This window comes from Mesorhizobium sp. KACC 23794, from assembly GCF_052180275.1.
Lineage (GTDB): Bacteria > Pseudomonadota > Alphaproteobacteria > Rhizobiales > Rhizobiaceae > Kumtagia.
In genome coordinates this window covers 280,388-390,415 of sequence record NZ_CP197465.1, presented here as the reverse complement: position 1 = coordinate 390,415, position 110,028 = coordinate 280,388, and the positions used below count along the sequence as shown (strand labels likewise).

122 protein-coding genes (2 of these 122 only partly in view) are annotated in these 110,028 nt (G+C 63.6%); 76 read left to right on the top strand and 46 right to left on the bottom strand.

What is annotated here, in order from left to right; all coding sequences use genetic code 11:
• The 14 genes from ACSBOB_RS02035 to ACSBOB_RS01970 form a co-directional block, all read left to right on the top strand.
• A protein-coding gene (locus tag ACSBOB_RS02035) for a Xaa-Pro aminopeptidase (protein WP_442580805.1) crosses the window boundary here: on the top strand, positions 1-1,078 show its 3' portion. 287 nt of this gene lie to the left of the window's left edge; the window shows 1,078 of its 1,365 coding nt (coding positions 288-1,365); its start codon lies off the left edge, out of view; the stop codon is at positions 1,076-1,078.
• Between the two features lie 326 nt (positions 1,079-1,404).
• Positions 1,405-2,106 carry a response regulator transcription factor gene (locus ACSBOB_RS02030; RefSeq protein WP_396649063.1) on the top strand — a complete coding sequence of 234 codons (702 nt, stop codon included), beginning with the start codon at positions 1,405-1,407 and terminating at the stop codon, positions 2,104-2,106.
• 20 nt (positions 2,107-2,126) lie between these two features.
• Positions 2,127-3,911: a stimulus-sensing domain-containing protein gene (locus tag ACSBOB_RS02025; protein WP_442580804.1), complete on the top strand. Its 1,785-nt coding sequence runs from the start codon at positions 2,127-2,129 to the stop codon at positions 3,909-3,911.
• A 16-nt stretch (positions 3,912-3,927) separates the two neighbouring features.
• Positions 3,928-4,452, top strand: coding sequence for an HPr kinase/phosphorylase (locus ACSBOB_RS02020; protein WP_442580803.1), 525 nt, complete (start codon positions 3,928-3,930; stop codon positions 4,450-4,452).
• A gap of 99 nt (positions 4,453-4,551) precedes the next feature.
• A complete protein-coding gene (locus ACSBOB_RS02015; RefSeq protein WP_442580802.1) occupies positions 4,552-4,953 on the top strand; it encodes a PTS sugar transporter subunit IIA in 402 nt (133 codons plus the stop codon).
• Positions 4,950-5,249 carry an HPr family phosphocarrier protein gene (locus ACSBOB_RS02010; protein WP_442580801.1) on the top strand — a complete coding sequence of 100 codons (300 nt, stop codon included), beginning with the start codon at positions 4,950-4,952 and terminating at the stop codon, positions 5,247-5,249. Before ACSBOB_RS02015 ends, ACSBOB_RS02010 begins: the two co-directional genes overlap by 4 nt.
• A 140-nt stretch (positions 5,250-5,389) precedes the next feature.
• Positions 5,390-6,790 (top strand): adenosylhomocysteinase, encoded by a 1,401-nt coding sequence (ahcY, locus tag ACSBOB_RS02005; RefSeq protein ID WP_442580800.1) that lies wholly within the window; start codon positions 5,390-5,392, stop codon positions 6,788-6,790.
• Between the two features lie 193 nt (positions 6,791-6,983).
• Entirely contained in the window at positions 6,984-9,533 is a 2,550-nt protein-coding gene (locus tag ACSBOB_RS02000; protein ID WP_442580799.1) for an ATP-binding protein, read from the top strand.
• Positions 9,533-11,044: a tRNA (adenosine(37)-N6)-threonylcarbamoyltransferase complex ATPase subunit type 1 TsaE gene (gene tsaE / locus ACSBOB_RS01995; protein WP_442580798.1), complete on the top strand. Its 1,512-nt coding sequence runs from the start codon at positions 9,533-9,535 to the stop codon at positions 11,042-11,044. Before ACSBOB_RS02000 ends, tsaE begins: the two co-directional genes overlap by 1 nt.
• Positions 11,041-11,769 carry a nucleotidyltransferase family protein gene (locus ACSBOB_RS01990; RefSeq protein ID WP_442580797.1) on the top strand — a complete coding sequence of 243 codons (729 nt, stop codon included), beginning with the start codon at positions 11,041-11,043 and terminating at the stop codon, positions 11,767-11,769. Before tsaE ends, ACSBOB_RS01990 begins: the two co-directional genes overlap by 4 nt.
• Positions 11,770-11,994: 225 nt before the next feature.
• Positions 11,995-15,120 carry a double-strand break repair protein AddB gene (gene addB, locus ACSBOB_RS01985; RefSeq protein WP_442580796.1) on the top strand — a complete coding sequence of 1,042 codons (3,126 nt, stop codon included), beginning with the start codon at positions 11,995-11,997 and terminating at the stop codon, positions 15,118-15,120.
• A gap of 177 nt (positions 15,121-15,297) precedes the next feature.
• Positions 15,298-18,813 carry a double-strand break repair helicase AddA gene (addA, locus tag ACSBOB_RS01980; RefSeq protein WP_442580795.1) on the top strand — a complete coding sequence of 1,172 codons (3,516 nt, stop codon included), beginning with the start codon at positions 15,298-15,300 and terminating at the stop codon, positions 18,811-18,813.
• 74 nt (positions 18,814-18,887) lie between these two features.
• Positions 18,888-19,211: a thioredoxin gene (trxA, locus tag ACSBOB_RS01975; RefSeq protein ID WP_349004996.1), complete on the top strand. Its 324-nt coding sequence runs from the start codon at positions 18,888-18,890 to the stop codon at positions 19,209-19,211.
• A 1,091-nt stretch (positions 19,212-20,302) separates the two neighbouring features.
• A complete protein-coding gene (locus tag ACSBOB_RS01970; RefSeq protein ID WP_442580794.1) occupies positions 20,303-23,353 on the top strand; it encodes a beta strand repeat-containing protein in 3,051 nt (1,016 codons plus the stop codon).
• 346 nt (positions 23,354-23,699) lie between these two features.
• On the opposite strand, the gene ACSBOB_RS01965 is transcribed toward ACSBOB_RS01970, so the two are convergent.
• The 7 genes from ACSBOB_RS01965 to ACSBOB_RS01935 form a co-directional block, all read right to left on the bottom strand.
• Positions 23,700-25,043, bottom strand: coding sequence for a bifunctional folylpolyglutamate synthase/dihydrofolate synthase (locus ACSBOB_RS01965; protein ID WP_442580793.1), 1,344 nt, complete (start codon positions 25,041-25,043; stop codon positions 23,700-23,702).
• 90 nt (positions 25,044-25,133) lie between these two features.
• The gene (gene accD, locus ACSBOB_RS01960) at positions 25,134-26,060 is read right to left on the bottom strand and encodes an acetyl-CoA carboxylase, carboxyltransferase subunit beta (protein ID WP_442580792.1); all 927 of its coding nucleotides are present in this window, start codon (positions 26,058-26,060) and stop codon (positions 25,134-25,136) included.
• Positions 26,061-26,094: 34 nt separating this feature from the next.
• Positions 26,095-26,934: a tryptophan synthase subunit alpha gene (trpA, locus tag ACSBOB_RS01955; protein ID WP_442580791.1), complete on the bottom strand. Its 840-nt coding sequence runs from the start codon at positions 26,932-26,934 to the stop codon at positions 26,095-26,097.
• Positions 26,931-27,221: a type II toxin-antitoxin system RelE/ParE family toxin gene (locus ACSBOB_RS01950; protein WP_442580790.1), complete on the bottom strand. Its 291-nt coding sequence runs from the start codon at positions 27,219-27,221 to the stop codon at positions 26,931-26,933. Before ACSBOB_RS01950 ends, trpA begins: the two co-directional genes overlap by 4 nt.
• On the bottom strand, positions 27,218-27,502 hold the full coding sequence (locus ACSBOB_RS01945) for a CopG family ribbon-helix-helix protein (protein WP_442580789.1): 285 nt from the start codon (positions 27,500-27,502) through the stop codon (positions 27,218-27,220). The genes ACSBOB_RS01950 and ACSBOB_RS01945 overlap by 4 nt, the downstream gene beginning before the upstream one ends.
• A gap of 64 nt (positions 27,503-27,566) precedes the next feature.
• Positions 27,567-28,787 (bottom strand): tryptophan synthase subunit beta, encoded by a 1,221-nt coding sequence (trpB, locus tag ACSBOB_RS01940; RefSeq protein WP_442580788.1) that lies wholly within the window; start codon positions 28,785-28,787, stop codon positions 27,567-27,569.
• 156 nt (positions 28,788-28,943) lie between these two features.
• A complete protein-coding gene (locus ACSBOB_RS01935; RefSeq protein ID WP_442580787.1) occupies positions 28,944-29,603 on the bottom strand; it encodes a phosphoribosylanthranilate isomerase in 660 nt (219 codons plus the stop codon).
• A gap of 301 nt (positions 29,604-29,904) precedes the next feature.
• Here ACSBOB_RS01935 and ACSBOB_RS01930 point away from each other — a divergent pair, with 301 nt between their 5' ends.
• On the top strand, positions 29,905-30,831 hold the full coding sequence (locus tag ACSBOB_RS01930; RefSeq protein WP_442580786.1) for a LysR family transcriptional regulator: 927 nt from the start codon (positions 29,905-29,907) through the stop codon (positions 30,829-30,831).
• Between the two features lies 1 nt (position 30,832).
• Here ACSBOB_RS01930 and ACSBOB_RS01925 read toward each other — a convergent pair whose 3' ends face one another.
• The 5 genes from ACSBOB_RS01925 to ACSBOB_RS01905 all read right to left on the bottom strand — a co-directional run bounded on the left by ACSBOB_RS01925 (position 30,833) and on the right by ACSBOB_RS01905 (position 35,135).
• A complete protein-coding gene (locus ACSBOB_RS01925; protein ID WP_442580785.1) occupies positions 30,833-31,597 on the bottom strand; it encodes a M48 family metallopeptidase in 765 nt (254 codons plus the stop codon).
• A 70-nt stretch (positions 31,598-31,667) separates the two neighbouring features.
• Positions 31,668-32,498: an aldo/keto reductase gene (locus ACSBOB_RS01920; RefSeq protein WP_442580784.1), complete on the bottom strand. Its 831-nt coding sequence runs from the start codon at positions 32,496-32,498 to the stop codon at positions 31,668-31,670.
• A gap of 123 nt (positions 32,499-32,621) precedes the next feature.
• Complete coding sequence (locus ACSBOB_RS01915; protein ID WP_442580783.1) at positions 32,622-33,092, bottom strand: DUF2852 domain-containing protein; 471 nt, start codon at positions 33,090-33,092, stop codon at positions 32,622-32,624.
• Between the two features lie 114 nt (positions 33,093-33,206).
• Positions 33,207-34,349 (bottom strand): benzoate/H(+) symporter BenE family transporter, encoded by a 1,143-nt coding sequence (locus ACSBOB_RS01910; RefSeq protein ID WP_442580782.1) that lies wholly within the window; start codon positions 34,347-34,349, stop codon positions 33,207-33,209.
• A gap of 9 nt (positions 34,350-34,358) precedes the next feature.
• Positions 34,359-35,135, bottom strand: coding sequence for an alpha/beta hydrolase (locus ACSBOB_RS01905; RefSeq protein ID WP_442580781.1), 777 nt, complete (start codon positions 35,133-35,135; stop codon positions 34,359-34,361).
• A 193-nt stretch (positions 35,136-35,328) separates the two neighbouring features.
• Between ACSBOB_RS01905 and infC the strand changes: the two genes are divergently transcribed.
• Positions 35,329-35,865: a translation initiation factor IF-3 gene (gene infC / locus ACSBOB_RS01900; protein ID WP_442583940.1), complete on the top strand. Its 537-nt coding sequence runs from the start codon at positions 35,329-35,331 to the stop codon at positions 35,863-35,865.
• Between the two features lie 108 nt (positions 35,866-35,973).
• Positions 35,974-36,588, top strand: coding sequence for a methyltransferase family protein (locus ACSBOB_RS01895; RefSeq protein WP_442580780.1), 615 nt, complete (start codon positions 35,974-35,976; stop codon positions 36,586-36,588).
• A 66-nt stretch (positions 36,589-36,654) separates the two neighbouring features.
• Here the strand turns inward: ACSBOB_RS01895 and ACSBOB_RS01890 are convergent, their stop codons facing one another.
• Both ACSBOB_RS01890 and ACSBOB_RS01885 read right to left on the bottom strand, forming a co-directional pair.
• Positions 36,655-38,160, bottom strand: coding sequence for an ArnT family glycosyltransferase (locus ACSBOB_RS01890; protein WP_442580779.1), 1,506 nt, complete (start codon positions 38,158-38,160; stop codon positions 36,655-36,657).
• A 1-nt stretch (position 38,161) separates the two neighbouring features.
• Positions 38,162-39,163, bottom strand: a complete 1,002-nt coding sequence (locus ACSBOB_RS01885) for a glycosyltransferase family 2 protein (protein WP_442580778.1) — start codon at positions 39,161-39,163, stop codon at positions 38,162-38,164.
• Between the two features lie 65 nt (positions 39,164-39,228).
• Between ACSBOB_RS01885 and ACSBOB_RS01880 the strand changes: the two genes are divergently transcribed.
• The 6 genes from ACSBOB_RS01880 to pheT all read left to right on the top strand — a co-directional run bounded on the left by ACSBOB_RS01880 (position 39,229) and on the right by pheT (position 45,129).
• The gene (locus ACSBOB_RS01880) at positions 39,229-40,218 is read left to right on the top strand and encodes a lysylphosphatidylglycerol synthase domain-containing protein (RefSeq protein WP_442580777.1); all 990 of its coding nucleotides are present in this window, start codon (positions 39,229-39,231) and stop codon (positions 40,216-40,218) included.
• Between the two features lie 175 nt (positions 40,219-40,393).
• Positions 40,394-40,603: a 50S ribosomal protein L35 gene (gene rpmI / locus ACSBOB_RS01875; RefSeq protein WP_349004976.1), complete on the top strand. Its 210-nt coding sequence runs from the start codon at positions 40,394-40,396 to the stop codon at positions 40,601-40,603.
• Positions 40,604-40,631: 28 nt separating this feature from the next.
• Positions 40,632-41,033 carry a 50S ribosomal protein L20 gene (rplT, locus tag ACSBOB_RS01870; protein WP_442580776.1) on the top strand — a complete coding sequence of 134 codons (402 nt, stop codon included), beginning with the start codon at positions 40,632-40,634 and terminating at the stop codon, positions 41,031-41,033.
• Positions 41,034-41,163: 130 nt separating this feature from the next.
• Complete coding sequence (pheS, locus tag ACSBOB_RS01865) at positions 41,164-42,261, top strand: phenylalanine--tRNA ligase subunit alpha (protein ID WP_442580775.1); 1,098 nt, start codon at positions 41,164-41,166, stop codon at positions 42,259-42,261.
• A gap of 22 nt (positions 42,262-42,283) precedes the next feature.
• Positions 42,284-42,724, top strand: coding sequence for a GFA family protein (locus ACSBOB_RS01860; protein WP_442580774.1), 441 nt, complete (start codon positions 42,284-42,286; stop codon positions 42,722-42,724).
• Positions 42,721-45,129 (top strand): phenylalanine--tRNA ligase subunit beta, encoded by a 2,409-nt coding sequence (gene pheT / locus ACSBOB_RS01855; protein WP_442580773.1) that lies wholly within the window; start codon positions 42,721-42,723, stop codon positions 45,127-45,129. Before ACSBOB_RS01860 ends, pheT begins: the two co-directional genes overlap by 4 nt.
• Positions 45,130-45,214: 85 nt before the next feature.
• On the opposite strand, the gene ACSBOB_RS01850 is transcribed toward pheT, so the two are convergent.
• From ACSBOB_RS01850 to ACSBOB_RS01815, 8 genes are all read right to left on the bottom strand, one after another.
• Complete coding sequence (locus ACSBOB_RS01850) at positions 45,215-46,051, bottom strand: FadR/GntR family transcriptional regulator (RefSeq protein ID WP_442580772.1); 837 nt, start codon at positions 46,049-46,051, stop codon at positions 45,215-45,217.
• Positions 46,052-46,132: 81 nt separating this feature from the next.
• Complete coding sequence (locus ACSBOB_RS01845) at positions 46,133-46,879, bottom strand: glucose 1-dehydrogenase (protein ID WP_442580771.1); 747 nt, start codon at positions 46,877-46,879, stop codon at positions 46,133-46,135.
• Between the two features lie 58 nt (positions 46,880-46,937).
• Positions 46,938-48,431 (bottom strand): aldehyde dehydrogenase family protein, encoded by a 1,494-nt coding sequence (locus ACSBOB_RS01840; RefSeq protein WP_442580770.1) that lies wholly within the window; start codon positions 48,429-48,431, stop codon positions 46,938-46,940.
• A gap of 34 nt (positions 48,432-48,465) precedes the next feature.
• Positions 48,466-49,695: a serine hydrolase domain-containing protein gene (locus tag ACSBOB_RS01835; RefSeq protein ID WP_442580769.1), complete on the bottom strand. Its 1,230-nt coding sequence runs from the start codon at positions 49,693-49,695 to the stop codon at positions 48,466-48,468.
• Between the two features lie 7 nt (positions 49,696-49,702).
• Positions 49,703-51,358, bottom strand: coding sequence for a dipeptide ABC transporter ATP-binding protein (locus tag ACSBOB_RS01830; protein WP_442580768.1), 1,656 nt, complete (start codon positions 51,356-51,358; stop codon positions 49,703-49,705).
• The gene (locus ACSBOB_RS01825; protein ID WP_442580767.1) at positions 51,355-52,206 is read right to left on the bottom strand and encodes an ABC transporter permease; all 852 of its coding nucleotides are present in this window, start codon (positions 52,204-52,206) and stop codon (positions 51,355-51,357) included. The genes ACSBOB_RS01830 and ACSBOB_RS01825 overlap by 4 nt, the downstream gene beginning before the upstream one ends.
• On the bottom strand, positions 52,203-53,147 hold the full coding sequence (locus ACSBOB_RS01820; RefSeq protein ID WP_442580766.1) for an ABC transporter permease: 945 nt from the start codon (positions 53,145-53,147) through the stop codon (positions 52,203-52,205). The genes ACSBOB_RS01825 and ACSBOB_RS01820 overlap by 4 nt, the downstream gene beginning before the upstream one ends.
• 96 nt (positions 53,148-53,243) lie before the next feature.
• Positions 53,244-54,737, bottom strand: coding sequence for an ABC transporter substrate-binding protein (locus tag ACSBOB_RS01815; RefSeq protein ID WP_442580765.1), 1,494 nt, complete (start codon positions 54,735-54,737; stop codon positions 53,244-53,246).
• A gap of 266 nt (positions 54,738-55,003) precedes the next feature.
• On the opposite strand from ACSBOB_RS01815, the gene ACSBOB_RS01810 reads away from it, so the two are divergent.
• Both ACSBOB_RS01810 and ACSBOB_RS01805 read left to right on the top strand, forming a co-directional pair.
• Complete coding sequence (locus tag ACSBOB_RS01810) at positions 55,004-56,398, top strand: amidase (protein ID WP_442580764.1); 1,395 nt, start codon at positions 55,004-55,006, stop codon at positions 56,396-56,398.
• A gap of 165 nt (positions 56,399-56,563) precedes the next feature.
• A complete protein-coding gene (locus tag ACSBOB_RS01805; protein WP_442580763.1) occupies positions 56,564-56,767 on the top strand; it encodes a hypothetical protein in 204 nt (67 codons plus the stop codon).
• 60 nt (positions 56,768-56,827) lie between these two features.
• Here the strand turns inward: ACSBOB_RS01805 and ACSBOB_RS01800 are convergent, their stop codons facing one another.
• From ACSBOB_RS01800 to ACSBOB_RS01785, 4 genes are read right to left on the bottom strand one after another with little or no spacing between them, the layout of a single operon-like run.
• Positions 56,828-58,015: a serine hydrolase domain-containing protein gene (locus ACSBOB_RS01800; protein ID WP_442580762.1), complete on the bottom strand. Its 1,188-nt coding sequence runs from the start codon at positions 58,013-58,015 to the stop codon at positions 56,828-56,830.
• Positions 58,016-58,043: 28 nt separating this feature from the next.
• Entirely contained in the window at positions 58,044-59,681 is a 1,638-nt protein-coding gene (locus tag ACSBOB_RS01795) for a GMC family oxidoreductase (RefSeq protein ID WP_442580761.1), read from the bottom strand.
• A 17-nt stretch (positions 59,682-59,698) separates the two neighbouring features.
• The gene (locus tag ACSBOB_RS01790; protein ID WP_442580760.1) at positions 59,699-60,322 is read right to left on the bottom strand and encodes a 4-carboxy-4-hydroxy-2-oxoadipate aldolase/oxaloacetate decarboxylase; all 624 of its coding nucleotides are present in this window, start codon (positions 60,320-60,322) and stop codon (positions 59,699-59,701) included.
• Complete coding sequence (locus tag ACSBOB_RS01785; RefSeq protein WP_442580759.1) at positions 60,315-60,710, bottom strand: hypothetical protein; 396 nt, start codon at positions 60,708-60,710, stop codon at positions 60,315-60,317. The genes ACSBOB_RS01790 and ACSBOB_RS01785 overlap by 8 nt, the downstream gene beginning before the upstream one ends.
• A gap of 218 nt (positions 60,711-60,928) precedes the next feature.
• On the opposite strand from ACSBOB_RS01785, the gene ACSBOB_RS01780 reads away from it, so the two are divergent.
• From ACSBOB_RS01780 to ACSBOB_RS01765, 4 genes are read left to right on the top strand one after another with little or no spacing between them, the layout of a single operon-like run.
• Complete coding sequence (locus ACSBOB_RS01780; RefSeq protein WP_442580758.1) at positions 60,929-61,972, top strand: ABC transporter substrate-binding protein; 1,044 nt, start codon at positions 60,929-60,931, stop codon at positions 61,970-61,972.
• A gap of 13 nt (positions 61,973-61,985) precedes the next feature.
• A complete protein-coding gene (locus ACSBOB_RS01775) occupies positions 61,986-63,065 on the top strand; it encodes an ABC transporter ATP-binding protein (RefSeq protein ID WP_442580757.1) in 1,080 nt (359 codons plus the stop codon).
• Between the two features lie 8 nt (positions 63,066-63,073).
• Positions 63,074-63,985 carry an ABC transporter permease gene (locus tag ACSBOB_RS01770; protein ID WP_442580756.1) on the top strand — a complete coding sequence of 304 codons (912 nt, stop codon included), beginning with the start codon at positions 63,074-63,076 and terminating at the stop codon, positions 63,983-63,985.
• Between the two features lie 2 nt (positions 63,986-63,987).
• Positions 63,988-64,791 carry an ABC transporter permease gene (locus tag ACSBOB_RS01765; protein WP_442580755.1) on the top strand — a complete coding sequence of 268 codons (804 nt, stop codon included), beginning with the start codon at positions 63,988-63,990 and terminating at the stop codon, positions 64,789-64,791.
• 2 nt (positions 64,792-64,793) lie between these two features.
• On the opposite strand, the gene ACSBOB_RS01760 is transcribed toward ACSBOB_RS01765, so the two are convergent.
• Positions 64,794-65,309 carry a RidA family protein gene (locus tag ACSBOB_RS01760; protein WP_442580754.1) on the bottom strand — a complete coding sequence of 172 codons (516 nt, stop codon included), beginning with the start codon at positions 65,307-65,309 and terminating at the stop codon, positions 64,794-64,796.
• Between the two features lie 122 nt (positions 65,310-65,431).
• On the opposite strand from ACSBOB_RS01760, the gene ACSBOB_RS01755 reads away from it, so the two are divergent.
• A complete protein-coding gene (locus tag ACSBOB_RS01755) occupies positions 65,432-66,229 on the top strand; it encodes an IclR family transcriptional regulator (protein WP_442580753.1) in 798 nt (265 codons plus the stop codon).
• Positions 66,230-66,247: 18 nt separating this feature from the next.
• On the opposite strand, the gene ACSBOB_RS01750 is transcribed toward ACSBOB_RS01755, so the two are convergent.
• The gene (locus ACSBOB_RS01750) at positions 66,248-66,748 is read right to left on the bottom strand and encodes a VOC family protein (protein WP_442580752.1); all 501 of its coding nucleotides are present in this window, start codon (positions 66,746-66,748) and stop codon (positions 66,248-66,250) included.
• Positions 66,749-66,935: 187 nt separating this feature from the next.
• On the opposite strand from ACSBOB_RS01750, the gene ACSBOB_RS01745 reads away from it, so the two are divergent.
• A complete protein-coding gene (locus ACSBOB_RS01745) occupies positions 66,936-67,577 on the top strand; it encodes a ThuA domain-containing protein (RefSeq protein WP_442583939.1) in 642 nt (213 codons plus the stop codon).
• 78 nt (positions 67,578-67,655) lie between these two features.
• Here ACSBOB_RS01745 and ACSBOB_RS01740 read toward each other — a convergent pair whose 3' ends face one another.
• Complete coding sequence (locus ACSBOB_RS01740; RefSeq protein ID WP_442580751.1) at positions 67,656-68,921, bottom strand: YifB family Mg chelatase-like AAA ATPase; 1,266 nt, start codon at positions 68,919-68,921, stop codon at positions 67,656-67,658.
• A 219-nt stretch (positions 68,922-69,140) separates the two neighbouring features.
• Here ACSBOB_RS01740 and ACSBOB_RS01735 point away from each other — a divergent pair, with 219 nt between their 5' ends.
• On the top strand, positions 69,141-70,418 hold the full coding sequence (locus ACSBOB_RS01735) for a tyrosine-type recombinase/integrase (RefSeq protein ID WP_442580750.1): 1,278 nt from the start codon (positions 69,141-69,143) through the stop codon (positions 70,416-70,418).
• Here the strand turns inward: ACSBOB_RS01735 and ACSBOB_RS01730 are convergent.
• Positions 70,415-71,089, bottom strand: a complete 675-nt coding sequence (locus ACSBOB_RS01730; protein ID WP_442580749.1) for an Arc family DNA-binding protein — start codon at positions 71,087-71,089, stop codon at positions 70,415-70,417. The two genes, ACSBOB_RS01735 and ACSBOB_RS01730, sit on opposite strands and share 4 nt — an antisense overlap.
• 137 nt (positions 71,090-71,226) lie before the next feature.
• Between ACSBOB_RS01730 and ACSBOB_RS01725 the strand changes: the two genes are divergently transcribed.
• From ACSBOB_RS01725 to ACSBOB_RS01675, 11 genes are all read left to right on the top strand, one after another.
• A complete protein-coding gene (locus tag ACSBOB_RS01725; protein WP_442580748.1) occupies positions 71,227-71,403 on the top strand; it encodes an Arc family DNA-binding protein in 177 nt (58 codons plus the stop codon).
• A gap of 13 nt (positions 71,404-71,416) precedes the next feature.
• Complete coding sequence (locus ACSBOB_RS01720; RefSeq protein WP_442580747.1) at positions 71,417-71,674, top strand: hypothetical protein; 258 nt, start codon at positions 71,417-71,419, stop codon at positions 71,672-71,674.
• A 56-nt stretch (positions 71,675-71,730) separates the two neighbouring features.
• Positions 71,731-71,916, top strand: coding sequence for a hypothetical protein (locus ACSBOB_RS01715; protein WP_442580746.1), 186 nt, complete (start codon positions 71,731-71,733; stop codon positions 71,914-71,916).
• Complete coding sequence (locus ACSBOB_RS01710; RefSeq protein WP_442580745.1) at positions 71,913-72,161, top strand: hypothetical protein; 249 nt, start codon at positions 71,913-71,915, stop codon at positions 72,159-72,161. The genes ACSBOB_RS01715 and ACSBOB_RS01710 overlap by 4 nt, the downstream gene beginning before the upstream one ends.
• Positions 72,162-72,187: 26 nt before the next feature.
• On the top strand, positions 72,188-72,382 hold the full coding sequence (locus ACSBOB_RS01705) for a hypothetical protein (protein ID WP_442580744.1): 195 nt from the start codon (positions 72,188-72,190) through the stop codon (positions 72,380-72,382).
• Positions 72,383-72,602: 220 nt separating this feature from the next.
• Positions 72,603-73,511: a hypothetical protein gene (locus ACSBOB_RS01700; RefSeq protein ID WP_442580743.1), complete on the top strand. Its 909-nt coding sequence runs from the start codon at positions 72,603-72,605 to the stop codon at positions 73,509-73,511.
• Between the two features lie 204 nt (positions 73,512-73,715).
• Positions 73,716-75,173, top strand: a complete 1,458-nt coding sequence (locus tag ACSBOB_RS01695) for a DnaB-like helicase C-terminal domain-containing protein (protein ID WP_442580742.1) — start codon at positions 73,716-73,718, stop codon at positions 75,171-75,173.
• Positions 75,163-75,375: a hypothetical protein gene (locus ACSBOB_RS01690; protein ID WP_442580741.1), complete on the top strand. Its 213-nt coding sequence runs from the start codon at positions 75,163-75,165 to the stop codon at positions 75,373-75,375. Before ACSBOB_RS01695 ends, ACSBOB_RS01690 begins: the two co-directional genes overlap by 11 nt.
• The gene (locus ACSBOB_RS01685) at positions 75,372-75,830 is read left to right on the top strand and encodes a hypothetical protein (protein WP_442580740.1); all 459 of its coding nucleotides are present in this window, start codon (positions 75,372-75,374) and stop codon (positions 75,828-75,830) included. Before ACSBOB_RS01690 ends, ACSBOB_RS01685 begins: the two co-directional genes overlap by 4 nt.
• On the top strand, positions 75,827-76,924 hold the full coding sequence (locus ACSBOB_RS01680) for a hypothetical protein (protein WP_442580739.1): 1,098 nt from the start codon (positions 75,827-75,829) through the stop codon (positions 76,922-76,924). Before ACSBOB_RS01685 ends, ACSBOB_RS01680 begins: the two co-directional genes overlap by 4 nt.
• The gene (locus ACSBOB_RS01675) at positions 76,921-77,343 is read left to right on the top strand and encodes a hypothetical protein (RefSeq protein WP_442580738.1); all 423 of its coding nucleotides are present in this window, start codon (positions 76,921-76,923) and stop codon (positions 77,341-77,343) included. The genes ACSBOB_RS01680 and ACSBOB_RS01675 overlap by 4 nt, the downstream gene beginning before the upstream one ends.
• A 43-nt stretch (positions 77,344-77,386) precedes the next feature.
• Here ACSBOB_RS01675 and ACSBOB_RS01670 read toward each other — a convergent pair whose 3' ends face one another.
• The gene (locus ACSBOB_RS01670) at positions 77,387-77,863 is read right to left on the bottom strand and encodes a YidB family protein (protein WP_442580737.1); all 477 of its coding nucleotides are present in this window, start codon (positions 77,861-77,863) and stop codon (positions 77,387-77,389) included.
• 147 nt (positions 77,864-78,010) lie between these two features.
• On the opposite strand from ACSBOB_RS01670, the gene nusG reads away from it, so the two are divergent.
• The gene (gene nusG / locus ACSBOB_RS01665) at positions 78,011-78,622 is read left to right on the top strand and encodes a transcription termination/antitermination protein NusG (protein ID WP_442580736.1); all 612 of its coding nucleotides are present in this window, start codon (positions 78,011-78,013) and stop codon (positions 78,620-78,622) included.
• Between the two features lie 195 nt (positions 78,623-78,817).
• Here nusG and ACSBOB_RS01660 read toward each other — a convergent pair whose 3' ends face one another.
• Positions 78,818-79,162 (bottom strand): DUF2934 domain-containing protein, encoded by a 345-nt coding sequence (locus ACSBOB_RS01660; protein ID WP_442580735.1) that lies wholly within the window; start codon positions 79,160-79,162, stop codon positions 78,818-78,820.
• A 603-nt stretch (positions 79,163-79,765) separates the two neighbouring features.
• Positions 79,766-80,029 (bottom strand): hypothetical protein, encoded by a 264-nt coding sequence (locus tag ACSBOB_RS01655; protein ID WP_442580734.1) that lies wholly within the window; start codon positions 80,027-80,029, stop codon positions 79,766-79,768.
• A gap of 98 nt (positions 80,030-80,127) precedes the next feature.
• Here ACSBOB_RS01655 and ACSBOB_RS01650 point away from each other — a divergent pair, with 98 nt between their 5' ends.
• The gene (locus tag ACSBOB_RS01650; RefSeq protein ID WP_442580733.1) at positions 80,128-80,337 is read left to right on the top strand and encodes a hypothetical protein; all 210 of its coding nucleotides are present in this window, start codon (positions 80,128-80,130) and stop codon (positions 80,335-80,337) included.
• Complete coding sequence (locus tag ACSBOB_RS01645; RefSeq protein WP_442580732.1) at positions 80,337-80,687, top strand: hypothetical protein; 351 nt, start codon at positions 80,337-80,339, stop codon at positions 80,685-80,687. Before ACSBOB_RS01650 ends, ACSBOB_RS01645 begins: the two co-directional genes overlap by 1 nt.
• Before the next feature lie 3 nt (positions 80,688-80,690).
• On the opposite strand, the gene ACSBOB_RS01640 is transcribed toward ACSBOB_RS01645, so the two are convergent.
• Entirely contained in the window at positions 80,691-81,134 is a 444-nt protein-coding gene (locus tag ACSBOB_RS01640; protein ID WP_442580731.1) for a MucR family transcriptional regulator, read from the bottom strand.
• 247 nt (positions 81,135-81,381) lie between these two features.
• Between ACSBOB_RS01640 and ACSBOB_RS01635 the strand changes: the two genes are divergently transcribed.
• Positions 81,382-81,783: a DUF2513 domain-containing protein gene (locus ACSBOB_RS01635; RefSeq protein WP_442580730.1), complete on the top strand. Its 402-nt coding sequence runs from the start codon at positions 81,382-81,384 to the stop codon at positions 81,781-81,783.
• Here the strand turns inward: ACSBOB_RS01635 and ACSBOB_RS01630 are convergent.
• Positions 81,752-82,045 carry a hypothetical protein gene (locus ACSBOB_RS01630; protein WP_442580729.1) on the bottom strand — a complete coding sequence of 98 codons (294 nt, stop codon included), beginning with the start codon at positions 82,043-82,045 and terminating at the stop codon, positions 81,752-81,754. The two genes, ACSBOB_RS01635 and ACSBOB_RS01630, sit on opposite strands and share 32 nt — an antisense overlap.
• Positions 82,042-82,236, bottom strand: coding sequence for a hypothetical protein (locus tag ACSBOB_RS01625; protein WP_442580728.1), 195 nt, complete (start codon positions 82,234-82,236; stop codon positions 82,042-82,044). The genes ACSBOB_RS01630 and ACSBOB_RS01625 overlap by 4 nt, the downstream gene beginning before the upstream one ends.
• A gap of 243 nt (positions 82,237-82,479) precedes the next feature.
• Between ACSBOB_RS01625 and ACSBOB_RS01620 the strand changes: the two genes are divergently transcribed.
• The 16 genes from ACSBOB_RS01620 to ACSBOB_RS01545 all read left to right on the top strand — a co-directional run bounded on the left by ACSBOB_RS01620 (position 82,480) and on the right by ACSBOB_RS01545 (position 92,052).
• Positions 82,480-82,917 (top strand): P27 family phage terminase small subunit, encoded by a 438-nt coding sequence (locus ACSBOB_RS01620; RefSeq protein ID WP_442580727.1) that lies wholly within the window; start codon positions 82,480-82,482, stop codon positions 82,915-82,917.
• Positions 82,886-84,706, top strand: coding sequence for a terminase large subunit (locus tag ACSBOB_RS01615; RefSeq protein WP_442580726.1), 1,821 nt, complete (start codon positions 82,886-82,888; stop codon positions 84,704-84,706). The genes ACSBOB_RS01620 and ACSBOB_RS01615 overlap by 32 nt, the downstream gene beginning before the upstream one ends.
• 65 nt (positions 84,707-84,771) lie before the next feature.
• Positions 84,772-86,040, top strand: a complete 1,269-nt coding sequence (locus tag ACSBOB_RS01610) for a phage portal protein (protein ID WP_442580725.1) — start codon at positions 84,772-84,774, stop codon at positions 86,038-86,040.
• The gene (locus ACSBOB_RS01605; protein ID WP_442580724.1) at positions 86,030-86,620 is read left to right on the top strand and encodes an HK97 family phage prohead protease; all 591 of its coding nucleotides are present in this window, start codon (positions 86,030-86,032) and stop codon (positions 86,618-86,620) included. The genes ACSBOB_RS01610 and ACSBOB_RS01605 overlap by 11 nt, the downstream gene beginning before the upstream one ends.
• Positions 86,621-86,666: 46 nt before the next feature.
• Positions 86,667-87,941 (top strand): phage major capsid protein, encoded by a 1,275-nt coding sequence (locus tag ACSBOB_RS01600; protein WP_442580723.1) that lies wholly within the window; start codon positions 86,667-86,669, stop codon positions 87,939-87,941.
• Between the two features lie 65 nt (positions 87,942-88,006).
• The gene (locus ACSBOB_RS01595; protein ID WP_442580722.1) at positions 88,007-88,198 is read left to right on the top strand and encodes a DUF7302 family protein; all 192 of its coding nucleotides are present in this window, start codon (positions 88,007-88,009) and stop codon (positions 88,196-88,198) included.
• 3 nt (positions 88,199-88,201) lie between these two features.
• Complete coding sequence (locus ACSBOB_RS01590; RefSeq protein ID WP_442580721.1) at positions 88,202-88,813, top strand: head-tail connector protein; 612 nt, start codon at positions 88,202-88,204, stop codon at positions 88,811-88,813.
• A gap of 22 nt (positions 88,814-88,835) precedes the next feature.
• The gene (locus tag ACSBOB_RS01585) at positions 88,836-89,246 is read left to right on the top strand and encodes a hypothetical protein (RefSeq protein ID WP_442580720.1); all 411 of its coding nucleotides are present in this window, start codon (positions 88,836-88,838) and stop codon (positions 89,244-89,246) included.
• A complete protein-coding gene (locus ACSBOB_RS01580) occupies positions 89,243-89,377 on the top strand; it encodes a hypothetical protein (protein WP_442580719.1) in 135 nt (44 codons plus the stop codon). Before ACSBOB_RS01585 ends, ACSBOB_RS01580 begins: the two co-directional genes overlap by 4 nt.
• Entirely contained in the window at positions 89,377-89,583 is a 207-nt protein-coding gene (locus ACSBOB_RS01575; RefSeq protein ID WP_442580718.1) for a hypothetical protein, read from the top strand. The genes ACSBOB_RS01580 and ACSBOB_RS01575 overlap by 1 nt, the downstream gene beginning before the upstream one ends.
• Positions 89,558-89,899, top strand: coding sequence for a head-tail adaptor protein (locus tag ACSBOB_RS01570; RefSeq protein ID WP_442580717.1), 342 nt, complete (start codon positions 89,558-89,560; stop codon positions 89,897-89,899). Before ACSBOB_RS01575 ends, ACSBOB_RS01570 begins: the two co-directional genes overlap by 26 nt.
• A gap of 79 nt (positions 89,900-89,978) precedes the next feature.
• Entirely contained in the window at positions 89,979-90,470 is a 492-nt protein-coding gene (locus ACSBOB_RS01565) for an HK97-gp10 family putative phage morphogenesis protein (protein WP_442580716.1), read from the top strand.
• The gene (locus ACSBOB_RS01560; RefSeq protein WP_442580715.1) at positions 90,467-90,889 is read left to right on the top strand and encodes a DUF3168 domain-containing protein; all 423 of its coding nucleotides are present in this window, start codon (positions 90,467-90,469) and stop codon (positions 90,887-90,889) included. Before ACSBOB_RS01565 ends, ACSBOB_RS01560 begins: the two co-directional genes overlap by 4 nt.
• A gap of 67 nt (positions 90,890-90,956) precedes the next feature.
• On the top strand, positions 90,957-91,400 hold the full coding sequence (locus tag ACSBOB_RS01555) for a phage tail tube protein (RefSeq protein ID WP_442580714.1): 444 nt from the start codon (positions 90,957-90,959) through the stop codon (positions 91,398-91,400).
• The gene (locus ACSBOB_RS01550) at positions 91,397-91,843 is read left to right on the top strand and encodes a gene transfer agent family protein (RefSeq protein WP_442580713.1); all 447 of its coding nucleotides are present in this window, start codon (positions 91,397-91,399) and stop codon (positions 91,841-91,843) included. Before ACSBOB_RS01555 ends, ACSBOB_RS01550 begins: the two co-directional genes overlap by 4 nt.
• A 32-nt stretch (positions 91,844-91,875) precedes the next feature.
• Positions 91,876-92,052, top strand: a complete 177-nt coding sequence (locus ACSBOB_RS01545) for a hypothetical protein (RefSeq protein ID WP_442580712.1) — start codon at positions 91,876-91,878, stop codon at positions 92,050-92,052.
• 6 nt (positions 92,053-92,058) lie between these two features.
• Here the strand turns inward: ACSBOB_RS01545 and ACSBOB_RS01540 are convergent, their stop codons facing one another.
• Positions 92,059-92,385 carry a hypothetical protein gene (locus ACSBOB_RS01540; RefSeq protein ID WP_442580711.1) on the bottom strand — a complete coding sequence of 109 codons (327 nt, stop codon included), beginning with the start codon at positions 92,383-92,385 and terminating at the stop codon, positions 92,059-92,061.
• Positions 92,386-92,410: 25 nt separating this feature from the next.
• Here ACSBOB_RS01540 and ACSBOB_RS01535 point away from each other — a divergent pair, with 25 nt between their 5' ends.
• The 13 genes from ACSBOB_RS01535 (at position 92,411) to ACSBOB_RS01475 (ending at position 106,527) form a co-directional block, all read left to right on the top strand.
• Positions 92,411-96,046: a tape measure protein gene (locus tag ACSBOB_RS01535; RefSeq protein ID WP_442580710.1), complete on the top strand. Its 3,636-nt coding sequence runs from the start codon at positions 92,411-92,413 to the stop codon at positions 96,044-96,046.
• Positions 96,047-96,055: 9 nt separating this feature from the next.
• Entirely contained in the window at positions 96,056-96,766 is a 711-nt protein-coding gene (locus ACSBOB_RS01530; protein WP_442580709.1) for a hypothetical protein, read from the top strand.
• The gene (locus ACSBOB_RS01525) at positions 96,767-97,336 is read left to right on the top strand and encodes a hypothetical protein (protein WP_442580708.1); all 570 of its coding nucleotides are present in this window, start codon (positions 96,767-96,769) and stop codon (positions 97,334-97,336) included.
• Positions 97,318-97,719 carry a DUF6950 family protein gene (locus ACSBOB_RS01520; RefSeq protein WP_442580707.1) on the top strand — a complete coding sequence of 134 codons (402 nt, stop codon included), beginning with the start codon at positions 97,318-97,320 and terminating at the stop codon, positions 97,717-97,719. The genes ACSBOB_RS01525 and ACSBOB_RS01520 overlap by 19 nt, the downstream gene beginning before the upstream one ends.
• Positions 97,720-100,533: a hypothetical protein gene (locus tag ACSBOB_RS01515; RefSeq protein WP_442580706.1), complete on the top strand. Its 2,814-nt coding sequence runs from the start codon at positions 97,720-97,722 to the stop codon at positions 100,531-100,533.
• Positions 100,534-100,581: 48 nt separating this feature from the next.
• Entirely contained in the window at positions 100,582-103,068 is a 2,487-nt protein-coding gene (locus tag ACSBOB_RS01510) for a hypothetical protein (protein WP_442580705.1), read from the top strand.
• 12 nt (positions 103,069-103,080) lie between these two features.
• Positions 103,081-103,833: a hypothetical protein gene (locus ACSBOB_RS01505; RefSeq protein WP_442580704.1), complete on the top strand. Its 753-nt coding sequence runs from the start codon at positions 103,081-103,083 to the stop codon at positions 103,831-103,833.
• Between the two features lie 27 nt (positions 103,834-103,860).
• Positions 103,861-104,262, top strand: coding sequence for a hypothetical protein (locus tag ACSBOB_RS01500; RefSeq protein WP_442580703.1), 402 nt, complete (start codon positions 103,861-103,863; stop codon positions 104,260-104,262).
• A 33-nt stretch (positions 104,263-104,295) separates the two neighbouring features.
• Positions 104,296-104,724: an antibiotic biosynthesis monooxygenase family protein gene (locus tag ACSBOB_RS01495; protein WP_442580702.1), complete on the top strand. Its 429-nt coding sequence runs from the start codon at positions 104,296-104,298 to the stop codon at positions 104,722-104,724.
• 286 nt (positions 104,725-105,010) lie between these two features.
• Positions 105,011-105,685: a glycoside hydrolase family 108 protein gene (locus ACSBOB_RS01490; protein ID WP_442580701.1), complete on the top strand. Its 675-nt coding sequence runs from the start codon at positions 105,011-105,013 to the stop codon at positions 105,683-105,685.
• A 29-nt stretch (positions 105,686-105,714) separates the two neighbouring features.
• Positions 105,715-105,960 (top strand): hypothetical protein, encoded by a 246-nt coding sequence (locus ACSBOB_RS01485; RefSeq protein ID WP_442580700.1) that lies wholly within the window; start codon positions 105,715-105,717, stop codon positions 105,958-105,960.
• Positions 105,961-105,976: 16 nt separating this feature from the next.
• A complete protein-coding gene (locus ACSBOB_RS01480) occupies positions 105,977-106,303 on the top strand; it encodes a hypothetical protein (RefSeq protein ID WP_442580699.1) in 327 nt (108 codons plus the stop codon).
• Positions 106,273-106,527, top strand: a complete 255-nt coding sequence (locus ACSBOB_RS01475) for a hypothetical protein (protein WP_442583955.1) — start codon at positions 106,273-106,275, stop codon at positions 106,525-106,527. The genes ACSBOB_RS01480 and ACSBOB_RS01475 overlap by 31 nt, the downstream gene beginning before the upstream one ends.
• A 51-nt stretch (positions 106,528-106,578) precedes the next feature.
• On the opposite strand, the gene ACSBOB_RS01470 is transcribed toward ACSBOB_RS01475, so the two are convergent.
• From ACSBOB_RS01470 to ACSBOB_RS01430, 9 genes are all read right to left on the bottom strand, one after another.
• A complete protein-coding gene (locus ACSBOB_RS01470; protein ID WP_442580698.1) occupies positions 106,579-107,403 on the bottom strand; it encodes a hypothetical protein in 825 nt (274 codons plus the stop codon).
• Between the two features lie 176 nt (positions 107,404-107,579).
• Positions 107,580-107,711 carry a hypothetical protein gene (locus ACSBOB_RS01465; protein ID WP_442580697.1) on the bottom strand — a complete coding sequence of 44 codons (132 nt, stop codon included), beginning with the start codon at positions 107,709-107,711 and terminating at the stop codon, positions 107,580-107,582.
• Positions 107,708-107,971: a hypothetical protein gene (locus ACSBOB_RS01460; protein WP_442580696.1), complete on the bottom strand. Its 264-nt coding sequence runs from the start codon at positions 107,969-107,971 to the stop codon at positions 107,708-107,710. Before ACSBOB_RS01460 ends, ACSBOB_RS01465 begins: the two co-directional genes overlap by 4 nt.
• A complete protein-coding gene (locus ACSBOB_RS01455) occupies positions 107,968-108,132 on the bottom strand; it encodes a hypothetical protein (RefSeq protein ID WP_442580695.1) in 165 nt (54 codons plus the stop codon). The genes ACSBOB_RS01460 and ACSBOB_RS01455 overlap by 4 nt, the downstream gene beginning before the upstream one ends.
• A 121-nt stretch (positions 108,133-108,253) precedes the next feature.
• Positions 108,254-108,517, bottom strand: a complete 264-nt coding sequence (locus ACSBOB_RS01450) for a hypothetical protein (protein WP_442580694.1) — start codon at positions 108,515-108,517, stop codon at positions 108,254-108,256.
• 3 nt (positions 108,518-108,520) lie between these two features.
• Complete coding sequence (locus ACSBOB_RS01445) at positions 108,521-108,706, bottom strand: hypothetical protein (protein WP_442580693.1); 186 nt, start codon at positions 108,704-108,706, stop codon at positions 108,521-108,523.
• Positions 108,706-109,479, bottom strand: coding sequence for an SOS response-associated peptidase (locus tag ACSBOB_RS01440; RefSeq protein ID WP_442580692.1), 774 nt, complete (start codon positions 109,477-109,479; stop codon positions 108,706-108,708). Before ACSBOB_RS01440 ends, ACSBOB_RS01445 begins: the two co-directional genes overlap by 1 nt.
• 47 nt (positions 109,480-109,526) lie before the next feature.
• Positions 109,527-109,751 (bottom strand): hypothetical protein, encoded by a 225-nt coding sequence (locus ACSBOB_RS01435; RefSeq protein ID WP_442580691.1) that lies wholly within the window; start codon positions 109,749-109,751, stop codon positions 109,527-109,529.
• Positions 109,752-109,763: 12 nt separating this feature from the next.
• Positions 109,764-110,028, bottom strand: the end of a protein-coding gene (locus ACSBOB_RS01430; RefSeq protein ID WP_442580690.1) for a hypothetical protein. Its footprint extends 335 nt past the window's final position; the window shows 265 of its 600 coding nt (coding positions 336-600); the start codon falls outside the window, past its right edge — the gene reads right to left on this strand; it ends in the stop codon at positions 109,764-109,766.

Genomic DNA, 110,028 nt, shown 5'->3' with positions numbered 1-110,028 from the left:
AGGTCTGACCGTGCTCGTCGCCCAGTCGCTGAGCCTGATGGGACAGGATCGCACCATCCATCCGCGGCTCGCCGACAGGCTGCGCGACGCCGGGATACGAACCGGCGACAGCGTAGGGCTGGTCGGCTGGAAATATCTCGAGCCAGAGGAAGATGACGAGCCGCACGGCGCCTTTTTCGTGCCGGCCGTCCATGTCCGCATGTTCGAACGCCTTGTCGGCTCAGCGGGGGCGGTCCGCGACGTCACGCCGGTTCTGATGCATCCCGAAACGGGCCTGCGCGCCGTCATCGACGCCGACCAGATCGCCGCCTTCGAATGGGCCTCGACCCGCGTCTCGCTGGCGCTCTGGCGCATCGTCTCCGGCGTGCGCGAGGGCGACGACGAATTCACCGCCGCGGCGCGCATGAACTATGCCGGCGATCCGCTCAACGTCCACACCATGCTGTCGTCGGCCGGCCCCGGCGAGACGGTGATCGGCCTGCGCAGCCCGATCGGCCGAAAACTGTCGCGTGGCGACGGCGTCACCACGGCAATCGGCTATTGGGGCGCCTTGTCGTCGCGCGCCGGCCTGTTCGACACCGGCAACGATGCCTTCCTGAAGACCGCCTCCGCCTATTTCGAGGGGCTGCTGGCCTGGTACGAGACCGCCGACATCGGCGTCACCGGTGGTGCGCTGCACGAGGCGGTCGTCGGCAAGTTGTCGGAAGGCGGGCTACGCTCCGCCCTCAATCCGGGCCATCTCACCGGCCACGAGGAATGGATGAACAGCCCGGTGCGGCCGGCTTCTACCGAAAAGCTGGCATCCGGCATGCCGTTCCAGGTCGATGTGATCCCGGTGCCGATGCCCGACGGCTGGACGCTGAACTGCGAGGATCCGGTCACCTTTGCCGATCAGGCATTGCGCGACGAACTGAAATCGCATCATCCGGAGTGTTTTGCCCGCATCGAAAAGCGTCGCGCTTTCATGCGCGACGAACTCGGCGTCGCGGTCAGGGAAAGCATCCTGCCGCTGTCCTCGACGCCGCTCTGCCTGCCGCCATTCTGGTTGAGGGCGGACCATCTTCTCGCGCGCGGTTAGCCGGTCGCACAGAGGTTTTCGAACCGGTTGGGAGCTCGTTACGCCGTTCGCGGGACGCCATCGCGCAAGGGGAGTGCGGAGGTTTGCCCGCGGGCTGCATGATGCGTCCTGCGTGCCATCCGCTAGTATTCGAGGGCCGGATGCAGACCAAACTGTCGGTCGGCCGTCGCGTTGCTGGACGCAGCCTCTATATCTTCCAGGGGTTGTGCCAAGTTGCAACTCGTGACATGGAACAAAAGCCGTGCCACAATTTGTACTCAATTTGTCCGCCAATAGCCTCTTCTTGATGCAGGAAGGGACGCCCGCATATGAGGGAGCCGCTTGAAATGGCAACGATCGCGCTTGTCGACGACGACCGCAACATCCTGACTTCGGTGTCGATCGCACTGGAATCGGAAGGCTATCGCGTCGAGACCTATACGGATGGAGCCTCCGCGCTTGAGGGATTCGCGGCGCGTCCGCCGAACCTCGCCATCCTCGACATCAAGATGCCGCGCATGGACGGCATGGAATTGCTGCGCCGGCTGCGCCAGAAGACCGACCTGCCGGTGATCTTCCTGACCTCCAAGGACGACGAGATCGACGAACTCTTCGGGTTGAAGATGGGCGCCGACGACTTCATCAGGAAGCCGTTCTCGCAGCGGCTCCTGGTCGAGCGCGTGCGCGCCGTCCTGCGCCGCGCCAGCGCCCGCGAAGCCGCTGCCAAGACGCCCAGCCAGCAGGCGAAATCGCTGGAGCGCGGCCAGCTCGTCATGGACCAGGAGCGCCACACCTGCACCTGGAAGGGCGAGCCGGTGACGCTCACCGTCACCGAGTTCCTGATCCTGCATTCGCTCGCCCAGCGGCCGGGTGTCGTCAAGAGTCGTGACGCGCTGATGGATTCGGCCTATGATGAGCAGGTTTATGTCGACGATCGTACCATCGACAGCCACATCAAGCGGCTTCGCAAGAAGTTCAAGGCTGTCGACGACGACTTCGAGATGATCGAGACGCTCTACGGCGTGGGCTACCGCTTCCGCGAGGCCTGAGCCGGCAGGACCGGTACAGGATGGCGATAGACTTGCAGCTTGAGAAGCCGGCGGTCGCTGTAAAGCGGCCGCGCGGTTTTTTGGCGAAGGCGCTCGGTGTGGTGACGGTGCCGATGCGCCGTTTCCTCGGCCATCACATCTTCTCCAGCCTGACGCGCCGCATTCTTTTCCTCAACCTTGCCGGCCTGGCCGTGCTGGTTGCCGGCATCCTCTATCTCAACACGTTCCGCGACGGGCTGATCGACGCCCGCGTCGAAAGCCTGATGACGCAGGGCGAGATCATTGCCGGCGCCGTTTCTTCCTCCGCCACGGTGGAGACCGATTCGATCTCGATAGATCCGGAAAAACTGCTGGAGCTGCAGGCCGGCGAAAGCCTCGGCCCCGGCAGCGACCAGCTCGACAATCTGGATTTCCCGATCAATCCCGAGCGCGTCGCACCGCTGCTCAAGCGGCTGATCTCGCCGACCCGCACCCGCGCCCGCATCTACGACCGCGACGCCAACCTGCTGCTGGATTCGCGCCATCTCTATTCGCGCGGCCAGATCCTGCGTTACGACCTGCCGCCGGTCGACGATGAGGAGCCCGGGATTGCCGACCGCATCGAAAAGTTCATCTTCGACCTTTTTCGCGATTCCGAACTGCCGATCTACCGCGAGCAGCCCGGCGGCAACGGCGCAGCCTATCCTGAGGTCATGAACGCCCTGACCGGCAGCCCGTCGACCGTGGTGCGGGTCAGCGAGAAGGGCGAGGAAATCGTCTCGGTCGCCGTGCCCATCCAGCGTTTTCGCGCCGTGCTGGGCGTGCTGATGCTGTCGACGGAGGGCGGCGACATCGACAAGATCGTCTCGGCCGAGCGCAAGGCCATCCTGCGTGTCTTCGGCGTCGCGGCGCTGGTCATGGCTATACTTTCGATGCTGCTGGCCTCAACCATCGCCAATCCGCTGCGCCGGCTCTCGGCGGCGGCGGTGCGGGTGCGCCGCGGCGTCAAGAGCCGCGAGGAGATCCCGGATTTCTCGGATCGCCAGGACGAGATCGGCAATCTGTCGGTAGCCGTGCGTGGTATGACCAACGCGCTCTATGCGCGCATCGAGGCGATCGAGAGCTTTGCCGCCGACGTGGCGCACGAGTTGAAGAACCCGCTGACCTCGCTGCGAAGTGCCGTGGAAACCTTGCCGATTGCCAAGAACGAAGCCTCGCGCAGCCGGCTGATGGAGATCATCCAGCACGATGTGCGCCGCCTGGATCGCCTCATCACCGACATTTCCGACGCTTCGCGCCTCGACGCCGAACTTGCCCGCGAGGATGCGACGCGGGTGGACCTGAAGAAGCTGGTGTCCGATCTCGTCTCAGTGGCGCAGGAGGCAACGCGGCACAAGCGCAAGGTTGCGATCGAATTCAAGGCGGCCAAGCTGCCGCAGGGCGTGAAGAGCTATCACGTCATGGGCCACGATCTGCGGCTTGGGCAGGTCATCACCAATCTGGTCGAGAACGCCCGCTCGTTCGTGCCGGAGGAGCGGGGCCATATCACGGTCACCCTGTCTCGCGCCGGCAAATTCAACGTCGTCACCGTCGACGACAACGGCCCCGGCATCCGCCCGGACGCCATCGACCGCATCTTCGAGCGGTTCTACACGGACCGCCCCTCCGCCGAGGCTTTCGGCCAGAATTCCGGCCTCGGCCTGTCGATCAGCCGCCAGATCGCCGAGGCGCATGGCGGCCGCCTGACCGCCGAAAACATCCCCGGCACCAAGCCGGGCGACGTCAGGGGTGCGCGGTTCGTCATGACCCTGCCGGCCGAAGGATAGGTCGTTCGCCATATCGATGATCGTGGCGCCCCTCCCAAACCTCCATGCCACCGCAGTGGTTGTCGGTGATCGCGGTATCCTCATCCGCGGCGCATCCGGTTCCGGCAAGACGACGCTGGCGCTGGCGCTGATCGCGGCCGCCCGCACGGCCGGCCGCCACGCCGCCCTGCTGGCCGACGACCAGGTGCTGCTGTCGGCGCGGGAAGGCCGCCTCATTTGCCTAGCGCCACCGTCGATCACCGGTCTTGTCGAGGTGCGGGGGATCACACCGCAGCGCCTCGTCCACGAAGGCTCGGCGGTGATCGACCTCGTGGTCACCCTGGTCGAGGAAAGCGATGCTCCCCGCTATTCGGAACCGGTATGGTGCGAAATGGGTGGTTGCCGGCTGCCGGAACTCGTGCTTGCATCACGTGGTGTCAACAGTACTCTGCCGGCGTTGGCTTCGGTGCTTTTGCTGCCGCCGTTCGACCGAAACCCCGTGAACAAAGCCGCATCTGCGGCAAAATGGCATACCGCACTGCACTTTTGGGCTTGTCAATGACCGTTCGCTGGAGAAGATGTCGCTCCCGCCCGGGTGTAGGCGAGCGGCAGGGATTGTAGACGATATGCGTGAACTGCCGATGACGGGAGTCAAGACGGAATGATCGGACTCGTGCTGGTTACGCACGGTCGGTTGGCGGAAGAATTCCGCAATGCTGTCGAACACGTCGTCGGAGCGCAGCAAAGCTTCGAAACGGTTTCGATCGGCGCCGACGACGACATGGAACAGCGTCGCAAGGATATCGTCGATGCGGTTGCCCGCACCGACACCGGCGCCGGCGTCATCGTCCTGACCGACATGTTCGGCGGAACGCCCTCCAATCTTGCCATCTCGGTCATGGAGCCGGGCCGCATCGAGGTCATCGCCGGCGTCAACCTGCCCATGCTGATAAAGCTCTCCAGTGCGCGCAAGGCCGACGACATGGCCAAGGCGCTGGAGCTGGCGCAGCTTGCCGGCCGCAAATACATCAACGTCGCAAGCCAGATGCTGAGTGGCAAATGAGCATAGGAGCGGTTGTGACCGGAGGGCCGATCAGCCGCGAACTTCTCATCGTCAACCAGCGTGGGCTTCATGCTCGCGCCTCGGCCAAGTTCGTCCAGCTTGCCGCCGGCTTCAACGCCTCCATCGAGGTCGAGAGGGACGGCGTCACGGTCGGCGGAACCTCCATCATGGGCCTGATGATGCTCGCCGCCAGCCCCGGCTGCTGCATCACGGTGACCGCGAGCGGCCCGGAAGCCGCCGAAGCGGTCGACGCGCTCGCCAAGCTCGTTTCCGAAAAATTCGGCGAAGAAGCGTGAGCGCGTTGCGCGTGCAACATATGCACGAATAAAGATTTCTTTATATCCCATTGTCGGCTTACTGGCTTTCTGCTAGTCAGGCGCCCCATCAGGCCCGTTTCGGCACCGTGCCCGGGCCATTTCTGACCGGAGCGCTGACTATGGCGGACAAGAAGGACTACAAGGTCGCCGACCTTGCCCTGGCGGACTGGGGCCGCAAGGAAATCGAGATCGCGGAAACCGAGATGCCGGGCCTGATGGCCTGTCGCGAGGAATTCGGCGACAAGCAGCCGCTCAAGGGCGCGCGCATCACCGGCTCGCTGCACATGACCATCCAGACGGCGGTGCTGATCGAGACGCTGAAGGCGCTCGGCGCCGAGATCCGCTGGGCGTCGTGCAACATCTTCTCGACCCAGGACCATGCCGCCGCCGCGATCGCCGCCTCCGGCGTTCCGGTGTTCGCCGTCAAGGGCGAGACGCTGGAGGACTATTGGGACTACACCGACAAGATTTTCCAGTGGGCCGATGGCGGCCTGACGAACATGATCCTCGACGATGGCGGCGACGCCACCATGTACATCCTGGTCGGCGCGCGCGCCGAGGCGGGCGAGGACGTTCTCTCCAATCCGCAGAGCGAGGAAGAGGAATATTTCGTCGCGCAGATCAAGAAGCGGCTGAAGGCCTCTCCTGGCTTCTTCACCAAGCAGCGCGAGGCGATCCGCGGCGTGACGGAAGAGACGACGACGGGCGTCAACCGTCTCTACCAGTTGCAGAAGAAGGGCCTGTTGCCCTTCCCGGCGATCAACGTCAACGACAGCGTCACCAAGTCGAAATTTGACAACAAGTATGGCTGCAAGGAATCGCTGGTCGACGGCATCCGCCGCGGCACCGACGTGATGATGGCCGGCAAGGTCGCGGTGGTCTGCGGCTACGGCGACGTCGGCAAAGGTTCGGCCGCTTCCCTGAAGGGTGCCGGCGCCCGCGTAAAAGTGACGGAAGTCGACCCGATCTGCGCGCTGCAGGCCGCCATGGACGGTTTTGAGGTGGTCACGCTCGAGGATGCCGCGCCAACCGCCGACATCGTCATCACCACCACGGGCAACAAGGATGTGGTCACGCTCGACCATATGCGCATGCTCAAGGACATGGCGATCGTCGGCAACATCGGCCACTTCGACAATGAGATCCAGGTCGCCGCGTTGCGCAACCTGAAATGGACCAATGTGAAGCCGCAGGTCGACCTCATCTCGTTCCCGAACGGCAAGCGCATGATCCTGCTTTCGGAGGGCCGCCTGCTCAATCTCGGCAACGCCACCGGGCATCCGAGCTTCGTGATGTCGGCGTCCTTCACCAACCAGGTGCTGGCCCAGATGGAGCTGTTCACCAAGCCCGGCCAGTATGAAAACAAGGTCTATGTGCTGCCGAAGCACCTGGACGAAAAGGTCGCCCGGCTTCACCTCGACAAGCTCGGCGCGCGCCTGACCGAGCTCAGCGGCGAGCAGGCCGCCTATATTGGTGTGACGACGCAGGGGCCGTTCAAGCCTGAACACTACAGGTACTGATTTCCGTTAACCAATACACAAGATATTGAGCCGGGCGATTGACTTTTCGCCCGGCTTTGTTTTTGGGCGGAAGCCTTCTTCACGTCGATTCGACGACCCTGTATGTTGATCATGATTCGCGACGCTTACGGTCATTCTGGCCGTCGAACCGAGAGGCGGGTTCGGGGCGACGGGCGGCGGAGAGGAACAGGAAATGCAGGGGGAAAACCCGCGTCTCGCGGGGAGGCCCGGAACGGGCCTGTCGTGCGATTCGGAGACTGACGGCGCACCGCGGCGGCGGGGCCGGTTCCGTCTCGGCCGGGTGCTTCCGACGCTGCTCGGCGCCACCGCGATGTCGGCGGCGCTGCCCCTCGTGCCGGCTCTCGCGCAGTCGCGGGGCATGGCCTTCTCCGTCAACACCGTCGAAGTCATCCAGCTCGCGGTGTTCGCCGGCATCATCGGCGCGGCGCTGATCTCGGCCATCGTGATGATCCGCGAGCGCACCCGTACCGCAGCCGAGAACCTCGAACTGCGCGCCCGCGTTGCCGATCTGAACGCCTCCGTGCAGCGCTCCGACGCCTTGCTCAACCTGCGCGACCAGCGGCTCGTCGTCTGGGCGAGCGACCGCCAGAAGGCCGACCTCGTCGGCGCGCTGCCCACCGATACGGGTGCGCCCGACGACCGCTCCGCTTTCCTCGCCTTCGGGCGCTGGCTGATGCCGCGCTCCGCTGCCGCGCTCGACCATGCGATCGCCGCGTTGCGCGAGAAGGCGGTTCCCTTCGATCTCACCGCCGAGACCAACACCGGTGTGCCGCTCGAAGTGCAGGGGCGCAAGACCGCCTCGCATGTCATCGTCCGCTTCACCAGCCTGTCGGAGAACCTGCGCGTGCAGGCCCGGCTTCGGCTGGAGAACCAGCGCCTCGCCGCCGATTACGACATCATGATCGGTCTGCTTGACGCGCTGAAGATGCCGTTCTGGCTGCGCTCCGCCGATGGCCGGCTGAAATGGGTGAACCGCGCCTATGCGGAGGCGGTCGAGAGCCCGAGCGGCGGCGATGCGGCGCGCGACAACAAGGAGTTCCTCGGCACGATCACCCGCGAATCCATCGCCGCGCATCATCAGAAGGACCGCGTCTTCGACCAGACGGTCTCGACCGTCGTCGCCGGCGACCGCCGCATCTTCGCCGTCACGGACTTCTCCGCCGGGGAAGGTTCGGCCGGCCTTGCGGCCGACATCAGCGCCATGCAGACCGTCCGCGAGGAGTTCGAGCGCATGGCGCGCAGCCATGCCGACACGCTCGACCAGCTAACGACGGCCGTCGCCATTTTCGACACCAAGGAGAAGCTGCGTTTCTTCAACCAGGCGTTCCAGAAGCTCTGGAATCTCGAAACCAACTTCCTCGAAAGCGCGCCGGACAACGCGCTGCTGCTCGACCGGCTGCGCAGCGACGGCAAGATCGCCGAGCAGCCCGAATGGCGGCGCTGGAAGGAGAACCTGCTCGACGCCTACCGCGCCGTCGAATCGCAGGAGCATTGGTGGCACCTTCCCGACGGCCGCACCGTGCGCGTCGTCGCCAATCCGCAGCGCAATGGCGGCGTCACCTGGATATTCGAGAACCTCACCGAGCGCATGAACCTCGAAAGCCGCTACAACACGGCGGTTCGCGTGCAGGGCGAGACGCTCGACAATCTGGCCGAGGGCGTCGCCGTGTTCGGGCCTGACGGCCGCATCCGGCTTGCCAATCCCGCTTTCACCGCGCTGTGGAAGCTGCCGCCCGACATCGTCGCGCAGAAGATGCACATCTCCGCCATCCAGCTCTGGTGCGACGCGCTGGCCGTCGACAGCCCGTGGCGCGACTTCGCCGCCGCCGTCACCGGCTTCGATGACGAGCGCCGCAACCGTCACGGCCAGGCCGAGCTGAAGAGCGGCGTCGTGCTGCGCTATGCCATCATCCACCTGCCCAACGGCCAGGTGATGATGACCTTCGTGGACGTCACCGACAGCGTGAATGTCGAGCGCGCGCTGCTCGACAAGAACGACGCGCTGCAGAGGGCCGACCAGCTCAAGAACGACTTCGTCCAGCACGTCTCCTACGAACTGCGATCGCCGCTCACCAACATCATCGGCTTCACCGAGCTGCTGTCGCTGCCCGCCACCGGGCCGCTGTCGCCGCGCCAGCGCGAATATGTCGGCCACATCGGCTCCTCCTCGGCCGTGTTGCTGACGGTCGTCAACGACATCCTCGACCTCGCCACCGTCGACGCCGGCATCATGGAGCTGGAGATCTCCGAGGTGCGCATCGACCGCACCGTCGCCGCCGCCGCCGACTTCATCGCCGACCGGCTGGAGGAACACTCCATCAAGCTGGAGATCGACACGTCGCGCGCGCCCGCAAGCTTCCACGGCGACGAGACGCGTATCCGCCAGATCCTGTACAATCTGCTCAGCAATGCCGTGAACTACGCACCGGAGGCCAGCACCATCACGCTCGCCTGCCGCCGTCTCGACACCGGAGTCGAGTTTTCCGTGCATGACGACGGCCCCGGCATGGCGCCGGAAATCCTCGACTCGGTGTTCCGCCGCTTCGAGCCGCGCATCAATGGCGGCCGCCGGCGCGGCGCGGGCCTCGGCCTGTCGATCGTCAAGAGTTTCGTCGAGCTGCATGGCGGCAGCGTCCGCATCGACACGGGCGCCGGGACAGGCACCACGGTGGTGTGCCTGTTCCCTTTCGTCCCTTCGGGCGTCCGCGCCGCGGCTGAATAATGGCCGCCGCCATGCTCGAACGGTTCCTGCCGGACGAAGCCGCGACCGCGCGGCTGGGAGAGGATCTGGCGCTCGCCTTGCGCCCCGGCGATGTGCTGGCGCTGTCCGGCGATCTCGGCGCCGGCAAGACCGCGCTTGCCCGCGCGCTGGTCCGCGCCAATGCCGGCGATCCAGGCCTCGAAGTGCCGAGCCCCACTTTCACCCTCGTCCAGTCCTATGACGGCCGCGTATCCATCGCCCATTTCGATCTCTATCGTCTCTCTTCGCCCTCCGAACTCGACGAACTGGGCCTCGACGAGGCTTTGGCCGAGGGCGTGGCTGTCGTGGAATGGCCGGACCGCGCCGGCGAACGCTTGCCGATGACAGCGACATCGGTGGCGCTTTCGCATGAAGGGGACGGCCGCCGGGCCGTGATCTCCGGCGCCGACCGGGCCTTCGGCCGTGTGGCCAGATCGCTGGCGATCCGCGATTTCCTGCAACAGGCCGGCATTGGCGATGCCATGCGCGTTCCTTTCCCCGGCGACGCCTCGGCGCGCGCCTATGAGACGATACACGCCGAAAACCAGCCGCCGCGCGTGCTGATGAATTCGCCGCGCCTCGTCCTCGGCCCGCCGGTGAAGGATGGAAAACCCTACGCCGTCATCGCCCACACCGCGCAGACGGTTGCCGCTTTCGTCGCCATGGCTGGCGCGCTGCGCCGGCGCGGCATCGCGGCGCCCGAGGTTCTGGCAGCCGATCTCGATGCCGGACTGCTGTTGCTCGAACATCTGGGCGACGGTCCTTTTCTCGACCGGGAAGGCCGTCCCCTCCACGAACGGTACGCTGCCGCGGCGGAGCTGCTGGCAGGCCTGCATAGCGAGCCGTTCCCCGAAACACTCGAAGTCGCACCCGGCATCGTCCACGACGTGCCGCCTTTCGACCGTGACGCGCTGATGATCGAGGTCGAGCTGCTGCTCGACTGGTATGTCCCCTGGAAGACGGGCCATCCGGCCGATGCCGGCCTGCGCAACGCCTTCGCCGACGCCTGGAACACGGTTTTCGACCGCCTCGAACGGACCGAGCCCGGCATCGTGCTGCGCGATTTCCATTCGCCCAACATCGTCTGGCGTGCCGGGCGTTCCGGCTCCGACCGGCTGGGCATCCTCGACTTCCAGGACGCCATGACCGGTCCGTCCGCCTATGACGTCGCCTCGCTGGCGATGGACGCCCGCGTCACCGTGCCGGAAGAGATCGAACGCTCGACTGTCGCCGCCTATGTCGCTGCACGTCATGCCGCTGGCGGCGGCTTCGACGAGCGGAAATTCCGCGAGGCCTATGCCATCACCGCGGCGCAGCGGAACACCAAGATCCTCGGCATCTTCGTGCGGCTGGACCGACGCGACGGCAAGCCGGCCTATCTGAAACATCTGCCCCGCATCCGCGCCTATCTGCGCCGCGCGCTGGTCCACCCGGCGCTGGCCCCGGTCGCGGCGCTCTACGAGGCGCATGGCCTGCTCGCGGAGGACGAATGAGCGGATCGCCAAAAACCGCCATGGTGCTCGCCGCCGGGCTCGGCGTGCGCATGCGGCCGATCACCGATACGATCCCGAAACCGCTGGTGAAAGTCGCCGGCAAGTCGCTGCTCGACTGGGGGCTGGACAGCCTGGCCGGCGCCGGAGTCGAGACGGCCGTCGTCAACGTCCACTATTTGCCGGACCAGATCGTCGACCATGTCGCGTCGCGGAAAATGCCCAGGATCATCATCTCCGACGAGCGCGCCGCGCTGCTCGATTCGGCAGGCGGCATCGTCAAGGCGCTGCCCGATCTGGGGGACGACGCCTTTTTCATCCTCAATGCCGACACGTTCTGGATCGACCGCGGAACGCCGAACCTGACGCGCCTGGCCGAAGAATGGGATCCGGCGCGGATGGATATCCTGGTCATGCTGTCCGACCTGGACTCGGCGACCGGCCACAGCGGCGGCGTCGATTTCCTGCGCGACGCCGATGGACGGCTACGCCGCGCCGCTGGGGCAGCTTCCGGTTTCATCTATGCCGGCGCGGCGATCATCCACCCGCGACTCTTTGCCGGCAAACCGGTCGAGAAATCCTCGCTCAACCGCTATTTCGACGAGGCGATTTCAGCCGGCCGATTGTTCGGCTTGCCGTTGGAGGGAAGCTGGATCACCGTCGGTACGCCGGACGCGATTGCGCCTGCGGAAGCGGCGGTGAGGAAGGCGCTTCCGGGTCTTCCATGATATATGGCAGCGATCTGAGATCGTAGCTCGCCGGTTTGACCTGTCCATGCCCTACGTTGCCCCCCTCTGTCCTGCCGGACATCTCCCCCTCAAGGGGGGAGATTGGCCGGCCGCTTTGCCACAGCCAATCTCCCCCCTTGAGGGGGAGATGTCCGGCAGGACAGAGGGGGGCAACGTAGGGCATCAACTGACGCGATTTGCCAGCCTTGCCAAAAGCTGCGCGCCATGACTCTCCGCTCCATCCCCCGCGTCCTCTCCATCCCGCCCGGCGTGCTGTTCCTGCCGGCGCTGGCCGAAGCATTGGTCGAAGGCCGCCTCATCCCCGATTTCCAGCCCGGCGCCGATCCGCTGGCGCTGGCCGACGTCACCATCTATGTGCCGACCCGCCGCGCCGCGCGCGAGCTTCGCACGGTCTTCGTCGATCAGGCCCGTGGCGGCTCGGCGATCCTTCCCACGGTGCGCCCACTCGGCGAGTTCGACGAGGATGGTGCTTCCTTCTTTGCGGACGAGCCCGCCGCGCTCGATCTCGCCCCTCCGATTTCGTCCGTCGACCGCCTGCTGCTGCTCGCGCCGCTGGTGCAGCGGTGGAAGAAGAACCTTCCGGCCCATGTCGCCGCGAAGTTCGAGGAAGAGGTCGTCGTGCCGGCCTCCGCCGCCGACTCGATCTGGCTGGCGCGCGATCTGGCCGCGCTTATCGACGAGGTCGAGACGGAGCACGCCGAGTGGTCGAAGCTTGCCGGGCTGGTCGGGGGCGAACTTGCCGGCTGGTGGCAGGTGACGCTGGAATTCCTCGCCATCGTCACCGCGCACTGGCCGGATATTCTGGCCAGCCGCCAAAACTCCAATCCGGCCGCACATCGCAACGCACTCATTCTCGCCGAGGCGGCACGGCTGAGGACACATCCGCCGGCCGGCCCGGTCATCGCCGCCGGTTCCACGGGCTCCATCCCCGCCACCGCCGAACTGCTTGCCGCCATCGCCCGCCTGCCGCGGGGCGCGGTCGTTCTGCCGGGCCTCGATACGGCGATGGACGATGAATCCTGGGGTGTGCTGGCCGGTCCCGCGCCGGAGCCGGCGGTTCTCGGCCATCCGCAGTTCGGCCTCGCCAAGCTGCTGCGCCGCATCGGAGTCCTGCGCGCCGATGTCGAGGAGATCGCTGTCGCGTCCCCCACTCTCGCATGGCGCGGCAGGGTCGCTGGCGAGGCGTTTCGACCGGCCAGCACAACCGACGCCTGGGCTGAGCGGCGCGCAGGCATCGCCGAGGCCGAGATTGCCGCGGCCTTTTCCGGCGTGACGCTGGTCGAGGCCGCCAACGAACGCGACGAGGCGGTGGCGATCGCCATAGCCTTGCGCCGCGCCGTCGAGGCGCCCGACCGAAGCGCGGCTCTTGTCACCGGCGACCGCGATCTCGCGCGCCGTGTCTCGGCCGAACTGCTGCGGTTCGGCATTCGCGCCGACGATTCCGGCGGCACGCCACTGTCGGGCACGCCGCCCGCCGCTCTGCTGGTGCTGATGCTGCGTGCCGTCTTCCAGCCCGGCGATCCGATTCCTGTTCTGGCGCTGCTGAAGCATCCGTTGCTGTCGCTCGGTCTTGGCCGCCAAAAGGTGCGCCGCGCCGCCGAAATCATCGAGCTCGTCGCCTTGCGCGGCGGTTACGGCCGCCCCGACATTTCCGGGCTCGCCGAACTGTTCGACCTGCGCCTGGCCGAGCTCGCGGGCGACCGGCGCGCGCCGTTCTGGTCCACACGCATCTCGGCCGCCGACATCGAAAGCGGCCGTGCCGTGGCTGCCGCGCTGAAGCTGGCATTGGCGCCGCTCGTTGAAAAGATCGGCGGCGACGAGATCCAGCTTTCCGAGATCGTGCTGGCTTCCGTCACGGCGCTGGAAAACCTCGGGCGCAACGAAGATGGCGGGCTGGACGCGCTTTATGCCGGCGATGCCGGCGAGAAGCTGGCGGAGTTCCTGCGCGGGCTGGTGTCGGCCGACGCCGCCTTCCCGTTCTCGCCGCGCGAGTGGCCGGATGTCTTCGACGCGCTGATCGGCCCGGAAGTGGTCAAGCCGGCTTTGGGTTCGGACAGCCGTGTCTGGATCCTGGGCGCGCTCGAAGCCCGGCTTCTGTCGCCGCATACGCTGGTGGTCGGCGGCCTGAACGAGGGCGTCTGGCCGCGCAAGGCGGTGTCCGACCGGTTCATGTCGCGGGTCATGAAGGCCGGGCTGGATCTCGAGCCGCCGGAGCGCCGCATTGGCCAGTCCGCGCATGATTTCCAGATGGCGCTCGGTGTCGAAAATCTCATACTCACCCGCTCGGCCCGTTCGGGTGCCGCGCCCGCCGTCGCCTCGCGCTGGCTGCAGCGCATCCTCACCTTTGTGGGAACGGACGAAGCGGCGCGGCTCAAGGCACGCGGCGCCGACCTGCTTGCCTGGGCGCGCATGCTGGATGTCCGGCAGGAGGACGAGCTTGCGGCGCGGCCCAATCCGAAGCCGCCGGTCGAGGTCAGGCCGAAGCATTTCTCGGTCACCGAGATCGAGACGCTGCGGCGAGATCCCTATGCGATCTATGCCCGCCGTATTCTCGACCTTTTCGCGATCGATCCGCTGGTACGCGACCCCGGCGCCGCCGAGCGCGGCACGTTGTTCCACGAGATCCTGCATCGCTTTTCCGCGTCCGGCGTCGATCCCACGACGCCACAGGCGTTCAAGACCCTTTTCTCCGCCGGCCAGGAATGTTTTGGCGAATTCGCGCTGCCGGAAGATGTCGCCGCCGTCTGGTGGCCGCGTTTCGAGCGGCTGGCGGTCAACATCATCGAATGGGAGACAAGCCGGGCCGGTTCGGTCGTGTCGCGCCTGCCGGAGGCTCGAGCCGTTCGTACGCCGGTCGGCCGCAGCGGCGTGACGCTGTCCGGCTATGCCGACCGCGTCGATCTGTTGCCGGCAAACATGGTCGACATTCTCGATTACAAGACCGGTTCCTCGCCGTCCAAAATCCAGGCGCATCGGCTGATCGCGCCGCAATTGCCGCTCGAGGCGGCACTGCTCAGGCGCGGCGCCTTTGCCGACATAGGCATGCGCGAGCCGGCCGACCTCGCTTATATCCGGCTGAAGGCCAATGGCGAGGTCGTGCCGGAATCGATCCTGAGCATAAGGGGCAGCGACCGCTCCGCCGCTGATCTCGCCGAGGAATCCTGGGCGCGGCTGGAACGCCTGCTCGACCACTATGCACTGGCCTCGACGGGCTACCGTTCCAGGGCACTGCCGTTCCGCGAGGGCGACACCGACGGCGACTACGATCACCTTGCCAGGGTGCTGGAATGGTCGGCCGGCGGCGAGGATACCGAGGGCGTCGATGGTTGATCGAGGACATCCCCGTTGTCGCTCCTCTCCCCGTCTCTATACGGGGAGAGGATGCCGGCAGGCAGGTGAGGGGCGGGAGCACAGTTGCGCAAGCTGGGCGCCGCCCCTCATCCGACCCTTCGGGTCACCTTCTCCCCGTGTAGAACGGGGAGAAGGGATCGCCGAGGCAGTGCGACCATGAAACGCCGCTACCCCGTTCCCGAAGCGACCCAGCGGCTTCAGTCCGCCGCCTCAGACCCGCGCCATTCCGCCTGGGTGTCGGCCAATGCCGGCTCCGGCAAGACGCATGTGCTGTCGCAGCGTGTCATCCGCCTGCTGCTGGAGGATACCGACCCGTCGCGCATCCTTTGCCTGACCTATACGCGCGCCGCGGCCGCCAACATGTCGAACCGTGTATTCTCGACGCTGTCCGAATGGACGATGCTTTCCGACGAGGCGCTGGCAGAGCGCGTTTCGGCGATGGAGGGTCAAAAGCCCGGCCGTGAAAAGCTCGCGCGTGCCCGCAAACTGTTCGCCCGCGCACTGGAGACGCCGGGCGGCCTGAAGATCCAGACCATCCACGCCTTCTGCGAATCGGTGCTGCACCAGTTCCCGCTGGAAGCCAACATCGCCGCGCATTTCGAGATGCTCGACCCGCTGATGGAGGAGGCGCTGTTCGGCGCGGCCCGCCGCGAGCTGCTGACCGGCGCGATGGGCGCCGACGCGCCGCATCTCAAGGAAGCCTTCGCCTGGGTGCTGGAGCGCGGCGGCGAGGCCGGGCTCGACGCGCTGCTGTCGGAGATCCTGCGCAACCGCGACGGCCTGCGCCGTTTCATCGACGCGGTCGCCGTCGACGATCCGCCCTATGCCGGGCTGTTCGCCGAGTTCGGCTTCGAGCCCGGCGCCACGGCGGCTTCGGTCGCCGAGGCTGCCTGGCCGCTGCCCGGCTTCCCGCCGGCCTATATCGACGCCTTCGCGCAAACCGCGGCAGCGCTGGACGCGCGCCGCGCGCTGGACCGCATCGTGCCCGCCACCCGCTCCGCCATGGCCGAGACCGATCCGGAGCGGCGGCTGTCGATCCTGGCAGAGGGCTTTCTCACCGGCAAGGGCGAGCCCTACGGCCTGACCTGGCTGTTCAGCAAGGCGCTGCTTTCCGGCCTGCCGAAGCTTCCCGACCGCTACCAGGCTGCTTGCGACGCGATCCTGTCCGCCAGCGACCGCCTCGCGCATCTGCGCATGGTGGAAAACACCCGCGCCGCGCTGACCGTCGCCGACTGGCTGATCGCCCGCTACGAGCAGTTGAAGACCGGCCGCGGCTTTCTCGACTTCAACGACCTGATCACCCGCACCGTGCGCCTGCTCGCCCGCCAGGATGCCGGCCCCTGGGTGCTCTACAAGCTCGACAAGGGCATCGACCACATATTGATCGACGAGGCGCAGGACACCAGCCCCGACCAGTGGAGCGTGGTGCGCCGCATCGCCGAGGAATTCTTCGCCGGCGCCGGTGCGCGCGACAAGGTCCGGCGCACGGTGTTCGCCGTCGGCGACGAGAAGCAGTCGATCTATTCCTTCCAGGGCGCCGCGCCCGAAGCCTTCGCCGAAAGCGGTCGCGCCTTCTCCGAGAAGGTGCGCGGCGCTGACGGCAGTTTCGAGCATGTGCGGCTCAACCTCTCCTTCCGCTCCACCGACGACGTGCTCGCCGCCGTCGACCGCGTCTTCGCCGCCGACATCGCGCGGCGCGGCCTCACCTTCGCCGGCGATCCGGTCGAGCACGCCGCCATCCGCGCCGGTGCGCCGGGTTATGTCGAGGTCTGGCCGTCGATCGGCGCCGACACGGTCGAGGAGCCGGACGACTGGAGCGAGGCGATCGACCATGCCACCGCGCCCGCCGTGCGGTTGGCCGAGACGATCGCCAAGACCGTCGGCCACTGGCTGAAGTCTGGCGAAATCATCGAGGGCAGCGGCAAGCGGCTCGGCCCCGGCGACGTGCTCGTGCTGGTGCGCAAGCGCGGCAGTTTCGTCAACGCGCTGGCCAAGAGCCTGAAGGACCGCCACATCCCTGTCGCCGGCGCCGACCGCCTCAGCCTTCCCGCCCACATCGCCGTCCGGGACATGATCGCGCTCGGCCGATTCCTGCTCCAGCCGGAGGACGACCTGTCGCTGGCCGCGGTGCTGAAGAGCCCGGTCTTCGGGCTCTCCGAGGACGCGCTGTTCTCGCTGGCCGCCGGCCGCCCCTCCGGCGTGTCGCTCGCCGAAATTATCGGGAATCGTTCCGCATCCGATTCGATCCTTGCCGGCGTTGCGAAAAGCCTCGACCGCTGGGCGAACGAGGCCGCTTTCCGCCGCCCCTTCGAGTTCTATTCCGGCGTCCTCGGCCGTGACGGCGTTCGCGCAAGGATGATCGCGCGGCTGGGCCAGGAGGCCGGCGACATCCTCGACGAGTTCCTGAATTTTGCGCTGGCGCAGGAGAGGACCGGCCTCCCCGGCCTCGAAACCTTCCTCGCCACGCTCGAATCCGCCGCTCCCGAGATCAAGCGCGAGATGGACCAGACCCGTGACGAGGTCCGCATCATGACGGTCCATGCCGCCAAGGGCCTGGAGGCGCCGGTGGTGTTCCTGGTCGACGGCGGCTCGCAGCCTTTCAGCCCGCAGCATCTGCCGCGGCTCATCCCGTTTGCGCCCAAGGGCGAACTGGCCGGCACGCGCGGCTATCTCTGGCGCGCGCCCGGCGAGACGCCGGCGCGTTTTGCGCGCGGCGTCGAGGCCGACATCGGCACCCGCGCCGACGACGAATACCGTCGCCTGCTCTATGTCGGCATGACGCGCGCCGAGGACCGGCTGATCGTCTGCGGTTTCCATGGCCGCAGGCCGCCGCCGCCCACCACCTGGCATTCGCTGGTCGCCGGCGCACTCGCGGGCGCCCCCGAGGCGGCAGACATCGACCATCCCGTCGCCGGCAAGGTTTTCCGCTTCCGCCTGAACGGCGGCGTCGGTTTTGCGCCGGATCTTTCCGAGGCCGCGGACACGCCGCCGAGTCCGGCCTTCCCCCAAAGCCTGCTTGTGCCCTTGCCGCCGGCAAAGGCCCTGCCGCGCCCGCTGGCGCCGTCCGGCGCAGCCTCGCTGCTGATCGAGGCGGAACCCGCAATCGTCTCCGGCCGCTCGCCGGTGCTGGATGCCGAGGAGGAGCCGGGTTTCGCCGTGGCGCGTGGCGTCGTGCTGCACAGGCTGCTGCAGGTGCTGCCCTCTCTCGCCGCGGACGAGCGCGAGCCGGCCGCCCTCCGCTATCTCGCCCGCGCCGCCGCCGATTGGCCCGGGCACGAACGCGACGGCGCACTGGCCTCGGTCCTGGCCATCCTCGACGCGGACCGCTTCCGGCCGCTGTTTTCGCCCGGTTCGCGGGCGGAGGTCGCGCTGATGGGCCATATCGAGGTGCGGGGAGAAAGGCGCGCCGTCTCCGGCAAGATCGATCGGCTGGCGGTGACCGAAACCGAGGTGCTGATCGTCGATTACAAGACCAACCGGCCGGCCCCGCAGGCGCTGGCCGCCGTGCCCCCGGCCTATGTCGCGCAGCTGGCGCTCTACCGCGCGCTGCTTCAGCCGGTCTATCCGGGCAGGACCGTCTCGGCGGCGCTGCTCTTCACCGAGGCGCCGCGGCTCGTCCCGCTGCCGCCGCAGGCCATGGACGAGGCTCTTGTTCGACTCACCAAGGCGTGAAACAACCGGTGCTTGACTGGCAGCATCCCAGCCACCACATCTAGCGCGACTTCGAACCCGAAAGGATTTTCCGTATGGCCACCGTCAAGGTCGACAAGAACAATTTCAAGGCCGACGTCCTCGACGCCAGCGCGCCCGTCGTCGTCGATTTCTGGGCCGAATGGTGCGGCCCGTGCAAGATGATCGGCCCGTCGCTGGAGGAGATTTCGACCGAGCTCGCCGGCAAGGTGAAGATCGCAAAACTCAACATCGACGAGAATCCGGAGCTTGCCGCCCAGTTCGGCGTGCGCTCCATACCCACGCTGATGATCTTCAAGGGCGGCGAAGTGGCAGACATGAAGGTCGGCGCCCTGCCGAAGACTGCGCTGTCGCATTGGATCAACGGCGCCGTCGCCTGAGCCGAACCCCTTCTCTGCATGTGAATCAGCCCGGCCAAGTGCCGGGCTTTTTTGTGCCTGCCGGCGCGCCGAACCATGGCGCGTAGCGTTCGCGTTTGCCCAATTGACGCCACAATCGGTTCGGCGCAGTAGCGAAATTAGGCTCGTCCGCGGCACGAGAGTCATCCCAGCGGCCGCTGACTCTGACCGTGCGTGTCGCCCCTCATCCGCCTGCCGGCACCTTCTCCCCGTGAAGGACGGGGAGAAGGGACGAACGGCAAGGTGGCTGGCAGGCGGGTGAGGGGCGGCGCCAAAGGTCAATCGGTTGCAGGAGTTTGGGTGCCACAAAAGCGGGCAGGAAACGTCATTTTCGGGCACCTCCGCTGCAACCGCCGAAGCCACGAAAAAAGTGGCTCGGGCAAGCCGTTGGCGGGAAGGATTCGCAAGCGAATATCGTTGGTTAGCATGAAGTCGGTTCGACGCCCGAGAGACGAAGTCCTTGTGCCAGGGCCATGTTCCGAAGTTGATATGGGGGTCAACGAATGCTTATCTGGTCCTAGCCGAAGTTTATTTTTGAACGTTTCCCCAAATTTGGTCTTGCCGAGCGTTGTGGAAATGACGTAACGTAAAAAGAAAAACTCTAGTCATTCTTAAAAGTTATTCACCTCCAGCGCGATCCGGAGATCACTTTGTTGCGTGATCTTCGAACCGATTGGACCGGGGCCATCTGAAACATCCGGGATCTGGATGCGAGCAATCTCGTCCGGGGCTTGGATTTGTAGTCTCGTGACGGTTGCCGTCAGCGCGACGATTGCATGGACCTGTCGATTGGCGCCGCACGATTCATCCTTGCCGCATCTTCCGAAACCGCATGGCGACAAGGCCTGCAGGGAAGGGCTCATCCGCCGTGAGGCCGGACGGAGCGTCTCGGCGAAACCTCAACCTGAAAATCTGTCATCAAACGGGAGTGACATATGACCACGGCACCTATTCCTTGGCGCGCTGATCAGCAGGCCTGAATCTCGGCCAATCCGACCGGCAATTAGCAGAAAACATTGGCGAAAATGAACGGCGCGCATTGACGTGCCACGAACCTCATATCGGAGACCACAATGCCTGATACACCAGTCACCTGGCTCGACGAATTTAACGTCACCGCGACCAGCGGCCCAAACGATCCCGACATCATCCAGCTCGCCAACGGCAACATCCTGGTGTCGTGGACGAGCAGCGATCCAGCACGGCCGAACGCCTCGGGCGGCTCGGACACCATCGGCCAGATCTTCGACCCGATGGGCGTTGCCGTCGGCGGCCCCTTCCGTATAAACCAGGGCTTCTTCGCCGATGACGAAATCGACGCCGATCTTCACGCCGTGCCCGGCAGCGGTGGCGGCTTCGTCGCCGTCTACGAGGACGTCGAGACCGGCGGCACGCCGCTGCGCGTGAACGTGTATGACGCGGCCGGCGCGATCCTTTTCACCAACACGATCGAGAGCGACGGCAACGCCGCCACGCAGCCCAACTTCCGCGATCCGCATGTCGCCATATCGAGCAGCACCTCGGCGCTGGTCGTCTACCAGTTCCAGGATGCCGGCGGCACCCGCATCGCCGGCCGCATCTACGATCCGACCAACAACACGGTCGGTTCGCAGATCAGCCTCATCGGCTTTTCGCTCAACGAGTCCCAGCCCGACGTGGCCGTGTTGAGCAACGGCAACTACGTCATCACCTGCACCGACTTCACCGGCGGCGACAACCGTATCGCTATCCGTATCGTCAATTCGGCCGGCGGCAACGTTCTGGCAGCCTCGTTCATCGCCAGCACCAACGCGGACGGCTTCAGCGACAGCGAGCCCTCGGTCACGGCCCTCACCGGCGGCGGTTTCGTCATTTCCTACACCGACACCGACATCAACGACACCGACGTTTCCTACAGGGTGTTCAACGCGGCAGGCACCGAGATCGGCAGCGGCACGGCCGGCACCAACCCGGGCTCGACCACCAACCTCAACAACGAATCCGTCGTGGCCGGCCTTGCCGACGGCAGCTTCGTCGTCATCGTCGACAATGACGAGGCCGGTTTCGACCGGATGGAAGCGACGCATGTAAGCGCCGCGGGCACCGTGCTCGGCACCTTCGTCTTCTCGGGCGCCGGCACCGACCCGGCGGTGATCGATCTCGGCGACGGCCGCTTCGCCGTCACCTGGCAATCGCTCGATGCCACCGGGGGCGTCCGAATGGAGATTCTCGACACACGCGATTTCGTCAACCCGGAGGCGGTGTACGATCCCGAGCCCAACTGGCAGGTTGGCACCATTTTTGATGACGTGATCGTCACCGACTCCGATTCCGACATCACCCATGGCCATCTCGGCAACGACGACATCACCGATTCGACCAGCAGCGGCGGCAACCAGTATTTCGGCGACCAGGGCAACGACATCCTGCGCGTCGGCAACAGTATCGACAGCGATACCTGGGACGGCGGCGCCGACATCGACACGCTCGACCTCGTCGCCAATACCCAGAACGGCCTGATCATCGATCTCACCGCAGGCACCATCGTGGTGGGTGCGAACTCCGAGGTCGCGATCAACTTCGAGAACGTCAACGGCTCCAACCAGGACGACAGCATCCGCGGCACCAGCGGCGCCAACACGCTCAACGGCAACGACGGAAACGATGTGCTCGACGGCGGGCTGGACGCCGATGTGCTATCGGGCGGCCTGGGATTGGACAGGGCGACCTACGCCAACTCCGCGGCCGGCCTGACCGTCAACCTGTCGGATGCGACTCAGAACACCGGTGAAGCGGCTGGCGACACCTATAATTCGATCGAGAACCTGACGGGCTCGGCCTTCAAGGACAATCTGACCGGCAACAATGGCATCAACAGCATTATCGCTGGGGCTGGCGACGATACGGTGTCCGGTCTCAACGGCGACGACAATCTGTTCGGCCAGGACGGCAATGACATCCTTGAGGGTGGTGTCGGCGCCGACGACCTCTCGGGGGGCGCCGGCAGCGACCGCGCGACCTACGCCAACGCTGCCGCGGGGATCGTTGCAGCACTGCTCAGTGCCGCGCAAAATACCGGTGAGGCGCTTGGCGACACCTTCACGTCGATCGAGAACCTGACCGGCTCGGCCTTCGCCGACACGCTGAAAGGCACCAACAACATCAACAGCCTGATCGGCGGCAACGGCGACGACAACCTGATCGGCTTCGGCGGCGACGACAATCTGTTCGGCCAGGACGGCAACGACGTTCTCAACGGCGGCACTGGGGCAGATGCTCTCTCCGGGGGGCTCGGATCGGACCGTGCGACCTACGAGGATGCCACGGCCGGCGTCACCGCAGCGCTGCTCAGCCCGGCGACCAACACGGGTGACGCCGCCGGCGACACCTTCACTTCGATCGAGAACCTGACCGGTTCGGCTTTCGACGACAAGCTGACGGGCACAAGCGGCATCAACAGCCTGATCGGCGGCAACGGCAAGGACACCCTGATCGGCCTTGGCGGCGACGACAATCTGTTTGGCCAGGACGGCAACGATACGTTCGACGGCGGCGCCGGCGCCGACGATTTCTCGGGCGGTAACGGCACCGACACGGTCACCTACAACAGCGCCGCCGTCGGCGTGGTAGCGAGTCTCGCCGCCCCGGCGACCAACACCAACGACGCCGCCGGCGACACCTACTCGTCGATCGAAAACCTGACCGGCTCGGGCTTCGGCGACACGCTGACCGGCAACAACGTCATCAACGTCATTGTCGGCGGCGCCGGTTCCGATCTCCTCTTCGGCCGGCTGGGCAACGACACGCTGACTGGCAATACCGGCAAGGACCAGTTCGTCTTCGATACGGCGCTGGGCGCGACCAATGTCGACACCATCACCGACTTCGTCTTCACCGACGACACCATTCGTCTCGACGACGCCATCTTTAACGCCATCGTGGGCGGCCCCGGCACACTCAGCGCGGCGCAGTTTACTGCAAACGCCGCAGGCGTGGCGGGAGATGCCGACGACCGCATCATCTATGAGACGGATACCGGCAACATCTTCTACGACACCAACGGCAGCGCCGCCGGCGGGTCGACGCTGTTCGCCATCGTCGGCGCCGGGCTCGGCATCACCAACGCGGACTTCCTCATCATCTGAGGTTTTTCGTCCGGCTTCGGCTGGATCGCAACCGATCGCGCCGGGGACTTTTCGTTCCCGGCGCTTTTTTCCCCGCAGCTTACCGGCGATCGTCAGAGTTGTGGATGGACACGTCTCCGGGATGAAAAATCCATTTACCGCTTCCGCCCGGAAGGCGTCGGGCACGTCTTCGCTGGCGTGAACGTCGGTAGCCTGTTCTTCATCGAAACCGGGCTGGAAAGACAAGTTAAACCGCCAATTTGCGGCCTGTCGTGAAGCCCGAATCGGCAATAAAGCGCTGCCGGCCGAGTAAACTATTGAAAGACAAAGATCTTCCCGACTTCACGCGCTGTGCGCCGAGGTGTTTTCAGGTCGGCGGCGTGCCGTTTTCGGCCAGCACCGCGCCGGCGAGGTAAAGCGATCCGCCGATCAGGATACGCGGCGGCGTTTCACGTGAATCCCACGTATCGCGCAGCAACATCAAGGCGTTAGCCACCGAGTTGACCGGTTCGGCCGACAGTCCGGCCTCGATCGCCCTGGCCGCCAGCTCGCCGTTCGGCACGCCGGCATCGCTCGAACTCACCGGAACCGTGAACACATGCCGGGCTATCCCCTTGAAAGCACGGAAGTATCCGCTCTGGTCCTTGGTGTTGATCATGCCGCAGATCAGGAAAAGCGGCCGCGAAAACCGCTCTTCCTGCTCGGTCAAGGCTTCCGCAACGACCACTCCGGCACCGGGATTGTGGCCGCCGTCCAGCCAGATTTCGGCGCCTTCCGGCGCCAGTTCGACAAGCTGGCCTTGCGCCAGCCTCTGCATGCGCCCCGGCCATGACACTGAAACCATTGCCTTTTCGGCGGCGCGATGGCTGATCTCGAAGCCAGCCGCCTTTACCGCCGCGATCGCCGCCGCGGCATTCGCATATTGATGCCGGCCGGGCAGGCGCGGCGGCGGCAGGTCCATCAGGCCGTCCTCGTCCTGGTAGATCATCCGGCCGTTTTCCTCATAGGCCATGAAATCCTGGCCATAGGCCGTCACCGGACTGTCCAGCCGCTCCGCCGTCTGGACAATGACCTCCAGCGCGGTCTCCGTCTCCTGCGCGCCTACCACCACCGGCCGGTTCGGCTTGATGATGCCGGCCTTCTCCGCCGCGATCAGCTCGACGCGGTCGCCGAGATATGCCTCGTGGTCCAGCGATACCGGCATGATCACGCTAACTGCCGGATTCACAACGACATTCGTCGCATCGAAACGCCCGCCGAGCCCGACCTCGATGATCGCCGCATCGGCCGGATGTTCGGAAAACAGCAGGAACGTCACGGTCGTCAGGATCTCGAAGACCGTGATCTTTTCGCCCCGATTGGCCTCCGCAACCCGCCCCAGCGCATCCGCCAGAACAGCATCGTCAACCAGTTTTCCGCCGCCAGGAGCCGCCAGCCTGAAGCGCTCGTGCCAGTTCACCAGATGCGGCGAGGTGTGTACATGAACCGAAAACCCCTCCGCTTCCAGCAGGGCCCTCGAAAAAGCGGCGGCCGAACCCTTGCCGTTGGTGCCGGCGATATGGATGACCGGTGGCAGTTTCAGGTGCGGATCGCCGAGCCGGCCGAGCAGGCGGGTGATCCGGTCCAGCGAAAGGTCGAAACCCTTCGGATGCAGCGTCATCAGCCGGTCGATTTCGCGCTCGGCGAGGCTGCTTGTGCGGTGTTTGGTCATCGAGACCGATGCTTTCTGGAAAGTGTCCGGGCAGAGCCGATGGTCGGTCGGAAGCTGTCGGCGCGCTAGTCCATCCGCGCCAGCGGCCGTTCAGGCTCCGGCGCGGTTCTCCGGTCCGGCGGATGCCGGCGGATGAAACGCGACATTTGCCGCGCCGTTCGCATCGGCCGGCACTTTCATCCATATTTTCAACAACCTGGCGACCGTCGCCTTCATCTGCAGGCGCGATACCACCATGTCGACCATGCCGTGGTCCATGAGATATTCAGCACGCTGGAACCCTTCCGGGAGCTTTTCGCGGATCGTCTGCTCGATGACGCGCGGGCCGGCGAAGCCGATCAGCGCACCGGGCTCGGCGATATGCACGTCGCCCAGCATGGCATAGGAGGCGGTGACGCCGCCGGTCGTCGGGTTGGTCAACACGACGATGTAGGGCAGGCCGGATTCCTTGAAGCGGTCGACTGCCACCGTCGTGCGCGGCAGCTGCATCAGCGACAGGATGCCTTCCTGCATGCGCGCTCCGCCGGACGCCGCGAACAATACCAGCGGCCGACGCTTGTCGCGCGCCGTGTCGAAAGCCTTGATGATCGCTTCGCCAGCGGCCATGCCAAGGGAGCCGCCCATGAAGGCGAAATCCTGCACCGTCGCCACGATCGGCAGGCCCTCGATGCTGCCCAGCGCGTTCAACACCGCGTCTTCCAGGCTGGTCTTGGCGCGGGCTTCCTTGAGCCGGTCGACATAGCGTTTTTCGTCGCGGAATTTCAGCGGGTCGGCCACGACTTTCGGGTTGTCGAGCAGTTCGAACCTGCCATCGTCGAAGAAGAATTTGAGGCGCTCGCGCGCCGCGATCTTCATGTGGTGGCCGGACGACGGTATGACGAACTGGTTGCCCTCCAGATCCTTGTGAAAGACCATCTCGCCGCTCTCCGGATCCTTGATCCAGAGGTTTTCCGGCATGTCGCGCCGCCCCAGCATGGAGTTGATGCGCGGGCGGACGTAGTTGGTGATCCAGTTCATGGGTCTCGTTCCTTTGAACGTGGAGATGGGTGTCTCAGGCCACGGCCGCAAGCCGCGCGGAGCGCACGCCCTGCGCGAGGCCGCTGACCAGCGTCGCCACTGCATCCGCAGGGTCAGCCGTCTTCTCGCCCTTTGGCCCGAGAACGTTAGCGACGGCGTTGACGATCGCCGTCCCGACGACCACGCCATCGGCCGAAGCGCCGATCACCTTCGCCTGCTCGGCGGTCTTGACGCCGAAACCGACACAGACAGGCAGGTCCGTGTGGCCCTTGATGCGCCTCACCGCCTCGCCGACCTTGGCGGTGTCGGCCAGCGCCGATCCGGTGATGCCCGTCATGGAAACATAATAGACGAATCCGGAGGTATTTTCGAGCACCTTCGGCAGGCGCCTGTCGTCGGTGGTCGGCGTGGCGAGCCGGATGAAGTTGATATCCGCCTTCAGGGCCGGAACGCACAGCTCTGCGTCCATCTCGGGCGGCAGGTCGACCACGATAAGTCCGTCTATGCCGGATCGTTTCGCATCCGAAAGGAATCTTTCGACGCCGTAGATGTAGATGGGATTGTAGTAGCCCATCAGCACGATCGGCGTGTCCTCGTCGCTCGCGCGGAAATCGGCGGCCATCGCCAGCGTCTTGACAAGCGTCTGCCCGCCCTTCAACGCTCGCAGGCCGGCCGCCTGGATCGCCGGCCCGTCGGCCATCGGATCGGAGAACGGCATGCCGAGCTCGATCACATCGGCACCCGCTTTCGGCAGCGCCTTCATGATGCTGAGCGAAGTGTCATAGTCCGGGTCGCCGCCCATGAAATAGGTGACGAGCGCCGGCCTGCCTTCGGCCTTCAGCTTTTCGAAACGGCGATCGATGCGGGTGGTCATTGTTCTGTGCTTTCCAAGGGATTGGCGCGGCCATCTACGACACGCAGAATTTCGATGGTATCCTCAGACAATCGGTATTTGAGCGCAAACGGTGTGTTGAGGATCGTCAGCCTTCGAAAAGCGCTATCATCGATGGGACGTCCGATATGCGGGTTGTCTCGAAGAACGGCAAGAGTCCGCCTCATCTGCAAATTGGCACGGCTTGATCCTTGGGGGAACACATCGCGATAGTACCGCTTAAACCATCTAATGTCAGCGTCGGTGGATGAGAGGAAAACGACCTTCATCGGCGCGACAGAAACACATCCGGCTTTGGCGGAGGGGTGTTTATGTCTTCATCCAACTGATCCATCCAGCGCAACATCGCGTCTTCTGAGACGAATTCGCCCTTGTCGGCCTCCGCGACCCTCTCGCGCATGATTTTCCGTTCGATCTCCTGATCTTCCAGATAGGACTTGATGGCGTGCTGGATGAGTTGCTCCGGCTCAATGCGCTGCAGCCGCGCCTCCTGCTCCAGATCTTCCTTAAGCTGTGCAGGCACATGCAATGACAGCGGCACCTCACCCATCAGTTTTCTCCGACATTCGGCGTCAGCCTATCACGCCGCGAAAGCCGTTCCAAATGCAGCCGGCTCAGATCTCCATGCCCATCATCTTGGCGACCGTATGCACGTCCTTGTCGCCGCGGCCGGAAAGGTTGGCGATGATGATCTGGTCCTTACCCATCGTCGGCGCCACCTTGATGACATGGGCGATGGCATGGGCGGATTCCAGTGCCGGGATGATGCCTTCGACGCGCGTCGTGAGTTGAAAAGCCTCCAGCGCTTCGTCGTCGAGGATCGGCACGTAGTCGACGCGGCCGGAGTCTCGCAGCCAGCTATGTTCCGGGCCGACGCCGGGATAATCGAGCCCGGCAGAGATGGAATGGCCGTCGAGAATCTGCCCGTCTTCGTTCTGCAGCAGATAGGTGCGGTTGCCATGCAGCACGCCCGGCTTGCCGGCGTTCATCGAGGCGCAGTGTTCGACGCCCCGCAACCCCCGACCGCCAGCCTCGATGCCGACGATCTTGACGCCGCGATCGTCGAGGAAGGGGTGGAAAATGCCGATGGCGTTGGAGCCACCGCCGACCGCAGCGACGATCAGGTCGGGCAGCCGGCCTTCCTGCTCAAGAATCTGCTGGCGCGCCTCGATGCCGATCACCGACTGGAAGTCGCGCACCATTTCCGGATAGGGATGCGGGCCGGCGGCCGTGCCGATCATGTAGTAGGTGTCATGGACGTTGGTCACCCAGTCGCGCAGCGCCTCGTTCATGGCGTCCTTCAGCGTGCCGTGGCCGGATTCGACCGGCCTGACCTCGGCGCCGAGCAGTTTCATGCGGAACACGTTGGGGCTCTGCCGGGCGACGTCTGTGGAGCCCATATAGACGATGCAGGGGAGCCCGAAGCGCGCCGAGACGGTTGCCGAGGCGACGCCATGCTGGCCGGCGCCGGTCTCGGCGATGATGCGCGTCTTGCCCATGCGCTTGGCCAAAATGATCTGGCCGAGGCAATTATTGATCTTGTGCGAGCCGGTATGGTTCAGATCCTCGCGCTTGAGGTAAACCTTTGCGCCGCCGAGATGCCTGGTCAGCCCTTCCGCGTAATAGAGCTTTGAGGGCCGCCCCGCATAGAAGGTGGAGAGCGCCGAAAGCTCGGCCTTGAAGGCCGGATCATGCTTGGCCTGGTCCCAGTGCTGCTGCAGGTCGAGGATCAGCGGCATCAGGGTCTCGGCAACGAAACGCCCGCCGAATATGCCGAACATGCCCTGGTCATCAGGCCCGGTTTTGAAGGAGTTCGGTTCGATCGGCTTGTTCATGGCTGGTCCCGAATGTTGGCGCCGGGGGCAGTTTACTATTTTCCGCGGGAAGATCGCAGCGCTTCAAGGTTCGCGCGGGCGGAATGAAAGTAAACTGTCCCCTGCACCTTCGCTTAAGCCTTTCCGCGACGAAAAGTAAACCGCTGCCTGTGACTCTCATGCCGCGCGGCTGGCGCGTGCCTCGCGGATCGCCCGGAAGAAGCCTTCGATAAGGCTGACATCCTTTTGTCCCGGCGCGCTTTCGACACCCGAGGAAATGTCGACGCCGGGCGGGTCAGCGAGCGTCAGCGCCTCACCGATGTTTTGCGCGTTTAGACCGCCGGACAGCAGGTAGTCGAGCGTTGGATCGAGCTGTTGCAGCAGTCGCCAGTCGAAAGAAACGCCGTTGCCGCCGGGAAGTTCGGAACCTTTCGGCGGTTTTGCATCGAACAGGAAGCGGTCGGCGATACCGAGATAGGGTGCGACCTGGCCGAGATCGGCCGCTACGCTCACCGAAAGCGCCTTCATTACCGGCAGGCCATAGCGCACCTTCACTTCGGCCACGCGTTCCGGCGTCTCCTTGCCGTGAAGCTGGAGCATATCCGGCTTCATTTCGGAAGCGATTCGATCAAGAAAAGCATCATCGGCGTCCACCACCACGGCCACGGCCTTCGCCCTGCCGCGCGCTGCCTCGCGCAGGCATCCAGCCAGTTCGGGCGGGACATAACGCGGGCTCTTGGCGAAGAAGATGAAGCCGATGTGGCTCGCCCCGCCGTCAAGTGCGGCGGCGAGCGTCTCCGGCGTCTTCAGGCCACAGATTTTTATGTCGAGCGGCATTGGCGCGCATTCGCATGAATTCTTGGCGGAGTCGAGACAAAGCCGACCAGGCGTGATGGGCTGCGGCCCATACTTGGCCAGGAAACGCGGCTATAGCGGCGCGTCGTTCCATCACCGCTTCACGCCGATAGAAGTCGTAGTCGGTCCCGGTTGGCGGCGCGGTGTCGCCAAAAATCTGCCTGTCGAATTCGTGTCGCTTCATCTCATCCGATCCCGTGGCAAGGGCATTTGCGACCTTATCATTTCCCAAGCGCTGTATAATCGGCTATCCCTGAACCATACTCATGACTGAAGTTCACGAATGTCCACGTCCGATGAAATGTCCGCCTTTGTCCGCGTCGTCGACCTTGGCAGTTTCGCGCGCGCGGCGGAGGATTTGCGGGTCACGCCTTCGGCCCTTTCGAAAATCGTGTCGCGGCTGGAGGACAGGCTTGGTGTCCGCCTGCTGACACGCACGACCCGCAGGCTGGCGCTCACTTCCGAAGGCGCGCTCTACCTCGAACGCGCCCGCGAAGTGCTTGACCTTATCGAACGGGCCGACGCCGATATTTCTTCGTTCCGAGGCAAACCGAAGGGCCTGCTGCGCATCAACTCCAGCACGGGTTTCGCCCGGCAGACCCTTCTGCATGCGATACCGGCCTTCCTTGCGCGGTTTCCGGAGACCGCTGTCGACCTCACATTGACCGACCGGCTCATTGACGCTGTTGCCGAGCAGGCCGACATCGTCATTCGCGGCAGCCCGTCCGCCGGGTCCGACCTTGTCGTGCGAAAACTGGCGGAAGGCCGCCGGCTGGTCTGCGCGGCGCCGTCCTATCTGCAAAGATGCGGCATTCCGCGCTCGGCGTCCGATTTGCAACGGCACAATTGCCTGGCGCTGTCGGGTCAGTCTCCGCCGACGACGTGGCCCCTCGCCAGCGATGACGGCGTCGTCGCGTTTCCGCCGAAGGGCACCTTCGCCTGCGACAATGTCGGCATGCTGTTCGACATGGCGGTGGCCGGCCACGGCATCGTCCGGCTGGCCGATTTTGTCGTCGGCAAGGCGGTGGCCGATGGCCAACTGGTCGAGATTCTCGCCGACATCAATCGTTCGGACTCCATCTCGCTCTGGGCGCTGGTGCCGAAGGGCCGCTTCCGCTCGCAGCGTGTCCAGGTGTTTCTGGATTTTATGGAGGAGTGGCTGAACGGCGGCTCGTCGCGAGACGCAGAACCGGGTGATAGGACTGGATAGGCTATTCGAACCCGATCGCCTGGAGCGCGCCGCCGTTCTTCTTCAGCCAGGCCTTGCAGCGCTCCGTGTCCGGGCAAAGCTCCTCGCACAGCTTCCAGAATTTCGGGCCGTGGTTCATCTCCTTCAAATGCGCCACCTCGTGCGCGACGAGGTAGTTGATCACCGGCCTTGGCGCCATCATGATGCGCCAGGAGAAGGACAGATTGCCGTCGGAGGTGCAGGAACCCCAGCGGCTCGCCGTATCCTTGAAGCGGATCGCTTTCGCCTTGCGGCCGACCGACGCCGTGTGCTTGGCCACCAGTGCCTCGATTTCGGCCCTCGCTTCGCGTTTCAAGAAGTCCGCCACCCGGCGCGGCAGGTGACGGCGGTCGCCGAAGACCACGAGTTCCGGCCCGTCCTCGGTCTGGCGGACTTCGACAGTGCCCCGCGTGGACGGTTCGTGCACGATCAGGTGCGGTACGCCGCGCAGCGGGATCTTGATGCCGGGCCGCACCTGCGGTTTCTCCGGCACTTTTGCCAGCTTCTGCTCCAGCCAGCCCTGGTGTTGGGTCAGGAAGCGTTCGACCTCGCCGCGCGCCAGTCCCGGCGGCACGGTGATGCGCAGGCCCTGTCCGCCGGCGTCGATGCGCAGCGTCAGCCGCCGCGCCCGGTCGTTCTCGACGATGCGGAGCGGCAGGCGCCGCCCAGCCACGTCATGCACGCGCTCCTGGGTGGGCGCGAGAGGGCGGACAGGTTTTGGCTTGGGTTTCAGGAAACCGAAGGGCATCGGCGGACGATACGTGATTCTCTCGGTTTGCGCCTGGAATCGAGGATTGGGATTGGTCCGGAAACGCCGCTCAGAACGTGGCGTTGATCGGGCTCGGCCCGGTCCGGCCGTTCTTGCTGTCGAGCGCTGCGAAAGCGTCCATGTCCTCGGCGTCAAGCTTGAAGTCGAAGACATCGAAATTCTCGACGATGCGCGTGGCTGTCACCGATTTCGGGATGACGATCAGGCCCTGCTGCAGATGCCAGCGGATGATGACCTGCGCCGGCGAGCGGTGATGTTTCGCGGCAATCCGTCCGATGGCCGCATCGCCAAGCAGCCGGCCGCTGCCCAACGGGCTCCAGGATTCCGTGGCGACGCCGAGCTTTTCATGGGCAGCGCGAAGGTCCTTCTGCTGGAAGCGAGGATGCAGCTCGATCTGGTTGAGCGCCGGCGCGACGCCGGTCTCGTCGACGATGCGCTGGAGGTGTTCGGGCTGGAAATTCGACACGCCGATGGAGTGGGCGCGGCCCTCTTCCTTGAGGCGCACAAACGCCTTCCAGCTTTCGGCATAGGCGTTGCGGTGAGGCGACGGCCAGTGGATCAGATAGAGGTCGATGTAGTCGGTGCCGAGTTTCTCCAGGCTCTTGTCGAAGGCACGGAGCGCGCTGTCGAAACCCTGGTCGGCGTTCCAGAGTTTGGTGGTGACGAACACGTCCTCGCGCGCGACGCCCGACTGAGCGATGCCGCGCGCCACGCCGCTCTCGTTGCCGTAGATCGCCGCCGTATCGATGTGCCGGTAACCCGCGCCGAGCGCGGCGGCGACGGCGGAATCGGCAACCTCGTCCGGTGTCTGCCAAACGCCCAGTCCGATCTGCGGGATGCTCTTGCCGTCATTGAAGGTGATTTCGGGAGCATGGGTCATCGGCGTGTCCTCGGGGTATGGAAAAGGAGAAATGAGGCAGGCTTTGTCGCAAGGAAAAACGAAATCGGCGCCGCCGGAGCGGCGCCGATCCGGTAGGATCAGCCGGAGAGGCTGTTCAAACGTTCAGTCGGCGTCGTCGAGCAGGCCCGACGAACCTTTCCTCGGCTTGTCATCGCTGGTCTTCGCCGGGGTGGAGCGGGAGCGGTTCGACATGAAGCGGTCGAATTCGTCCTGATCCTTGGCGCGGCGCAGTTCGCGCATGTAGTCGTCGAACTCGGTCAAGGTTTCGTCGAGCTTGCGGCGTTCCTCGGCGAGGCGCTCGAGTTCCTTCTCGCGCCAGTCGTCGAAGGCGACGTTGCCGGTGCGGCTGGCGCCATGGCCCCAGCGATGCGTCTTGTCGGCGCCGCGGCGGCAGCCGGCGAATATGCCGTCCGTCGCGCGATTGACGTCGCGCTTGAAGCCCTCAAGCCGGTCGCCCCAGATGATGTAGGCGAGCATTGCAAATCCAAGCGGCCAGAACACCATGAAGCCGATGACCATCAGCGCGATGGTCGCGGGCGTCCAGGCCGGACGGATCAAGGCGGTAGCGTTCATCTTCTCCCGTTCCTTCGGTTGGGCAGCCGGGCTGGCTGCTCGGATTCGAAATGGTAAGGGGAGAACCCAGCTTCAAGAGATTGTCCCTCGAAACTGGACAAGAGCCTGAAAAACCTATCGGAATTTTATGCGGTCGAGGAAAAGCACGACCAGTCCGGCGACCAGTCCCCAGAAGGCGGAGCCGACGCCGAACAGCGTCAGCCCCGACGCGGTGACGGCGAAAGTGACGGTCGCGGCGATGCGTTGCTTGTCGTCCTTGAGCGCTATGGCAAGCGCGTTGGCGAGTGCCCCTAGCAGGCCGAGCCCCGCCACCAGCATGATCAGCGAGGGCGGCAGCACCGCGAAAAGCGCCACCAGCGAGGCGCCGAACAGGGCGAAGACGACGTAGGCCAGCGCATAGAACGGCCCCGTCTTCCAGCGCTCGGCCGGATCGGGATGAACGTCAGGACCGGTGCAGATCGCCGCCGAGATGGCCGCCAGATTGCTGGTCAGCGCGTTGAACGGCGCGGTGAGCACGGAAACCAGTCCGGTCACCGCGACCAGCGGACCCGGCTCAGGGTCGTAGCCGGCGGCTTTCAGAACGGCGAGGCCGGATAGATTCTGCGAAGCCATGGTGACGAGGTAGAGCGGCAGCGCCAGGCCGATCACGGAGGTTACCGTGAACTCCGGCATCGTCAGTACCAGCGTCGACATCTCCGGCGCCGGAATCGCGCCGACCCGGCCGAGCGCTACAGCCAGGACGCCGCCGCCGATCAGCACGGCCAGCACCGACAGCGCCGGGTTGAACAGCCGGATGATGAAGAAGGCAGCGATCAGCGGCAGGATGAGCCACGGATCGGTCGGAACGGTCTTTGCGGCGTTCATGACGAAGGTGACGACGATACCGGCCAGCATGCCCGAGGCGACCGAGGCCGGAATTTTGGAAATCAGCCGGGTGAGCGGCCTGAACAGACCGGTGGCGACCAGGAGCACGCCGGCCACAAGGAACGCTCCGACCGCCTCGTTGATGGAAAACCCTGTGCTGGCGCCGATCAGCGCAGCGCCCGGCGTCGACCAGGCGGAAATCACTGGCATCTTCGTGCGCCAGGAAAGCCACAGCGTCTCCACCGCCATGGCGATGCAGAGCGCCGTCACCATGCTGGCGGTCTGTTCGCGCGATGCGCCGACGGCGTCGGCCGCCGCGATGATCAGCGCCAGCGTGCCGCCAAAACCGACGACCGCCGCGACGAAGGCCGAAACCGGGATGGAGAGGCGCATGATGCCAGCCTATTCGCTGATCTGGTGGATCATTGCGTCCACCGCCCCGAGGATCATCTCGATGTCCTGCGGGCGTGACAGCCGATGGTCGCCATCCGGCACCAGCGACAGCGTCACGTCGTCGGCCGGCAGCAGCCCGACCAGCTTCAGGGCGTGCTGGTAGGGTACGTCCGGGTCGCGCATGCCCTGGATGACATGCACCGGGCAGAATGTATCCAGCGACCCGGTCAACACGCGATTGTCGCGTCCGTCCTCGATCAGCGCGCGCGTAAAAATGCTGGGGTCGCCGGAATATTCGGAGGGTGTTTCAAAAAAGCCCTTTGTTTCCAGGTCGCGCTTCTGCGCCTTGGTCAGGTCCGGTTCGACCAGATCGACCGTGAAATCTGGCGCCGGCGCGATCAGCACCATGCCGCCGACGCGCGCGCTTTCACCGGCCTTCGCCAGTTCCTGCACCAGGCGCAGCGCTATCCATGCGCCCATCGACGAGCCGACCAGCACCTGTGGTCCTTCCGTCAGCCGACGAAATACAGCAAGGCTTTGCGCCAGCCATCTGGAGATCGTTCCATCGGCGAAGGCGCCGCCGGACTCGCCGTGACCCGAATAATCGTGCCGGACATAGGCATGGCCGGATCGTTCCGCCCAGCCGTCCAGCGCCTCGGCCTTGGTACCCAGCATGTCGGAGCGGTAGCCGCCGAGCCAGGCGATGCCAGGTTGCCGGCCTTCGCGGCGGCGCCAGGCGATTTGCACGCCGTCGACTTCGAGATGGTTGGGGAGGATATTTGTCATGATGCTCGGCGGAATGAATGGCATCGGCTTTTTGCACAGTCGTCACGGGCACGCAAAGGGCCAGTTTCCGGCGGTTCTCTATTCAGCTGGTGGTGATTTATTTGTTTGCACGTGCTATTGACTCGCGCCCCGGCCCACCGACATAGGGCCGCCGGACAGCAAACAGGTTCAACGGCTCAAGGAGACCACGACCATTCGCAGACCATTCAAGGCAGGCGCGCCCGTCAAGGAAGGGCCCCGCTCCAACAGGGACATCCGCGTTCCGCGGGTCCAACTCATCGACACTGAAGGCAAGAACCACGGCGACGTCTCAATCACTGATGCGCTGCAGATGGCCGAGGAGGCCGGGCTCGATCTCGTCGAGATATCGCCCAATGCCATCCCTCCCGTCGTCAAGATTCTCGATCTCGGCAAGCTGAAATACGCCAACCAGAAGAAGGCCGCCGAGGCGCGCAAGCACCAGAAGGTCATCGAGATCAAGGAGATCAAGATGCGCCCCAACATCGATAGCCATGACTATGAGACCAAGATGAAGGCGGTGAAGCGCTTCTTCGAGGAAGGCGACAAGGTCAAGCTGACACTGCGTTTCCGTGGCCGCGAGATGGCGCATATGGAGCTCGGCATGCAGCTCCTGAACAAGGTCCGCGAGGAAACTGCGACGATCGCCAAGGTCGAGGCCGAGCCGAAGCTTGAAGGCCGGCAGATGATGATGGTGCTGTCGCCGAAATAAGCGACAGCACGCCCAGCTTATCCATAGCGCGCCGAGCCTAGCCATCGCAGGCGCGGTGGAGATATTTGGCGGCGCAACTTCCGGAACAAGAATCCGCAAAGGATCGTCATGGCTGCCACAGCCGATCTCGGCCGTTTTCAGGCGCGCCGCCGCAAGGTGCTTGCCGTCCTCATTGCGGTGATCTTCCTGGTCCTGCTGTTCGTGGCTTCGGCGGGCAGCGACGCCACCCATGAACTGGTCGAGAAGGCCGGCGCGGTGCTGATCCTGATCGCCATACTCGGCCGCACCTGGTGCACGCTCTATATTGGTGGACGCAAGAGCGCGGAAATCGTCACCGGCGGGCCCTATTCAATGACGCGCAACCCGCTCTACGTCTTCTCGGCGATCGGCGCGGCGGGGATAGGCGCGATGACCGGCAGCGTCGTCGTCGCCTCGCTGTTCGCGGTGTTCACCTGGCTGGCGTTCCTGACGGTGATCTTCGTTGAGGAACGGTTTCTCGATCGCAATTTCGGCGAACCGTACCGGGCCTATATGAAGCGGGTGCCGCGCTTCTTCCCGAAGCCGTGGCTGTTCCAGGAAAGCGAGTCGCTGACGATCCGCCCGCAACTGATCTACAGGACGTTCGCCGACGGCCTCGTCTTCATCCTCGCCTATCCGTTTTTCGAGCTGGTCGAGTATTTTCAGGATATCGGCACGCTGCCGGTGGTCTTGCGTCTCTATTGAGAGGCCCTGCCGCCGGGGCCAGCGTGAGTCGTCTGGCCGAACGACTTCGCCGACCTTGCAAAAAACTCATTTGGCGACCGGATAGACCCAGGCATAGCTGAACTGATAGGCGTCGCCATCCCGGCCGTAATAATAGGGCTCCGCGACATAGCGGACTTCCGGCACCGCCCCGGACAGTTCCGGTTTGCGCGCCAGCCATGCCGCCATGTCGGGGCGCATCGCCGGCACTGGCTCGCCCTTGCGGCGCCAGACGAACAGCGCGGGATGCGTGGCATCGAACACGTAGGAATCCTCGAAACCCTCGTAGCCCGGCACCATGACTGGAATGCCGACGGCATACTGGCGCAGATTGCCGGCCATCTGCTGGTCGCTTGCCAGGATCATCGACGGACGGTCCTTGCCGGAGGACAATATGGCCGCGATTGCCGGACCGTAAGGCACGTTCTGCTTGCCGTAGCGGCCCATGGCGCCGACCAGCGGCGTCCGCGCGAACAGCACGAGCGGCACGATCACCATGATGCCAATCACGATGACGCCGAACCGGCGCGCCGCGCCTTCGAATGTTTCGCCGGACGCTTCGATCTTTGCGCAGAGGTAGATCGGCAGCAGGAAGAAGAACGGAACGAGCCACCGGTCCTTGATGTTGCTGGCGCCGCCGACCACCACGAGCAGGACCAGCACGACAACAATGATCAGGAACATCCGGCCGATCAGGCGCGTCCAACGGGTTTCCGCTTTCCACGAGCGTAGCAAGGTCCGGCCGAACGCCAGCGCGAAGAAAAGCAGCGTCGGCAGCACGAAGACGGCAAGAGCCCCGGCCAGCGACAGCATGCCCTCGCCGATCAACGCGATCCGACTGCCATGGGCGTCCTCGGTCAGCTTGCCGATGCTTCCGCTCGTGGCCTTGCCGACATGATCCATGAACCAGATGGCATGCGGCGTGACCAGAACTGCGCTGACGATGATCGTCAGAAGGATGCGCGGGTCGAACAGTCTTGCCCGCAGATCGCGTTCAGGCAGGACAGCGATGATGGCTGCGGCCGGAAGCAGAACGAAATTGTACTTAGACATCACGCCGATCCCGATGGCGATGCCGCACAGCGCGTAGTTCAACGCGCTCGGATGGCGCAACGTCCGGAGGAAGAAATAAACGAAGAGGCACCCAGCGAAAAGCACCGCCACCGTATGCGTCAGGTCGCGTTGCGCCTCGAAGCCGATCTGCGGAATGGTGATCAGGCCAAGCGTTGCGATGACGGCCAGAACCCGATCGCGGATCAGGAGACTGGCCGTCAGCCCGAACAGCAGGTAGCAGCAGAACAGAATCAGGTTCTTGAGAAACGACACCGCCAGCACGGTGCTGCCGAAGATCTGCACCACACCATACTGCAGCCAGTTGTAGAAAGGGGGCTGGGTATCGTAGCCGGTGGCCAGCCACTGCGCGAGGAAGAGCTGCTGGCCTTCGTCGAGTTCCAGCGAGGCCGGCAGGCTGAGGCGGACGAGCAGGTTGACGAGGAAATATGCGGCCAGCAACAGATAGACGGCGCCGCCGTTGCGCGCCAGCCGCTCGATCATGTCAGTTGTCCCGGCTGTAGCTGTTGCGGACGACATAGTTCCGGGCTTCGCCATGGGTCCGGGCCAGCATCTCGGCTAGGATTCCGGTGGTGATCATCTGCACCGCGCCGATGAACAGCATGACGGCGATGGTCAGCATCGGGCGGGTGCCGATATCCTCGCCGAGGAAAAACTTCACGACGAAGAGATAGAGGAAGGCCAGCCCGCTGAGGCCGCCGAAGACAAGTCCGATCGTGCCGAAGAAATGCCCCGGCCGATGCCGGAAACTCATGAAGAACAGGACCGACAGCAGATCGAGCACCACGCGGAAGGTCCGCGAGATTCCATATTTGGACTGGCCAAACTGGCGCGCATGATGGCTGACGACCATCTCGTCGATGCGTGACGTCGGCACGACGCTGCCAATCCAGGCCGGAATGAAGCGGTGCATGCCGCCCATGATCCGCACCTGCTTCAGCACCTTGGTGCGATAGACCTTCAGCCCGCAGCCATAATCGTGGACCTTCACGCCTGTCACCTTGCGGATCAGCCGGTTGGCGGCCCAGGAGGGTATGAGCCGCAGCATCAGCCCGTCCTGCCGGCTCTTGCGCCAGCCGCAGACAAGATCGAGCTTCCGTTCCTCGAGCATGGCGATCATCTTGGGGATGTCGTACGGGTCATTCTGCAGGTCGCCATCGAGTGTGGCGAGCAGGCGGCCGCGAGCCGCGTCTATGCCCGCCTGCAGTCCGGCCGCCTGGCCGAAATTGCGCTGGAATTCGATGATCCTGAGATCGAGCCCCTCGCGGGCGAACTCCTTGCGCGCATTGGCCAGCGTGTCGTCCGTCGAGCCGTCGTCGATGAGGATCAGTTCCCACGGCTTGCCGAAGTCCTTGAGGGCATCGCAAACACGCTCGACCAGCGGCGCGACGCTTTCTTCTTCGTTGCGAAACGGAATAAGAACTGAAAGTTCGACTTCGGCTTCCGCTTCTTTAACGAAAAGCGGCAGAGTTTGGGATTGCGGCACAGGGTCTCCCGGGAAAGTCCGGCTTTGGGCCGCCCTGTTACAGCAGCAGGCGGTTTTAGACAATCATGGGCAATGGCGGCCACGTGGCTGAGAGCGGAACCCGGCGGAATTGGCTGGTGAGGAACAGGCTTGTCCTGCTCGCCACGGTGGCGATTTTTGCCTACGCCGCCTTCGTGCAATGGATCTGGGGATGGCCTTCGATCCTGGCCGCATGGCGGCAGGTCGGGATCGGCACGATCCTGCTCGCCCTTGCTCTATTGGTCTCAACCTATTTCGTCCGCGCCCATCGCATTCACGATTATTTTCCGCGCGAGACGGCCGGCCGCTTCCTCTGGCTGCTGCGGGTGACACAGATCCACAACATCCTCAACATCATGCTGCCATTCCGTGCGGGGGAGACCAGCTTTCCGCTGCTGATGCGCTCCGAATTCGGCGTGCCGCTCGTCCACGGCACGTCGGCGCTCCTGGTCCTCAGGCTGCTCGACCTGCATGCGCTTCTGGCCGCCGCCGGCGCGGGACTGGTTGCCGGAACCGGCTACCGGCTCTGGGCCTGCGGTCTCTGGCTGCTTTTCCTTGTCGCGCCGCTCCTCGTTTTCCCGTTCCGCGCGACGGCGCTTGGCGTCGCCCGTGAAAAACTCCCCGCCAAATTCACGAAACTGGTGGACCAAGTCGACGACGGCATTCCACGCAATCTCGCCGCCTTCATCCGCGCCTGGGCAATCACGGTGCTGAACTGGGGCGTCAAGGTGCTGGTGCTGGCGTGGGTCCTGGCGCTGATGGGCGTCGGCCCGCTTGCCGCCTGTTTCGGCGGCGCGCTGGGCGGCGAACTTTCATCGGTGCTGCCGCTGCATGCGCCGGGAGGGGTCGGCACCTATCCGGCGGGCATCGCCGCCGGCGCGGCAGCGTTCGGCGACGGTGAGGAAGCGGACGCACTCGCCGTGCTCGCAAGGGCGGGCATCAACGCCCATCTGCTTGTAATCGTCTCGGCGCTCGTGGGAACCGGCATTTCCCTGGTTTTGCCCGGTCTGGTGGGCGCCGGGCGTGGCAGAGAATAGCGGAAAAGGATTCTGCTCAGTCCGGTTGCACTTTTGCTGACTCGCCGCTATAAGGCCGCGTTCTGAAAAAACCGCCCGGCAGGGCATGCCGTGGCGGTTTCATTTGCTTTCCGGGCTTTGGTCGGCTCTGGAAACAACAACAGGGGCGCTCGAAGCCCCGCATAGGAGTAGCAAAATGCCCAAGATGAAGACCAAATCGGCCGCCAAGAAGCGGTTCAAGATCACCGGCACCGGCAAGGTGCTGGCCGCAGCCGCCGGCAAGCGGCATGGCATGATCAAGCGTTCCAACAAGTTCATCCGCGACGCGCGCGGCACGATGGTCCTGTTCAAGGCCGACGGCGAGAAGGTCGTGAAGAATTTTCTGCCGAACGGCGGCGGCCTCTGAGCCCGGAACGAATTAAGGAGATCATGACATGGCACGCGTAAAGAGAGGCGTCACCTCCCACGCCAAGCACAAGAAGGTCCTGAAAGCCGCCAAGGGTTTCTACGGCCGCCGCAAGAACACCATTCGCATCGCCAAGCAGGCGGTCGAAAAGTCGATGCAGTACGCCTACCGCGACCGCAAGGTGCGCAAGCGCAACTTCCGCGCTCTGTGGGTGCAGCGCATCAACGCCGGCGTGCGCGAGCACGGCCTGACCTACGCCCGTTTCATCGACGGCCTCAACAAGGCGGGCATCGAGATCGACCGCAAGGTGCTGTCCGACATGGCTATCCACGAGCCTCAGGCTTTCGCCGCACTTGTCGGCAAGGCCAAGGTCGCGCTGGAATATCTCAAGAACACCATGCCGAACGCTTTTGAGAGCGCTGTAGCCTAACCAGCGCCTTCCCAAGCTTTCGAAATTCTGATTTGGGAAACCCGCGCTGGGGAAACTGGCGCGGGTTTCTGTTTTTGCGCTCGATTTCACTTTTTAAAGTGAAATTCGACTTTGAACCGTGAGTTTGACCGTGAACGTCGCAGCTTCGAACATTGAAACGCTGGAAAGCGCCCTGCTGGCCGACATCGCCTCGGCTTCTGACGAACCGGCGATCGAGGCCGTGCGCGTCGCAGCGCTCGGCAAGAAGGGCTCGATCTCCGAGCGCATGAAGACGCTCGGCGCCATGAGCCCGGAGGAGCGCCAGTCGATGGGGCCGGTGCTCAACGGCCTGAAGAACCGCGTGACCGACGCACTCGCCGCCCGCAAGGCGGAACTCCGGGACGTGGCGATCGCCGCCCGGCTCGCTGCCGAAAAGGTCGACGTGACACTGCCCGTGCGCCAGTCGCCGGCCGAGCGCGGCCGCATCCATCCGATCAGCCAGGTCATCGACGAGATCACGGCCATCTTCGCCGACATGGGGTTTTCGGTCGCCGAAGGTCCGGACATTGAGACCGACCACTACAACTTCACGGCGCTCAACTTCCCCGTCGGTCATCCCGCCCGCGAGATGCACGACACGTTTTTCCTGCCCCCAGACGCCAATGGCGAGCGAAAGGTGCTGCGCACCCATACCTCGCCCGTGCAGATCCGAACGATGGAGGCGCAAAAGCCGCCGATCCGCATCGTTATTCCGGGAAAAACCTACCGGCAGGATAGCGACGCCACCCATTCGCCGATGTTCCATCAGGTCGAGGGACTGGTGATCGACAAATCAGCCAATGTCGCCAACATGAAGTGGGTGCTGGAAGAGTTCTGCAAGGCGTTCTTCGAGGTGCCGCAGGTCAAGATGCGCTTCCGCCCGAGCTTCTTCCCCTTCACCGAGCCGTCGCTGGAAGTCGACATCCAGTGCGACCGCTCGCGGCCGGGCGAAGTGCGCTTTGGCGAAGGCAGCGACTGGATGGAAATTCTTGGCTGCGGCATGGTGCATCCCAACGTGCTGCGCCATGGCGGGCTCGACCCCGACGAATACCAGGGTTTTGCCTGGGGCATGGGCATCGACCGCATCGCCATGCTGAAATACGGCATGCCCGACCTGCGCGCCTTCTTCGACGCAGACGTGCGCTGGCTTCAGCATTACGGTTTTCGGCCGCTCGATATGCCGACGCTGTTCGGGGGGCTGAGCAGCTAGGGGCAGGTAACGGGAGCGACGTATGGCTACTGCCGAGCATCAAGAGCCGAACCATACCGGCGGATGCCGCTGCGGTGCGGTGCGGTTCGAGACCAGCGCCGAACCGCATCACGTCAGCTATTGCCATTGCGCCGATTGCCGGCGGGCCACGGATGCCCCGGTCGCGGCCTATGTCGGCTTCATGACCGACGAGGTGGCGCTGGGAGGCAATTCGCTCGCCCGCTTCGAGAATGGGCCGGTGACGCGCAGTTTCTGCGGCGTCTGCGGTTCGCCCATCGCCTACGTGGACGCCCGTATCGGCGACCGCATCTATTTCATGCTTGGCGCGATGGACCAGCCCGCGCTCTATCGCCCGACCCGTCATTCCTACGTGCGCTCGCAACTGCCCTTCGTCCATATGCCGGACAGCCTGCCGCGCCACGACAGGACAAGCGTACCCAGACCCGACGGAACCCTCGAATGAAACTTACCCTCTCTTGGCTCAAGGATCACCTTGAGACCGACGCCCCGCTCGAACAGATCGTCGAGCGGCTGACCTCGATCGGGCTCGAAGTGGAGTCGGTCGACGACAAGGCAGGCCTGAAGCCGTTCGTCATCGCAAAAGTGATCACGGCGGAAAAACACCCCGACGCCGACAAGCTGCGCGTGCTGATGGTCGATACCGGTGACGGCAAGCCGCCTGTCCAGGTCGTCTGCGGCGCGCCGAATGCGCGCGCCGGCCTGGTCGGCGCCTTCGCCGCGCCGGGCGCCTATATTCCCGGCACCGGCATCACGCTTGGCGTCGGCAAGATCCGCGGGGTCGAAAGCCGCGGCATGATGTGCTCCGAGCGCGAGCTGGAGCTTTCCGACGCGCATGACGGCATCATCGAGCTACCTGCCGACGCGCCGGTCGGAGGGCCCTACGCGCATTGGGCGAAGCTCGACGATCCGGTCGTCGAGATCAACCTGACGCCCAACCACCCTGACGCCACCGGGGTGCACGGCATTGCCCGCGACCTCGCAGCCAGCGGCCTAGGGCGGCTGAAGACCGCCCCGGTCGAGCCCGTTGCCGGCGAGGGCGACTGCCCGGTGGGGCTGACCATCGAAGCGCAGGACCTCTGCCCCGGCTTCGCGCTCCGCCTGGTCCGCGGCGTCAAGAACGGCCCGTCGCCGAAATGGCTGCAGCAGCGGCTGCTGGCGATCGGCCTGCGCCCGATCAATGCGCTGGTCGACATCACCAACTATCTGACCTTCGACCGCGGCCGGCCGCTGCATGTGTTCGACGCCAGGAAGGTCGCAGGCAATCTCGTTGTCCGCCGCGCGGCGCAGGATGAGATGGTGCTGGCTCTCGACGGGCGGCCCTACACGCTGACGCCCGAGATGTGCGTCATCGCCGACGACAACGGCGTCGAATCGATCGCCGGCATCATGGGCGGCGAGCATTCCGGCTGCGACGAAGCCACCACCGACGTGCTGATCGAATCGGCACTTTGGGCGCCGCTGAACATCGCCCGCACGGGCCGCACGCTGGGCATCATCACCGACGCCCGCTACCGTTTCGAGCGCGGCGTCGATCCGGAATTCATGGTTCCCGGCCTCGAACTGGCGACGAAAATGGTGCTGGATTTCTGTGGCGGTACGCCGACCCGCACCGAAGTCGTTGGTTATGCCGGCCACACGCCGAAAGTGGTCTCGTTCCCGGTCTCCGAGGTGAAACGCCTGACCGGCCTCGACGTGTCGAAAGCCGAGAGCCTCGACATCCTGACTCGCCTTGGCTTCGCGCCGAAAGGAGACGGCGATGTGGTCGATGTCACCGTCCCGTCCTGGCGGCCGGACGTCGACGGCAAGGCCGATCTGGTCGAGGAGGTCATGCGCATGCATGGCGTCGACGAAATCGCGCCGCAGCCGATGGCGAACCACGAGGCAGTGAATGGAAAAATCCTGACGACGCTGCAGATCCGCAGCCGCGCCGCAAAACGCGCGCTCGCCGTGCGCGGCATGATGGAGGCCATCACCTGGTCGTTCATCCCGCAAAAGCACGCGGAGGCGTTCGGCGGGGGTAAAGCCGGGCTGAAGCTGGTGAACCCGATAGCCGCCGACATGTCGGACATGCGGCCCTCGCTGCTGCCCGGCCTGATCGCCGCCGCCCAGCGCAATGCCGATCGCGGTTTTGGCGACGTTGCTTTGTTCGAAGTGTCAGGCACCTATGAGGGCGACGCGCCGTCGGACCAGCGGCGCGTCGCGGCCGGCGTGCGGCGCGGCACGGCAAAACTCGACGGCGCCGGCCGCAACTGGTCCGGCAATGCGCAGACGGTCGGCGTCTTCGACGCCAAAGCCGACGCCATAGCGGCGCTGGAAGCCTGCGGCGCGCCGGTGGACAAGCTGCAGGTCGAAGCCGGCGGTCCGGCCTGGTATCATCCCGGTCGCTCCGGCACGATCAAGCTCGGACCGAAGACCGTGCTCGGCACGTTCGGCGAGTTCCACCCGAGGACGCTGGAAACGCTGGACGTCTCCGGCCCGCTCTGCGGCTTCGAGGTGTTCGTCGACGCCATCCCCGAGCCGAAGGCCAAGCCCACCCGCACCAAGCCGAAGCTGGAGCTTTCCGCTTTCCAGGTGGTGAAGCGCGACTTCGCCTTCGTCGTCGATCGCGGCGTCGAGGCCGGCACGATCGTCCGCGCGGCGACCGCCGCCGACAAGAAGCTGATCGCCGGCGTCTCGGTCTTCGACATTTTCGAGGGCGCGTCGCTCGGCGAGGGCAAGAAATCCGTCGCGATCGAAGTCGCCATCCAGCCGGCCGAGCGCACGTTGACCGACGAGGATTTCGAGGCGCTGGCTGGGCGTATCGTCGAGAATGTCAGGAAACAGACGGGCGGCGTGCTGCGGGGGTGACCGGCCGCCCTGGCGGGGAGTGAAGCGTTCGGCTTTGGCGCAAACTGGAGGCCAACGGTAGCTGCGGACAGGCGTGGCGCAGCCGTCACATTCCGGATGCCGTTCCGGCCAGCTTCACGTCACCGCTTGTCTGCTCACGTTCAAGGCGTTCCAGATGCTCCGTAAGGCGCAGCCGGCTCGCGCTGATATGGCTCCACATGGCTTTTCTTGCGGCCTCGCCGTCTCGCTGCTGGATCAGGTCCATGACCATCTGATGCTCGCGGATCACCTCCGTGGCGCGTGCGCTCGGCTGGAAGTGGACCAGATGGCGCATCAGCAGCCGTTCACCTTCCTGCGAATATTCCAGCGCGCGGGCGGCATCGATGAAGCGCGAATTGGTGGTGGCGAGCGCGATCGCCTCATGGAACAGATAGTCGAAATGGTGCGTGATCCGGCCGTCCTCGTGGGCCTGCACGAACTGCTCCATCGCGGACTGCATGCGCTTGAGGTCCGAGGTACTGCGCCGCCGCGCGGCGAGGAAAGCCGCCTCCGGCTCCAGGATCAGCCGAAATTCGAGGTCGTCGAGCATCCGCTGGGCGTGGAGCAGGGGCGCCATCGCCGACTGAAGGCGGGACGCCACGAGGTGGTCGAGGCCGGCGACATAGTTGCCCGACCCGCGCAATGATTCGATCAGGCCCTCGCCGCGCAGCTTTTCGAGAGCCTGCCGCACAACGGGGCGCGACACGCCGAAAGTGGCGGCCAGGTCCGGCTCGGAGGGAAGCTTGCTGCCTTTCGCGAACTGACCCGAAACGATCGCGTGGATGAGGCTCCGATAGATCCGCTCGTGCAGGCCGCCGGGCCGGTCCGTGTCGAACAGCCCGCCCGTGCCGGCAGCTTGCGCCGGATTTCGTGGTTCCCTGCCGCGCGTCATGTTGCGTTGCATCCTGCGGTTTTCCAGGCGAGGCAAATCAGGAGAGAGATGCCGCCGTCAAGGCCGGCGGCGGCGCTCTCCGGCTCCGGTCCCTCAGATGCAGCGCCCGCCATCGACGTTGAGCGCCACTCCGGTGATCATGCTCGCTTCGTCCGAACACAGGAAGGCGGCGGCGCTGCCCATGTCTTCAGGCGTCGAGAAGCGCCCGAGCGGGATCGTGGACAGAAACTTCGCGCGGACCTCCGGCGTGTCCTCACCCATGAAGGTCTTCAGCAGCGGCGTCTCGCCGGCCACGGGGTTGATCGCGTTGACGCGGATGCCGAAAGGCGCAAGTTCCACCGCCATGCCCTGCGTCGCCGTGATCGCCCATCCCTTGGATGCATTATACCAGGTCAGGTTGGGCCGCGGACTGACGCCGCCCGTGGATGCGATATTGAGGATCGCGCCGCCCTTCTGCCTCTTGAACAGAGGCACCACCGCTCGCGCGCCGAGATAGATGGAGCGGGTGTTGACCGCCATGACGCGGTCGAAGGTCTCCGCGTCGACGTCCTCGAGCGGTGTCGGCGTATGCCCGACGCCTGCGTTGTTGATCAGGATATGAAGCCCGCCGAACCGCGACAGCGCGAGGTCGACGGCTCCTGCGAAACCGGAAGCCTCGGTGACGTCGGCCTTGATCCAGGCGGCTGAGCCTCCGATGGAAGCCGCGACAGCCTCCGCGCGGCTGCCGTCTCGGTCCATGACGACGACGCTGGCGTCTTCGTCCGCGAATTTGCGCACGATGCCCTCGCCGAAGCCCGAAGCTCCGCCGGTCACGATCGCCGTCCTGCCAGCCAGTCTCATCTGTTTTCTCCTTTTTGGGTCGCTAGCCGGCATTGCCGCTTTCGAAATGCCCGCACGCTCAATCGATGCGGATAAAGACGCCCTTCGTGTTCAGATACTCGTGCAGGTGCTCGGCGCCGCCCTCGCGGCCATAGCCGCTCGCCTTGTAGCCGCCGAAGGGAATGGCCGGGTCGATGGCGTGGTAGGTGTTGACCCAGACCGAGCCGGCATGCAGGCGGTTGGCCAGCCGGTGGGCATTGGACAGGTCGCGGGTGAACACGCCGGCCGCCAGCCCGTATGGCGTGTCGTTGGCGCGGGTCACGGCTTCCTCGATCGTATCGAACGGCATGGCCGATATGACCGGTCCGAAGATCTCCTCGCGGGCGATGGTCATGCCGTCGGTCACGTCGGCAAAGACGGTGGGCGACACGAAATATCCATCGGCGAAGGCCGCCTCTTCCAGCCGGCTGCCGCCCGTGACCAGCCTCGCGCCCTCAGCCGGCGCCACCTCGAGATATCCCGAGACTCGCTCCAACTGGCGGCGGGATATAAGCGGGCCGATCTCCGTCTGCGGATCGATGCCGTTGCCGATTCTCAGGCCGGCGGCGAACCTTCCCAGGCGCTCGACGAACTCGTCATGGATGGCGCGTGCCACGAACAGGCGGGAGCCCGCGATGCAGATCTGCCCGGAATTGGCGAAGACCGCCATCGCGGCGGTCGGCACCGCGCGCTCCAGATCGGCGTCGGCGCAGACGATCACGGGCGACTTGCCGCCAAGCTCCAGCGAGACCCGCTTGAGATTGCCGGCTGAAGCCCGCACGATATTCTGCCCCGTTGCCGTCGAGCCGGTGAAGACGATCTTGTCGACGCCCGGATGCTCGGCAAGCGGAGCCCCGGCCGCCTGTCCGGTTCCCGTGACGACGTTGACCACGCCGTCCGGAACGCCTGCCTCGGCCATCAGCTCGGCGATCAGCAACGGCGTCAGCGGCGCTTCTTCGGAAGGCTTGAGCACGACCGTGCAGCCGGTCGCGAGCGCCGGGCCGATCTTCCAGACCGACGCAGCCGTCGGCGCGTTCCACGGGATGATGGCGCCGACGACGCCGACGGGTTCCTTGCGCGTGAAAGACACGATCTCGCCCGGCAGCGAGTTGTCGATCGTTTCGCCATGCAGGGCCGTTGCCATACCGGCGTAGAAACGCAGCATGCCGATGACGCGATTGCGATTTGCCCGGGTCCGCGTGATCGGCATGCCCATGTCGAGCGTGTCGGACAGGCTGATCTCGTCCCAGTGCGTCTCGAACAGATCGGCGATTTTGAGCAGGAGGACCTGCCGCTCATAAGGCTTGAAGCGGCTCCAGGGCCCTTCAAACGCCGACCGCGCCGCCGATACGGCGCGATCGATGTCCGCCTTGCCGGCGGCCGGCACGGTGGCGAGAAGTGCGCGAGTGGCCGGATTCCGGCTCTCGAGGGTTTCGCCCGACAGTGCGTCGGTCCAGGCGCCGCCGATGAACATCTGGCGCGGCCGGCCGTCGAGTGGCCGGCGCAGGCCGGCGGGCAATGTGTGTGCGGTCATCGGAACATCCAGCCTTGGGGTCGTGAGCGGGCAATCACGCCAGCGCCTGCATCGCGGCCTTGATGAAGTCGAGCCTCATCTCGGAGCCGCAATGCGAGGAGTTGCGGTGAAGCGCGGCTTCCTCGGCGCTCATGTAGATGTGGCGCGGCACGGCGCCCAGGATGACGGCGACCGTGTTGTTGGCCGGGCTGACATAGATCCATTGCCCGTAGCTGCCGAGTGCCTGATAGTCGCCGCCCTCGCGCACCCACCAGAGATAACCGTAGCCCTGGTAGGCCGAGTCGGCGCCTCCGGCGACACCGCGCTCGCCGCCGAAATCGAAGGCGAAATTGGGTGCCGTGGGGCTGGTCGACGCCTTGACCCAGCCTTCCGGCACGACGCGCTTGCCGTCGATCACGCCGTCGGCGAGCATGAACAGGCCCCAGCGCGCATAGTCGCGCAACGAGGCGCCGCAGCAGCTTCCGACCACCTCGTGACCGTCGTCCGAATCGAGGATGAAGAAGCCGTCCTGCTCGAAACCCATCGGTTTCCACAGCTTCTCCGAGCAGTAGTCGGAGACCGTCCTGCCTGTCGCGCGGCTCAGGATGTGGCTGAGCAGAAACGTGTCGCCGGTGTTGTAGTAGAACTGGGTGCCCGCCGGATTGGCGCGGGGCCGCGTCTTGAGGTAGTCGAGAATGTAGTCAGGCCGGCGGGCCGCGATCACCTTGATGTAGTGCTCGGCGACGTCGGTCTTGAGGTCGTCTGTGTTCTCCACCCATTCGACGCCCGAAGCCATGTGCAGGAGGTCGAGGATGGTCACCCCCTCGTAGGACGTGCCCTTGAACTCAGGCAGATAGTCGGTGATCGGCTGGTCGACGCCGCGGATCGCGCCGTCCTGCAACGCCGCGCCGATCAGGATCGCGGCGAGTGACTTGACCATGGACGAGGATTGCCAGCAGCGTTCCGCATCGAGTCCCATCGCATAGCGTTCGAGCTTGATCTCGCCGTCCTTGACGATCAGCAGCCCGCTGACGAACTCCCAGCGCATCAGATCGTCGATCGTCAGCGTCTTGCCGCCGCTGTCGAAGGTGATGTCGAGCGGCTTTGCGGCCTGGGCAAGCGACTTGGGTGTTCCCTTCGCGATGGTGCGCGTTGCCCAGATGCGGTCCCAGTTGAGAAACGCCTCCGCCTGGATATTGGGTGACCACAACAGGAAGTCTCCTGCCATATGGCGCCGGATGAACTGGTCGACGGCTTCTCCGTCCACGGTCGTCTGCAGCGTCATGTCGTCATCATCCTTCGGCGGTTGTCAGATTGGAAGTCGGGCGAGTTACGCCGTAGCGGCGCGGCTGCTCGATGCGGGGCTCGGCCTCGATGAGCCGCTGCGTGTAGACATGCTGTGGATTGCGGAAGATGTCGCGCGCCTTGCCGGTCTCGACGAAATTGCCGCGATGCATCACGCCGACCTCGTCGGCGATCGATTGCACCACGGCGAGACTGTGGCTGATGAACAGGAAGGCGATGCCGTGGCGGTCGCGCAGGTCGCGTATCAGATCGAGCACTTGCGCCTGCACGGAAAGGTCGAGCGCCGAGACAGGCTCGTCCGCCACCACCAGCTTCGGCCGGCAGATCAGCGCGCGGGCAATCGCGATGCGCTGGCGTTGGCCGCCCGAGAACTGGTGCGGATAGCGCTCCGCGTCCTCGGGCAGCAGCCCGACGCTGACCAGCGCCTCGGCAATCAGATCCTTCCGTTCCCGCCCACGCGCCGCCATGGGGTCGAGGTACAGCGGCTCCGCGATAATGCTCGCCACGCTCTGCCGGGGATCGAGCGAGCCCTGCGGATCCTGGAACACCATCTGGAAGCCGCGGCGCAACTGCCGCAACGCGCGCGGCGGCTTGCTGAACAGGTCTTCGCCCTCGAACAGAACCCGCCCCCCGGTCGGCCGGTCGAGGCCCATGACGATGCGCGACAGCGTCGATTTTCCGCACCCGCTTTCGCCGACGATGCCGAAGATGTTGCCGCGCTCGATGGCAAAGCTGACACCGTCGACCGCCTTGGTCAGGACATGGCCGGAGAGCGAGCGATAATCCCGTTCCAGGCTGACCACCTGAAGCACGGGAGGCTCGCCAGCCTGTTTCCCCGAGGGCGCCTGGCGCTCGTCCGTCTCGCTTCGCCGTGGCATCGCGGCGATCAGCCGTTGCGTGTAGGCTTCCTCCGGCTGGTGCAGGACGCGTCCGGTCTCGCCCGCCTCGACGCGACGGCCAGACTTCATGACCATCGTCCGCTCGCAGATGCTGGCAATCACGCCGAGGTCATGGCTGATCATCAGCAGCGACATCTTCAGCTCGCTGATCAACTCCCCGAGCAGCGCAAGCACCTCCGCCTGCACGGTGACGTCGAGCGCCGTGGTCGGTTCGTCGGCGATGAGCAGCGACGGGCCGGGCGCCAGCGCAATGGCGATGCCGACCCGCTGGCGCTGCCCGCCTGAAAGCTCGTGGGGGTAGCTGTCGATGCGTCGCCCCGCGTCGGGCATCCTGACGCGATCGAGCAGGCGCAGCGCCTCCTTGCGGGCTTCGGCGCGGCCGATGGCGCGGTGGGCGAGCAGGCCTTCCGCGATCTGGTCGCCGATCCGCATCGCCGGATTGAGCGCGGTCATCGGCTCCTGGAAGATCATTCCGATCCTGGCGCCCCGGACCTTGCGCATCGCGACCGGTGAAAGGTCGAGAAGGTCCGTCCCGTCGAGCTCGATGCGTCCGCGGGCCTTCATGCCGGCGGGCAGCAGCCCCATGATGGCGAGCGATGTCAGCGACTTGCCGGATCCGGATTCGCCGACGATGCCCATGGTCGTGCCATCGGGAATGGTGAAGGCGATATCCTCTACCAGGACCTTTCTGTCCTTGCCCCAGCGCGAGAGCGTGATGGCGTCGAGCGCGACGGAGAGGCTCATGCGCGGCCTTCCGTGCGTGGGTCGAAGCTGTCGCGCAGCCCGTCGCCAAGGAGGTTGAATCCGAGGACGGCGATCGCCACGGCCAGCCCGGGCGCGATGGCCATCCACGGCGCCTGGCCGAGGTAAGTCTGGGCGTCGCTCAGCATCCGCCCCCAGGACGGGGCGGGCGGCGCAAGGCTCAGTCCGAGAAAGCTCAGTCCTGCCTCGACCAGGATGGCGAGGCCGATCTGGATGGTGGCCTGGATCACGATGCCTCCGGCGATGTTCGGTAGCACGTGGTCCAGTGTGATGCGCGTCACGCCCTTGCCCGCAGCCTGGGCCGCCAGGCAGAAGTCGTTCGCCCACACCCGCTGCGCCAGCCCGCGTGACACGCGGATGAAGACAGGAATGTTGAAGATCCCGATGGCGAGGATCGCGGTCGACCCGCCCGGTCCGATCAGGGCAGCGATCATGATCGCCGAGATAATTGCGGGAAAGGCGAAGACCACGTCGGCGACGCGCATGATCGCCTCCTCGACGAAACCCCGCCTGGCCGCCGCCGCGGTGCCCAGCGCCACGCCGGCGATAAGGCCGAACGCGACCGCGAGGAATGCGATCGACAGCGAATTCCAGGCGCCCGCCATCAGCAGCGAGAAGATGTCGCGGCCGAGCGCATCAGTACCGGCCAGCCCCGCTTCGAGCGGCGGCTTCAGCTTCAGCGCGATGCGCATCCTGGTCGGCGGCTCGGGCGTCCAGAATCGCGACAGGACGGCCAGCCCGACCACCCCGGCGGTGATGGCGATGCCCAGATAGAGCCGCGTGTGCGGCCCGAACGAAAAGCGCGGCGCGTCGTCCGCGGCAAGGCTCATCGGCGAGCCCTCAGGCGCGGATCGAGCCAGAGATAGGACAGGTCGACGAGGAAATTCACCGCAATCACCAGGCCCGCGAAGAACATGGCGACGCTGCGGATAACAACCAGGTCGCGCTGCGCCAGCGCCTGATAGGCGAGGCGGCCGATGCCCGGCAGATTGAAGACGTTCTCGACGAGGACGGCGCCGGCGATGAGGAAGGAGAACTGAAGGCCAATGATGGTCACGATCGGCACCAGCGCGTTGCGCACCGCATGCCGCCACAGGACACGCCGCTCGCTCAGCCCCTTGGCCTGCGCCGTGCGGATGAAGTCCTCGCCGGCGACGTCGAGAACGGCCGATCGCGTGACACGCGTCAGCACCGCCGCCTGCGGCAGCGCCAGCGCCACGGCAGGCAACAGCAGGGACTTGAGCGCGGCGACCGGCTCCTGCCAGCCGGGAAAGCCGCCGGCCGAGAACCATTGCAGCGTGGTCGAGAAGACGAGAATGAGGAGGATGCCGAACCAGAAATCCGGTATCGCGATGCCGACCTGCGCGAAGGCCGAGGCGGCGCGGTCGGGCGCGCCACGCCAGCGGGCCGCCGCGGCGACACCGAGCGGCACGCCGATCGCCACGGCAATCACCAGAGCCATGAGAGCCAGCGGCAGGGTCACGGCCAGCCGCTCGGCGATCAGCCCGCCGACCGAAACGCCGTAGGACGCCGACTGGCCGAGGTCCCCTGTGAAGGCGCCCGCGATCCAGGTGAGGTACCGGATGTAGGCAGGCTGGTCGAGACCGAGCTGCTGCTCCAGTGCCGCGATCGTGTCCGGCCGCGCCGCCGTGCCGAGAAGGATCGCCGCGGCATCGCCCGGCAAGAGGTCCAGGGTCGCGAACACAAGAAGCGAGGCGATCACCAGCGTCAGCGCAAAGGAGCCCAGCCGGCGCAGCAGGATGGCAGGCATGATCAAGGCCTTGCTGACGGGTGCATCGATTTCGGAGCGAGCATCATCGAACGAGGGAAGCCGCGCGCCAGATGCCGCGCGGCTTTCCGGTTCGGATCAATCGGCCCAGTACGCGTCGCGTACATAGACCTGTGAGATCGGCTCGTTCGGCCACAGCCCTTCGAGCTTCGCATCCCAAATGTTCAGGCGGGGAAGATCGAAGAGGTAGAGTGCGGGCACGTCGTTTGCCAGGATCTTCTGCGCCTCGCCGTAGATCGCGCTCCGCTGGTCTTCATCCGCATCGACCGCGGCCTTTGCGATCAGTTCGTTGAAGGTCGGGTTGTTGTAGCGGAAATAGTAGGTCGGACGGGAGTAGATATCGATATCCATCGGCTCCGCGTGATCGATGATCGTCACGTCGTAGTCGTATTTGATGAAGACCTCGTCGATCCACTTGGCCGGGAACTCGTTCGGCTCGATGTTCAGGGTGATGCCGACTTCCGACAGCATGGCCTGCATGATCTCGCAGGCACGCGTCGTGTAGGTCATCTGCGGGCATTTCATGGTGACCGTGAAGCCGTCGGGATAGCCGGCCTCCGCGAGCAGGGTCTTGGCCTTGGCGGGATCGTAGGGCAGCACCCCGGTCAGATCGATATAGCCAGGATCGGTCGGTGCGTAGTGGCTGCCGATCGGCACGCCATAGCCGGAATAGGCGCCGTCGATCACCATCTGGCGATCGATCGCGCTCATCATGGCCTGCCGGACCTTGACGTTGTCGAGCGGCGGCTTGGAATTGTTGAGACCGGCGACGAGCTTGCGCGGCGTGGCGCCGACCACGGTCTTGAAACGCGCGTCCTTTTCGAATTCGCCGAACAGTTCGGGGGCCGTGAAGTTCGGGAAGCCATCGATGTCGCCGGCGCGCAGCGCGGCCGCCTGTGCCTGCGCGTCGCCGATGAAGCGGAAGGTCACCGAGGCGAGTTTCGGCACGCCGGCATCCCAATAGTCGTCGTTGCGGGCGAGCTCGACGCGGTTGCCGCGCTGCCACGACTTGAACTTGAACGGGCCGGTGCCGACGGGCTCGGTCTTGTTGGTCTCGACGGTCTTGGGATCGATCATCACCGCGTCGCCCCAGCCGAGATGATAGACGAACAGGCCGGTGGGCTGCTTCAGCTTGATCACCGCCGTCAGCGGGTCGGGCGTCTCGATGCTGTCGATCGGCTCGAAGAACTGCTTTTGCGCATTGGTGGAATCGGCTGCGCGCGCCCGGTCCAGCGAGAATTTCACGATGGAGGAATCGAAGGCCGTGCCGTTGTGGAACTTGACGTCGGGACGCAGCTTGAACGTATAGGTCAGACCGTCGTCGGAGACCGTCCACTCGGTTGCAAGCAGCGGCTTGATCTTGCCGTCCTTGTCGACCGTGACCAGCCCCTCATAGACGTTGCCCCAGGTCACCTCACGGATGGCGACAGGCGCCGAGATTGTTGGATCCAGGCCGGTCGGCTCGATCGGAAGGCCAAGGGTGAGCGTGTCCTTCGCCGACGCGAGGGAGACGCTGGAGAAGATCGCCAGGGCCGCCAGTGCCGGTCCCCACCCAGTCCGCAGTTTGAGCATTGTTCCAGTCCTCTCTGAAGATTGATGCAGTCCGGAGTGATGCGGAATCTGGTCGCGTATCCGAAAGGCTCACGCACAATCGTCCGTCCGTTCTGGTGCGGACGCTTCCTCCATGCCTGTAGGGGGAGCCTAGGGGCATAGACACAAAGTTGTCAAATTTTTTTATTGCTTTTGGCGTGCAGGTGCAGAAAGCTCCGCTGGTCTCGGATTGCCTGCGCGGGAGCAACGCGCCATCCGGGCGGAACGGGCGCGAGGAGAGGATAGCGATGACGGAGCTGCAGTACTGGTCGATCCAGAAGTTGTCAGAAGAAATTCGTCGTGGGTCGATCTCCCCGGTCGAGGTGGTGCGCACCATGCTGGACCGCATCGAAAGCCTGGACGGCGGGCTGCATTCCTACATTACCGTGATGGCCGAGCAGGCGCTGGCGCGCGCCAGGATCGCGGAGGACGAACTCAGCCGCGGACTGTGGCGTGGTCCCCTCCACGGCGTTCCCCTGGCCGCCAAGGACCTGTTCAACACCAAGGATGCGCCGACCACGGCGGGAATGAGCATTCACCGCGACTATATCCCCGACCATGACGCAACCGTCATCGAAAGACTCTACGCGGCCGGCGCCATCATCCTAGGCAAGCTGACCCTGACCGAAGGCGCCTATACCAACAACCATCCCCTCTACCCCGTGCCCATCAACCCCTGGAACGCCGACTACTGGGCGGGCACGTCCTCCAGCGGGTCCGGCGTCGCGACGGCCGCGGGCCTGACTTTCGGTGCGCTCTCCACCGATACGGGTGGGTCGATCCGCTTCCCTTCGGCCTGCAACAACGTGACCGGCATCAAGCCGACCTGGGGGCGCGTCAGCCGCCATGGCGTCTTCACCCTGTCGCATTCGCTGGACCATGTCGGGCCCTTTGCGCGCAATGCGTTCGACGCCGCGACCATACTCAGGACGATTGCCGGGGCCGACGACAAGGATCCCACCTCCCTGCGAGCGCCGGTGCCGGACTATCTGGAGGCGACGAAGCGCGGCGTCCGCGGCCTGCGCATCGGCTTCGACGAGAGCTTCGTGTCGACCGGGACCCATCCGGAGGTCGTGGCGGCGGTCGAGGCGGCGCGCGGCGTGCTTGCCTCATTGGGCGCGCGTATCCGTCCGGTTTCGTTCCCGTCGCCCTATGAGGCGCTGCGTGGCTGGTTCCATATCTGCGGCGCCGAGACGGCAAAGGTGCATGCCAAGACCTATCCGTCGCGGGCAGCCGACTATCACGCCGGCATGGCTGGCCTGATCGAGCACGGCCGGACGGTGGGCGGAGACGTCGTCGGGAAGGCCTGGGTCGACAGGCTGGAGTTCTCCGGCCGGCTCGCGGCCGCGTTCGAGGACGTCGACCTGATGCTCATACCGACCATGACGACCCCCACGCCCACTCTGCCTGAACTGGAGGCATTCGGCGCGGACGACGACGTCTTGCTGCAGATGATCCGCTACACCGCGCCGTTCGACCTGGCGGGCAATCCCACGATCGTCCTCCCGGCCGGATTCTCCGGCGCGAACGTGCCGATTTCGCTGCAACTGGTCGGAAGGCACCTTGGCGAAGACCTGCTCTGCGCGGCCGGCCATGCGTTCCAGCAGGCAACGGATTGGCATCTGCGCCGGCCGATCGCATGAATTTGGCGTCATAAGATCAGGTTCGATCCGACAGGGACGTGGCTATCGCTGGGCAGACCTGAAGGCTGTGAAACCTGCGAGGTCACCATCACCTACAATGACCACCCGCCCAACGGCGGAAATTCGAAGGTTGGCATCACCCACCGGCGCTTCGAATACGGCCTCGTGCTGGAAGGCGAACTGACCATCGAGATCGACGGCGCGCTGAGCGTGCCGGGCAGGAGCGACCTGGTCAGCCTGAAATCGACGCGCCTGCACAAGATCTGGGACTATGGCCGCAAGCGCGCGACGACGATCTGGATCAACCCGACGATCGAGGATGATCATGAGGAATGGCTTTGGTGCACAGATACCGTTTCGGTGGCATGAGCGCCTGCGCGACAAGCTTGCCGAGCCTTCTTATGCCATCCAAGGGTGCCTGACGAGGAGTCAAGGCAGCGCGAGCGCATGCATCAGCGCTTGGACATCCAGGCGAAGCGCGGGATTCAGTGCCTCCGGCCACGTCGACAGCTTGACGCCGACGAATTGCCGTAGTGGGTCGACATAGATCATCTGACCATAGACGCCCAACGCCATGATGGTGGGTTTCGATGCGTCTTCGACCCAGAACTGGTTCCGATAGGCGTCGCGGCCGCCGCGATAGCGGTCCGGGAAGACGGAGGCGTCGCCGCGTCCGGTCTCGCGCACCCAGGCATCCGGGACGATCTGCCTGCCATTGCAGGATCCGTCCTGCGCGTAGATCAGTCCGAAGCGGGCAAGGTCGCGTAGGCTGGCCGACAATCCGCCGTCGGCGATCGTCGCGCCCTCGGGATCGAGCGCGAAATTCGCGTCGTGTTCGCTGCCCATCGGCCGCCAGATCAGATCGGATACCAGCTGCGACAGGCTCTGTCCTGTCGCAGCCTCGATGCAGAAGCCCAGAACCTCGGTCTCCATCGAACGATATTCGAAGGATCGGCCATGCGGCCGCGCGATGGAGGCCAGGGATCTGATCAGCCCGCGCAGGCTGCGTGGATTTGGATTGTCCGCCGGTACCTGTTTCCAGCCGACGGCAATGTCCATGCGACCGACGCCGGAGACGGGGTCGGCAACGTCCTCGGGGAAATCGACACCGCTGGTCATATCCAGCAGTTGCCGCATGGTCACGTCGCGATAGGCGCATGACGCGAACTCAGGCATGTAGAAAGCGACTGTTCGCTCCAGAGAAAACTCACCGGCGTCAGCCAGGATGCCGGCCACGGCCCCCACTACCGATTTCGAGATCGACTGCGTGAGGTGGAGGCTCTGCGGCCGCATCGTGTTCTCATAGTGCTCGCAGACGATCCGGCCATCGCGGAGGATGAGGAATCCGTCGGTCCAGGAGCGGTCGAGCAGGGAACGCGCGGTCGAACTGTCCCCCAGGCGATCCGTGAATTCGAAGCTGTCGAGATCGACAGCGTCGGCGGCGGGCGGCAGCGGGTCGGCCAGGCTGCCGGCGATCGGCGCCGTTGGCAGGAAGTCCGCCAGATGCTGATAGGCCCAGCGGTTGTGCGGAGCGCGATCCCAGTTCGCCAATGTCATGCCGGCGGGGCACTGCGAAGCGCCTACGCCATCATCCGGTTCGATCGTGTCAGCAGGCATATCGGGTGCAGGCTCTTCACTACCGCTCTCAGCCACGAGCATCCGCCAGGATCATGTCCGACGCCTTCTCGGCGATCATCACGGTCGCGGCGTGGGTGTTGCCACGGATCACGCGCGGCATGATCGAGGCATCGACCACGCGCAGGCCCCGGATGCCGTTGACGCGCAGGCGCGGATCGACCACCGCGGTGGCGTCCGCGCCCATGCGGCAGGTGCCGACCGCATGGATGTCCGAGCCGGCCTTGTCGCGTATGAACTGCAGCATCTCCTCGTCGGATTGCACCGCTTTGCCCGGCTGGATCTCGGAAGCGATATAGGGCTGCATGGAGGGCTGTTCGGTGATGCGGCGAACCAGTCTGATGCCGAAGGTCATGGCGCGGATATCATAGTCCGACTGGAAGAAGTTGAACTGGATCCTGGGCAGCACGCGCGGGTCGGAGGACGTGAGCGTGATCGAGCCGCGCGCATCCGGGTTGACATGCTCGGGGCTGAAGCTGAAGCCGGAGAAAGGATGGGCCTTGGCGCCCTTGGCGGTTCGCTCGCTGGCGCTCCAGGCGGCCATGGCCATCTGGACGTCGGGCCTGTCCTGCGAGGGGTCGCTGCGCGCGAAACCGCCGACATATATGCCGGTCTCGGCCAGATATCCTGTGCGGAACAGGGCGTAACGCAGCCCGGCAGCGGTTTTTCGGATCCAGCTGTTGGCGATGTCGTTGATGGTGATGGCGCGTGTGCAGCGGAACATCAGCTGGATGCAGGTATGGTCCTGCAGGTTCAGGCCCACTTCCGGCAGATCATGCACCGGCGAAATGCCCAGCTCGCCGAGGCTGGCGGCGGGGCCGATACCCGAATGCATCAACAGCTGCGGCGAGGCGATCGTGCCGGCGGAGACGATGACCTCGCGTGCGGACGCGGAGCGCAGCAGGCCGCCGAGCGTGAAGATCACGCCGGTTGCCCGGCCCTGCTCGATGATGATGCGCTGCGCGGTGGCGCCGGTGACGATCCTGAGATTGCGGCGTCTGCGCGCTGCGGAAAGATAGCCGCGGGCCACGCTCCAGCGGCGACCCTTGAACAGGTTCATCTGATAGTAGCCGAAGCCGTCCTGAGCGGCGCCATTGAAATCGCGGTTGGATTGGAGCCCGGCCTCTGCCGCCGCCGCACAGAGCGCATTCGGCAGTTCATGGTCGAAGGACTGGTCGGAAACCTTGAGCGGGCCACCCACGCCATGCCATTGATCGGCGCCCCGGGACTGGTCTTCCGACTTGCGGAAATAGGGAAGCACGTCCGCGTATGACCAGCCGGTGCAGCCGCCATTCGCCCAGTCGTCGAAGTCCCTGGCATTGCCGCGGACATACATCATGCCGTTGATCGAGCTCGAACCGCCGAGCACCTTGCCGCGCGGCTGGTAGAGTACGCGACCGCCCAGCGCGGCCTCGGGCGCGCTGTCGTACATCCAGTTGTAGCGAGGATCGGCGAACAGCCTGGAGTAACCCAGGGGGAAGTGAATCCACGGGCTGTTGTCGCTCGGCCCGGCCTCCAGCAGCAGGACCTTCTTCGTGCCGTCTTCGCTCAATCGGCCCGCAAGCACGCTGCCGGCCGAGCCCGAGCCGACGATAATGAAGTCGTAAGGTCCGCCGTCGAAGGGAGGCGGGGAGGATGACGCGGTCATGAAGCGCTCCTGGCAGATCAGGCGGGTAGGTATTTTCTGAGATCGAGCAGGTCGAGCGTGAGTTCGCCGCGGCGAAGCCGTTCCCGCATCTTCGTCTCCTGCGCAAGGCGCTTTCGCGTGCCTTCCAGCACGGACGCTACGGCGGCGTGGGGAACCGCGCAGACACCGTCGTCGTCGGCGACGATCAGGTCCCCTTGCGCGATTTCGATCCCGCCAAGCTGGACGCGGGTTTGCAGTACGCCCGGCTCGATCTTCGTCGCGCCCCGTATGGCAAGGCCGCGAGCCCAGACGGGGAAGCGCATTTTCCGCAGTTCCGCCACGTCCCGGCAGCACCCGTCGATGACAATTCCCGCAATGCCGCGATTGACCGCAGCCTCGGCGAGGATGTCGCCGAGGTAGCCGAAACTCGCGCCATGGCCGCAGATGACGAGCACGTCGCCCTTGCCGGCCTGCGCGACAGCCCGATGGAGCGCGAGATTGTCGCCGCACTCGCAGACCGCGGTGAAGGCAGTCCCGGCGACCGCCAGTCCCGGCGTCATCGTCCGGATTTCGGGATCGACGTCGCCGTTCCGGCCGTAGGCCTCGTAGACGGTCGCGGTTCCGGCGCTCCGGAAGAAATCCAGCGTTTCGGAATCAGTCATCGAGATCCTCCATCAGTTCGATACGGCATCCGGGAATGGGTTCGAAGAATGCGATACGACGATGACCGAAGCCGCCCTTGATCACCGTCGGTCCCCAGAACAGGTGCTTTTTCCAGTCCTCGCTGGCCAGGACCTCGCCGAGGTCCGGCACCTGGAAGCTGGCATGCAGGAAACCGGAACCGCCGGACTGCTGCTTCTGGTCGTAGAGGGCGTTCTCGAAGAAATTGACGCGGACACCGGCAAAACTCGCCTCTAGGAATGCCTCGCCGTCGACTTCGTGCAGGGCTGTCCTGCGCCAGCCCGAGGTGGTGTCGACGAGCGTCTCGGCTGCTCCCACGCTGGGCACGCGGAAGGCAAGGTTGATCAGTTTCATGTCGCGTGGGTTCATCGCTCCCGCCCGCTGCTATGGATGATCGATCCATAACTGCCTATTCAAAAATCATCAACAAATATTGTTTTATGAGAGACAAAAATCCGAATATCATCGAAAATGCGTGAAAACGCGCTTGACAGGCGGCCGAACGGCTGCATTAACGTAAGTCATGAAACAATGATTGTCTATTAAACAACAAAAGTCTCGAACTCTAGCGAAAAAGGGGAACGAATATGCGTACGGTGATTCTGGCATTGGGCATTGCGGCGGTCACGGGGGCGCCGGCGATGGCGCAGCAGGCAACGCTGACCTTGAATACGCCCGGCGGCGCCGTGCAGGAAGGCGGCGCTGCCGTGCTATGGGGACCGGCGGCCAATGAGCTGGGCTATGAGATCAAGGTTGAGACGTCCGACAATTCGCTGGATGCGTTGCGGCTTGAGGTCGGGGCCAATGCGGTCAATACGGACATCATCATCATGAGCGGCTACCAGGCGGCTATCGCCGGCGCCGAAGGCATGCTCGAACCGCTGGATTATTCGGTCATCAACGCATCGGATTTCCTTCCAGGTACCGCAACGCCTTATTGCATCGGCATCTACGGCTATGCCGCAGTCATGGCGTGGAACACCAAGACCTATGCTGGCGTAACGCCGTCCAACTGGGCGGATTTCTGGAATGTCGAGAAGTTTCCCGGTCGCCGCGCCATGCGCGCCGATGCGGAGGCGCAGATCGAGATGGCGCTGCTCGCCGATGGTGTACCGGCGGCCGATCTCTACAAGGTCCTGTCCGAGGACGGCGGCTTGCAACGTGCGATCGACAAGATCGCGGAGCTTAAGCCGAGCATCACGGTCTGGTGGAATTCGGGCGCCCAGCACGGCCAGTTGATGAGCGATGGCGAGGTCGACATGACGACCGGCTGGAACGGCCGCTTCCAGACGGCGAAGACCAATGGCGGGCCTGTCGATTACACCTACAATCAGGCCCTTCTCGCCTATGACTGCTTTGCCGTGACCAAGGGGTCGAAGCACAAGGCCGAGGCAATGAAGATGATAGACCTGATGTCATCGGCACAGTCGCAGGCGGGGCTGACCAAGTTTGTCAGCTACGGCCCGGTCAACCAGGCGGCTTACAAGACCGGCACGATCAGCGCCGAGACCGAAGCCGTGCTCCCCACCAGCCCGGCAAACGCGAGCTCCATGATCGTGCAGGATATCGACTGGTGGGCGAAGAACAATGACAAGGCCCAGCAACTGTTCGAAGACATGATGACCGAGTAGGCTGAGCCGCATCATGCTCGTACAGGCTTCCACCCAGGATTTATCCCGGCCGGCGCGCCACCGCTCCGCCGCTTCGGTCGAGATCGAGGCCCTCTCGAAGGTCTATGGCGACTTTCGCGCGCTCGACGATGTCAGTCTTGCGGTGGAGCCTGGGGAGTTTGTCGCGATCCTCGGGCCGTCCGGCTCGGGCAAGAGCACGTTGCTTATGGCTGTTGCGGGCTTCATTCGTCCTGATCGCGGGCGCATCCTGTTCGGCGGCGAGGACATCGTGCGGCTGCCCGCCAACAAGCGCGGTTTTGGCGTCGTGTTCCAGAACTACGCCCTCTTCCCGCACATGGATGTCCTGGCAAACGTGTCGTTTCCGCTGCGCGTGCGCGGCGTGGCGCAGGACGAGGCGCAGCGGCGTGCCAATCAGGCGCTGGACGTCGTCAAGCTTGCCGGCTACGGCGCCCGGCAGATCGGCGCGCTGTCCGGCGGCCAGCGCCAGCGCGTGGCGCTGGCGCGCGCGATCGTCTTCGAGCCGAAGGTTCTGCTCATGGACGAGCCGCTTTCGGCTCTGGACAAGACGCTGCGCGAGCAGATGCAGATCGAGATACGGGAACTGCACGACAAGCTGCAGATCACCACGCTCTACGTCACCCACGATCAGCGCGAGGCCCTCACCATCGCGGACCGTATCGCGGTGATGGACAAGGGGCGGGTGGTCCAGCTCGACAGCCCACAGCAGCTCTACCGCCGTCCGCGCACCGAGTTCGTTGCGCGATTCATCGGCGAGGCGGCGATCCTTCCGGTGGCCGAACTGCACCTGGCTGGGACTGTCGCCGATACCGGCGCGAAAGCCACCATGGCTGTGATACGCAGCGAGGATTTCGCGCTGACCAGGAACGGCGGGTCAGGTGACTGGGTCACCATTGGCGGCTCGCTGCGCGGCATTGTCTTCCAGGGCGACAGCTGGCTGTTGCAGGTGGATCTGGCCAGTGGCCAGACGATCGATGTTCGGGCACAGAGGCAGTTCAGCGGCGAGGTTGCCGCTCTGAATGTCGGCCAGAAGATCGATCTGCACGTCCATCGCGACCGCATTCATTTCCTGTAGGTTGGCGCATGGCCGAAATTGCCCAATCCGTTGCCGGATTTTCCCGTCACGCCGATAACCGGCGGACTCTGGCGTGGGACGCGAGGATCGAGCGGCTCGTGTCGTTCGCCTTCACGCTGCCCTGCCTGGGGATCGTAGCCCTGTGCGTGCTGATCCCCTGCGCCTGGCTGTTCTATCTCTCTGCCTTCGGGGCGGATGGCAGTCTCAGCCTGGAGAACTATGAGCGCATCGCGTCGGGTGCCAGCTATCCGCGCATATTCATGACCACCTTCCAGATCAGCCTGGCGACAGTGGTTGCCTGCGTGCTGATCGGCGTGCCCTTCACGACCTTCATCAACGGCCTGCCTCCGAAGATCGCCGTGTTCTTCCTCGCAGCCGTGCTGCTGCCATTCTGGACCTCGCTGCTCGTGCGTGCCTATGCGTGGCTCGTCCTCCTGCAGCGCAACGGACTGATCAACTCGGCGTTGATTGGGCTCGGCATCACCGACGAGCCCTTGAACCTCGCCTTCAACTGGTTTTCGACGGTGCTCGGCATGACCCACATCATGTTGCCGATCTTCATCCTTCCCGTGCTTGGCGCCATGCGCAACATCGATCGAGGGCTGATCCGCGCGGCCGCAAGCATGGGCGCGACGCGCAGCTACACCTATCGCAAGGTGTTCCTGCCGCTCGCGGCTCCCGGCATCGCCGCCGGGGCGATCCTGGTGTTTGTCATGAGCCTGGGCTTCTACGTCACTCCGGCGATTCTTGGCGGCGGCAACGTCCACGTCATCTCCATGCGGATCGCGCGCAGCCTTTCGAACTATTCGAACTGGGGGGCGGCAAGCGCGCTCGGCGTGTTGCTGCTGATCTTCACCGCCGCACTCTTTGCCCTAAGCTTTGTCCTGCAGCGCATGACGCTGTCCCGGCAGAAAGGCTGAACATGCTCGACGGCTTCGAGACGAGCCCGATGGTCGACAGGCTGAAATGGCTGCTCGCCATGTTGCTCGTCATATTCCTCGCGGCGCCCTCTTTCATCGTCATTCCGATGTCGTTTTCGGCCGCCGACGTGCTCAGGTTTCCACGGTCGTCGCTGTCGTTTCGCTGGTACGAATATTTTCTCGATTCCGTGACGTGGACGCAGGCGGCCCGCGCTTCGCTGGTGGCGGGCGTCCTGACAACGGTCATTTCCGTTCCGATCGGCGTGCTGGCGGCCTATGGCACGATGCAACTGGGCGGCAGGCTTCGCCTCGTCGTCGGCGCCGTCATCGTCCTGCCCGCGATCATCCCGGCGATTCTCATCGCCATCGGGCTGTTCTTCGTCCTGGCGCGCTTTGGCCTGGTCGGCACGATGACCGGTCTCGTGCTCGGCCATGTCGCGCTCGCCATTCCCGTCGTCTTCGTGGTGATGAGTGCTGCTTTCGGACAGTTCGATTTCTCGCATGAGCGGGCTGCGCGTAGCCTCGGCGCAACCTGGACGCAGACCTGGTTCAAGGTCGTTCTACCGCAGGTCACCGGTCCCATCGTCGCCTCCAGCCTGCTGGCTTTCGTGACGTCGCTCGATGAAGTGGTTGTGGCGATGTTCGTTTCCGGCGGAAGCAACGCTACCTTGCCCAAGGTCATGTTCACCGCGCTGCGGGACAAGATCGATCCCACCATCGCCGTCGTTTCGACCGTCATGCTTCTGGTCGCCACGGTCGCGGTGCTGGTCGTCCTGCGCAGAGGCAGTGACGCGGCGAAACCATAAGCTCAGCGCCGGAGCCTGAACACCGCTTCCAGTTCTATGGGCGAATTGAAGGGCAGGGCCGGCGCGCCATAGGCCAGTCGGGCATGGGCGCCGATCTCCTCGCCGAAGGCGGCGCAGATGATGTCGGATACGGGATCCAGCACCTCCGGATGGGCATGGAAGTCGTAGGTGCAGGCGACGAAGCAGGTCACGCGTGCGCACCCTTCGATACGGTCTAGGTCGCCGCTGCAGACGTCTCGCAACTGTGCCAGAAGGTTGAAGGTGGCGAGGGCCGCCGCTTCGCGCGCCTGCGCGACCGCGATGTCCCTGCCCAGGATTCCTGGATGGACGATTTGCCCGTCCCGCCAGCTCAGTTGGCCGGAGGTGTACAGCCAGCCGTCGAGGATGCGCGTGGCGCGATAATTCCCGGCGGGTTTCGGCGCCGGTGGAAGGACGATACCGGCGCGCGCGAGACGCCTGTCGATGCGCCCGCCGTCGGGCGTGGGCGAAGCATCGGGCAGATCGTCGGCCATCGGCATATGTGCTTCCTCTGCATCGTCATACGGCGCCGTATTGAAGACTTCCGGATCGGCACCGGGTTTGACAGGGCCATGCCGAGCGCCTATTCCGTTGTTTAATGATCAAACTTTCGGAGAGCATTGTGGACGGTCCGAATACTGCTCGCGAAATCGAAAGCCCGGCGGGCCACATCCAGAGCCTCGAAAAGGGGCTGCGCATCCTCGACGAGTTCATCGAGTCGCCGACGCCGCTCAAGCTGGCGGACATCGTGCGGCGGTTCGACATGGACCGTGCCTCGGCCTTCCGGTTCCTGCAGACGCTGGAACACCGCGGCTTCCTGCGGAAGGACACGACCACCAAGGAATACGATGTCGGCGGCCGCGTCTATTATTGGGCCTCGAGGCTGCGGGAAAAGACGCGGCTGATCGATTCCTTTCACGACCAGTTGCAGCGCCTTGCCAGCATCACGCAGCAGACGACCCATCTCGGTCTCTTCGTCAACGACCGTGTGCTGCTGGCCGACTTCGCCCTGTCGGATTCCATCATCTCGATCCGCCATTGCATCGGCGTGCTCGAACCGCTCTACAGTTCTGCCGTCGGAAAGGCCGTGCTTGCCTTTCTGCCCCAGGAGCGTCGCGAGGCGCTGATCGACGGCCTCGAATTCGTCCGCTTCACCAACAGCACCATCATGAACGCGGACGCGCTGCGCATTGAACTGGCGGTGACGCGCGATCGTGGCTACGCGATCGACGCCAACGAGACCCATGAAGGCTTGACCTGCATCGCTCGCCCCGTCTTCAACAGCGAGAAGATCCCGGTTGCGTCGATAGGCATAACCTGCGTCACCGCATTGGCGAGCGCCGAACCGGGCCGTTTCGAGCATCTGATCCGCTCCATACAGGCCATCGGCAACGAGATCACGGCGCAGAACGTTTTCTAGAAGGCAAAAAATGCGCCGCTAGGCCGCTTTGGAGCGCTGAAGAAACAGCGTCGCCCGGCGATCTTCCGCGGTCTGCGTGACCTCGGCTTCCAGGCGGCGAGGCGGCGTTTCGAAGGCTGACATGTCCAGTTCCGCCATGTTGGGATGATCGATCTCGAAGAGATTGCCAGACGGATCGCGTGCAAACATCTGCAATTCGCCGGACGGCAGGATCCACAGATCCGCATAACGCGTGCCTTCCTCGAACGCGCCGCGGGCATGCAGGACGCGGTAGGCGCTCACGAAGTCCGACACCGAAACCGCGAAATGCTGGTAGGTCAGGACGTCGGCACTGGGGCCGACCTGCTGCAGATGGAGTTGCAGGTCGCCGAGCCGCATCCAGCAGACAGGAAAGCCGAAATTCGGGGCTTGAACGCGCGTGCATCCCAGCACCTCGCGATAGAATGCTTCCGACTCTTCGAGGTCGGTGGCCGGGATGCTGACATGGTTCAGCTTCGCCGTCTGCTTTCGGTCGTTCATCGTTCCTCCCATCTTGTCGGGCTCCGGCATTCACGTCGCCACGGATACGCTACATACTCATCTCACAAGAATCAACAATAATTGTTTTTATGACAACAATAAGGTAAGGGAGGCTGCCATGTCGGGGCGGCTGAGCATGTCGTCCTGTGACCAGTGGCGCCATGAAACCCCATCACGGAGGATTCTCGTGAAGCGTTGTCTCATTATCTCCGGCGGCTATGCGCCTCATCGTTCTTTCGAGGCCGGCGAGCGCCTGCGCGCAATGCTCGAGGAAGACGGCTTTCTGGTCACGCACAGCACGAGCCTCGACGCGTATGACACGGAAGACCTTGGCGGCTACGATCTGATCGTGCCCAACTGGACGGTAGGCCTGATGAGCACCGAAACCTCGAAGCGCCTGTGGGCGGCGATATCGTCCGGCGTCGGGCTCGGTGGTTTCCATGGTGGTATGGCGGACGGCTTTCGCGACAATGATCGCTATCGCTTCATCGTCGGAGGATCATATGTGGCCGAGCCTGGCGGCGTGCGTCGCTACCGCGTCGACATCACGCGCCCGGACGACCCGGTGATGGCCGGGCTCGCGGCGTTCGATTACGAATCCGAGCAGTATTACATGCAGGTCGATCCAGCCAACGAGGTTCTGGCGACGACGACGTTTTCCGGCGAGCCTTATCCCTGGATCGCCGGCGTCGAGATGCCGGTCGTGTGGAAAAAGAAATTCGGCGCCGGCAAGGTGTTCGTTTCTGCGCTCGGTCACGTGCCGGAAGAGTTCGATCATCCGGCAATGCGCACGATCCTGCGTCGTGGCTTGCTCTGGGCGAGCCGATGACAGTGAGAGGCATTCCAGCCGTAAAACGACACGGTTCCCGCACGGAAAATCCATTAAGTCGCAAAGGCCGCTGTAGTGTTAGGCAGCTTGTGCCAGCCTCTCCCCGGAAATTCGATAGGATATCGCCTCGGCGAGATGAATGCGGCGAACGCTTTCGCTTTGATCGAGATCGGCCAGCGTGCGCGCCACCTTCAAGACGCGGTGATAGGCACGGGCCGAAAACCCCAGTTTTTCGCTGGCGTCGCGCAACAGAGATTCGCCGCCTGCATCCGGCCTGGCGATCTCTTCGACCAGGGCCGTCGGGCAGTGGGCATTCGTCATGATCGACGCCCCGATCGCCTCGAAGCGCTGGCGCTGGATGGTTCGCGCAGCGGCGACGCGCCTTGCAACATCGGCGCTCGCCTCGGATTTTGCCGGCCTGATCAGGTCGGCGGCGCTGACAGCCGGCACCTCGATCCTCAGGTCGATACGGTCGAGCAGCGGGCCCGAGATCCGCGCCTGATAGTCGGTCCGGCAGCGGTCGCCCCGCGCACATCGAAAACCCGGCTCGCCGGCCATGCCGCAACGGCACGGGTTCATCGCGGCGATCAGTTGCATCCGGGCCGGATAGGTGACGCGCGTGTTGGCGCGCGCGATCACGCATTCGCCGGCCTCGATCGGCTGCCGCAGCGAATCGAGCACGACCGGCGAGAATTCCGGGAACTCGTCAAGGAAAAGCACGCCATGATGCGCCTGCGATACTTCCCCTGGCCGGACGCGCAGGCCGCCGCCGACCATCGCGGCCATCGAGGCGGAGTGGTGCGGCGCGCGGAACGGCCGGCGGTCGGTCAGCCGCCCGCCAGCAAGCTCGCCGGCGATCGAAGCCACCATGGACACTTCGAGAAGCTCTTTCGGCGAGAGCGGCGGCAGGATCGACGGCAGCCGCTGTGCCAGCATCGATTTTCCCGAGCCGGGCGGGCCGATCATCAGAAGGTTGTGTCCGCCGGCGGCCGCGACTTCCAGCGCCCGCCTTGCTGTCTCCTGGCCCTTGATGTCGGCAAGGTCCGGCAGATTGTCCGCAGGCACATGGACTTTTGCCTCGGGCCGCGCCAGCACCTGCGTCCCGCGAAAATGGTTGGCAATGGCGACAAGGCTGCGCGGCGCGAGAATCTCGATTTCCGCACCCGCCCAAGCAGCTTCGGAACCGCAAGCCGATGGGCAGATCAGGCCCTTGCCATCGGCATTGGCGCCAATCGCCGCCGGCAGCGTGCCGGCGACCGATGCGATGGTTCCGTCGAGCGACAGCTCGCCCAGCACAACGTATCCCGCAAGCGCGTCGCCCGGAACCGCGCCCAGCGCGGCCATCAGGCCGAGCGCGATCGGCAGGTCGTAGTGGCTGCCCTCTTTCGGTAACGACCACCTGTTTTCTGCTACGGGCTAGGTATGGCGCGGGCTTTCCTAACCCAGGTGACGCAAGGCTTTCGCGGCGTTCGGGTGTTTTCCAGTCCACTCGCGATTTCCCCCTTGTTTCCAATCTGACGGTGAGCTTACAGTGAGTGGATCACTTGTGCGAGGCTTCTCCCTATGCCAAAACTCACCAAAGTCGTTGTAGACGGTGCCGACCCGCGCGCCAAGCAGTACACCGTATGGTGTTCGGAACTGAAGGGCTTCGGCGTCTACGTCCAGCCGACCGGGGGCCGGACCTACTTCGTCGACTATCGGACGGGCGACGGCGCGCGGCGTCGGATGACCATCGGTAAGCACGGCGTCATCACCACGGAACAGGCGCGAAAGCTGGCCATCGAGACATTGGGCACAATCGTGCTCCAGAAGGATGACCCGCTGTTGGAACGCAAGACACGGCGCAAGGCGCTGACCGTGGCTGAACTCTGCGACCAATACATGAAGGCGGCAGAGAAAGGCTTGATCCTTGGCCGGCGCCGAAACAAGCCGAAGAAAGCGTCAACCATCGAAATCGACCGGGGCCGGATATCCCGCCACATCAAGCCGCTGCTTGGCTCGAAGCTCGTGATCGACCTCACCCGTGCCGACATCACGAAATTCATCCGCGACGTGTCGGCGGGCAAGACGGCATTCAAGGATCGATCCGGCAAGAACGGGAACCGCGTCCATGTGGCCGGCGGCGTCGGCACGGCAGCGCGCACCGGCGGCCTTCTGGGTGGCATCCTCACCTACGCCGTGGACGAGGGCATCATCACCGACAACCCGGCGCGCGGCGTCAAGCTGCCGGCCGACAACGTCCGCGACCGACGCATGACTGGGGAGGAATACCGGCGGCTCGGCAAGACGCTGGTGAGCGAGGAAAGTCAGTACGAAACCCCGCAGGCGATCACCGGGGCATGGCTGCTCGCTCTGACAGGCTGCCGGCTCGGCGAGATCGAGGCGCTGAAATGGAGCGAGGTGGACGAGGCCGGCGGCTGCTTCCGGCTGGAGGATAGCAAGAGCGGGCCATCGGTTCGGCCTATCGGACGGGCAGCGTTTGAGGCTCTTTCACAGATCCACGTCAAGGGCGCGACCTACGTCCTGCCGGGGCTTCGTGGCGGACAGGGGCCTTATCGCGGCCTCTCCGGTGCTTGGGTCCGGCTGATGAAGCGGGCTGGCATCGAGGGCGTCACGCCGCACACCATGCGGCATTCCTACGCTTCGGTTGCTGGTGACATGGGTTTCGCCGAGAGCACTATCGGCGCGATGCTCGGGCACGCTGGCGGCACCGTTACCAGCAAATATGTTCACCGGCTCGACAGCGTGCTCGTCGCAGCAGCGAACAAGATTGCTGCGGAGGTGGAGAGACAGATGACAGGCAGGACGGCGGACGTGCTGGAGATGCCCAGGCGTGCTTAGGTATTCGGCAGAGGTTTTGGATCGTTGCCCTTCGCCTCGCTTTCATCCGTTACGTGATCTCCTGGCACCTTTTCCGCACTCTGCCCAGAGCGTGAGGCGTAAGGGTAGAACCTTACCTCACCGTCCCAGCCTGCCCGAACGGTCCACGGCTCTTTCGCGTCAGCTAGAGCGTCATTGATGTGATCAAGATACCCCTTGTCGCCATCGGGAGCACTAACGCCGACAAGGCTTCCCAAAAAGGCCGACAGAACGTTAACGTCAATAGACTTTGGCGGGAACGCGAATTCCAAGGCGGCCAGCGCCTCAGCGTCCAATGTTCTATGATTTTGCTCCGCCTCTAGTCGAATGCGGTCAAGCAACGGCTGGGGAACCGTCAAAACCGGCTTCTGACTTCCGTCTTCATCAAAGAAGCGTTTCTGCACTTCCTCCAGTTTATCTAACTTCCATTCAAGTTGCTCTTTCTCGTCCCTTAGCTGTGCATTGTCTCTCATGAAGCCGCCAAGAGTTTTCCTCAGGCTTTCGATCTGAGGGAAGTTCTCTAAGCGTGCTACGATTTCGGCGTTCATTGAGCGGTTGTTGGCCTCCGCTTCGGCTTTTAGACTGTCGCGCATTCCATCTGGCAGACGGACAATCACTTTGTCGAGCGATCGGCTCTCAGAGTCCTGAGCCATTTGAAACTCCCTTTTCCCCGGATATGGCATTAGGCCATAAATCTCCTTGCGGCAATATTGGCCTTATGCCATATTGGCCTTAGGCCATATTCGTTAAGGAGGTGTTGATGGCTCAAACGCGGAGCATGCGGGACGGCGTGAACATCCGCCTGCCTGACGGCATGCGTGAACGCATCCGCCAAAACGCGGCGGAGAACCGGCGATCAATGAATTCCGAGATCGTCCACTACCTGGACTTCGCTCTCGATGCCCAGGACGCAAAAGGCGCGGTCGAGACTGCCATCTCGCCGCGCCCGAACACCGCAACCTCATGACAGGAGAGAAGCAATGAACTTGGAATCATTTAGCACTTCCACCGCCGCAATTCCAGAAATTCAGGACGAAAAGCCGAGCATTATCGACGCTGTCGATATGATGGCTCAGGCGCGGTTCATGATCGAATGTGTCAGAATGGCTGCCAGCGAACTCGAAAGGCGGCAGGCCGAGGCAATCGTCGCGGTGGCGACTATCGCAATCGACAAGCTGATCGAATCCCGCGACATGCTCGACGCCTGCCGCGCCGCCGAGAAAGGCGGTCACGCATGACCGCCGCTCCTAAAAGCACTTGCGCGACAACCAACCCTTGCATGGTTGTCGCTCACATGACTTCCGTCATGCGGATTTGCGCACTCGCCATCGAGGGCATGCAAGGCGAGCGCGACGACCTCCAACAGACGCACGTGCAAGACGTGATGCACGTCCTCGAACACTACGCCGACACCGGCATGGACATGTACATCCTCGCCGAGGCCAACCTGAAGGCCGAGCGGGAGGCAGTGCAGCAATGACCCGCCTTGTTCCACACACGGATATGACCGCCGCACAGCTTGCCGATTGTAGCCGGCAGGCATCCGCCATCATGATCCTATGCGAAAGCGCCGCGTGGGAGATGCAGAACGGCGGCGTGGTTGAGCGTATCGCCGACGCCATCTGTCAAGGGCAAAAGCTGGCGGCCGAATTGCTAGAGCCGGTACAAGATGCCCTGGAGAGGCACGAGCGCGTGACGGGCGAAGCGCCAGAGGGCACGGCATGAGCCCTCCTCGTCTCCGCCGAAAGGAGGTGCCGGCCTACTTGGCCGGCGCCTACGGCATCCCGATCGCCGTGGCCACGCTGGACAAGCTCGCCTCGATCGGCGGCGGACCGCCCATGCAGTACGCCGGGCGCATCCCGCTCTACCCCGTGACCGGCCTGGACGCCTGGGCCGAGGCGCGCCTGTCTAAGCCCGTCCGCTCGACGGCTGAGGAGAGGCGGTGATGGGATGACACGCGACGTGGAGGTCCAAGCGGCGCTAGACGCCTGGGAAGGTTGGAAGGTAGCGAAGACGAAGTCGGACGCGACCATGTCCTTCGCCGATTGTCACGACACTGCGCAAGCCTGGGTTCGGTTCCAGAACCTCTACCTCGGCGACAACAGGCCGTTGGCGACTATGCCGACCCCGACAGCAACGATTTCATGGATTGGAGGATCGGCCTGAATGGCTCGCATCCGCTCAACCCATCCGGGGCAATGGTCCGACGAGGATTTCGTCGCCCTCTCGTATCCCGCCCGACTGCTCGCCCTCGCCGTCCGCAACATTGCGGATGACCGCGGCATTTTCGAATGGAAGCCGTTGACGATGAAGATGCAACTCATGCCGGCCGACAACGTCGACATAGGCGACCTGCTTTCGGAACTGGTGGGGAACAACATCGTCATCAAGTTCGAGGCAGGGGGGAAGCAGTACGGGGCTATCCGCAATTTCATGCGGTGGCAGAGGCCAAAAAAGCCCTCTTATCAGTACCCCGTTACGGAACCGGTTCTCTCCTACGTCGGCGTCACAGGCTCGCAATCCGGGAATGATGATGCATCAACCGATGATAGTTCGAAACCGGTTCCGAACCGGTTCCCCACTGGTACGGAAATCGCCGCGCAGAGGAAGGAGGAAGGAAGTAGTAAACAAGAACAAGATGGTTTCGCTAACGCTCAACCATCTTCCCGTCGCCGTTCGAAAAATCCTGAGCCTGAACCCCAACCGGCGAAACCCAAAACAGCACCACCGGGCGAGGCTGGATCGGCGGAAGATCGGTTCTGGGCACTGTCCGGCGACATGGAAAGCAAGGGCGTCGGCCGGACGGTGATGGGCAAGTTGGCGAAGCTCTACGCCGGGGACTTCGCCTCGGCGATCGGCGCGCTCGAAGACGCGGCACGGGCCAAAGTCCCCCGCTCCTACCTCGGCAAGATCATCTCCAATCTGGAGCGAGACGCAGCGCCGCCAACGCGCAACGGCGTGCCGACGTGGGTCATCGATGCTCGCACCCAAGGTTACCCGGTCGAACCGGAGGATGGTCGATGGCGATTCTGCGGCGGGCTCTATGACGACCAGAAACAGCAAGTCGGGATGTGATGCGTGAGCTACGAGAACTCGGAATCAACGTCCCGGATCGACACGGCGAGCACCGGACAACCTGTCCAGCATGCTCCCCCCGGCGGAAGAAAAAGCGGGACCGATGCCTCGCCGTCCGGGTCGAACGCGACGGGGCCACGTTCTTCTGCCACCACTGCGGACACTCCGGCGGGGTTCGCGCCGGGCAAGCTGACGGCGGACGCCATGGCGTTCGCGGAAAAGGTTCGGAAGATCGACGCGGAGACTTTGGCGCTGCTCGGCGCCGCCTCCGGAACGGCATACTTTCCGCGTAGGCTGGAGCGCAAAAGCCCCGCGGTCTTTTTCCCGTACATGCTCGACGGCAAGATCGTGAACTGGAAGGCGTGCGCCTATCCGGAGAAGGATTTCATCGGTCAGAAGGGCGGGAAACTCTGCTTCCTGAACCTCGACCGCGTTCTCGCCGCGCCTCCGGGCGATGTTTACGTCGTCGAAGGCGAATGGGACATGGCGGCGCTCGTCCAGGCCGGCGTTTCGGTCGACTACGTGATGTCGGTGCCGAACGGCGGTCGCGATCGTCACCGGGAAAGTGATGACAAGGATGAAGACGGCGAAAAACCGCTGACCGGGTATGGCTTCGTCGAGGATGCGTTCAAGCGCGGCCTCGGCAAGCACAAGCGCTTCATCTGGTGCGGCGACGCTGACGATACCGGTCATCTGCTCCGGCAGGACATGGCGAAGCTCTTCGGGCCGGCGAAGTTCTGGTTCATCGACTGGCCGGATGGCTGCAAAGACGCCAACGACATGCTGCGAACCGACGGCGCTGACGAGTTGCTGGATCGTGTCCAGTTCGCAGCGCTGCCGTGGCCGATCGACGGGCTCTTCGCGTTGTCGGAACTGCCGGAGATGCCGCCGATCCGCCCTTGGACGGTTCCAAAGCTTCCGGGCTGGAATGGGAAGATCCTGCTCGCTCCATCGACCATGAGCGTCGTCACCGGTCATCCGGGTCACGGCAAGACCGCATTGATGGCGCAGGTATGGGCGGACATCGCCTACATGTACGGACTGGTCGTCGCGGTGGCGACATTCGAGACACGGGCGAAGCCTCACTATCGTCGTATCTTGCGAACCCTGCACAGTGGCCGGCGCGAAGTCGACATGTCGCCAGAGGAAAAATTCCGCGCCGACGCATGGATCAACGATCACTACCGTTTCCTGGTCCATCCGGACCAGAAGCCGACACTCGACTGGTTGCTGGACATGGCTGAAGTCGCCGTCGTTCGTCACGGCGCGAAGGTCATACAGCTTGACCCCTGGAACCGACTGGAAAGCAGCCGCGACCATCGTGAGACGGAAACCGAATACATCGGGCGCTGCCTGACCGCGATCTACAAATTTGCGCAGGACATGGGCGTCCATTTCCAGGTGCTGGCGCATCCATCGAAAATGGACGGGCCGCGCAAGGGCAGCGCGCCGGAACTCGACGATATCGCCGGTTCCAAGCATTGGGATAATCGCGTTGACCAAGGCTTTGTGGTCCATCGGCCGAAGATGTTCGATCAGGGCCAGCGCTGCACCGATGCGGTGATCTACCACAAGAAAGCTCGGTTCGAAGAACTCGGCCATCCCTGCAAGTTGCACATCAATTTCAACCTCCAGACCGGGAGGTTCGAAGATGCTGTCTGACGGCGGCGACCGCTTCACACATGCGGAAATGGCCGAAGAACTTGACAAGCTGCTGTGGTCGAAAGCGACCTGGCTGGCCGATTTTGAGGCCGGCAAGGCGAAGCGTCCGGATTGGGAAATTGAGATACGGCGGCGCGAACACGCCGTCCTGAAACAGGCAGCGGCCGATTATCGGCGCGCGTCCGAAAGGAGATCAGCATGATGGAACAGGACATCGTCGACTTCTGCAGCGAAGCCTACAAGCTGGAAAAGACGGCGGAGGGGTATCTTGCAGAGCGATCGGCCGAAACGCTGGCGCAGCTTCGCGGCTACATTCGGTTAGAATTTCCTCAGGGCGACATGTCGGCTGGGCAGAAGTTTCTAGCCGAAATGATCGACGACGAGATCAGCGAACGGGAGCGTAATCCGTCGACGGCTTTCGAAGATGCGATCCTGTCGTTCGTTTCAGAGGAAGGTGAAGCGCGCGACCGGCTAGTCGATAAGCTGATGGCGTTGCCGGCGGCTCAATGGGATCGCTCTGCAGAAATTCTCGGCAACTGGATCGAGCGGGGTGGTCTGCAAGCCGCGACGTATGCGCGTGTGCTTGAAGAGGTCGTCCATGCGCGCGGTCGCAGCGCGGCGGTGAACCAATCGCCGATTGAGGTGCCGTTCGGATGACCGCTCCAGCCAACCCAATCCGCCGCATCGAGCCGGTGTCAATCTCCGGCCTGAAGCCGCACAAGCCGACGACGGGCGTCCCGATCGTCGAATACATCAACCCGCGCTCGCTCTACGTCGATCCGGCCTATCAGCGGTCGATCGGTGAGCGCGGCCTTCGGCAAATCCGGAACATCGTCGAGGCGTTCGACTGGTCCAAGTTCAAGCTGCCAACATGCGCCTACGGCACGAACTTCGCCGGGGAGACGATCCTGTTCGTTCTGGACGGGCAGCACACCGCTATCGGCTGCGCGTCGCATCCGGACATCGACGTGATCCCGGTGGCGATTGTCGAGGCGCCCATGACGGTCGAGGCACAGGCGGATGCTTTCATCGGCATCAACCGGGATCGGCTCAACGTCACGCCGCTGCAGTTGCATGTCGCGGCGGTCGCGGCCGGCAAAGACGATGCCGTCGCCATAGAGCGGGCTTGTCAGCGTGCCGGCGTCGAGCTGCTGCGGGGCACGCCTGGTAGCGGTCGGTTCAAGGAACGCCAGACGATTGCGATCACGGCCATAGGCCAGCTTATCGGCCGGCGTGGCGAAGACGGCGCGGTCGAGGTGTTGGCGCTGCTGCGCATGACCGGCCTGGCGCCGATTGCCGCGCACCACATCAAGGCGGTCGACATGCTGCTCTACGACAAGGAATTCTCCGACCAGATTGCCCCTGACGATCTTGTCGACGCGATCGACGACGGCATTGAAGCCGTGATCGAGGATGAGGCGCGGCTGTCGGCGAAGACGCATCGGGTGCCGTTCTGGAAGGCGCTCGGCAGCGCATGGTTCCGGAAGTGCCGGAAGCGGCGCGGCGGTCGCCAACTTGGGTTGCAGGAAAACCCAAGTCCTGAAACCGGGGTGAAATCTACTCCGGTTCACGGGGGTGAACAAAACCCCGGTGTTTTGACCGTGGCCGGTATTCCGACCGCTACCCCCAAACCCGCGCACCGCACTATTGTCCCGTTCTCGCCGGCTCCTGCACAGCGCAACGTCACGGCGGCCGTCATGGGCGATCCTTCGCCCGGTCGGTCGGCGCTGGATGAACGGAGGCCAGCATGACGCCTCTGGCCGATCTGATTGCACATTGGCAGCAGCGGGCTTGTGATTGCGCCCACGAGATTAGCGAGATTGTCGACCGCTACAATTTTCTGGTGTCGGCAGGCGATCACGGTTCGATGACCGACGACGATCTACGCCGGATGACAGGAACTTGGGAGGTCGAGTGGCGGATAGCACGCGACACCGCTTCATGGCTGGAAACGCTCCAGAATCGGATGAACGGAGGTCGTGATGCGCCGGGAGCAACCGCAACCCGGCAAGGCTGGACGCGCGGCGACGACGCAATGAAACGCATCGTCGTGTCCTTCGATGTCGAGAAGTTCGACCAGATCAGGGCGCGCGCCGTAGCCAAGGGCACAAGTTTTGCCGAGCAGGTTCGGCTCCTCACGGAATGGGGACTGGAGGTCGAGCAGATATGAACTACGTTCTTGGCCGAACGCTGCTCGACCGCAGAATAACCGTCTACCGCCAAGGACTCTTGGGCGAAATTGGCGGTACAGGGTCAAGCAATGTGTCACCGGCCCTCTCGGTCGTTCCACCCGGCAACTGTCCGTCCGGAGTGAGTTCATCGACTGCCTCCGGCAAGTTCACGGCCAGACGCTCAAGGATTTCCTCCCGGGATAGACCCGTCTGCTCATGCAGAGCCGCGATGGTATCTTCATCAATCGCCGCTTTGACATGCTCCGGATCGAGAGGCTTGTTCGGGCCTTTGCCGACCCAGGAGTCGACCGCATCGCCCTTGCCGGCCCCGCGGAACTTATCGAGGATTTCCGTCAGTCCGCCCCCTCCAAGAACCTTTTCGAGAGGATTGCCTGTGGGCGGTGCGGGAGCGTTCGGGTCGGCCGATTGGGGGTTCCACGCATCCGCGAGGCGGTCACGGTTCTTGTACAAGATTACACCGAGGGCGCCGAGCAGGACCTTACCCAGTAAATTTTGCATCGCGATCTCCTGTTGTTCCTGGAGACAGAAGTCCGCCGTGTGGGGATTTGTTCCCCAGATCGGTAAGGCGCTCTCTGCGCGCCGCCCAAGCCTTCGTAGGGCGAAATTTTGCCCGAAACCTCCCCATCAAATAATCTGGAGATCGGAATGAAGATCACCATCCCTGGCTGCGTGTCGATCACGGCTCTGAGCCTACGCTGGTTCGTCCTGCGCATCCGCGGCGGCATGGCAGATCCCGTCTTCGGTGAGCTTAGCCATTTGGGCTACGACGCCTATCTGCCCCGACGGCGCATCGACAAGTACAACCGTCGTATGCGCGTCATGGCAGAACGGTCGGAGCCGTTGTTGCCCGGCTATATCTTCGTGGCTCATCCGCGCACCGGCAAGCCGGTAGACGACTGGTCGGAGGTCGACGGCATCAACGGCGTCCAGGGCCGGCTGAAGGGCTCTAAGGGGCCTCTGATCATCCCGCAGGCCGTGATCGAGATTATCATGCGGATGGAGTTCGAAAGCGCGTATGACGACACGGTGGCCGGCAAGAAATTCCGCGGCGAAGGCGAGCGCGACAAGCTGCAAGCCCGGTTCCCGGTTGGCGCATCCTTCCGCGTCGTCGAAGGGCCGTTCGCGTCGTTCCTGGCGGAGGTCAAGTTGCTAACGCATGACGGCAAGGTCAAGGCCCTGATCGAGGTATTTAAGCGCCTGGTGCCGGCCGAATTCATGCAGGACCAGTTGGAAGCGGTCGGCAAGCCGGTGGCGTGATTTTCATGCATCATTGATAGCGATGTGGTGAAAATTGTGAGCGATTCGCCAGACGCTTGCGCGAAACGTGCAAATCACCTATCTTCCGCCTCGGACGAACTGCTTGTCTTTGTTTGGGGGCCTTCGGGCGCTGCCAGCGGAGCGGACCCAGCCCGGCGATATCGATCGGGCGCAATGGGTCCGCGTGCCTGACGATCAAGCGAGCGGACGCGCCGAATCCTCTTCCTCGATCTCACGCACAGCATCATGCCAGTGTTTTTCGTCAGTGGCGTCTTGGCGGCCGTCGCGCTCCCACAGTTCATAGGCTCGCTTCTGTATGCGTCGTTCGCGGCTTTCCTCTGACGAAGCACCAGCCGTTTTGAAAGCGTCAGAAAGATCACGCTTGTCAGGATCGGCAAGGCTCTCGCCGGCAGCGTCTCTTGCGGTATTTGGATCATCCACCGCAGGTAGATAACCTCTCGGCCGATTTTCCTCTGGTCCTTCCCATCGTGGTAACTGATCGGTGGTGCCGGGAGCGGCAGGTATGGAACGATTGGCCATGGAACATCCTCCTATCCTCGGTGGATGAACTCGGATCCCTGAGCGAAGTTCCTAGGAGTATGAGCTAGCCTCAGTTGAGATGCCGTCGGAAAGATGCGTTAGCTTTTTACGCGGTCGAGTCTGCGAAGAGCGGCGTTCACTTCGAGCATTCTCTCGACCACGTGCCCTTGCACCCGCCAAGCTCCGACGCGATTGCAACTGTCGCACTCGTCGCATCTCAGTCGAGCTCGAGCTTTGAGCCGGTGAGCTGAGTGCTTTAGAGGAAGGAGCCTGCGGGATTCGGGACACAGCAATTCCGGACACGCAAGGCGGCCCCTCCGTGATAGATCCCGACCGAGTAGACGGTCTAGCCATATCGGCAATTCCACCTCCCGTTCCAACTGAGCCAGATGACCAAATCTATAGCGACCTACCTTTTGGTGGCTTGATTTATCTCAGCCGGGTTAGCGGCCGGAAGCTGGCCGCTGCAAAAACGCGGGAAGCTGGTTCATGGCTCGTCGAAGTCCAGAAGCCGGAGCCTACCGCGCCCTCTACAAAGACCCCGGTTGGCGCGGCCCGCACAGCGCAGAAGCGAAAGCGCGCGGCGTAGAAACGGCTAACGCCTCAGTTGAGATGCTTGCCCTTGGGGACGTGCGTTGTCGCGAGGCATTCGATCTCGCGCACCATGTGGATGAGTGTGCGATTGTCGCCTAGGATGGGCCCAAGACGCTCGGCCTCAGCGAGAGCGTAGTAGACGATATTCACCAGATCGGTTGAATAGTCGCCCGGATGCATTTTGGGCTTGATGCCGGCTACCAGGTCTCGGATTGCGTCGATGTTCGTAGCGATGCGTTTCATGGCGCGCTGATACGCCGGATCGTCGGTCACCTTCAAGTCGGGGTAGTGCAGCCCGGTAGCACGCCAGCCTCATAAGCTGGAGGCCGCAGGTTCGAATCCTGCCCCCGCAACCAATCGAGACCGCGACCATGGATGAAGACTACTGGTGTCGGTGGCGCGCGCGCCGTGCGTACTATCGCGGCATCAAGCCGACCGAACGGCGAAAGGCGATGGCCTATCATCGTGGCGGCCTATGCGGCATCATCGCAATGGTCGTCATGGACGTCATGCTGCCGGAACTCGACGGCAAGCGCTATGTGTCCATCTCGCATTGGGGGCTGATCCCCTACGAAGCCTGATGGCCCGCCGTAGCCCAGAAGCCGCCCAGTATCGGGCGCTGTACGCTGATCCTCGCTGGTGCGGCCCACATGGGATACGCAAGCAAGCCTTCCTTCGCGATCTCTACACCTGCAAGCGCTGCGACTGCATCGTGATCGAAGGCAACCGGCATCATCCGCAGGCCGCCGTTGCGCACCACAAGGTGAAGCATCGCGGCGATCCGAAGCTGTTCTTCGACCTGGAGAACGTTGAGACGGTCTGCAAGCGCGACCATGACACGCTGATCCAGCGGGAGGAAGCGCGCGGCTACGTCATAGGGTCGGACATCAATGGCCGGCCCCTCGATCCGCAGCATCCCTGGAATCGGTGAGCGTTACCCCTTGGCAGCCCGTCCACGCTTCTTCGGGGCTGGGGCCGGCGGAGCGACATTTCGGCCAAGCCCGCTTGTCTTCGCAAGTTCGGAGCGGCGGGCTGCATAGTTCGGCGCGACCATGGGATACTCAGCGGGAAGGTTCCACTTTTTTCGGTATGCCTCGGGCGTCAGTCCGTATTGCGCCAAGAGATGACGCTTCAAGGATTTCAACTTGCGGCCGTCTTCTAGCGAAATGAGATAGTCGGGCGTGATCGATTTCTTGATGGAGACAGCGGGAACCAATTGCACCGGCTCAGGCACAGGAGCCGGCCCACCTAGATTGCGGATCGCTGAGTTGATGTCTGCAATCAGGCCCGGAAGGCTTGCCGGTGGGGTCGGATTATTGCTCACGTAAGCCGAGACAATATCGGCGGTGAGTTGCAGCAGCGAATCATCGTCTATCATCTGCGGTAGCTCCCGTTGAAAACTAACGACTATTTGGAACAACGTCATAGCGCAAGCCAGGAATGGAACTGACCAGTTCCCCTCAAACAGAGAACGAGGGTCTCGCTGAGGGCAGGGCTGATATCAAGTTGTCGGTCGCTCGCAACTAAGGCATCCTCGTACAGGTGAACAAATGCGCGTTCGGGTCGAGACTCCGCGATCAAATGTGCTCCATAGTCCTCGCCGTTCAGGGGTTGAGGAGCACGATATGAAGCTGGAGCCCGATCTACTACGAGCGCTGTTTCTGTACGTCGAGGAGCACGCAAAGCGTCCAATCTCGTCGCTCGAAGATATTCAACTCCACGGATGGGCTGCCGACGCTGTCGCCTATCACGTCATCCTGGCTGAGGAGGCTGGCCTGCTTAAGGCGATCATCGAAGACATTCCGGACACAGAAGACGCCGAGCGTTTCCATGTCGTCTACAATGTTCAGCGCCTGACTAGCCGTGGGCACGAATTCCTTGGGACAGTTCGCGACCCGAAACATTGGCGTATCGTGAAGGATGGAGCCAAGAAGGCAGGCATTGCGACCATCAGTTCTTTGTTCGGTATTGCTGAGGCCTACGCCAAAATCAAGGTCACAGAGTTTCTCGGGCTCCCGCCCTCATAGGACCGGGCGATCCGGAGACGCGGAACTCGGCCTGACCGATCACGGTGACGTTGGTGACTACGATGCGCATGGCGCGGCCGGTGTCCTCCCGGACAAGCTGCAACCGGTCACTGTTGAAAGCGTGACCGATGACGTCGGGCTCGGCACGGAAGATACCGGTAGCCTCCAGTAGAGCGCCCTTGTCGTCAACGGAAATGGAATACTCAACGCGACCCAAGTCGACACCGCCATCAGCGTATAGGCGTCCAAGCCCTTCGATCATTGCAACGTCCCCTTGATCAATTCGCCGCCGATCTCGGCACCTGTCACGCCCCCGTCCTTCATGTGAACGTTGAGAAGCGTGAGGGTCCATCGCTGCCCGTCGTAGTCGAAGGGCCGACCATCGAACCAAGCCTGAGCTGCTTGGGTGATGATCGGAGAAGGTCCGTCGAGGGTTAGACGTAGGGTGTCCATCGGAGTGCTCATTCGTGGTGACCGCATTCTACTTCATCCTGTTTGCGGCGACCATCATAGCTTCCCATGTGTGCAGGCCGCGTCAGGCGACGTGAGGGCGATCAGGGTGCCATCCGCCGACGGAAGGGAGGGGGAGGGTCGACAGCAAACGCCGCCTCGGCCCTATACCCGCGTCCCCCCTCCCTTTTTGCGGACAACAGTTTCAGAAGAAAAAGATGAGGCCATCCCGAAGGGATAAACTGCATGAACGTGATTGAAGGAACTGGCGAGATCATCGCCGAGCCGGATTGGCGATCGCTGTTCACAGACGAACTGGAGATCGCGGCGGCACAGGAGCATTGGCGCGTCGTCGCGTCGGAGCTGCGTGAGCGCCAACTACTGGCGGCGGCCAATGCTCATTCGGTGCAGCGCCTGGTTTGCGCCTACCTGATGTTCGACCGCATGTATCGCGAGGTCGCCGAAAACGGCGTCGTCACGAAACCACGCCGTGGCAACACCAAGGCGATTGCTCGGGTCAGTCCCTACTTCACTGCCATGCGAGAGGCCGGGTCCGATGCCGCCACGTTGGAGGCGGAACTTGGCATCTCACCGCGCCGTCGTGGCGACGTGACGAAAGCTGAGCGCAAGCAGCGCAAGGAACGCGCCTCAGATGCCTTCATACGCCCGGCCAGCAGCCGATGACCCAGCGACCCGGTATGCATGCGATGTCCTTGACGGCAAGATCGTGGTCGGCGACCTGGTCAAGGAGGCTTGCCGACGCCATCTCCGCGACTTGGACGGAGCGGCGGCGCGGGGACTGCATTTCGATGCGGATAGGGCGAAACGGATTTGCCAGTTTTTCCCCTCAGTTCTGACGATCACCGAAGGGGTGAAGGCCGGCAAGCCATTCGACCTGCTCCAGTGGCACAGTTTCGCGGAGGGTTCGCTCTTCGGCTGGCGGCGGCAAGATGGGTTGCGCCGCTTCCGCATGGCCTGGCTGGAAACCGGAAAGGGTCAGGCGAAATCGCCTCTCATGGCCGGGACCGGTCTCTACATGATGGGCTACGACGGCAAGCAGCGGGCCGAATGCTATGCGATAGCCGGCGACAAGGATCAGGCCAAGGTCGTTTTCAACGACGCTGTCGCGATGTGCAGGGCAAACATGCCGGGTCGCGACGATGACGAGTTCGAATCGTTGGAGTCGACCGAAGAAGTCATTATCCGTGGCACGGGCGACCTGGCCTGGATGATCGAGCATCCGGCTACCAGTTCGAAGTTTCTCCCTCTGGCGAGCGTAGACGCGATATCCGGACCTCGCCCCTACTTCGTGGCGGCCGACGAAATTCACGAGATGAAGACCGCGCACCCGATCACGACGTGGAAGGCGGCGATCGACAAGATGAGTGGTGACCCGCTCATGATGCTCGGGACGAACACACCTGGCACGAACCAGATCGTCGGGTCGGAATATTCCAACCTGTTTGAGCGGGTAATCACAGGCAAGGCCGAAGACGACACGCTGTTCGGGTTGATCTACCGTGTCGACAAGCGGGACGAGGAAACCGTTTTCGAGAACGAGGCGGTGTGGCCGAAGTCGATGCCGGCGCTCGGCATTACCTTCCCGATCGAGAATGTCCGGAAGAAGGTTGCAACGGCGAGGCTCCTGTTGTCCGAAGCGCTCTCGACCAAACGGCTCGTGTTCGGGATTCGGGTCGGCACAGACGGTTTCTGGATTTCGGAAGCGGCCTGGAATTCGTGTCAGGGCAAGGTCGACGAAGATAAGATGACCGATGCCGATTGCTGGCTCGGGCTGGACCTGTCGAAAAAGAACGACCTCACCGCCTTGTCAGCGACGTGGCGGAAAGACCTGAAGCTGCACACCAAGAGCTGGTATTTCACGGTCAAAAGCGGCCTTGCCGACCGTGCGCGCGACGACAAGGCGCCCTATGTGGAATGGGTTGCGAAGGGACTGATAGCCGCCACCGAGGGCGCGACGATTAGCTACGACTTCGTCGCTGGCCGGGTGCACGCGATCTGCGCTCGCCATCGCGTGAAGTACATGGCGGTGGATTCTGCAAAGATCGACGACTTCGTTGATGCCTGCGCACGCATTGGCTTCCCAGTCTGGATTTTTGAAGGACCAGACGCGCCAGCCGGTGACGGTCTCATGATTGTGCGTCACGCACAGGGCACGCGGATCGTCTTTCAGGAGCGGTCCCTATGCATGCCGAAGTCCATTGAACGGCTGGAAGACGCCATCCTCAACGGGGACATCGTCATAGACGCGAGTGAGGTGACGACGATGTGCGCGGCCAACGCTGTCGTCCATGCGGACCCGATGAACAATCGGATGTTTGACAAGAAGCGCAGTCGGGGCCGGATCGACGGCATGGTATCCATCGTGGAATCCGTTGGCGCTGCCACTGGCGACATCACGGAAGGCCCGATCTCCCCCTGGGATGACCCGGACTACAAGTATCAGGCGGCATGATGGGCATTTTTGCACCAAGCGCGGCGGACATCGGTTCTGCCGTAGCCACTGCCGTGGCTGCGGAAATGGACAAGCGTTCGTCCATCGAAGATCCGAAGGTGCCGATCTCCGACGCCAAGATCGTCGAGTTCCTTGGCCTGCAAGGTATCTCGGCGACGGGCATTTCGGTAACGATCGAAAAGGCGCTCGGCGTGCCGGCGATCTGGGCGGCCGTCAACTTCCTCTCGGGCTCGCTCGCGCACCCGCCGTTCAACCTGTTCAAGAAAGACAGCAAAGGCGGGCGGGATAAAGTCCGCGGTGGCCTGGCGACGATCCTGCACGACGCGGTCAACGATGAAACCTCGTCCTTCGACTGGCGAAAGCTGCACTTCGATAGCGTCTTCACCGGTGGCCGGGCCTTCACCTTCATCGAAAAGAATGCGGTCCAGAAGGTGTCGAACCTCTGGCCGCTCGATCCGGACCGCACGACGGTCAAGCGGGTCGATGGTCGTAAGGTCTATGAGCACCGGGACGGAAAGAGGACGCATACCTACGTCGCCTCGGAGATCATCGATCAGGCGTTCATGCTAAAAAGCGACGGGCTGCGGCACCGCTCGCCGATCATGGCGAACAAAGATGCGATCGGCCTTATGATCGCCGCGACGCAATATGCGTCGAAGTTTTTCCAGAATGGCGGCGTGCCGCCCTTCGTGCTCACCGGGCCTTTCAAATCTCCGGGCTCGCTGGAACGGTCGGCGACCGACATGGAGACGGCGGTCAAGGAAGCCGCCGAAAAGCGCAAGCTGGCGATCTCGCTGCCGTCCGGGCACGACATCAAGCCCGTTGGCGCCAATCCGGAAGATTCGCAGCTCGTCGAGTTGCAACGCTTCTGCATCGAACAGGCGGCGCGGATTTGGGGCCTCCCGCCGATCTTCCTCCAGGACTTGACGCACGCCACGCTCAACAATTCGGAGCAACAGGATCTTCACCTGGTCAAGCATGTGCTGACCCGCTGGGCGAAGCAGTTCGAACAGGAATGCAACCTCAAACTGTTCGGCCGGATGAACAACCGGCAGTACGCGGAAATGAACCTGGATGGCATCCTTCGCGGCGACTTCAAGACGCGCATGGAAGGCAACGCCCGCGCGATCTCGACGGGCCAGATCACCCCGGACGAAGCCCGCGAGATGGAAAATCGGTCGCCTCACGGCGGAGCGGCAGCCAAGCTGCATATGCAGGGCGCGATGATGCCGATCGACAAGCTTGGCACGAAGCCGGCGCCGGCCGCCGGCAGTGGCAACGGCCTCCCAGCCGACGACAGTGACGAGACAGGAAAGCAGGACGATGGACCGTGAGATTCGCGGCGGCATCCCCGCCGAAATTCGCGCCGATGAAGTTGGCGTCAAGGTGGCCGGCTATGCGGCAGTGTTCAATCAGCCCGCCGACATAGGCGGATGGTTCCGGGAAATCATTCATCCCGGTGCTTTCCGCTCGGCGATCGGCCGCGACGACGTGCCGTTCCTGATCAATCACGATGGCTTGCCGCTGGCGCGCACGCGGTCGGGCACGCTGATCCTGGCCGAAGACGACAAGGGCTTGAAGATGGATAGTACGCTCGATGCGGCTGACCCGGACGTCATGCGCATCGTGCCGAAGATGAAGCGCGGCGATCTCGACAAGATGTCGTTCGCCTTCCGGGCAACCCGGCAGGAGTGGGATGAGACCGGCGACATCCCGGTCCGGCATGTCTACGAGGTCGACCTATTCGACGTGTCGATCGTGACCGACCCGGCCTATGCCGGAACCGACATTGGCCTTCGCAGCCTCGAAAAGCATCGTGAGGCTGTCCGCAAGGCAACGAACTATCATGCGGCACGCAATCGGCTGCGCATGAAGCTGAACCTGGCTCTCAGCGAGCGAGAGAACGGCCGGTAGCGCCTGCTGCCCGCCCATCAACCCGAAACCCACAAGGACTTTCACCATGACCGTACAGCTCAAAGAGCTGCGCGAGCAGCAGGCCCGTATTGCGACCAACGCCCGGGCGAAGCTCGAAGAAATCAAGGACGATACGCCGGCCGAACGCGCCGCCGAGATCGAAACCGAATTCGACGCCATGATGGCCGACTATGACAAGCTCGGCGAGAAGGCGGAGCGTCTGAGCCGCCTGGAGGACGCGGAAAAGCGGACCAATGCGCCCGATCCGCGCCGACCCAGGGGCGACAACGGTGAACAGCGCGGCGTCGAAACCGGCACCGATGTCGAGCCTGATTACAAGGAGGTGTTCGCCAAGACCGTTCGCTTCGGGGCGACCATTCTGACTGCAGAGGAACGCAGCGTGCTGATGGCGCACCGCGACGATCTTCCTGCGGAAGTGCGCGCACAAGCGGTCGGGACGGACGCGGCCGGCGGCTACACCGTACCGGAAGGCTTTTCAGGCGAGATCGACAGGGCCATGAAGGCATGGGGTCCGATGTGGGATGCCAACATCGTCCGCGAAATCGTCACCTCCGGCGGCAATCCACTGCCTTGGCCGACTGTTGACGACACCTCGCAAACCGGCGCCCTAAAGGCTGAAAACGCTTCGGTCACGGACGACGCATCCGGGGATGTGGTGTTCGGCGAAAAGCGGCTCGACGCCTACATCTATTCCACCAAGCTCGTGCGGATTCCGATCGAGCTACTGCAGGACAGTGCCTTTGACATGGAAGCGCTGCTGGAGGACCTGTTCGGCGAGCGTCTTGGTCGCCTCTCGAACACCGTACTCACGACAGGCACCGGCTCGAACCAGCCGAATGGCATCGTGACGGCGTCGACGCTTGGCAAGACGGCCGCCTCGGCGACCGCCATCGCGTCCGACGAACTGATCGACCTTCTGCACTCTGTCGATCCAGCATATCGGTCCTCCCCGAAGTGCCGCTGGCAGTTCAATGACAGCACTTTGGCGGCAATCCGAAAGCTGAAGGATGGCCAGGGCAATTACCTTTGGCAGATGGGCGACGTTACCAAATCCGAGCCCGATCGCCTGCTGGCGCATCCATATTCAATCAACCAGGCCATGGCGAACATCGCGACTGGGCAGAAATCGATCATCTTCGGCGACCACGGCAGGTACATCGTGCGCAAGGTGCGCGGCTTCACCGTGCTCACGCTGCGCGAGCGTTTTGCCGAGAATTTCCAGGTCGGCATGGTTGGCTTCAAGCGTTTCGACGGCGAGCTGCTGAACACCGCTGCGGTCAAGCACCTGATCCAGGCGTAAGCCGGACAGTTCGGACGGGCGGCTCCGGTCGCCCGTCGTCCTCCCTCACGACAAGGAACGCGACCATGCTGAAGATCGTCTATCGCACGAGCATGTCCGGCCCGGCCGGCACCACCAAACCCGGCGATGTCGCCGATGTCGACGACGAAGAGGCTGCTCGCCTGTTCGAAGCTGGCTTCGCCGATCCATTCCGCGAAGAGCCTGAGAAAGAAAAGGCCGTCCGCAAGCCCGCCCCTGAAAAGGCGGCGAAGGGCTAACCCATGTGGGAACGGATTGAGCGCGTCGCGCAGCCGGAGACCGAACCGCTGTCGCTTGCAGAGGTCAAGCAACAGTGTCGCGTCGATACGGTCGTGACCGACGATGACGCCTTCCTGACGCGCTGCATCCGCGCTGCCCGTGAGGCCATCGAGGGGCCGGACGGGCGCGGCCTGGCGATCATGGCGGCCGACTGGCGGCTGACTTTGGATTGCTTCCCGAAGGAGGTCCGCATCCCCATGGGGCCGGTCCTCTCGATCGTCAACATCGTCTATGTCGACGGCGCTGGCGCTGCGCAGACGCTCGATCCCGCCGATTACCATTGGCGGCCGGGCCGCTACGAAGCCCGCATCCAGCCCGCCTACGGCAAGGCTTGGCCTGCGGCCCGCAGTCAACTCGACGCGGTAACAATCACCTTCAAGGCCGGGTTCAAGGGCACTGAGGAAGATCCAATCAAGCTTGGAAACATCCCCGAACCGCTGCGCGTCGCGATGATGATGCTTATCGCGCATTGGTACATGGTCCGATCAACGACGGTTGTGGGCACCGTGCCGACCGAAATCCAGCACGGTTTCGAAGACATCATGAACATGTTTGCGGTCGGCCACGTGGCCTGACGCGCCTCACAGGAGAAGGACCATGGCAGACGTGACCATTACGGCCGCGAACGTGATCGCGGGCGCTGGCGCCGAAATCGAGCACGGCACGGCCGGCGCGACCGAAACCTCCGGACAGGCGCTTTACCGCGACGCGGCCGATAGCCGGCTGAAGGTCAGCGACAACGACGGCACGGCGGCGGCGCGCAAGGTGCGCGGCTTGGCGCTCAACAGTGCGGCCAACGGGCAGCCGATGGCGATCATCCGGCGCGGTCCCGTGACGATCGGCGGGACGCTGGTCGCCGGCACGACTTACTGTCTGAGTTCAACGCCCGGCGCGATCTGCCCGCAGGCCGATGTCGCCTCGGGCGATGACGTTGTGATCATCGGCGTCGCGATGACGACGGCGATATTGAACGTCGCAATCCAGCATCCCGGCGTGACGCTGGGATGACGGTCTGGCGCAGCATCGGGGTTAGCGCGGTGCCATTGGTCATCTTCGTCCTCGCTGCCGTGCTCGTCATCTATGCGACGTGCGACGGCGAGTTCGGGGCCTGCCTCGATGCGATTGCGGAGCGTCCGTGATGCCCTGGGTCCGCTTCACCGACGATTTCGACTTCAAGCCGAAGCCGGCTGTAACCCTCGCCTATCTGCGCGGCGACGAATGCAACGTGACGACGGCGTGCCGCGACGCCGCGTTAGCGGCAGGCAAGGGCGTCCCGCTGCGCAAGGCTTCGAAATCGGCCAAGCTTACGGAGATCGTCGATGCACGACGCCGGCCGACTGAATGAGCGCTTCGCGTTCGATAGCCGGGGGCCAGCGTCCGGACCGGACGACGGCACAACGAAAGGCGACTTCGTCGAGCGCTTCGATCTCGCTGCCGAACGGATATTCCTTCGCGGCGGCGAAGCGGTCATGGCGGGCCGGCTGCAAGGCAAGCAACCGGTCATCATCCGCGTTCGGGCATCGTCGCTAAGCCGGCAGATAACCCCCGAATGGCAGGCGCGGGACAAGCGATCTGGCGAGCCCTACGCGATCCATGGCGTGACGATCACGCCGGGCCGTGACTGGATCGAAATCCTGGCTGAGAGCGGAGTTCCGTCATGACGCTGATCGATATCTGCCTCTGCATCATGGCGTTCAACCTGACCGTGATCGCCGCTGTCATGTTGCTGCACGCTCGCCGATGACCTCGATCCTCAATCTGGCCCGGCTACAGCGGAAACTCGACCGCCTGCCGAAGGTAACGAAGTCGCTGATCCGCGCCGGCATGGAGGAGCAGGCCGATACCATCGTCGCGATGATGAAGTCGCTGGCGCCGAAGGACCGGGGTGAACTGGCGGATAGCATCGGCTGGACGTGGGGCAAAATCCCGGATGGGTCCAGCGTCGTTGCGGAGGTCAAAAGCTCACTCGGCGGCGACATGACTATTACCATCTTCGCGGGTGATGAGGTCGCTTACTACGCAAAATGGGTCGAGTTTGGAACGCAGGCACATAGCCTTGCACGCAACGCTTCCGTCAAGCGCGGGAAACGGCAGGGCGAGGGTCGTCAGCACGCCGGTACGCCGGCGCAACCGTTCTTCTTCGTGTCCTGGCGGGCGAACAAAAAGGGCGCAAGCCGGGCGGTTCGTGCCGCCACGCGGAAGGCCGCGAAGCAAGCGGCGGCCGGCTCATGATCGACGCTTCCTATGAACTGCAGATTGCTATCGTCGCCCGGCTGAAGGGCTTTGCGGCGGTTACGGCGCTGATCGACCAGCGCGTCTATGATGATCCGCCGCGCAATGGCGAAGGGCTCGTTACGGCGACGTTCCCCTACATCTCGTTCGGACCGACGCAGATCCTGCCCGATGGGTGGGATTGCCAGGACAGTTCCGAAATCTTCTTCCAGCTCGACGCGTGGTCGCGGAAGCCAGGTTTCGCCGAAGTCAAGAAAATCGCCGGTGCGGTCAGGCCGGCGCTTCACAGGTATGATCTTCCCTTGACCGAAAACGCGCTCGTGTCGCTCGAATTCGTCAACACGAGCATCCTGCGTGATCCGGACGGCAAAACCAGCCACGCCGCGATGACGTTCAAGGCCGTCGTCGACCACGACTGACCTCTTCCCTCCATCCATCGTCAAGGCCCGCTCCGGCGGGCGCAATCGTTGCCATAGGAGAACCATCATGGCCGACGCTACTTCCATCAAAGGCGGCAAATTCCGCGTGCTTCTTGGGTCCGGCTCGGGGCCGGTCGTCTACGCCGCGCCCTGCGGTTTCCGGAACAAATCGATCACCTTCACCAAGGGGACCGAAGAGTTCACGCTTCCGAACTGCACCGATCCGGACAAGGTGCCATGGCTCGGTCGCGACGCGACCAGCCTGTCCATGTCGATCAGCGGCGAGGGCGTCCTTGCTGCGGAATCGGTCGAGACCTGGCTTGATGCCTGGGAGAACCCGGACAGCATCCCGGTCAAGATCGAGATCGAGTTCCCGGCGAAGCTGATCACCTGGACTGGCCTGATGCACGTCACCACCTTGACCACGGGTCATCCGACCGAACTCGGCCGCGTCACCAATCAAGTGGAAATCGCGTCTGACGGCCAAATGACCCGCGTGATGACGCCATGAGCCGTAGGGCGTTCCTCACCGTCCCATGGGCTGACGGGGACTATACGTTCCGTCTCCCGTGGGGCCAGCTCGCCGAACTGCAAGAGGCGATCGGCGCTGGGCCGTATGTCATCCTCGATCGGCTTCGCGACCGCTCTCCGAAGCAGCAGCCGATAGAGGCCGATGACGATGCGGCAACGCTCGGCCTGGACGATGATGACGATTTCCCGCCGCCGCCTCGCTGCGGTGTGAAGGAAATCAGCAGCGTCATCCGTCTCGGCCTGATCGGTGGCGGGCTCAAGCCGCACGTCGCGATGAAGCTCGTCCGGACCTATGTCGAGGAGCAGCTTCCGGAAGAGAGCCGCCCGCTCGCCTGGGCGATCCTTTCGGTTGCCCTCTACGGCGCGCCGGATGAGGATGACAGCTTCAAAAAAAAAGAGCCGACGCCGAAGGACCAAGGCTAGACGATCTGCCTAACGGCCGGTTTCGTTTCGCCATGATCTACGGCAAGGGCGCGGCGATGGGGTTTTCGCCCCAGCAGATCGACGACATGTCGGTGTGGCAGTTCATGGCCGCCTGGGACGGTTTTGTGAAAGCCAATGACCCGAAAGCCGGCGAGGAATTGTCGGAAGATGAGGCGACCGAACTGTTCGAATGGGTGACCGGCGGCTAGAGCGTTCTACAGGTTACAGACCGCGAGCAATTTGCCACCACTGTTGGGCGATTTGATCTGCAGCGTCCACCCCGACGAAAAGTCTGTGCCCTGGCTTTGCAATGTTTCCGACAGTTCAACACAAGCCTGCTGTGCTTTCGAACTCGTCGTGTCAGTCGTGTCGATTGTAACAATCACGGGTGAATTCGCGCCTGAAACTTCGCAGGGCGAGGTCGACACCCTGATCTGGTCGATCAAACTGCACAATCTCAATGCGTTGATGACGCTGTTGTCTTCGGCGAGCGCTGTTCCGACGGCAAGCGTGGCGAGAGCTGCGCCAATCACGACTTTCATTCTCTGAAGCTCTCCCGGATCCAAAATGGCAACAGACATCGAGAAGCTGGTCGTCCAGCTATCGGCGGACATCAAAGGGTACGAGCGCGAAATGCGCAAGGCCCGCGGTGTTTCCGATCGCGAGTCCCGCGCTGTCGTCAAGCGCTGGGACGACACTAACAAACGCCTGAGCGGCATCGGCCGCAACATGGCGCGGGGGCTGGTTGCGCCGCTGGCCGGCGTCGCCGGAGCGCTCACCGTTCGGGAAGTGCTGCGCTATGCCGACGCCTGGACACGGGCGAAGAATTCCCTGTCGATCGCCGGTGTCCAGGGTGCGAACCAGAAGCGTGTTCTCGATCAGCTTTACCAGTCGGCACAGGACAACGCCGCGCCGATCGAGGCGCTGACCGGGCTCTACGGCAAGGCGGCACAAGCCGGCGATGTTCTCGGCGCGACCCAGGAACAGCTTATCGAATTCTCGGACGGCGTTGCGGTCGCGCTCAAGGTTGCCGGCACAGGCGCGAACGAAGCACGTGGCGCGCTGACACAGCTCGGGCAATTGCTCGGCTCGACCCGCGTCCAGGCGGAAGAGTTCAATAGCGTCAACGACGGTGCGCGGCCGATCCTCCAGGCGGTCGCGAACGGGCTCGACAAGGCCGGCGGCTCTGTCTCGAAGCTGAAGCAACTCGTCAACGATGGCGAGGTCTCGGGCCGCGAGTTCTTCAATGCGTTCCTCAAGGGGCTACCTCAGCTCCGGGCACAAGCGGCCGGCGCAACGCAGACGATTGAGCAGGGCTACATCAAGATCAACAACGCGCTAACCAAGTACATCGGCCAGACGGATTCGTCACTCGGTGCGTCACAGCGGCTCGTTCAGGGTCTCAATGCCCTGGCTGATAATTTCGATGAGACCGCAGATACGGTGTTGATGCTCGCTGGCGTGATCGCCGGCGCGCTGGTCGGTCGCTCGCTCGCGGGCATGATCGCGAAACTTGGTCTCGGCGCGGTTGCGATCATGCGTTTTGTCCGTGCTCTTGCCGCGGCCCGTACTATTGCCGCGACCGGCCTGGCCTTGGGTGGACTTGGCGCAGCTGCCGGCCCTATCGGCTTCGTCATCGGCACCGTTGCGGCCGGGGCTCTTGTTCACTTCTCGACTTCGGCGGCTGAGGCTGCTGCCAACGCCGATGCCGTGACCAAAGAACTGGAAGATATGGGCCTGATTGCCAAGCAGGCATCAGACGGCGTCGATGAAACCGCGAGATCGCTGGACGACCTTACGGCCGGCGACCGCGCCCGCAAGATTGCGGCATTGAACACCGAGTTGGAGCGCCTGCGCGGCGGTGGAAAGCCTTGGAGCCAGGGCGACGAACTGGCTTCGATTGCCGACGATGCACGTGCAGCGATGCGCGGGCTCGTCGGGCTGTACAATACGAGCGCAACCGACAAGGCTGCCCGCACGCAAATTGCCGACCTGGCTGACGCTTATCGCGAAGGAACCGGCAAGGCCAAGGATATCCTGGCAACGCTGCGCGCGATGGCTGACACGGAAATCAGCCAGCCGGTTCTGGATTTGAACCAGCAGTTGCAGAAGACAATCCAGCGGGCAGAGGCGATCAAGGTCGGGCTGTTCAAGCTCGGCGATACGTCGTCCATGGATGCGGTACGGCGCGAAATCGGGCGCGCCCGCGAAGAACTCACCAATTTGAAGAATGTCTGGCCGACCTCGAAGAAGGTCTTCGAGGGCATGGATGCGGTCATTGGCGACTTTGTCGATCTCGGCGGTTCGGCGGAGGAGGCGAAGGAGAAGCTGGCGCAGATCGCCGGAACCAATCTCGAGGCGAATGCGATCCGCAGGCAGATCGATGTGATGATCGACGCGCTGGCGTGGCTGCGCGAGGAGGCGCGGGAGGTTGCGGCCGAATTGGGCGGCATCCCGGCCGTAAACACAGGTGTCAAGATCGACCAGCGCCGGGTCGATGGCCTCCGTTCCATGGGTGAGGCGCGGGAAACCGCGCGGGCGATGGACCAGCGCCTTATCGACGCGCAGCGCTCGCAGCTCGAACAGCAGATCGACCAGCGGGCCAAGGAGATCGTCAAAGAGTTCGGCGACAAGATCAGCGAACAGGCAGCGCGTATCCAGGCGCGGACGGAAATCTCGCTGGAAACGCAGACGCGCGGCGGCGAAGGTGCCGTCTCCGGCTACGTCGACCGGACGATCGGCGCCGAAAGCGGCGGGAACCGGTTCGCCAAAAACCCGCGCTCGTCGGCCGAAGGTCTCGGCCAGTTCATAGACAGCACGTGGCTTTCGCTGTTTCGGAAGTATTTCCCCGGCGAGGCAGCACAGCTTTCGCAGGCTGCAATCCTGGCGATGAAGACGGATGCGGCTAAGTCGAAGGCGCTGATCGAAGCATACGGCAATGAAAACGCGGATGCGCTACGCGCCGCCGGCATCGCGGTCGCCGACGCGGCCGATGAATACAAGCTGCATCTGGCACATTTCCTCGGACCGCAGGGCGCGATCAACGTCCTGAAGGCGGCACCCGGCACGCCTCTCAGTCAGGTACTCGACGCTCGGCAGATTGCGGCCAATCCGGAAGTTCTCGGCGGCAACCGGACGGTGGAAGACGCCATTGCCTACGGGCAGAAGCGCGCTGGCATGTCGACGGCGGGCACGCAACGTCTGGATAGCCGGGAGACGTTCCAGGCTAGTCTTGCCGAATACAAACAGACAATCGACTTCCTGAAGGAGGAAACCGGTCTCCGGGCCAGCCTCAACCCGCTGATCGAGGATTACGGTCGCGGCCTGTCGACGCTCCAGGCGGCGCAAGAACTCCTCAACATGGCGCAAGAGGAGGGAACGGCCGCCGGCCGCGAACTCTCCAGCGCGCAACAGCTTCTCACCGGCGACCTGTCCGGCCTGACGCCGGAAGCCCGCGAACAGGCTCTCGCAATGCGGGAACTGGCGGAAGCGTCGGGCTCCGCACAGGCGGCAAGCAACCAGCTCGACGATGCACAGGGCCGCCTTCGCGAAAATCTCGGCGAGCTTTCCGCTACCGGAAAGGACATCCTGAGCGGCTTCATTCAGGATCTTCGAAGCGGCAAGACTGCGACCGAAGCGCTTGGCAATGCCTTGGGCAAGCTCGGCGACAAGTTTCTGGACGCGGGGCTGAACCTGCTTTTCGACGCAGGCAAGCCGGGCTCGGGCGGCGGCATCTTCGGTTCGCTCCTCGGCAGCTTCGCTAAAATCTTTGGCTTCGCGGACGGCGGATGGCCCGGTGGTCGAGTGCGCGGTCCGGGCGGGCCGCGTGGCGACAAAATCCCGATCATGGTGTCGGACGGCGAGCACATCACCAATGCGCGGTCGGCGAAGAAGTACGGGCCGCTGCTCGATGCGATCAACAACGACACGCTGGCGCGCATGGCGGATGGCGGGTGGCCGATGCGGGCGCCGGTCATGGCATCGATGCCGGTGCCTGGCGCGCGGGGCAGCAGTCGCGACACGGTGGATATCAGGTTGCAGGACGATAGCGGGCGCATGGCCGACATCGCCGACCAGCGCATCGTCAGCCGCTCCGGAACCATCATCAATGTCGCGGTGCAGCGCGCCAACAAGGGCGTCATGCCGGCGGTCGCCAAGTATCAGCAGGAACGTGCCGGCGCCGACTGGCGCACGGGTCGATAGGGAACGCCGATGCCTTTCCTGTACTGGCCGAAATGCACGCTGACGCCGCGCGAGACGCCCGCCAACCTCGTGCCGTTCACGCGCGGCGGCGGCAAGGTGCTGAACGGCATGGAACGAGCGACGCGCACCGACAAGGGTTCGTGGGTGGTAGAGCTACAGGGCATTTCGATCGGCGGTCTCGACTACGACAAGAAACGGACGTGGAACGCATTGAGGGTCGCGCTCGGCGGTCGTGCCGGGCTGATCGTCATTCCGGTCTGGTCCTGGGATACGGCGCCCTATTCGACGGGCAAGTTCGAACCGCTGGTGACGACCGTCCACGATGACGAAACCACGTTCGACGACAGCACGGTCTATGTGCAGGGCGCGATCGATATCGAGATGGCAGTGACGGCGCCGATCAGCGGCAACGTGGTGACGCTGCGACGGATACAGGCTGCCGACAATCTCGCCGGCATCCGCTTTTCCTACAACCACGCGCTTTATGAGACCGGCCCCGCGATCGATGTTGTCGGCGATCTCTGGACGGTTCCGGTGTTCCCGTCGATCCGCGCCACCATCCCGGCCGGCGCACCGCTGGAATGCGACGAGCCGACCTGCCTTGTCCACCTCGCCGACGATCGCGGCATGGATATCGCGCAGGGCAAGCGTACGCGGCAGGACGTGTCGGTCTCCTTCGTCGAGGCGGTCGACTGGTGGAACGACTTGGCGGGGGCATAGATGGCAATCCGCTCCCTCAAGATCCTGTTCATCTTCTACTTCCCGACCGGGACAGTCCGGCTCTGGATCGGCTCCGGGCCTTATCTCGATCTCGACGGCGAAATCTGGAAAGGCGTCACGGTCACCGACAGTCTGGACGTGATCGAGGCCGCGATGAACGGCGAGTCCAACCGCCTGACCATGGGTGTCTCGGGTGTCGCGCCGGTGCTGGCAAACACGGCATGGCGCGAGGTCGACGAGGATGACGTCATCGGTTCGAAGATGCAGATCATCGTCCAGCCCTGCAACGAATATGACGATCCGGTCGGCGTGCGGAAGGTGCGCTTCACCGGCACGGTGGACAACGTGATTTTCGGCGACGACGTCCAGGGCGACACGATCTCGTCGACCGTCATCGTCGAACTGGTCAATCGTTTCGATCTTCGGACGCTCGCCTCGGAAGTGGTGATTTCCAATGCCGACCAGCAAGCGCGATCGGCGATCCTCAATCCTGGCGCCAATCCGGACCGCATCGCCGAACGGCTGCCGCGCCTCAACGACAAGTCCATCCGATGGCCGGTTCGCCGCTGATCCTCGACCGCTTCATGGCCGACTATGCGTTTCGGCCGTGGGTGTGGTCGCATGTCGATTGCTGCATGGCGCTAGCCGATCTGTCGATCGCCTACGGCACCGATGACCCTGCCGCTGATCTTCGCGGCTCCTACCAAAGCGAAGATGAATATCACGCCCTGGTGACGGGAACGGGCGGACTGGAGCCGCATGGCGAGCGCCTGGTGCGCGTCGGCTGGAGCCGCTCCGATGCTCCTTCCGAAGGCTGCATCGCGGTTATCGGAAGCCCGACATCGCCAACCCGGCAGTGGGGCGCGATCCGGCACGAAGGCAAATGGAAAGTCCGCATGGACGAAGGCTGGATCGCCTTCACCGCGCGACCTCTTGCGATCTGGGAATTCTGAATGCCGATGTTCATCGCGGGGCTTGTGCTCCCGCTTATCGTCAACAGCCCGATCTGGTTGCTTGGCCCGGCCGCCGTGAGCGCGACCGCGACCGGCATCGGCTATCTGGCGACCGCCGCCGGCCTCTATGGCCTGCAAACGGCGTTGACGCCGAAACCGGAAGTGCCGAAGGCGGAAGACGGCAAGTACAACCTTCGGCAGCCTGTCCCGCCGCCAACCTATGTGCTGGGCCGCGTCAAAAAGGCATCGGACTATCTGTCCCTGGAGGAGATTGACGGTGTTGCCTACCATGTCTTCTGTCCGGCCGGGCACCGCATCAACCGGCACGTTCGGTACTATGCCCATGAAGAGGAACTGACGCTCGACCCGGTGACTGGCCTGACGACGGCGCCAAGCCATTTCGGCAACAAAGTCCGCATCCGGTCGCGCGTCGGGCTTAATGCCGAAACCGCCTTCGCCGAGATGGTGGCGGCGATGCCGACCATCTGGACGCCCGACCATCGCGGCGACGGCATGGCGACGGTGATGATGTCGGTCCAGTCCGTCGATATCGAAAAGCAGCAGAGGGTCTTCCCTAACAACATGCCGCTCCTGACTGAGGAGCTAGAAGGTGCGTTGCTCTATGACGGCCGAAAGCCCGGCCACAACCCGGCCAATCCGGACACCTGGGAGTATTCCGAAAACCTCGCGCTGATGCGCGCCTGGCACCTGACGCATCCGGTCGGCTCCAAGATCAAAATGGAGGACATGCACTGGCCCGACTGGAACCATGCGGCCGATATCTGCGACCAGTTGGTGACGAACAAGGCCGGCGATCAGGAACCGCGGTATCATGGCGGCTTCTGGTTCAAGGCGAACACCGATCCCGTCCAGGTCGGCCGCACGATGGACGAAGCGGCCGAAATGGTCATCTACGAGACGGCAGACGGCAAAGTCGGCGTGCATGCCGGGGAGTTTGTAGAGCCGACGATCCGGTTGACGGACGCCGATCTGCGCAGCGTCAGCTTCGACGTGAACAGGCGCCGCAACTCGACGGTGCTGGCGGTTCGCGGCCGCTTCACCGATCCGGGCATGCGCTTCAATGAGGCCGACGCGGCAATCGTCGGCAACCCTTATATTCCGGAGGATGACACCGAGCGGACGCGCACCGTCAACAACGCGGCTGTCCAGCGTCATAATCACGTCCAGCGGCTGCAAACCCTTGCCTACCACCGCGCCAACGCGCCGCGCGTACGCTTCATCGCCGACTATGAACCCGCGCAGGACATTCCGGAACATCGCTTCATCCGGGTCCACTACCCGCCGAAGCTGAACGAAGCGATTGTCGAAATCGTCGGCGACCGGCCGAAGCTGTCGCTCGCCAACCTGACGATGGAGTTTGAGGGCATCGTCATCCCGGCGACGCTTTTCAACTTTGTGGCGTCGACCGACGAAGGCAACCCGCCGCCGCCGATCGTCGACCTTGAAGGAACCGGCATTCCCCTGCCTGGCACCTTTACGGTCACCATGCACCGCGAAGTCGTGGGCGGCGGGCAGTCCGCTGCCTATGCGCTCGCCGAATGGAACACGGTAAATTCCGACGACCTCACGACCGAAATCGAGTGGCAGCCCGTAGGCGGCGGCGCGCTGCAAAAGGTCATGGCGACTGCCGGTCAACAGGAGCAGCGCACGAACTATTTGTCCGATGGCGTCCAGTATCGCATCCGGGGCCGTCATTGGTCCGGTGGCACGCCTGGCGAGTGGACCGCCTACACCGTCCTGACTGCGGTCGCCAATCCGACACCGCCGGCCGCTCCAACGCTCTTCTCGGCGACACCCGCCAGCTCCGATGTCAACCTGTCGGCGAAGGCTCCGAACACGCCAATTCATATGGGGCTGCACTTCTGGCGCGCCGACGGAGCGGCGACGTTCGGTACTGCGATCGACGTGGCCGGCGCGATCTTCGGCCCGCCGAACGGTGTGCAAACTGGCACTGACGCGCCCGGCGATGGCGCTTGGCAGTATTGGTCGACGGCGGAAAACTGGTCCGGCGTGCATTCGCTGCCGACCAGTCCGGCGATTGTGCGACTCGGCCTGGAGAGCGAAACGGAAGACTATATCGACGCGATGTCGGCAACGCCGGCCAACTCGATCATCTTGCCGATCGACGCCTTCGTTGCCGGCCTGAAAACCGATCTGGTATGGCCGACGCTCGACTGGATGATGATCGGCCCTGCGCTACCGACGCAAGCGGCGCTCCTCAACCTGGTCAACCCTGCGCAGACGGGCGTCATCCACGGGACCGTGAACCATACGGCCGGCGGCTTCGCCAGCGACGGATCGACCGGCTGGATTGGCACTGGCATCAACGCCAATGCCTTCGCGCATATGACCGCCAACAGCATCAACGCTGGCGGCTGGTTCAACGGCGGCTCCGGCGCAAACTCTGCCACGACGGCGATTGTCGGAACGGTCACCGGAACCGTGCTTCTCGTCATTGCGCGCGGCAACAGCACGCAAATGACGACGCGCGCCAACGCGACCGTGAGCTTGTCGTCGACACTCCCGATCGCGACGCCCGCCGGCCATACGGTCGCCAACCGGTCCGACGCCGGTGCTCGTCAGAATTACAAGATGGGCACCGTCATCAATTCTGACACACAGGCCGCGTCGGCACTGCCGGCAGCCGAAGTGGCGTTCCTCCGCTCAACGACGAACTTCGCCTCGGCTGCGCATGTCCTGTCGATCGGTCATCTGGGCGGCTCTCTGACTGGCCCGCTCAACGCTGCTTTGACCTCGCGTCTTGCGACCTTGCGCACAGCCCTGGGCCTCTGACGCGGCATCGCCGCAGCATTCCTATCCGCACGATCTGGAGACTATCTCATGGTGTCGTTTACCGACCTCTTCGAGGGCGCGTGGGGGAAGTACATCACGCCTGGCGTGCCCTCGTCTGGAAAGAAAAACCCGCCGAAAACCGCAATCGCGCCGATCGGCGTGGCGCTCGATGAGCGGTTCGCCGCTCTCCAGACGGTCGTTGATGCGGGCCAGAAGCCAGTTTTCACGCTGGACCTGGCGACGACGACAAACATCACCCTGTCGGGCGAGCAGACCATCGACGGCACGCTGACATCGAACAGCAAGGTCATGGTGAAGAACCATGCCGATCCGACCAAGACCGGCCCGTACATTTCCGCGGCCGGAGCATGGCCACGCATGTCCTCCTTCGATGACGGCGAGGAACTGTTCGGCCAGCCATTCTACATCAAAGGCGGCTCCGCCAATATCGGCCGCTATTTCGGCTTGCAGGCAACAACCGCACCGAACGTCGGCGCCGACGCCATGGTGTTCGACGAAATCGACAAGCAGAACGTCGCGGTGCCGTCCGCCCTCGACGCATTGCGCGGGGTCGGTTCCAACATCGCCACGGCCTCGACCATCGATCTCGATGCTGCCACGGGCGATCTGCTCCACCTGACCGGAACCACCACTGTTACCGCCGTCACACTGACCAACGGCCGGGAACGGTTCGTCATCGTCGATGATGGCTGCACCGTTATCCCGAGTGCGACGCTGATCGGTTGGAATGCGGGCGAGGCCATGCAGGCCAATCCGAACGATCTTGTCCTCGCGAAGGCGGCGGGCGGCGTCGTGTATCTTCGACGTCTGGCGGAAGGCGTATCGGCCTACGAACTCGACGGCGACGACATCGGCCTGTTCATCGCGCACGACAAGTTCGGTCAAGCGCTGTTTGCCTCCCTTCGTCACTCCGATGGCGGCTTCGTCATGGCCGGCAACGATACCTCGATGCTGTCGCCGATCGAATGGGAAGACGACATCGTAAAGCACGCAAGCGGGGTTGACCGGTACGGCCAACCGGTGAGTTGGACCGACGTCGGCGGCGGCTTTCATACTTTCTCGGGTGACATCTATCCGGGCGGCGGGGGCGGGTTCAGCGCGTTCGATGCCAGCGAGATTGCCGCGTTCGACGGCGAGGCCATGGCAGCCTCCGCGCTGGTCAAGACGAAAGGCAACCCGCTCCTTCAGAAATTCATGGCGTCGGTGTGCCATGTCATCATGTACGGCCAGTCGCTTTCGCAGGACGCGGTCGGCCACTGGATCAAGCAGGCGGCGCAGATCCACGACGCGCTGATGCTGGGCAACAGCCTGCATTCGCTCAACGCGGCAAGCTCGCTGTTCAACCCGGCCGGCGGCTCGGCGACGCTCAATGCCTATGTGCCGACTGTGCTCAACGCCGCCGGCAACGCGCTGGTCGCCAACCAGGCTGCGCTCGATCCGACGCCGGCCAACCGCTGGCTAAACGGCGCCTATGGCTCCGACAGCGCCACCGGCTTCGCCGATATGGCAAAATTCCTCTGGCTGCAGCGGCAGGCGCTTGCCTCCGACTCCACCCGCAAATTCGTGATGACCGCGACCGGGCGCGGCGGCCGCAACGTGCTGCAACTGTCGAAGGGCACGGCCTTCTTCGACCGCACCGTCAGCGGCGCAGGGCTGGTCAAGGCGGCGCAGGATGCGTCCTGCCTGATTGCCGCGCTGATCGCCGTCGGCGAGGCCAATGTCGGCGAGGGTACGTCCTATGCCGACTATTACAGCCAACTTCGGCAACTGCTCGACGACATCGACACCGACATCTCCACCGGCGTCTACGGCCAGGCGCGCAAGCCGATCAAGATGCTGCACCAGACCTCGGGCGGCACCGGCAGTTGGGTAAACGATACGACCAACCTCGCCGTCCAGATGGCCCAACTCGACATGGCGGAAAACTTCTCGGATGTCGTCTGCGTCGGGCCGCTCTACCGGTACTCGGCCAAGTCCGACGGCCACAAGGATGGCAACGGCTATCTGTGGAAAGGCTCCATGGAAGCCAAGGTGTTCGACAAGACGAACTTCGGCGGGGAGGGATGGCAGCCGCTCAAGATCACCAAGGCTAGACGTCGCACCAACGAAATCATCCTCTCCTACAACGTTCCGGCGCCACCGATAAAGTTCGACGATGTCCTAGCCGGGTTCACGCCGACCACTTATTCGAAGCGCGGCTTCAAGGTCACCGACCTCGGCGCTGGCGGAGCGGAAATCGGCATCGTCGGCACGCCGGAGATCGTCGGCAAAGCCAGCATTCGCTTGACCCTGGCATCTGTTCCGACCGGCACGCCGCGCATCTGGTACGCCGGCTCGACCACGACCGGGCGCGGCAACGTCTTCGACAGCGACCCGACGGTGTCGATCTTCAACTACACCTACGATGCCGGGAACGGCGATGACGCATCGGCGAACATCGCATCCATGGTCGGCAAACCCTTCCCCCTCAACAATGCTGCGTGCGTCCAATACATCGACGCCGTGGCCGCCTAATGGAGCCAGGACATGAGCGGAGCCCTTGCGGAACGGTCGCTGACTGCGATCAACAACGACAGCCCTGTCATCTTGCTCGGGATGCCGGGTGGAAACAAGGCTGGAGACGGGACCTTCACCCTTCAAGGGGTGCAAGCCAAGTCCACCCGCAACCGCGCCCCGCGCGGGGTTGGCACGCTGGCCACGCCGGTCGGCTCAGTCGTCTACGACACCACCCATATCGAGGGCGTCGCCGGATCGGCCTATCTCAACACCGATCTGATCGAGGTCGAGACATTCTGCGGCTTCCTGACCTTCGCCACGGATGCAACGTTCTCGGGTACTGCCAACCAGCCGAACATGGCCGGAAACTGGCAGAGTTCGAATGGATGGAGTCTGTTCGCGATCGATAGCACTGGCGCTCCGACATGTCGGCTGCGGCTCAATATGTATACGTCCGGCAACAATCTCGCGACGCTCGTCATCGCGAACGCGGCGGCCTACACCACGATCTATTTCCGCGTTTCGGCGACGCTGTGCCGGATCGACGATCTGACGCATGCAACCAACGCGGTATCGGCCGCGCCGTCAGGCTCCCGTGTGACCGTCCCGTCTCGCCTGATCCGCATTCTGAGTGCCTATAGCGGTTCATTCGGCGGCGGCTGCAAGGTCCCGTGGTTCAGCTATTTCCCGAACCGCCATTTCACGCTGGACGAGGCCAACGTGATCTACAACCGCAAGATCAAGCCGTACCTGGCGCAGCCGGTTTTCGCCATTGCGGCGTGATCTGACCCCCCTGAGCAGGAGAGACCAGTGTCCAACAAGCTGAAAATCGTAAGCGGCAGCGCGACCATCGACCCGACCGGGGAAGGCGCCAGCGTCCTCGGCGAAGTCACCATCAAGGCCACGACCGCGGTCGCCATAACCTTCATCCAGAGCGAATGCCTGATTTCCCTCGGCGACAAGCAACTCGGCGGGGGTGCGTTCGAACCGACGATCAATGAGCCGATCGCACTTAATGCGGGGGAAGAATACACGATCAAGATCGGTGGTGGCGTTGGGTCGGAGGATGCGGACAAGAATGCTGTGTCGTTCAAGGTCACCATCCAGGTCAGGTACGGTGGCGGTCCGGATGACGAGGACTTCCTGACGATGCACGGCCAATCTGCCGGCGCGGGCGAGGTCGAGACCGTCGAACTGACGGCAGGCGATTGATCAAGCTCTCGCCTCTAACAGGAGATTCGGTAAATGGATCAGATGACCGGAATGGGGTGGAAAACGGCAGTTGCCTCTGCGTCCATCGACCCTACTTCTCGTATGATCGATTCGCTTTTTCGTCCAGGTTGGAACGCCGTGATTGTCTTCATCAATGTCTTTCAAGTCGATCCGTCCGACCAACTGCGATTGGTCGATATATTGACCAAGGTCACGGGCGAGATCGTCAGCAAAGCGCCTGGGTTCATTTCGTCGACCCTTCATCGCAGCACAGACGGCAGCAAGGTCACCATGTACGCTAAATGGGCCAGCCTCGCTGACTATGAGGCCATGCGCCAAGACCCAGCCCCGCGCCCATATCTCGAAGAAGCCCTGTCATTCGCTACATTTGATCCCGGCATGTATGAGGTGGTTGGCGAGTTCCGTTCGAAAACGACGGATGAAAAATCACCTCCGCTTTGAAGGTCTGCTAAGGGGTCGTAAGCGGTCACTCGTCGGTCCTCCGAACCCACTCTCAGAGCACCCCCACTCCTCGTAGCGCTCCCCACACGATGAGCGCCATCCAAGGGCCGGTCAGGCCAATGCCAAGATAGAGGATCGGGATCGCGATCCTGGTCGACCAGCAGCTGCCATCCTCTTCCTGTGCCATTTCGACCCGTTTCGCAAAGTCGTGCAGCTTCTGCTTCGACCAATGCAAATCATGTGCCGGTGCGCGATCCGCGCCGAACTCACACAAAGGACACGTCACATGGACCGTAATTTCCAGCGGGCGTTTTCGCTCGTCCTGAAACACGAAGGCGGATGGGCGGACAATCCTGCCGATCCTGGCGGACCGACCATGAAAGGCGTCACGCTGGCGACGTTCCGGCGCTATGTGAAGCCGGCCGCGACGAAGGATGATCTTCGCAAGATCACGGATGCGCAGCTCGCCACGGTATATCGCCGGCACTATTGGGACGTGGTCGGAGGCGCGGAACTGCCGGACGGCGTCGACTATGCGGTGTTCGACTTCGCCGTTAACTCCGGACCGAACCGGGCCGCGAAGTATCTCCAGGGTGTGGTCTGCGTAAGGCAAGACGGGAAGATCGGCCCTGCAACGCTAACCGCGACACGGGCGATGATGCACGCGACCGTCATCAACCGGCTCTGCGACGACCGCTTGGCGTTCATGAAGCGGGCAAAGGACAAGAAGGGCAAACTGCTCTGGCCGACCTTCGGCAAGGGCTGGGAGCCGCGCGTCAAGAGCGTGCGCAGCGTGGCGCTCGAGATGGCGGCGAGGCCGTCCGCTCCGGAGCCCTCGCCCAAGCCTGTCGAGTCCGTCCCGGTTCCTGCGCCGCCTCCCGCGCCCGTCTCTCCTTCGATCATCATTGAGCAGCCGGCCGTCGACTGGTTCGCCTGGCTGCTTTCGCGGATTCGCCGCTGATCTTCACCGAAAACCGAGAGGAATCCTCCATGAACTCGAACCTGATCCACAACATCCTCAACATCGCGATTGCCGCCACGGCCGGCGTGACCGCTGTCCTACTGGCCACGGGCTGCACGACGCTGCCGACCGGCGGGCTGGAATGCTGGGCATCGTGGATCGATCCGACCTACACGACGCTCGCGGTCACTGACATGGGCGTGCTGAAAAGCGTCATCAACGTCGCCCGCGACGGCTTCGGCGGCCTGTTCAAGACGCAGCCGCCGGTCAAGTAAAACTGGCGTGTCCGGCATGCTGAACGACCTTCTGAACGCTCTCGGGATCAAGGGCTCCATCGTCGTTGCCGGCCTTGCCGGCGGCGTGCTGCGGGCGCTCTCGCATCGCCGGTTCAAGCTGCGCGAGATGGTGGCCTCGCCGATCTGCGGCGCGCTGGCCGCCGGCTATCTGACCGTGCCGGTGCTTCATTACATCAAGTCGGTCGGGCTACCCCTGCCGGCGGATGACGTCGCCAGCACACACGCCGCCGCCTTTCTGATCGGTGTCTGCGCGATGTGGATCGCGGACATCCTGTTCGAGATCATCGTACGATGGATCAGGCCGAGGGCCGCTGCCGACTGACCATTTCCCCGGCGTCGGCAATATGGTCGCCCCGCTGGCTCCGGCCGGCGGGGCTTTTTGCGTTTCTAAAAGGTGAGCAGTTTGTCCAGCAGAGTCATGTTTCGCTTTGCGAGAGCGTCGAGTTCCTGTGCGGCCTCATAGGCCGTTATCTCGCGGGCAGCATGTCGACGCCTAATTTCGGCAGCGGCGGCCCGCAGTTCTGCAAGGCGTGTCGATTGCTGTGACGTATGCATGTTGTGATCGTTTGAAGCGAGCGCGGCAGACATCTTGGCCCTCTAGATCAGTTCGTTGATGCGACTGAAAACAGGCTCACACGTAACCATTATCATATTCGAACGGTTCCCGTAAAACGCATATGGACGCGGACTGTCTATTGATACAAAGCCTTTCACCTTTGGGCCATCATTCGTCTGGCTGGCTACCGGCACTATGAAGATCGAACGGTATGTCACCGCAGATTGCGTGGGGCTTACCATTGCCTCCCGTGGGAATTCACGTAGGTCGTGAACAACACGTGGTTCGGTGCCCCGCTGACAGGCTCGGTAGCCGGCAAGATGGGTTGCCGGGAATTCCCGGTTCGTCGGCCTGTCGTTACCAGCATTGCGGTGGCGCACCTTCATCTTCGTTGAACTCGCTCCGACGAAAAGTACCAGCGATACGGAGATGTCGCCCTTCTTAGACAGCGTGATCATCCTCACATAGTTTTCAAGGATGCCGAGACATGCGCGAATAACGTCATCTCTATCCGACGAGGCTACAGATTTCCCTTTGAAGCCGTTCAGCAAATCACCCAAACGGACCATCATCTCGGCCTGCCGTTCGCTCGACCCCGCAGCTTTGTCTTTCGACATTCGGTCGAGAAAACTTACAATGGAATGGCCGCCGAAAATTGCCGCTGCGGTTATTGCAGCCGTCGCACTGCCCACAGACCCGTAGTAAAAGGCGACTGCCGGCGCCGATGATGCCAGGCTGGTCTTTGCCAACCAATGCAGCACGCCGGCGAATCGAAAATCCCGCGGCAGTCTATTGTAATAAAATCCTTTGAGGTAACGCCGCGCGCGGAACGGGCGACCAAAGTCGTCAGCAAGCCACGCTTCCATGTGCTCATCATAAGACTTTGGCAAATAATGCCGGACCGAATCTCACGGTCCCTCCCCTTTTTCTTTTTCTTATTGCGGAGTGCCAGATGTTGAAAAGCGAGAAATGAGCTTTCAACAGGACGAATCGCCTTCCGTTCCCGGTGGCGGCGCAACCGCGCTAGGCTCGGAAGGTTCCGCTACACGAACCACCACCCCAGCGCGCCAACCGCCACCACCACGACGACGATCAGCAGCACGATCCGCCCGGCGCGGCCTATGTCCGGCTCGTGTTCCGGCGGGTGCTTGTCCCAGCCGGAAACCATCGTCACGATGCCTTGCGCTCGTTGAGCCGGCGGCGTAGCCGTTGAAGCGCTTCTGATGCGCCCAAGAGCATCGCGGTCGGATCGCCTTTAAGCTGGGCTGTTGGGGCAGCGTCTTCCTCGACGAGTTCGATGAGGTCGTCGATGGTGCGCCGTGCCCGCTCTAGGATCCGGCGAAGCTCGTCTTTCGACAGCTTGTCCGCCTCATTTGCGGCTCTCAGGAGTTCGGTCGAGAATTCGGCTATCTGGCTGTGCAGGTCGTCAGTCATCTTCGTGCTCGCTCCACCGCGCGCAAGATAGCAAGGTTTGCCTCAAGCATGGCGTTCTCCTCCAGCGCCCGCCGCTGCGCCCAAAGCAGCGTCTTCGCGGCTATCTCGATCTCGCCGAAATTCCAGCCGGCCTGTTGCATGCGGTCGAACATCGTCCGCATTTCGTCTTCCATTGCCTGTTGGCAGTCGATGTCCCTATCGGGATAGGTGTGCGGACGTCTCGGAGGAGCGATGCGGCCTGTCATCGCGCCAGAGTGTCAGCAGCGCGCCACCGGCGCAAGTTCACTCCATATCCGGCACATTACCGTGCTGGAACAGCACCGTGGGCGACCCGTATTCGCCCAGGGCCGGACTGGCCTCTCGCGACCACGCGATCACGCCCTCGTGCTTCAGTGCGAGCGTCTTGGCTATCCGGACCGCCCGCTCTTCGCTCTGTTGTTCGGCCGGCCCGAATACAGCCTGCAGGTCGCCCGCTCCGTCCGGATCGAACGCAGCCACGACGACGAGCTTCGGCATTTTCGTTTGAGGGAGCAGCGCTTCGGCCATTTGTTAGGCGCCTCGCCGCATCTGCTCGCCGTCGTCGCGATGGTCTCCGCAATACCAATAGGTGCCATAGCGCCTGTCGTAGCCGAAGCAGCCCCACTCCTTGCATCCTTCGTGGTCGCAATAGTGGATGTAGATGCCGGCTGGCGCCGACGGTGGTGCAGGCAAGACGATCGGCGGTTCGTTGTCCATCACAGCAGCGCGGGCTGAAGCGGCGGCGTCATGTCGTCCAACTTCGGCGGCGGTGGAACCTGCTTCAGTAAGTGATCAGGCAGCGGTCGCTGAAGTGCCTTCGCCTCTTCCCACGGTGCCGTCAGCCAGGTCTCCACCTCGTCCTGCGTGGTGAGGATGACGGGCATTGCCTTCTGATGAACAGGCCCGACGACGCCGTTCGGCTCGGTCGTCAGGAAGCCGTAGAGATCGAGCGTCGTCTGCCCTTCCTTGATCTTCCGCACGCTGGTCCAGCCTGGAACCCACGCACCGGCGAAGAACATCAACGGTCGAGTGTCATCGCCGGCAAACCAGGCATTGGGCGTGCGCTCGCCCTCAACCTGGCTGGATGGGTCTGGCTCGGCGAAGCTGGTAATCGGCACAACACATCTATTCGGGACACCAAGCCACTGCTGCCAATGTTTCAGATGGACCTTACGGATGTTGGTCGTCCCCTTGTCGGGCTCATTCTTGAGCAGTTCAGCGAACGCCACATCGTCAATGATCTTGCCCTTGGCGCTCAGCTTGTCGGCTCGCTTCTTCGCCGCCTCGCGCATCACATGTGGAAAGGACGGCATGCCCCACCGCATCGTTACCAGTTCGCGCTGCCCGTCGAGGCCGTTGCGCACGACCGGGCCGAAGCGGTCGGGATAGACATCGATCGACGGTTCCAGGTTGCCCGACAGGTCGCGCCAAACCCGAACCAGATCGATGATCGACTGCTGCGTCGTGGTCAGATTGTAGAGATTGCACATGGCGCTGTCCCGGTAGCTTGCCTTGCCGGCAGGATGGCACGGCAGGCCTAGAAGGTGAATTGCTGTTGGCTTCGGCGCGGCGATGCTGGATCAGGTCTCCTGACAGTCTGCGCCGGCCGCAAGGCTTCAAGCTGTTCCTGCAAATCCTTGTTGAGCAGCATCATGGACTTCAGCGCCTTCATGATGTCGCCGTCGTGGCTGTCGACAAACCGGTCGGCGGCAGCCTGGAGGGCATCTTCCTGCTGCCGGCTCAGTCTTTCAATTCTGTCCATGTCGGGCTCCCTTCAAGTCCTGAGCTCCGTTGCCTCGATAAGCGCCTCGACGGTTGCGCTGAACGTCTGCAGAAACGCGGTGGCGTCCTCGCCTTTGTATGGTGCCATCTCGACCCGATTTGCGCCGATTGTGATCGGGTCGACTAAGGGGCGTGCGGTCAGTCCCTCCAGGTCGCCGGCGATGATCCAGGCATAGGTCGCGATGCGATCCTCGTCCTTTTTCGTCCACTTCTTCGATCCTGCAATCTTACGCAGCCGTTGGATCGCGGTCGGCCGG

Coding starts and splice junctions, on each gene's coding strand:
- ACSBOB_RS02030 (WP_396649063.1), top strand. CDS start 1,405: ATGGCAACGATCGCGCTTGTCGACGACGACCGCAACATCCTGACTTCG.
- ACSBOB_RS02025 (WP_442580804.1), top strand. CDS start 2,127: ATGGCGATAGACTTGCAGCTTGAGAAGCCGGCGGTCGCTGTAAAGCGG.
- ACSBOB_RS02020 (WP_442580803.1), top strand. CDS start 3,928: ATGATCGTGGCGCCCCTCCCAAACCTCCATGCCACCGCAGTGGTTGTC.
- ACSBOB_RS02015 (WP_442580802.1), top strand. CDS start 4,552: ATGATCGGACTCGTGCTGGTTACGCACGGTCGGTTGGCGGAAGAATTC.
- ACSBOB_RS02010 (WP_442580801.1), top strand. CDS start 4,950: ATGAGCATAGGAGCGGTTGTGACCGGAGGGCCGATCAGCCGCGAACTT.
- ahcY (WP_442580800.1), top strand. CDS start 5,390: ATGGCGGACAAGAAGGACTACAAGGTCGCCGACCTTGCCCTGGCGGAC.
- ACSBOB_RS02000 (WP_442580799.1), top strand. CDS start 6,984: ATGCAGGGGGAAAACCCGCGTCTCGCGGGGAGGCCCGGAACGGGCCTG.
- tsaE (WP_442580798.1), top strand. CDS start 9,533: ATGGCCGCCGCCATGCTCGAACGGTTCCTGCCGGACGAAGCCGCGACC.
- ACSBOB_RS01990 (WP_442580797.1), top strand. CDS start 11,041: ATGAGCGGATCGCCAAAAACCGCCATGGTGCTCGCCGCCGGGCTCGGC.
- addB (WP_442580796.1), top strand. CDS start 11,995: ATGACTCTCCGCTCCATCCCCCGCGTCCTCTCCATCCCGCCCGGCGTG.
- addA (WP_442580795.1), top strand. CDS start 15,298: ATGAAACGCCGCTACCCCGTTCCCGAAGCGACCCAGCGGCTTCAGTCC.
- trxA (WP_349004996.1), top strand. CDS start 18,888: ATGGCCACCGTCAAGGTCGACAAGAACAATTTCAAGGCCGACGTCCTC.
- ACSBOB_RS01970 (WP_442580794.1), top strand. CDS start 20,303: ATGCCTGATACACCAGTCACCTGGCTCGACGAATTTAACGTCACCGCG.
- ACSBOB_RS01965 (WP_442580793.1), bottom strand. CDS start 25,043: ATGACCAAACACCGCACAAGCAGCCTCGCCGAGCGCGAAATCGACCGG.
- accD (WP_442580792.1), bottom strand. CDS start 26,060: ATGAACTGGATCACCAACTACGTCCGCCCGCGCATCAACTCCATGCTG.
- trpA (WP_442580791.1), bottom strand. CDS start 26,934: ATGACCACCCGCATCGATCGCCGTTTCGAAAAGCTGAAGGCCGAAGGC.
- ACSBOB_RS01950 (WP_442580790.1), bottom strand. CDS start 27,221: ATGAAGGTCGTTTTCCTCTCATCCACCGACGCTGACATTAGATGGTTT.
- ACSBOB_RS01945 (WP_442580789.1), bottom strand. CDS start 27,502: ATGGGTGAGGTGCCGCTGTCATTGCATGTGCCTGCACAGCTTAAGGAA.
- trpB (WP_442580788.1), bottom strand. CDS start 28,787: ATGAACAAGCCGATCGAACCGAACTCCTTCAAAACCGGGCCTGATGAC.
- ACSBOB_RS01935 (WP_442580787.1), bottom strand. CDS start 29,603: ATGCCGCTCGACATAAAAATCTGTGGCCTGAAGACGCCGGAGACGCTC.
- ACSBOB_RS01930 (WP_442580786.1), top strand. CDS start 29,905: ATGTCCACGTCCGATGAAATGTCCGCCTTTGTCCGCGTCGTCGACCTT.
- ACSBOB_RS01925 (WP_442580785.1), bottom strand. CDS start 31,597: ATGCCCTTCGGTTTCCTGAAACCCAAGCCAAAACCTGTCCGCCCTCTC.
- ACSBOB_RS01920 (WP_442580784.1), bottom strand. CDS start 32,498: ATGACCCATGCTCCCGAAATCACCTTCAATGACGGCAAGAGCATCCCG.
- ACSBOB_RS01915 (WP_442580783.1), bottom strand. CDS start 33,092: ATGAACGCTACCGCCTTGATCCGTCCGGCCTGGACGCCCGCGACCATC.
- ACSBOB_RS01910 (WP_442580782.1), bottom strand. CDS start 34,349: ATGCGCCTCTCCATCCCGGTTTCGGCCTTCGTCGCGGCGGTCGTCGGT.
- ACSBOB_RS01905 (WP_442580781.1), bottom strand. CDS start 35,135: ATGACAAATATCCTCCCCAACCATCTCGAAGTCGACGGCGTGCAAATC.
- ACSBOB_RS01895 (WP_442580780.1), top strand. CDS start 35,974: ATGGCTGCCACAGCCGATCTCGGCCGTTTTCAGGCGCGCCGCCGCAAG.
- ACSBOB_RS01890 (WP_442580779.1), bottom strand. CDS start 38,160: ATGATCGAGCGGCTGGCGCGCAACGGCGGCGCCGTCTATCTGTTGCTG.
- ACSBOB_RS01880 (WP_442580777.1), top strand. CDS start 39,229: ATGGGCAATGGCGGCCACGTGGCTGAGAGCGGAACCCGGCGGAATTGG.
- rpmI (WP_349004976.1), top strand. CDS start 40,394: ATGCCCAAGATGAAGACCAAATCGGCCGCCAAGAAGCGGTTCAAGATC.
- rplT (WP_442580776.1), top strand. CDS start 40,632: ATGGCACGCGTAAAGAGAGGCGTCACCTCCCACGCCAAGCACAAGAAG.
- ACSBOB_RS01860 (WP_442580774.1), top strand. CDS start 42,284: ATGGCTACTGCCGAGCATCAAGAGCCGAACCATACCGGCGGATGCCGC.
- pheT (WP_442580773.1), top strand. CDS start 42,721: ATGAAACTTACCCTCTCTTGGCTCAAGGATCACCTTGAGACCGACGCC.
- ACSBOB_RS01850 (WP_442580772.1), bottom strand. CDS start 46,051: ATGCAACGCAACATGACGCGCGGCAGGGAACCACGAAATCCGGCGCAA.
- ACSBOB_RS01845 (WP_442580771.1), bottom strand. CDS start 46,879: ATGAGACTGGCTGGCAGGACGGCGATCGTGACCGGCGGAGCTTCGGGC.
- ACSBOB_RS01840 (WP_442580770.1), bottom strand. CDS start 48,431: ATGACCGCACACACATTGCCCGCCGGCCTGCGCCGGCCACTCGACGGC.
- ACSBOB_RS01835 (WP_442580769.1), bottom strand. CDS start 49,695: ATGACGCTGCAGACGACCGTGGACGGAGAAGCCGTCGACCAGTTCATC.
- ACSBOB_RS01830 (WP_442580768.1), bottom strand. CDS start 51,358: ATGAGCCTCTCCGTCGCGCTCGACGCCATCACGCTCTCGCGCTGGGGC.
- ACSBOB_RS01825 (WP_442580767.1), bottom strand. CDS start 52,206: ATGAGCCTTGCCGCGGACGACGCGCCGCGCTTTTCGTTCGGGCCGCAC.
- ACSBOB_RS01820 (WP_442580766.1), bottom strand. CDS start 53,147: ATGCCTGCCATCCTGCTGCGCCGGCTGGGCTCCTTTGCGCTGACGCTG.
- ACSBOB_RS01815 (WP_442580765.1), bottom strand. CDS start 54,737: ATGCTCAAACTGCGGACTGGGTGGGGACCGGCACTGGCGGCCCTGGCG.
- ACSBOB_RS01810 (WP_442580764.1), top strand. CDS start 55,004: ATGACGGAGCTGCAGTACTGGTCGATCCAGAAGTTGTCAGAAGAAATT.
- ACSBOB_RS01800 (WP_442580762.1), bottom strand. CDS start 58,015: ATGCCTGCTGACACGATCGAACCGGATGATGGCGTAGGCGCTTCGCAG.
- ACSBOB_RS01795 (WP_442580761.1), bottom strand. CDS start 59,681: ATGACCGCGTCATCCTCCCCGCCTCCCTTCGACGGCGGACCTTACGAC.
- ACSBOB_RS01790 (WP_442580760.1), bottom strand. CDS start 60,322: ATGACTGATTCCGAAACGCTGGATTTCTTCCGGAGCGCCGGAACCGCG.
- ACSBOB_RS01785 (WP_442580759.1), bottom strand. CDS start 60,710: ATGAACCCACGCGACATGAAACTGATCAACCTTGCCTTCCGCGTGCCC.
- ACSBOB_RS01780 (WP_442580758.1), top strand. CDS start 60,929: ATGCGTACGGTGATTCTGGCATTGGGCATTGCGGCGGTCACGGGGGCG.
- ACSBOB_RS01775 (WP_442580757.1), top strand. CDS start 61,986: ATGCTCGTACAGGCTTCCACCCAGGATTTATCCCGGCCGGCGCGCCAC.
- ACSBOB_RS01770 (WP_442580756.1), top strand. CDS start 63,074: ATGGCCGAAATTGCCCAATCCGTTGCCGGATTTTCCCGTCACGCCGAT.
- ACSBOB_RS01765 (WP_442580755.1), top strand. CDS start 63,988: ATGCTCGACGGCTTCGAGACGAGCCCGATGGTCGACAGGCTGAAATGG.
- ACSBOB_RS01760 (WP_442580754.1), bottom strand. CDS start 65,309: ATGCCGATGGCCGACGATCTGCCCGATGCTTCGCCCACGCCCGACGGC.
- ACSBOB_RS01750 (WP_442580752.1), bottom strand. CDS start 66,748: ATGAACGACCGAAAGCAGACGGCGAAGCTGAACCATGTCAGCATCCCG.
- ACSBOB_RS01740 (WP_442580751.1), bottom strand. CDS start 68,921: ATGGCCGCGCTGGGCGCGGTTCCGGGCGACGCGCTTGCGGGATACGTT.
- ACSBOB_RS01735 (WP_442580750.1), top strand. CDS start 69,141: ATGCCAAAACTCACCAAAGTCGTTGTAGACGGTGCCGACCCGCGCGCC.
- ACSBOB_RS01730 (WP_442580749.1), bottom strand. CDS start 71,089: ATGGCTCAGGACTCTGAGAGCCGATCGCTCGACAAAGTGATTGTCCGT.
- ACSBOB_RS01720 (WP_442580747.1), top strand. CDS start 71,417: ATGAACTTGGAATCATTTAGCACTTCCACCGCCGCAATTCCAGAAATT.
- ACSBOB_RS01715 (WP_442580746.1), top strand. CDS start 71,731: ATGACTTCCGTCATGCGGATTTGCGCACTCGCCATCGAGGGCATGCAA.
- ACSBOB_RS01710 (WP_442580745.1), top strand. CDS start 71,913: ATGACCCGCCTTGTTCCACACACGGATATGACCGCCGCACAGCTTGCC.
- ACSBOB_RS01700 (WP_442580743.1), top strand. CDS start 72,603: ATGGCTCGCATCCGCTCAACCCATCCGGGGCAATGGTCCGACGAGGAT.
- ACSBOB_RS01695 (WP_442580742.1), top strand. CDS start 73,716: ATGGCGTTCGCGGAAAAGGTTCGGAAGATCGACGCGGAGACTTTGGCG.
- ACSBOB_RS01690 (WP_442580741.1), top strand. CDS start 75,163: ATGCTGTCTGACGGCGGCGACCGCTTCACACATGCGGAAATGGCCGAA.
- ACSBOB_RS01685 (WP_442580740.1), top strand. CDS start 75,372: ATGATGGAACAGGACATCGTCGACTTCTGCAGCGAAGCCTACAAGCTG.
- ACSBOB_RS01680 (WP_442580739.1), top strand. CDS start 75,827: ATGACCGCTCCAGCCAACCCAATCCGCCGCATCGAGCCGGTGTCAATC.
- ACSBOB_RS01675 (WP_442580738.1), top strand. CDS start 76,921: ATGACGCCTCTGGCCGATCTGATTGCACATTGGCAGCAGCGGGCTTGT.
- ACSBOB_RS01670 (WP_442580737.1), bottom strand. CDS start 77,863: ATGCAAAATTTACTGGGTAAGGTCCTGCTCGGCGCCCTCGGTGTAATC.
- nusG (WP_442580736.1), top strand. CDS start 78,011: ATGAAGATCACCATCCCTGGCTGCGTGTCGATCACGGCTCTGAGCCTA.
- ACSBOB_RS01660 (WP_442580735.1), bottom strand. CDS start 79,162: ATGGCCAATCGTTCCATACCTGCCGCTCCCGGCACCACCGATCAGTTA.
- ACSBOB_RS01650 (WP_442580733.1), top strand. CDS start 80,128: ATGGATGAAGACTACTGGTGTCGGTGGCGCGCGCGCCGTGCGTACTAT.
- ACSBOB_RS01645 (WP_442580732.1), top strand. CDS start 80,337: ATGGCCCGCCGTAGCCCAGAAGCCGCCCAGTATCGGGCGCTGTACGCT.
- ACSBOB_RS01640 (WP_442580731.1), bottom strand. CDS start 81,134: ATGATAGACGATGATTCGCTGCTGCAACTCACCGCCGATATTGTCTCG.
- ACSBOB_RS01635 (WP_442580730.1), top strand. CDS start 81,382: ATGAAGCTGGAGCCCGATCTACTACGAGCGCTGTTTCTGTACGTCGAG.
- ACSBOB_RS01630 (WP_442580729.1), bottom strand. CDS start 82,045: ATGATCGAAGGGCTTGGACGCCTATACGCTGATGGCGGTGTCGACTTG.
- ACSBOB_RS01625 (WP_442580728.1), bottom strand. CDS start 82,236: ATGGACACCCTACGTCTAACCCTCGACGGACCTTCTCCGATCATCACC.
- ACSBOB_RS01620 (WP_442580727.1), top strand. CDS start 82,480: ATGAACGTGATTGAAGGAACTGGCGAGATCATCGCCGAGCCGGATTGG.
- ACSBOB_RS01615 (WP_442580726.1), top strand. CDS start 82,886: ATGCCTTCATACGCCCGGCCAGCAGCCGATGACCCAGCGACCCGGTAT.
- ACSBOB_RS01610 (WP_442580725.1), top strand. CDS start 84,772: ATGGACAAGCGTTCGTCCATCGAAGATCCGAAGGTGCCGATCTCCGAC.
- ACSBOB_RS01605 (WP_442580724.1), top strand. CDS start 86,030: ATGGACCGTGAGATTCGCGGCGGCATCCCCGCCGAAATTCGCGCCGAT.
- ACSBOB_RS01600 (WP_442580723.1), top strand. CDS start 86,667: ATGACCGTACAGCTCAAAGAGCTGCGCGAGCAGCAGGCCCGTATTGCG.
- ACSBOB_RS01595 (WP_442580722.1), top strand. CDS start 88,007: ATGCTGAAGATCGTCTATCGCACGAGCATGTCCGGCCCGGCCGGCACC.
- ACSBOB_RS01590 (WP_442580721.1), top strand. CDS start 88,202: ATGTGGGAACGGATTGAGCGCGTCGCGCAGCCGGAGACCGAACCGCTG.
- ACSBOB_RS01585 (WP_442580720.1), top strand. CDS start 88,836: ATGGCAGACGTGACCATTACGGCCGCGAACGTGATCGCGGGCGCTGGC.
- ACSBOB_RS01580 (WP_442580719.1), top strand. CDS start 89,243: ATGACGGTCTGGCGCAGCATCGGGGTTAGCGCGGTGCCATTGGTCATC.
- ACSBOB_RS01575 (WP_442580718.1), top strand. CDS start 89,377: ATGCCCTGGGTCCGCTTCACCGACGATTTCGACTTCAAGCCGAAGCCG.
- ACSBOB_RS01570 (WP_442580717.1), top strand. CDS start 89,558: ATGCACGACGCCGGCCGACTGAATGAGCGCTTCGCGTTCGATAGCCGG.
- ACSBOB_RS01565 (WP_442580716.1), top strand. CDS start 89,979: ATGACCTCGATCCTCAATCTGGCCCGGCTACAGCGGAAACTCGACCGC.
- ACSBOB_RS01560 (WP_442580715.1), top strand. CDS start 90,467: ATGATCGACGCTTCCTATGAACTGCAGATTGCTATCGTCGCCCGGCTG.
- ACSBOB_RS01555 (WP_442580714.1), top strand. CDS start 90,957: ATGGCCGACGCTACTTCCATCAAAGGCGGCAAATTCCGCGTGCTTCTT.
- ACSBOB_RS01550 (WP_442580713.1), top strand. CDS start 91,397: ATGAGCCGTAGGGCGTTCCTCACCGTCCCATGGGCTGACGGGGACTAT.
- ACSBOB_RS01545 (WP_442580712.1), top strand. CDS start 91,876: ATGATCTACGGCAAGGGCGCGGCGATGGGGTTTTCGCCCCAGCAGATC.
- ACSBOB_RS01540 (WP_442580711.1), bottom strand. CDS start 92,385: ATGAAAGTCGTGATTGGCGCAGCTCTCGCCACGCTTGCCGTCGGAACA.
- ACSBOB_RS01535 (WP_442580710.1), top strand. CDS start 92,411: ATGGCAACAGACATCGAGAAGCTGGTCGTCCAGCTATCGGCGGACATC.
- ACSBOB_RS01530 (WP_442580709.1), top strand. CDS start 96,056: ATGCCTTTCCTGTACTGGCCGAAATGCACGCTGACGCCGCGCGAGACG.
- ACSBOB_RS01525 (WP_442580708.1), top strand. CDS start 96,767: ATGGCAATCCGCTCCCTCAAGATCCTGTTCATCTTCTACTTCCCGACC.
- ACSBOB_RS01520 (WP_442580707.1), top strand. CDS start 97,318: ATGGCCGGTTCGCCGCTGATCCTCGACCGCTTCATGGCCGACTATGCG.
- ACSBOB_RS01515 (WP_442580706.1), top strand. CDS start 97,720: ATGCCGATGTTCATCGCGGGGCTTGTGCTCCCGCTTATCGTCAACAGC.
- ACSBOB_RS01510 (WP_442580705.1), top strand. CDS start 100,582: ATGGTGTCGTTTACCGACCTCTTCGAGGGCGCGTGGGGGAAGTACATC.
- ACSBOB_RS01505 (WP_442580704.1), top strand. CDS start 103,081: ATGAGCGGAGCCCTTGCGGAACGGTCGCTGACTGCGATCAACAACGAC.
- ACSBOB_RS01495 (WP_442580702.1), top strand. CDS start 104,296: ATGGATCAGATGACCGGAATGGGGTGGAAAACGGCAGTTGCCTCTGCG.
- ACSBOB_RS01490 (WP_442580701.1), top strand. CDS start 105,011: ATGGACCGTAATTTCCAGCGGGCGTTTTCGCTCGTCCTGAAACACGAA.
- ACSBOB_RS01485 (WP_442580700.1), top strand. CDS start 105,715: ATGAACTCGAACCTGATCCACAACATCCTCAACATCGCGATTGCCGCC.
- ACSBOB_RS01480 (WP_442580699.1), top strand. CDS start 105,977: ATGCTGAACGACCTTCTGAACGCTCTCGGGATCAAGGGCTCCATCGTC.
- ACSBOB_RS01475 (WP_442583955.1), top strand. CDS start 106,273: ATGGATCAGGCCGAGGGCCGCTGCCGACTGACCATTTCCCCGGCGTCG.
- ACSBOB_RS01470 (WP_442580698.1), bottom strand. CDS start 107,403: ATGGAAGCGTGGCTTGCTGACGACTTTGGTCGCCCGTTCCGCGCGCGG.
- ACSBOB_RS01460 (WP_442580696.1), bottom strand. CDS start 107,971: ATGACTGACGACCTGCACAGCCAGATAGCCGAATTCTCGACCGAACTC.
- ACSBOB_RS01455 (WP_442580695.1), bottom strand. CDS start 108,132: ATGCGGACGATGTTCGACCGCATGCAACAGGCCGGCTGGAATTTCGGC.
- ACSBOB_RS01450 (WP_442580694.1), bottom strand. CDS start 108,517: ATGGCCGAAGCGCTGCTCCCTCAAACGAAAATGCCGAAGCTCGTCGTC.
- ACSBOB_RS01445 (WP_442580693.1), bottom strand. CDS start 108,706: ATGGACAACGAACCGCCGATCGTCTTGCCTGCACCACCGTCGGCGCCA.
- ACSBOB_RS01440 (WP_442580692.1), bottom strand. CDS start 109,479: ATGTGCAATCTCTACAATCTGACCACGACGCAGCAGTCGATCATCGAT.
- ACSBOB_RS01435 (WP_442580691.1), bottom strand. CDS start 109,751: ATGGACAGAATTGAAAGACTGAGCCGGCAGCAGGAAGATGCCCTCCAG.